We start from the raw sequence: 115,343 nt of genomic DNA on the forward strand, positions 1-115,343 counted from the left end.
CGACGCCGCCGGCCCATCAGATCGACCCCATAAGTGTTCACGTGTCCGACTCCTTCTAAGCGGACAGATGTTCACTACCAGGGCGCTGTCAGATCAACATGTGTTCCCTGGCTGCTTACGGTGAATCGATCGAAGCGAATTGGCTTCCAGCCCGGCCGGTGGTGCCGTGAGGATCAATTGGTCGTGCGATTTGCGGCGCCCACCCGGCAACCACTTTCTGGCTATCGGCGGCAGAAGATTCTCAGCATGTTGGCCGCGTGCGCCGGAATGGTCTTGGCAATGGGCGCTGACCTAGCAGGCGCGCAAGAAGGCACAGGGCAGAGGCTCAGCGGCAAGGTGGGCCGGCTGACCATCACGCGAGGCCTGGTTGATCTCGACGGCCATCCGATTCGGCTGAATCGCACGACAGCGGCCGAGGTGAATGCCTTCTTGGGGCACGATCCCAGCGACCAGGTGAGCGCAGACGCCTACTGGCAGAAGACGGGCATCGTCATCTACGCTGCCCCGCGCGACGATCTGCCGGGCCGGCCCAAGCTGGTTCACAGCGTCCGGATCTGGCTGGGGCAGGAGGAGAACCTGTCCGCCTCGCGGCCCTGCACGCCGGTGGAAGAGGCTGAGCATCAAGCTTCAGTGAAACTTCGCATCGATCAGATCACCGCCACCGATGCTGAACGCGGCTGGTCGCGGGCGGACTTGATTGATCAGGTTCGACGTGAGACGTGTGTGCGCGCTGGCCTGCAGCCCGCACTTCCCTTCGCGGGGCGGTTGGAGGTGGATGGCCTGGCCGTCGTGTCGAATATGACGTTGGCCGAGATCCAGGCTCGTCGCCAGCAAGTGGGCTTGCTGCCGCTGCGGGTGCATCCGGTGAGTGGACGGCCGTATTTCCTGGCGCCTTCCTCCAAAGACCAGCCGTGGGCGGATCAGCAGTGGGAATTCGAGCGACCCACGGAAGACATTCAGGGCGATCAGATCCGCATCAAGGTCATCAGCGTTCCTTGATCCAGCGGACGGTGGCGGTGTTGTGGTCGCACGGGCGATCGCACCGCCCAGCGTTTTGGCCAGTTGGTTGTGCTTAGGCCGGATGTCGCCTATGAGCCATTCCACTGGCGGAAGCGGTGAGATTCGAACTCACGGAGGGGATAAGCCCTCGCCGGTTTTCAAGACCGGTGCCTTAAACCGCTCGGCCACGCTTCCTGGGAAGGCCGTGATTATCGTTCACATTCGGTGCCTTGCCGGCGCCGGGCCTAGAAAGTGGCCGATGGCGCCGGCCTGGCGTGGCGTCAGAGCTTCACTTTGACCTCGATCTGGATCCGGCGGGGCTCGGTCAGGCCGGCGTAGTAGGGCGATCCGACCGGGGAGGAGAGGTTGCTCAGGTATTGCACGTACTGCTTGTCGAGCAGGTTGTTCACGACCAGGGCCAAGCCCCAGTTCTTGGAGCCTGCTTCCCAGCCCAGGCGGGTGTCGATGCGCTGGCGGGCTTCGCCCACGCGGAAGCCGGGCGCCTTGAGGCAGGCGCCTTGGACTTCGGAGTCGTCGTTGCAGCGGGTGGCGCTCAGGTACGAGCCCTGCATAGACCAGTTGGCCAGGCCGCTGCCCCATGCCCATTGCACGTCGACGCCGGCGGTGAGTGATGCCCGCGGTGTGCCATACGGTTGGCCGGTCAGGTCATTGCTGCCGCCGGCGCGGTTGCGCTGCGCCTTGTACTTCTGGTCGATCAACTCGGCCGAGCCGAACAGGCGCATGGAGCGGTCGATCTGCCACTGAGCTTCGATGTCGGCGCCGGTGGCTTCCACATCGCTCACCGTGACCACATACGCCGGGATGGGCAGGGTCTGGTCGAGGGTGATCGACTGCAGGTTCTTGAACAGGTAGTGGAACAGTGAGGCGCCGTAGCTCAGGCCGCTGTTGGCGAAGCGGCCCTTGATGCCCAACTCGTAGTTGGTGACGGTTTCGGGGTCGAAGCGGCCGCCGTTGGCTTCGGTGCTGACGGAGTTGAAGCCACCGGCTTGGTAGCCTCGGCTGACCGAGCCGAACACCATCGTGTCCTTGCCGAAATGGTGATCAATCACCAACCGCGGGCTGACGTTGTTCCAGCTTTGCTTTGCGTAGACCGGCGCCGTGGCCCACTCGGGGTTGTTGAACTCCACGTTGCTGGTTTGCAGAAAGCCGACGAGGCCCGTCAGCGCGCCCGCCGTGGCCGGGTCCAGCGCGCCGGCATCGACCAGCGCCTGGAAGAACTCAGGCGTGAAGACGGCCAGCTGTGGATCCAGCCCAGGGGCCGAGCGCAGCGGGTTGTACCAGCTGAACTTCTTCTCGTCGCGGGTAAAGCGGATGCCGGTGGTGAGGTTGGTGTCCGAGCCCAGGTGCCAGATGGTGTCGCCGAACAGCGCATAAGCCTTGAAATCGCCGGTGTTGCGCATCTCTTCCTGCCAGCGCTCGCCCAGCATGGCCACACCCGGCACGCCGGCCAGCAGGGCCACGCGATTCAGCGTGGTGAAGGGGGCGATGCCCACCTCTGGGTTGTGCGAAAACAGCGTATCGAGCGAGTTGGTGGTGGTGTTGATCTGGCTCGTCTGGCGCGCGTCCTCGCCAGAGAGGCTCAAGCCCACCAGCCAGTCGGCCAATCCGGTGTTGCCGGCCAGCCTGAACTCCTGTTGCCAGCCCGTGTTCTTCTCGAAGTTGCCGGTGGACAGGCGTGATGCGATGTTGTCGGTGCCGTCGTTGTCCTGCACGTTCGTGCTGTTGAAGTGGCGCCAGGCCGTCAAGCTGCTGAAGGTGCCGAATCCGAGGTCATGCTCCACGCGCAGCGACAGGCCGTCGTACAGCCGCTCCTCGCGGCCGTTCTCCACATCGTTGCGCAGTGATTGCTTGCGCGGGTCGACGAAGCCCGAGGTGTCGATGTGGCCGTTGGCGTCGGTGGCCGGGAACACCGGCGTCACCGGTGAGAGGGCCCAGGCCGGTCGCGCGCGCTGGTCCAGGTCTTCGTGTTCCCAACTCAGGACCGCGTGGGTGGCGTCACTGGGCGTCCAGCCCAGCGCTAGGCGCGCGCCCCAGGCGTTGTCTTGTGGTGCCCGCTTGGCGGTGGTGACGTTGGTTGTCCAGCCTTCGCGGCGCTGGGTGACGGATGAAAAGCGCAGCGCCCATTCCGAATTGAGCGGTTGATTGACCATGGCCTCGGTATGCACCGTGGCCTGGTTGCCCATGCGCAGCAGGCCGCTTGCGGCGAAGGTGTCGCCCGGGTCGTTGGTCACCACCGAGATGGCGCCACCGGCGCTGTTGCGGCCGAAGAGCGTGCCTTGAGGGCCCTTCAGCACCTCCACCCGCTTCAAGTCGTTGAAGTTCAGCATGGCGCCGCCCGTCTTGCCGGCGTACACGCCGTTCACGTACACGCCCACGGGTGAATCGGTACCGATGCCGAAGTCCGCGGTGCCCAGGCCGCGCAGGGTGAAGTTGGGTTGGGTGGGTTCGGTGGCGTCGATCTGCAGGCCAGGCACGAAGCTGGACACCTCGGAGATGTTCACGGCGCCCAGCTTCTCGATCTGCTCCGGGCCGATCAGTTGAATCGAGATGGGCACCTGCAGAACTTCTTGTTTGCGGCCTTGCGCGGTCACCTCGATCACCGAGGTGCCACCGTCGGCGTCCTTCTTCGCCGGCACGTCTTCGGCCCATCCCGCCACGGGCCAGGCGGTGAGCGCGCTGAGCGCTGCGGCGGCCAGGGCCGTGTGGCGAGGCCGGCGGAGGCAGGCTGGGTTGGGCATGGGCGATCTCCTCGTGTTTTACAGCTTGGATTCGGTGGCGTTGCAGCGGCCAGGCAGCGAACTGATCCACTGCCGGATCAGCTGCAGGCCCTCTTCGTGAACGGTGTTTCGGCCCAGCTCGGGCATCATCACGCCGCCCTCGGTGCTGGCCAGGCGCCAGGTCATGATCGAAGCGTCGGGCTGCCCCGGGACGATGTCGAACAGGCGGTCGCCGGTGCCTTTGCCGGCGGCCACAGGCGGCTTGCACAGGCCCATCTGCCAATCGACCGTCGCTTGCGCGTCGAGCCGCAGGGCGGTGTTGCTGGCAGTTGCCTGGGCCTGGTGGCAGTGCGCGCAGTTCACGTCCAGGTACGCGCGCGCCCGGTCGGCCAGCGGCAAGGTGGTATCCGCCCAATTGGCGGCGCGCGGCAGCGGCGCGGCTTCGCTGGCGGGCGGGAGGCCCGTGAGGTAGCCCACGCGCTGCCAGCGAGCCAGTTGGTTCTCTTCGCCATCGGCGTAGCGCAGGGTTCGGTTCAGGTGGCGCGCTTTGGGCCCGATGGGGGTGAAGACCTTCTCCTTCAGGTTCACCACATGGCAGGCCGCGCACTGGTTCTCGTTGGGCACCACGTAGGTGAAGTGTTGGTGCCGCCCTGCATCGTCCACCAGCTCAAGGGCCTTCTGGTCGCCCGTGCGCTCCAGCGCAGCGTCGGTCTGCGCGTCGTTCCACACGTAGGGCAGCACCACCCAGCCGGTGGTTCGCTTCACGAGCAAACGGGTCTCGATCAGGCGCACCTGGCTCAGATCCAGCCCTTCGGTGGGCGAGCCGCCTGGTGCCATGCTGGTTTGCCGCAAGGCGTTGCCGGGGCTTCCTTCCGCTCGAGGGTAGTAGAAGGTCTTGGTGATGATGGTGCCCACCGGGAAATCGAACGCTGCCGTATCGCGGTAGGTGGCCGACTGGCCCGCGGGCATCCACACGGTGCGCAGCTTGTGGGCGTAGTCGCTGAACAGCGGCGTGTTCAGGTCATAGGGCAACACGCCGGTATTGAGCGACAGCCGCTGGCCGTTGGACTCGACCACGTGCCACGCCGACAACATGGCCGGCTTGCCCTCGGCAATGAAATTTACCGGGGGCGGCGTGCGCTGGCAGCCCGCCAGGGTCAGCGCGGTGAGCGCGATGCATGCCGCCAACCGAGCCAAGGGATTTGCGCGGCTCCGGCACTGCCGGTCTGCTTCAAGATCGCCCTCGGGGGACATCGACCGGGAGGGAGCGTGCGGGCTCACGATTTTTGCAGGGCCACGGGCGACAGCGGTGGCAGCTCGCAGCGCATGTCGTCGGTGACCAGACGCGGGTTCTTGTATTGGCCAGGCCCGTCGGCATTGAGCACCTCGGCCTTGTCGTTCTTCACGCACAAACGCGCTTCGGGGGCGTTGCCCGCCTTGGGGTCGGTGTAGCCGTCCCACAGCACATCGGGAAAGTGCCCGTTGAGGCCGAACATCGCCGTCTTCAGCACCTTCAGGTCAACGCCGTCGGGAGAGTCGCCGCCACCGGAAAAGCGGTTGCCGTGAACGTAGATCGCCTTGGGGTAAGGGTCGTACCCTGGCTCGACGCCCTTGTCGCTGTAGTACCCGGTCGAGAAGTAGCTGGAGATGATGACGTTGGCGGTCCGGTTGTCGACGATGTCGTTGTCGAAGATCTCCACCTTCGAGTTCGAGTTGATCACCACCCCCGAGCCGGCCGGCACGCTGGCCACGGCGGTGCCCTTGGCGCCGAAGTTCGCCAAGTTGTTCTTCTCGATGCGGTTCTTGTAGACCCGCGTCGAGTGCCCGGCCTGCGAGAGGTTGGGCATGTTGAAGACGAGGATGCCGCCGGTATTGCCGGTGGCGACGTTCTCGTACACGTCCGCATCGATGGTGTTCTCGATCTCGATGCCCGCCACGTTTTGCTCGGCCCGGCAGCGGCGCACGATGACCTTGTTGGATTGGCCGACGTAGATGCCCGCATCCGATGCGCCGAAGGACTGCGAGTCTTCGATCAGCACATTCTTGGTCTTGACCGGGTAGATGCCGTAGGCACCGTTGCTGGTCTTGGGGCCCTCCGTCCAGCGCACTCTCACGCCGCGGATGGTGATGTTTTCGCCATCGTTGATCTTCAGCCCGTCGCCTTGGCTGTCTTCGATCGTCAGCCCCTCGATGGTGAAATCGCTGGCTTGCACCAGCAGGCCCTCGGGCCCGGCCACCTGGCCGCGGAATGACAGGACGGTCTTCTCCATGCCCGCGCCGCGCAGCGTGACGCCAGAGGCGCGCAGCGACAGACCGCGGTCAAGGTGGAAGTTGCCTGCCGGGAGCTCGATCACGGCACCCGGCTGCGCATCGAGCAGTTGCTCTTGCAGCTTCTTCTGGAACGCGGTGTCGACGGCCAGATCGCCCGCGCGCTGACCCGCACCGGGCGAGGTCTTGTCGCAGCCGACAAAACCAACCGTGGCTGCGGCGGCCAGGGCCGCGGCAACGCGAGCCCAACGGGTGTTGCGCATGGTGAGTCCTCGCTCGATGGCAAGCGCCTGCGGCGGCCGGGCGTTGGCCTGCGGCGATCAAGGCGCCTGCTGTTCGAAAGAATGTAGCAAAGACTATCTTTATGGCTTCACCGTGTTTCCCCGGTGATGCGTCGCACCGGGGCGAGGCGGTTCAACCGGGTGCCTGGGCCTGCGAGCAGGGCACCTGGATCACCTCGCGCCGGCCGCCGTCGACACGCACCGCCGTCAGCGCACCGCCCCACACGCAGCCGGTGTCGAGCGCGAGCAGGTCGGGGCGGTTGATGAGCCCCAGGGTCGACCAGTGGCCAAAGGCGATGGGCTCGCCTGCGCTGGCGCGGTGGGGGTGCTCGAACCAGGGCTTGTAGCCGGGTGGGGCGCCATCGGCGCCTTCCTTGGTGTCAAACTCGAGGGTGCCGTCTGCGGCGCAGAAGCGCAGGCGGGTCAGCGCATTGATGATGAAGCGCAGGCGGTCGGCGCCCTGCAACGAATCGTCCCAACGATCGGGCTGGTTGCCGTACATCTGCGGCAGGAAGTCGCGCCGGGCGGGGCCGCGCAGCATGGTCTCGACTTCGTGGGCCAGTGCCAGTGTGCGCTCGCCATTCCACTGTGGCACGACCCCGGCGTGAACCATCAGCCAGCCTTCGGCGCGATCGGCCAGCCGGCCCTGGCACAGCCAGTCGAGCAAGGCTTCGCGTTGAGGGTGATCGAGGATCTGCACCAGCGTGTCGCGCTTGTGAGGCCGGCGCACACCGGCCGCCACCGCCAGCAGATGCAGATCGTGGTTGCCCAGCAGATACCCGGCGCTGGTGCCAAAGCCCTGCAAGCGATGCAAGACCGCCAGCGAGCCGGGCCCGCGGTTGACCAGGTCACCCAGCACATGAAGCCGATCGCGCGACGGAGAAAAGTCGACGGCGGCGAGCAGGCGCTCGAAGGCATCGCAGCAGCCTTGGAGGTCGCCGATCAGGTAGTGCATGGGGTGTCCTGTGCTGAAAGTCCCTGCGTGAAGGCGTGCTGCTGCACGCGGCGGCGGCCGGCCGCACGCTCCGTGCCCAAATGCCGTGGCGAGGCGGTGGAGGGGGGCATTTTCGGGACAGGACACCCGATTCTGCTACGCTCACGCCCCATTTATTGCCCACCCTGCGGCGCAGATCATGCTTGCGCCGCCCCACATGGACCTCGCCTTACTCGTATTCCTGATCCTCCTCAACGGCCTGTTCGCAATGTCCGAAATGGCCCTTTCCGCCAGCCGAAAGGCGCGGTTGCAGGTGATGCTGGAGGCCGGGGAGTCGGGCGCGCAGGCGGCGATCGACCTGCACGACAACCCGACGAAATTCCTGTCGACGGTGCAGATCGGCATCACGTCGATCAGCGTTCTCAACGGCATCGTGGGTGATGCTGCGTTCTCCGGCCCGCTGTCGACCTGGCTGCTGACGATGCTGCCCATCTCGCAGCGTGCGGCGGATGTGTCCGCCACGGCGCTGGTGGTGTTGATCATCACCGTGCTGTCGATCATCTTCGGTGAGCTCGTGCCCAAGCGCATGGGCCAGATGTACCCGGAAACGGTGGCCCGCCTGGTGGCGCCGCCGATGGAATGGTTGTCGCTGGCCACCCGCCCGCTGGTGGCGGTGCTCGCCGCGTGCACCGAGGGCATCCTGCGCCTCATGGGCGTGCGCGGCGGCCCGGCGCGCAGCGTGACGGAAGAGGAAATTGCCGCCAGCTTGGAAGAAGGCCTGGACGCCGGTGTCATCGAGGCGCAAGAGCACCAGATGGTGCGCAACGTGTTTCGTCTGGATGATCGCCAGATCGGCTCGATGATGATCCCGCGCGCCGAGATCAAGTGGCTCGATGCGAATGCGACGATCGAAGAGGTGCTGCAGGTCGTCGCCTCGGAAGAGCACTCGCGCTACCCCGTTTGCCGCGGCGGCCTGGACGACGTCATCGGCGTCGTCGCCGCACACAGCCTGCTCAGGCCGCTGGCCGAGAACCGCGTGGGCTCTCTGGCCGAGCACCTGCAGCCGCCGGTGTTTGTGCCCGAGACGCTGTCCGGCATGGAGTTGCTGGAGCACTTCCGCAATTCGGGTGCCGAGCTGGTGTTCGTGGTCGACGAATACGGCGCGGTGCAGGGTGTGATCACCGTGCGTGACGTGCTGGAAGCCATCACCGGCGAATTCGGTGGACAGGCCGACGACGGTGCCTGGGCCGTGCAGCGCGAAGACGGCAGCTGGTTGATCGACGGCCTGATCCCCGTGCCCGAGCTGAAAGACCGACTCGAATTGAAAGAATTGCCCGAGGAAGATCGCGGGCGCTACAACACCCTGGCCGGCATGATCATGCTGCTGCTGGGCCGGCTGCCCCGCACCGCCGATCAGGTGGAGTGGGAAGGCTGGCGGTTTGAGGTGGTGGACCTCGATGGAAAACGGGTCGACAAGGTGCTGGCAAGTCGTCAGCAGGGGCCTGTAGTGAATCTGGAGAATTGAAGTGATCAACCCCGAGCTGCACAAGAAGCCCGTGGCGCTGGACCGTGTGTCGCACCGCAACCTGCGCGTTCGCCGCGAACAAAGCGCGCTGGACGCTACCTCGCACCTGAACGCGTTTTTCATCACCGCGGCCGAATTCGCCGATGCGTGCAAGGAATACCCCATCCTCTTCCTGCGTGCCGGCAAGGACGAGCAAGGCAAGGACCTCGTCGCGCCGGTGACGGTGTTTGGCCTGCTCAAGGGCGAGAACCTCGTGTACCGCCATGGCCGCTGGACGATGCGCTACGTGCCCGCCCTGCTGCGCGCCTACCCGTTCGCGATGGCGCCCACGCCGGACAAGCAGTACATCGTCTGCTTCGACGAGACCAGCCCGGTGTTCTCGCAGACGGAAGGCGAAGCGCTGTTCGATGACAAGGGCGAGCCCACCAAGTACCTCAACGAGATCCGCGATTTCGTCGAGAAGATCGAGGTGGAAGTCGAGCGCACCCGGATGGCGGGCCGCAAGATGATGGAGTTCGGTCTGCTGCAGGAAAAGCGCTTCGACGCCACGCTGCCCGACGGCACGCCGCTGTCGATCGACGGCTTCATGGCGGTGGACGAAGAGCGCATGAAGAACCTGAAGGACGCCGAGATCGTCGAGCTGCAGCGCACCGGCCTGCTGGCGCTCGTGCACTTCCACATGGCCTCGATGAGCAACATCAGCCGCCTGCTGGAGATCCACGTCGAAAAGCGCGCCGGCGAAGCGAAGTAATCGCCGTTCAAGATCCGGGCGCTGCGAATCGCCCGCTTCCAGGGCCGCCCCATGGGGTGGCCCTTGTCTTTTCCGGGCTGCGCGGATTGGGGTGATCCCCGCTGGGGAGGCGTTGCGCCGCGGCGTAAGCTGACGAGGCAGTTTGCACTTGCTTCTGGAGCCGCCATGACGACGATCACCTGCCCCCTGTTGCGCCTCGCCGCGCTCGCTGCTGCCTCGTGGCTGGCGGCGCCCGCGTGGGGCCAGGAGGTGACGCTGAAGTTCCACCACATCTGGAACCCTCAGGCGATGGCCTCGGTGAACCTGATCCAGCCCTGGTGCGACAAGGTCGCGAAGGAATCCGGCGGCAAGCTCAAGTGCCAGATCCTGCCGGCGATGTCGGGTGGCGGTACGCCGCCGCAACTGGTCGACCGCGTCAAGGACGGCGTGGACGACCTGGTGATCACGCTGCCGGGCTACACCGCCGGGCGCTTTCCGGCCATGGAGGTGTTCGAGCTGCCCTTCATGTGCAACTCGGCCGAGGCGGGTGCCCGCGCCGCGTGGGACTACCTGCAGAAGTACGCACTCAAGGAATTCCCGGGCACCAAGGTGCTGGCCACCTGGGTGCACGACGAAGGCTACATCCACACCCGCGACAAGCAGGTGAAGACGATGGCCGACTTCAAGGGCCTGAAGATGCGGGCGCCCACCCGGCAGACCAACAAGCTGCTGGCCACGCTGGGGGCCTCGCCGGTGGGCATGCCGCTGCCTGCCATCCCCGATGCGGTGAGCAAGGGCACGATCGATGGCTTCTTGCTGCCGTGGGAGGTGATGCCGTCGTTGAAGCTGCACGAACTGGTCAAGTACGACAGTGAGACCGACCCTTCGCGCCCGGCGCTCTACAGCGCGGTGTTCGTGTTCGCGATGAACCAGGCCAAGTACGACAGCCTGCCGCCGGAGCTGAAGAAGGTCATTGACGACAACTCCGGCGCTGAGTTCTCGCAGTCGGTCGGCAAACTGTGGGACAACAGCCAGGCGGCGGGCCGCAAGGCGGCGATCGACCGCGGCAACGTGCTCTACACCATCCCTGCCGCCGAGCTGGACAACTGGGTGCGCGCCTCGGCACCGCTGTACATCGGCTGGGTCGCCGAAGTCGAGGGCAAGGGCATGCCGGCCAAGCAGATGCTGCAAGACGCGAAGGACCTGCTCGCCAAGTACAAGGTGGCCAAGTGAAGCGGGCTGGCCCCGTGACGGCGCTGCCGCGTTCCACGCGTTGATGCCCGGCGCCGTGCGAATGCCGGGCGCCGTGCTGCGTGCGCTCTCGTTGGGTTCGGCGATGCTCGGCGGGGCAGTGGCCTGTGCCGTGGCCGGGATGACGGTGTGCTCCATCGTCATGCGGGCGGCTGGCGCAGGCCCGATTGCCGGTGATGTCGAGCTGACGCAGTTCGGCATCGCCCTGGCCATCTCGTTGTGCCTGCCCTGGTCGCAGGTCCACGGTGCCCACATCATCGTGGACTTCTTCACCCAGCGATGGCCCGCCCGGGCGACACGCCGGCTCGATGCGGTGGGTGCGCTGTTGTTGGCCGCGATGTGCGCGTTGCTGTCGTGGCGCAGTGGCGTGGGAGCGTTGTCGGTCCGCGAGGCGGGCGAGACCTCGATGATCCTGGGCCTGCCGATGTGGTGGGTCTACGCCTCGCTGTCACCGGGCTTGGCATTGAGCGCGGTGATCGCGCTGTGGCAGGCCTGGCAGCTCGGACGTGGCCACGAGCTGACCGTGGCCGGGGTGTAGTGCAGTGTTCGACGCTATGCGGAACATGAAACCGTGCCTTTGGCCGCCTGGCGTCGTTGCAAATCCTCGCGATGCCACCAGGCATCGCTGTGGTTCGCGCCTCGCCAGACGACCAAACCCATCGGTTTTCTTAAGTTCCGCCCAGCATCAAACACTGCACTAGGGACGAGCGACAGATGGACCCTTTGTGGATCGGCCTGGGCATGTTCGCGGGCATGCTCGCCTTGATGGCGTTGCGGGTGCCCATCGCGGCGGCCATGTTCATCCCCGGCGCACTGGGCTACTGGGCGATGACGAACGACCAGGCATTGCTCAACCAGCTCAAGGGCGCCGCCGTCGCCCGCCTGACGGTGTACGACCTGTCGGTCATTCCGCTGTTTCTGCTGATGGGGCAGTTCGCCACGCAGGGCGGGTTGTCGCGTGCGCTGTTCCAGGCGGCGGCCGCGTTTGTGGGCCACATCCGCGGTGGCCTGGCGATGGCCGCGGTGCTGAGTGCCGCGGCGTTCGGTGCCGTGTGCGGCTCATCGGTGGCGACCTCGGCCACGATCACGCAGGTGGCCTATCCCGAGATGAAGGCGCACGGCTACAGCGGCCGCCTGTCCACCGCAGCGTTGGCCTCGGGGGGCACGCTGGGCATCCTGATCCCGCCCTCGGTGCCTTTGGTGGTCTACGCCATCCTCACCGAGCAGAACATCGCGAAGCTGTTTGCGGCGGCGCTGGTGCCGGGCCTGCTGGCAACGGTGGGCTATCTGCTGGTGATCGGCGCCGTGTGCCGCTGGCGCCCCTCACTGGCCACGCCCAGCCAGCCCATGCCGTGGCCGCAGCGCTGGCGCACCTTGATCGGCGTGTGGCCCATCGTCGTGATCTTCGTGATCGTCTTCGGTGGCATCTACGGCGGCATGTTCTCGCCGACCGAGGGCGCCGCGGTCGGGGCGTTGGGCACGTTCATCGCGGCACTGGCGCGCGGCGAGCTCGACCGGGCGGGCATCGCGAGAAGCTTCCTCGGCACCGCCGAGACCTCGGCGATGGTCTTCATGATCTTCCTCGGTGCCGACATGATGAACGCGTCGCTGGCGCTCACCGCGATGCCGCGCCTGCTGGCCGATTGGGTCACCCACCTGCAGGTGGCGCCGTTGCTGATCGTGGGCCTGGTGATGGTGTTCTACGTGGTGCTCGGCTGCGTGATGGATGAGCTGTCGATGATGCTGTTGACCATCCCGGTGCTGTTCCCGGCCATCATGGGGCTCGACCTGTGGGGCCTGTCGCCCGAGATGAAGGCGATCTGGTTCGGCATCCTGGTGCTGATGACGGTGGGCATCGGCATGACGGCACCACCGGTCGGCCTGAATGTCTACGTGGTCAACAGCATCGCCAAAGAGGTGCCCATGGCCGAGACCTACCGCGGCGTGATGCCATTTCTCGCGACCGATGTGATCCGCACGATCGCGATGCTGTTTTTCCCGACGCTGTGTCTGGGGCTCGTTCGCGCCTTGTATCAGGGCCCGTGAAGCGAAGGAACCGAACGGCCGGTTCCTCCGCTTCACGACGGCGACGCCCTCCGGCGTTTCCCAACGACGCCTCGGATGCCCCGCTCTGGCCGCCGGGTTTCGGTGCCGAGCAAGCCTGTAGGGCGAAGTGGCTGGTGGTGCCACCTCACCGCTCGATCAGTCTTCTTCGTACTTGCCGCTCGCCTTCGGGAACTTCACGTCGATCACGTTGTAAAAGCTGTTCGACGTGTCGCCGATTTCCCAGACGCCGAGGATGATCTGGTAGCCGGTGCGCGAGGGCACGTTGCAGTTGTGGGTCACCTGCATCGGGGGCTGCCTCATGCCGCCGTCGACGGTGCAAAACGGTGCCGTCTCGAACGACGCTCGGGTCAACTTCTGACTCGGGTTCCAGCCTTGCTTGGTGATGTAGTAGCGCCAATTGCGCGTCACGTGGTTGGCGGTGAAGGTCCAGGTGAAGCTGTTCTGGCCACCCTTCATCTTGCCCTTCGTCCAGCGGGCCTTGGTCTGCACGTCCAACTCGGCGAACGAGTCGTGGTTGGCGCTGGCGATGTGCTGGTCGGGCGGGCCGCCTGCGGGCCAGCCTGAGGGGGCTTCCAGGCTCTGCGGCTCCCACTGGATGGCGCCGCAGTCGGTGTTGTTCCCCAACTTGCATTGGTACCCGCGCGACTCCGGCGCACTGATGTAGCCGTGCGCCACGGCAGACAGTGGCAGGGCGACGGCAGCGAGCCCCAGCCAAGCGATGCGAGCCAGTTTCATGGATGTCTCCTTGCGGTGGTGTGGGTCGCAATTCTTGGGAGCCATCAAACTGGTTCGCAATAGGTCTTCTATTGGTTTGATTCTGGTATTTGCAAGAGGACGTATCTGGTTCCGGTTCCATCGATCATGAGAGCGCTTTCGCTTTCACGCCGGATCGACATGGACTCTGAATCAGGTCGTTGTCTTCACGTGCAGCCGGCTGGCTTGGCAGCGATGCAGCGCCTCGTAATACTCCAACGGTCGGCCGTTGGCGCCATAGGCAATGGATTCGATCCGCAGCAGCGGCTCGTCCGCCGCCACGCCGAGCAGCTCACGCGACGCGGCATCAGGCAGCACCGCATCGATCCACCGTTCCGCCTTGACGATGCGCATGCCGTATTGGCGGCGAAGCACGTCGTACAGCGACCGGTTCTCCAGCCGCGTGCGGTGCAGCCCTGGCGCCAGATCGGCCGGAACCGCGGTGGTGACGAGCAATTGCAGCTCCCCATCGACGCTGCGCAGCCGTCTGAGCGCGACCACCTGCGCGTCGGCGCCGAGCGTGAGCATCTGTACCTCATGCTCGGTGGGCGCGCGCAGCTCCTGCTGCAGCACCTGGGTGCGAACGGTGCGGCCCTTTCGTGCCATTTCGTCCGAGAAGCCGAGCACGGTGGAGACGAAGTCTTCATCGCGCTCGCGGGCCGCCACAAAGGCGCCCTGGCCGCGGATCTTGTAGATCAGCCCGCTGCGCACCAGATCGGCCAACGCCTCGCGAACCACGATGCGAGAGATGCCGAACTGCTCACCGAATTCCGCCTCGGTCGGCAGCTTGCTGCCCACGGCGAGTTCGCCTTGCAGTATTCGCGCCCGTAAGGTGTCGCGGAACTGCATCCAAAGCGGTGAGCCGGCATGGCGATCCAGAACGGCAGGCGCGGATGTCGGGATGGCGATGGGGTGGTTCACGTCGGGTTGCTGGTCGGTAGTGGCCGGGCGGGCAATGATGCATCGAAACTTGGGGCATGGCGGGGTGTTGGCGGCACCTCGGCGAGGGCCACGCCATGTCGTTCTCGCAACAGCACACGGCAGCGTTGCAACTCGGCAGATTGGCGGCGTGCATCCCAGCCCAAGGCCTTCGCGGCGATCGTGGCCATCTCGTTGAGGGCCTCGGCCGTCAGGCGCCCGCCGATCGCGAGCAGCGTGCGGCGCAGGACCAGGTCATCGAGGTGCGCCACGCCGGTCTGGCGACACAGATAGCGCAGCTCTGCGGCCGAATAGCCGGGGACTCTCGCCAGCATCGCGTCGCCGTCGGCGGCGAATCGCTCGGCCAGGTCCACGGCCACGCTGCCGTAGCGGTTCAGCAGCTCGATCGCCCGCTGGCGGCCGAGGCCTCCGGCGGCCTGGATGTCGGCCACCAAGTTGTCTTTGGCCTTGTCGTGGGCAGGCCAATGGGCGCCGCCGCCGATGGGCAGGGGCTCGGTGGATCGACGGCGACCGCGCCGGAGCCATGTCAGCACCTCGTCTGTCGCCAACTCGGCCAGTGCGCGGAAGGTGGTCCACTTGCCGCCGACCAGGCCGACGACCGGCACCTGTCGTTGGGTGGAGGGTGGATCCACCGCCACGCTGTGGTCGCGCGCGATGCCGCCCGGTTGATCGGCGCGAGATCGCGCCAGCGGCCGCACGCCCACGAAGGTGTAGAGGACGTGCTTCCGCTCGAAGGGCAAACGCGGGAACATCTCGCGCAGCACGCCCAGCAGGTAGCCCACTTCAGCCGGGTCGGTCGCCGCTTGATCGGGGTCGTCTACCGGGATGTCGGTGGAGCCAACCAGCACCTGATCAAGGAACGGATACGCGATGCAGACGCGGCCGTCCGAGGCCTCGAAGTAGGCCATGCGGCCTTCCAGCAAGCGGCGAAGTGCGGGATGGTCGAGCACCAGGTGAGAGCCTTTGGTGCCCATGACCCGCGCGCTGTCCGCGTCCAGGGCGCCGGCGCATCGATCGAGCCAGGCACCCGTCGCATTGACGACCACGTCGCAGGTGAGCTGCACCGTCTCTCCGGTGAGTTCGTCGCGCAAGCTCAGCGTCTTGCCCGTGCCTTGCTCCAGCTTGCAGTAGTTCGCCACGACCGATCGCTGCTCATCGCGGCAGCCGTCGCCGAGCAGCTCCAGGATGAGCCACTCGGGGTGGCTGATGAAAGCATCGTAGAAGGTTGCGGCCCAGCGCACGTCCGGTCGGAACAGCCCCATGTCGTGCCGCGACACCGGATCGACCCGGTGCTCCGGCATCACCCGATGCCGGCGGCCCAGCAAGTCGTAGAGCCGAAGGCCCAGGCTGACCACGAACAGGCCGCGGGCCGAGGGTGATCCGGCCAACCGCGTGAAGCGCAACACGCTGCTGAGCAGCCCGCCGAACCGGTTGGACAGCGGCACGACCGTCTTCAGCGGCTTGACCAGATGCGGCGCATTGCGCAGAAGCAGGTTGCGCTCACGGGTGGCCTCGGCCACCAGCGAGAACGAGCCATGCTCCAGGTAGCGCAAGCCGCCGTGGATCATCCGCGACGGTGCGCTGCTCGCACCAGCGGCCACATCGCCCTTGTCGATCAGCAGGCAATCCACGCCCTGCAGGCAGAGATCGCGAAACACACCCACGCCATTGATGCCGGCACCGATCACGACCACCGAAAAGTGCCGCCCTGCCAAGGCGCCGGGGCGCTGCCATCGCAATTGGTCGACGCTCATGCCCGCACCTCGTTTTGTGAAGCGAACGCGTCGGCAAGGCCTCGCATCTGCCGCTCGAAGCCGGCGCAGTAGGCCTGATGAGCCGCGATCGACGGTGTGTCTGGCTCCACCACGTCGGCCGGCGCCTGCAGCATCTCGGCAGGCAGCCCTTGCGATCTGGCGGCCCACAGGGCCGCCCCTCGCGCCCCGGTCTCATCGTCACCACAGCGCTGGACAGGGTGCCCCAGCATGGTGGCCAGCAATTGCACCAGCCGGTGATCTCTCGCGCCGCCCCCCAGCACGGCCACGCGTCCGGGGCTGCCGAGCCCGAGCGAGGCGAGCCTTCGCAGGTGGTAGGCGTGCAATGCCATCACGGCGTCGACCACGGCCCGCGCCATCTCCGTGCGGCCGTGGTGGTGCGACAGGCCGAGGAACGCGGCCTCGACCCCGGCGAATGGTCCACCACCGTTGATGAAGGGCGCAAACCTCAGCCCTTGTGCACCCAGTGGCGACGCCATGGCGGCGTCGACCACGGCGGCAGCGCTGGGCCACCCGAACTGCCGCGCCAGCCACGCCATGTTGGCCATCGACGAGGGGCTGTTCTCCATGTAGAGCCACTCTTCTGAAGCGCTCCCAAGCCGGGGGTCGACGATGGCGGCCACGGCGGGCTTGGGATGTTGGCGCGGCGCCATGACCACGTTGACGCACCAGGTGCCGAGCACGGCCACTGGCATGCCACTTTGCTGGGCACCCACCGCCGTCAGCGATGCCAGCAGATCGATCGCCACCATCGCGACCGGCAAGCCGGCGGGCAGCCCGCAATCGGTGGCCTGCAGCGGATGCAGGCTGCCGATCACCGAGCCGCTGGGCAGCAGCGGGGGCAGGGCGCGCGACACCAGCTCGGCCACGCCGCTCGCCTGCAGTGCGGTCTGCGACCAGCCTCCCGTGGCCAGTGCCAGCAGGCCGGCCGTGCTGGCATCGCTGGCGTCGGTGGCGATGTGGCCGGTGAGCAGGTAGGCGAGGTAGTCCTTGGCGAACAGCAGGTGGCGGATGTCGCTGGGTTGCAGCTCGCCGTGCGCGAGCAGCTCGGCCAGCAAGGGCAAGGGCTGGCCCGCCCAGGGGCGGCAACCCACCTCGTCGAACAGCGTGTCACCCTGCGCCCGAGCGAGGGCGGCGGCGCGCCGGGCTGCGCGCTGATCGGTGGAGGCAACCCCGAACCCGCGGAGCAGTTGACCGCTGGCGCCCAGTGCGTACAGGCCCGCGCCATGGCCCGTGCAGCCGATGGCGCGAACCTGCGCCACGCGCGGGCCCAGTTGATCGGTCACGCCGCGCAGTGCACTGACCAGCGCGACCCGGATGGCGGATTCGCTCAGCTCGCAAGCGCCGTCTGCGCGGCGAACGTGCGGCAAGGCGCTGCCCGCGGCGGCGATGGCGGCGGCGCTGCTGGATTCGAAGGCCACCGCCTTCAGGCTGCTGGAGCCCATGTCGATACCGATGAAGATGTCTGCTTTCATGTCATGACATCGTTGCCTAGTTTTTGAAACGATGCCCCCGTGTTTATCCTAGTTTGCGGTGTAAATTGGCGGGAGATATTCTATCGCTGTCATGACAACGAAGCGGATTCGCTCCACAGGCGAAACCATGAAACAACGGCCGGCGTCGGCGAGACGACCGGCAGCAGGAGACAACGATGAGGCGCGATTTCTTGAAGGCGGCGGCTGTGACCGGTGCCGGCGTGGTAGGGGCTGGCAGCACTTGGGCGCAACAGGCGGCCGCCGCTGGGCTGCGGGGCAACCCGAACGATGTCTACGTGATGAACGTGATGGTCTCGGGGGTGGAGTACTGGTTCCCCGTCTACGAGATGATGAAACAGCTCGGTCGGACCCTGGGCGTGAAGACGCGCTACAGCGGCACGCCGGAGTACGACGTCAACAAGCAGCTGGCCTCGTTCGAACAGGAGCTGGCCCGCAAGCCGGCGGGCATCCTGCTGCACCCGATGAACCCGGACCCGTTCATCGAGCCCATCAACCGGGCGGCCGCGATGGGCATCCCGGTGGTCACCTTCGCAGCGGACTCGCCCAATTCGAAGCGTGTGTCGTTCGTTACCTCCGACAACGACCGCGAAGGCTCGCATGCGGCGGACGCCATCGCGGCGGCCCTGGGCGACAAGGGTGAGTACGCGGTGTTGGAGAACCCCGGCCAGGACAACCACGACCGTCGCGTCGCCGCCTTCGTCAATCGCATGAAGACCAAGCATCCGGCGATGAAGCTGGTGGGGCGGGCTGCCAGCAACCAGGATCCGAACAAGGCCTACCAGGCCACGCTGAGCCTGGCCCAGGCCAACCCCAATCTGGGCGCCATCTTCATGCCTGAGGCCAATTCGGCGCTCGGCGCTGCGCAGGCGAAGGTCGAGTCCAAGAAGAACATCCGCGTGATGTGCTGCGACGTCAACGCCAAGATCCTCGACATGATCAAGTCGGGCGACGTGTTCGGCGCCATCAACCCCAACCAGGGCATGCAGGGCTACATGGGGATGATGCTGCTGTTCCTGGCGAAGAACGCGCAGCTCATCGACCCGATGAATGACGCCCGCCGCAATGGCACCAACCCAATGGCGGTACCGTTCCTCGACAACGGCCTGTCGATCGTCAGCAAGGCCAATGCCGACGACTTCTACTGGGACAAGTACCTCGCCCGCCGTGGCACCAAGGGCATCAACGAATGACGCTGTCGATACGTACGTGCCGGGGGAGACCATGACGGCGCTGCTGCAGCTGCGAAGCATCAGCAAGCACTTCGGGCCGGCACGTGCGCTGGCCTCGGTCAGCTTCGATCTGAGGCATGGCGAGATCCATGCCCTGTGCGGGGAAAACGGGGCCGGCAAGTCCACGCTGATGAAGATCATCGATGGCATCCACCAGCCGGACGGCGGCGAGATCCTTCTCGAAGGGCGGGGCGTGGTGATGCAAGGCCCCGCCCATGCGATGCGCCTGGGCATCGGGCTGGTGCACCAGGAGATCGCCCTGTGTGGCGATGCCACGGTCGCCGAGAACATCTTCATTCACGAGACCGGCGCAGGCGCCGGCGCCTGGATGAACTACGCGGCGCTGCAGCAGCGGGCGGCCGCCGCGTTGGCGATGCTGGGCCAGCAGATCGCACCGGACCAGCGCCTGGGCGATCTGCCGATCGGGCAGCAGCAACTGGTCGAGATCGCGAAGGCGCTCTCGCTCGATTGCAAGGTGCTGATCCTCGATGAGCCGACGGCGGCCCTGACCGAGACGGAATCCGTCGCCCTGTTCCGCGTGCTGCATGACCTGCGCGCGCGAGGCATCGGCATCATCTACATCAGCCATCGGATGGCCGAGATCTTCCAGCACTGCGACCGGGTCACCGTGCTTCGCGATGGCCGCGACGTGCTGTGCGGCCCCATCGCCGACCTCACCCCCGATCTGATCGTCAGGGCGATGGTGGGCCGCGACATCGGCCACTACTTTCCGGCCAAGCAGACGGTCGATCGCCGCGACACGCCGCTGCTGGAGATCGACGATCTCGCCGATGGTGAGCGCGTGCACGGCGTGTCGTTCACCTTGCACCGCGGTGAGGTGCTGGGTGTGGCCGGGCTGATGGGGGCGGGACGGACGGAGCTGGCCGAAACCATCTGTGGCCTTCGACCCGCCATCCGGGGCTACCGGCGGCTGAACGGCCGTCCGATCGCCGTCCGCCACTACGACGAGTCCTTGCGGCACGGCATCGCCTACCTCAGCGAAGACCGCAAGGCGGCCGGCGTGTTTCTGGAGATGTCGGTGGCGCAGAACATCTCTGCCATGGCCACCCGCCTGGTCAGCTCGCCCTGGGGCCTGCTGCGAGGCGGCGTCGAGCGCGAGCTGGCACAAGACATGGTGGCTCAGCTCAACATCAAGACCGCCGGCCTGCTCAGCGAGGTGGGAAGCCTGTCCGGGGGCAATCAGCAGAAAGTGGCCATCGCCAAGCTGCTGGCCACCTGCCCCGTCGTGCTGCTGATGGACGAGCCGACCCGCGGTGTCGACGTGGGCGCCAAGTCAGAGATCCACCACCTGCTGCGCGAGCTGGCCCTCCAGGGCGTGGGTGTGATCGTGATCTCGTCGGAGCTGCCCGAGATCATCGGCCTGTGCGATCGCGCACTGGTCATCCACGAAGGGCGTGTGGCCGGTGAAGTGGCATCGGATGACATGACCGAAGAACGATTGCTGCGGCTGGCCTCGGGCCTGGCCGCCGAGGAGCTGATGGATGTCGAAGCCTGAAACCTTGGTGTCTCCGATGCTGGCCCGGCGGGCCGGCAGCGCCCCGCCGCTGGCCGCACGATGGGGGCAGGGCCCCATCAAGCTGCGCGAGGCGGGGCTGTTGCTCATCATCGCGGCCTTGTGCCTGGTCATGAGCTTCGCGTCGGAGCATTTCCTCACCTGGGACAACGTGCGGGCGATGCTGTTGTCGTTCTCGATCGAGGGCATCGTCGTCGTGGGGATGACGGTGCTGCTGATCGTCGGCGGCATCGATCTGTCGGTCGGCTCGGTGGTGTGCCTGTCGATGGTGGTGACCGGCAAGCTGTTCCTGCTTGGCCTGGACCCATGGCTGTCGGGGGCGGCGGCCATCGGGGTCAGTGCGCTCATCGGGGCGATGATCGGCGGATGCGTGACGGTCATCGGGCTGAGTCACTTCATCGCTTCACTCGCCTTCATGGTGGTGGTGCGCGGCATGTCGCTCGCCCTCACGCAAGGCACGCCGCAGTCGCTGTTCACGCTGCCGCCCGAGTTCAAGTTCATGGGGCAGGGCGCCATCGGGGCGGTGCCGGTGGTCATCATCATCTTCGCGGTCATCGTGGCGGCCAGCGACTTCGCGCTGCGTCGGGCCACGCTGCTGCGCAAGGTCTTCTACACGGGCAGCAACGAGAAGGCCGCGCTGTATTCCGGCATCCGCACGGGGCAGGTGAAGTTCTGGGTCACCGTGCTGTGCTCGTCCATGGCCGGCCTGGCCGGGGTGATCTACACCGCGCGCTTTGGCGCCGCCACACCCACCTTCGGCATCGGCATGGAGCTCAATGCGATCGCCGCCGTGGTGATCGGCGGTGCCAGCCTCAAGGGCGGGTCGGGCACCGTGCTGGGGGCGGTGCTGGGCCTCGCGCTGCTCTCGGTGGTGAGCAGCTCACTGATCCTGCTTGACGTGTCGCCCTACTGGCAAGACGTCATCAAGGGCTTGATTCTCCTGGTGGCCGTCACCGTCGACCACCTTCTCAACGTGAAGAAGATTCTGCGATGAACACTGTGCAATTGGGGGCCTCGGGCATTCGCTGCGAGACCGTGGGCCTGGGAACCTGGGCCATGGGAGGCTGGATGTGGGGCGGCAGCGATGACGCGGCCGCCATCGAGGCGGTGCGGGCGTCTCTCGACGCCGGTGTGAGCCTGATCGATACCGCGCCGGCCTACGGGTTGGGGCACGCTGAATCACTGGTGGGGCAGGCGGTGGCAGGCCGCCGCCATGAGGTGGTCATCGCCACCAAGTGCGGCCTGGTGTGGCACACCCGCCAGGGCGCCCACTTCTTCGACGAGCAGGGCCAGGCGGTGCACCGCTACCTGGGGGCCGACTCGATCGCCCACGAGCTGGAGCAGAGCCTGAAGCGCCTGCGCACCGACTACATCGATCTCTACATCACGCACTGGCAGGATTCGACAACGCCTGTGGCGGAAACGATGGGCGCGTTGCTCGACCTCAAACGTGCCGGCAAGATCCGCGCGATCGGGGTGAGCAACGTCGATGTCCCGACGCTGACCGAATACCTGCGCCACGGCCCCGTCGATGCGATCCAGGAGCGATACAGCCTGATCGATCGAGAGATCGAGGCGGGGCTCGTTCCGCTGTGCGAGCAGCAAGGCATTGCCGTGCTGGGCTATTCGTCGCTCGCCTTGGGCCTGCTTGCCGGGCCCATCGATCCGGCACGGCGTTTCGAGGGCGATGACCAGCGCCGGGACAACCCGCGCTTTTCCGCCCCCAACCGCGAGAAGCTGCAGGCGTTCTTTGGCGAGGTGGAGCCACTGCGCGCCCGGCACGCCTGCTCGTTCGCGCAGCTGATGATCGCCTGGTCCACGGGCCGGGGCCGCATGCGCGTGGCCCTGTGCGGTGCGCGCCAGGCCCGCCAGGCGATCGACAACGCCGGCGCCATCCGGTTGCAACTGACGGACGATGATCTGCAAGCGATCGAACGCTCGGCCGACCGGCACCTGAATTCAATCACCCAGTGGTGAGACCCGACTCACGAGGAGAGGAACCGACATGCCCGATCGAAAACAACCCAGGCTGAGCCGCCTGCTGCGTCAGGGCCGCTGCCTGGACATCGCCGTGGACCACGGCGTCTGCAATGAGCCGAGCTTCCTGCAGGGGCTCGAAGACATGCGGCAGGTGACCGACCAGTTGGTGGCCGCAGGCCCCGACGCGATCCAGCTCAACTTCGGCCAGGCCGACCTGCTGCAGTACCGCCCCGCGCGCGACAAGCCGGCCCTGGTGATGCGGCTGGACATGGGCAACCCCTACAACGCGACGACCCACCGGGTGATGTGGGCGGTGCTGCAGAACGACGACGACCCAGTGCTTCCCGCGGTGCAGATGGATGCCGCATGCGTGGTGGTCAACCTGTTCATGCTGCCCGATGAACCGGAGCTGTTCCGCCAGTGCGTGACGAACATCGCCCGGGTCCGCAGCGACTGCGACCGCTATGGCATGCCGCTGATGATCGAGCCGCTGGTCATGGCGCCGAACAGCCAGCGTGGCGGCTACATGGTCGATGGTGATGCGCAGAAGATCGTCACCCTGGTGCGATTGGCGCGCGAGATGGGGGCGGACATCATCAAGGCCGATCCGACGGCCGACCCGGCAGAGTTCCACCGCGTGGTGCAGGCGGCGCGCTGCCCGGTGCTGGTGCGCGGTGGCGGCAAGGAAGATCTGCGGCAGGTCTTTGCCAAGTCCCGCGCGCTGCTGGATCAGGGCGCGGTGGGTCTCGTGTACGGCCGCAACGTCTACCAGCACGCGGATCCATCGGCGGTCGTCAAGGCGCTGATGGCCATGGTTCACCGAGGGGCCAGTGCCGAAGCGGCCTGGGAGATGTACGAGGCCGCCGTGCGCCGCGAGGAGTGCAGCGAGCCCGCCTGATCCCAAGCGACGGCCGTGGAGGCCGTGGTGTCATGGCGCTGAAGGGGAGAGCCGCCCATGCACGGCTCGCAACGACAGACGACGGCCGGTGCAAGCGCCCGCCCGAACAACGAGGAGACATCGATGTTGAAACTCAGACCCATCGTTCTGGTATTCGGGCTGGTGGTGGCGGCGCTGGTCAGCCATGCGGCGGTGACCGGACAGCTGTTGCAGGCCGCTCTGCGCGAGTGGGGCGTGGCGTTGGGCGTGAGCGAGCCACCGGCGCCGCTGCTGCCCCAGGCCGGCCCCGGCCTGGGCAACCTCAGCTACCGATCTGACGAGTTGTTCAAGCCGGTCTCGTGGATTCGCCGCGACGACAACGGCGTGCCTCCCACCTACCCGGGCCGCAAGGACTACGGCTTGAACGTCGGGATCATGCACCGCGGCTATTTCCTGACGGTGTTCGCCCCCGACAGCGGCTGGGGGCCAGGCGGCTTCCTGCTCTATGACATCTCGAACCCGCGCAACCTGCGGCTGGTCAAGCGCATCTACGAGCCGGAAGGGCGCACCTCGGAGTTTCGCGAGGCGCATTCCATGGGCACGTCGACGATCAATGGTCGCGACTACATCGCCATCGCCACCACCCGCGGCGTCGAGTTCTGGGATTTCACCGACATCAACGACATCCGGCAGGTGAAGAAGCTCGTCCTGCCGACGGCCAATGCGGGCGACTATGCCGACGTGAGCTGGCAGCTCTGGTGGCAGGCGCCGTACCTGTATGTGGCATCGGCCAATCATGGCGTCTACATCGTCGATGCGCGCGATCCGGCGAATGCCGTCATCGCCAACCGCGGCTCGGGCAAGCCGAATCCGGTGCCCATTGGTGAGCTGGGCGGCTTTCGTGTCGGCCCGATCTTCGCGATGGGCAACACGATGGTGCTCACCTCGATGGACAACACCGACGGTTTCGCGAGCCTGGACATCTCGGACCCGCTGAACCCGAAGGTGCTCGACAGCGTCGGATCGAACCCCAACTACTACGCCACCTGCTTTGATGGTCGGCACCTGTACGCGTCGGCGCGTGGCGGTGGCGCGCGGATGTTCGGCTTTGACTTGAACGACCGCACGCACTTCGTCCGCAACGACGATCGTCTGGTCATCGACGAGCAGCTGTATTGCGGGACGCAGGACAACTACGTGTTCCAGGGCGCACAGCACCGGATGCACAAGGTGGATGTGAGCAACCCCATGCAGCACGTCGAAGTGGGGCAGGGCGGCTTGTTCCCGCCTGGCTCCAGCGACGAGGAACACTCGGACCACGGGCAGGTCGCGCCGTTCGGCAACCTCGTCTTCATCGGCAACGACCATGGCAGCGGCAGCGGCTTCATGGTGCACTCGATGTCGCCCGACACCACCAAGCCGATGGTCAAGCAGGTGTCTCCGGCGGCAGGCGCACGCCAGCAGGCGCTGACCTCGCGCATCGGCCTGGGCATGAGCGACAGCATCCTGCCCGAGAGCGTGAACAGCGGCACCTTCATCGTCCGGCCGGTCGGGGGCAACACCTTGCCGGGCTTCTACAGCGTGCAACTCGGCCTGGTGAACTTCGCACCGCGCGAGCCGCTGCAGCCGGACACCACCTATGAAATCTATCTGCCGGCGGGGGGCCTCAGGGACTACGCCGGCAACCCGATCGCGGCGGATTACCGCGCCACCTTCACCACCGGCAACTCGCTCGACATCTCGCTGGCCCATCACTGGAGCCTGGCCAGCACGCTGGACGATCCGATCGGCCAGGACGACGGCGCGCCCAGCTCGAACGATCTGTTCGAGAGCATCGGCCTGAATTTCTCGCCGCGTCTGGGCGGTGTGGCGCTGAAGGACGACAGCGTGGCATCGGTGCTGTCGGGCACCGCATCGGTGAGCCTGTACTTGAAGACCACCCAGGCGGGCAACGGTGTTCCGTGGTCCGCGCCGGGCATCTTCGGCCGAGATCAGACCGGAGGCGCCGACGATGTCTTCTGGGGCTGGATCGACGCCGGTGGGCGCTTCAACCTGTCGGTGGGCGATGTGTCGAACAGCAACCCCGGCACCCGGTCGACCAACCCGATCAATGACGGCCAATGGCACCACGTGGTGATGACGCGCGACGCGGCATCGGGTGCCCAGGCCATGTACGTGGACGGCGTGAAGACCTCTTCGGTGGGCCTCACCGGCGCGCTGGGCTTGAAGAACCGCTTCCAGACGCTGGGGCAGATCCAGGGCAACAGCGATTTCTTCCGGGGCACGCTGGCGGACGTCCGCGTCTTTGGCCGGGTGCTGGGTGACGCCGACGTCGCCGCGCTGCGCTCGCTGCCGGTGGTGGGCGACCCGGGCCTGGGCGACGGCCCGGCGCTGGTCGACGGCAAGGTGGTGTTCAACCCCACCGTGCTCGGCGGCTCGGCGCAATACAGCTGGAACTTTGGCGACGGCAGCCGTTCGGCGTTCTCCAGCCAACCCCGCAGCACCCACACCTACACCAAGCCCGGGCACTACAGCGTGACGCTGACGGTGCGCAATTCGAATGGGCAGGAGACCTACTACACCTTCCAGTTGACGGTGATTGCGCCGGTGACGGCGGTGGCACCCACCCACACCAGCAACATCACCGGTGACGCCAACACCATCTACAGCGTCAACCCGGACAGCGGGACGGTGACCGCCATCGATGCGCAGAGCCTGGCCAAGCGCTGGGAGACCCGCGTGGGATCAGAGCCACGGACACTGGCTGTCGGCCCCGATGGCCGCATCTGGGTCACCGTGCAGGATGAAGACAAGCTCGTGTCGCTTCTCGCGGCGGATGGCAGTGTGTCCACCACCGTGTCGTTGCCCTACGGCAGCGGGCCGCACGGGGTGGTGTTCACGCCCGATCGCACGCGGGGCTTGGTGACGCTGGAGAGCAAGTCGACGCTGCAAGGCTTCGATCCGGCCAGCGGCGCCTTGACTGGCAGCGTGGTGCTCAAGGGCAGCGTGCGCGGCATCGCCGTGGCCAGCGATTCACAGAGCGCCTATGTGACCCGCTTCAAGTCGTCTTCCAGTGGCGGTCAGCTGTTCAAGGTGAACCTGCTCGACATGAGCAACGCCACCACGGTGTCGCTGCGCGTGGACACGACCACGATCGACGACGAGAGCCGTGCGCGCGGCGTGCCGAACTACCTGCACCAGGTGGTCATCTCGCCCGACGGCAAGCGGGCGATCCTGCCCTCGAAGAAGGACAACATCGTGCGCGGGCGCTTCCGCGACGGGCAGAACCTGGAGCATGACCGGACCGTTCGTTCGATCCTGTCGCAGGTGGACCTGGTGGCGGCCAAAGAGGTCTTCAACGAACAGTTGGACTTTGACGATCGCGCACCTGCCCGTGCGGCGGTGTTCGCCCCGAACGGCGACTACATCTTCGTCGCCCAGATGGAAGGCAACCGCGTGGCCATCGTCGACACCTACACGCGGGCGGTCCGCGGCGAGGTGACGGATGTCGGCCGGGCGCCGCACGGCCTGTACCTCGATGCCGCTCGCAAGCGCCTGTATGTCAACAACTTCCTGACCCGCACGGTGTCCGTCCACGATGTCTCGGGCGTGCTCTCAGGCGAGAGTGGCGCGGCCGGCTTCATCGGCTCGGCGACCGCGGTGTCGCAGGAAACCCTGGGCAGTGCAGAGCTGCGCGGCAAGCAGGTCTTCTACAACGCGGGGGATCGGCGCATGAGCCGGGACAACTACATGTCCTGCGCGAGTTGCCACGCCGACGGTGGCGACGACGGCATGGTGTGGGACTTCACCCAACGCGGCGAGGGCCTGCGTCGCACCATCAACCTGATGGGCCGGCAAGGCACGGGCCACGGCCGGGTTCACTGGACGGCGAACTTCGACGAGATCCAGGACTTCGAGAACGATGTGCGCAACGCCTTCGGAGGCACCGGCTTCATGAGCAACGCCGACTTCCAGGCCACCGCCGATCCGCTGGGCACCCCCAAGGCCGGCAGGAGCACCGACCTCGATGACCTCGCGGCCTACGTCAGCTCGCTGGCGCGGCAGGCCCGCAGCCCGGCGCGCAACGCCGACGGCACGATGACGGCCAAGGCGCTGCTCGGTAAGCAGGTCTTCGACACGGCGCAGTGCATCACCTGCCACAGCGGCACCACCTTGCGTGATGGGTTGCGGCACGATGTCGGCACCATCCAGCCCTCGTCAGGGCTGGGCAATGGGCAGCCGCTGCCGGGGGTGGGCTTCGACACACCGACGCTGTTCGGCACGTGGTCGGCACCGAACTACTTCCACAACGGGCAGGTGGCATCGCTGGAGAAACTGTTCGCGTTTGGCCATGGCAACAGCGGCGCGCTTTCGAAGTCCGACCAGCAGGCCCTGGCGGCGTACGTGCGGTCCATCGATGCCAACAGCGCGCTGCAGCGCATCCGGTCGAATCAAAGCAACCTGTGCGTCAACATCTCGAAGCGCTCCAACCAGAGCGGTGCGAAGGCCATCCAGTTCCGGTGTGGCAGCGACGACAACGAAGTCTTCTCGTTGAACAGCATCGACGGTTACCTGCAGTTCGTGGCGCGCCACAGCGGCTTGTGCCTGGCCGAAGGGCCGGTGACGACGTCGCCTGAACGCTCGGTGGTGCAGGTGGCGTGCAACAGCGGCGCGGCCACGCAATGGGCGGTGTCTGGCGCCACGCTGCGCAGCCGGTCGACCGGGGCCTGCCTCGACGTGCCGGGCAGCTCCAACCAGGAAGAGGTGGAGCTGATCACCTACCCCTGCAATGGCGGCAACAACCAGAACTGGACGCGTGAAAACGCCGGCAGGTGAGGCCTTTCCCTTGAGCAGCGACCAGACCTTCGACTACATCGTGATCGGTGGGGGAACAGCCGGCGCACTGCTGTGCAACCGGCTGACCCAGGATCGCCTCCACAGCACCTTGTTGATCGAGGCTGGGGGGCGTGACCGGCATCCGTGGATACACGTTCCGGTGGGCTACCTGTATTGCATCGGCAACCCGCGCACCGACTGGCTCTACCAGACGGAACCCGACGCGGGGTTGAACGGCCGGCGCTTGCGCTACCCCCGAGGCAAAACCTTGGGGGGCTGCACGAGCATCAACGGCATGATTTACATGCGCGGCCAGTCGAGGGACTATGACCGCTGGGCCGAGTTGACGGGTGACCCGGCCTGGCGTTGGCCGCACGTGCTGCCGGCGTTCATGCAGCACGAAGACCACTACCTGGGCGATTCGGGCGTCGAGGACGAATGGGCGCGGTTCCATGGCGTGGGCGGTGAATGGCGCGTCGAGCAGCAGCGGCTGCGCTGGGACATCCTGGATGCCTTCGCCCTGGCGGCGCAACAGGCCGGCATACCTGCGAGCGACGACTTCAACCGTGGCAACAACGAGGGCGTGGGCTACTTCCAGGTGAACCAGCGGGCGGGGTGGCGCTGGAACTCGGCCAAGGCGTTCATCCGGCCCGTCTGTGAGGACCGACCGAACTTCACGATGTGGGTGAAGTCCCGTGCGACCCAGCTGATTTTCGAGGTGGGTGAAGAGGGGCGTCCCCGCTGCGTGGGCGTCAAGGTGTGGGACGGCCGACAGTTGGTCGAGGCGAGGGCCCGCCGCGAGGTCATCCTCAGCGCGGGCAGCATCGCCTCGCCGCAGATCCTTCAGCTCTCCGGTGTGGGGCCGGCGCCGCTGCTGCAGCGGTACGGCATTCCGGTGGTGGCGGACGTGCCCGGCGTGGGCGAGAACCTGCAGGACCATCTGCAGATCCGCGCGGTCTACAAAGTGCAAGGGGCGCTCACCCTCAACGAGCTGGCGTCGTCGCTGCGGGGCAAGGCACGGATCGCGCTGGAATACCTCTGGGCCCGGCGTGGGCCGATGAGCATGGCGCCATCGCAGCTGGGGGCCTTCACCCGCAGCTCGGATGAGCACCAATGGCCCAACATTCAGTACCACGTCCAGCCTTTGTCGCTCGACGCGTTCGGCGATCCCCTGCATGCCTTCCCGGCGTTCACGGCCAGCGTCTGCAATCTCCAGCCCACCAGCCGCGGCACGGTCCAGATCCGAAGCCCGCGGGCGGCGGATGCGCCGGCCATCGAGCCGCGCTACCTCAGCACCGAAGCAGACCGCCGCGTGGCCATCGATTCTCTGCGTGTGACTCGTCGCATCGCGGCGCAGCCAGCGCTGGCTCGTTATCGACCGGAAGAGTTCAAGCCCGGACCGCAGTACGACAGCGACGATGATCTGCTGCGCCTGGCGGGCGACATCGCCACCACCATCTTCCACCCGGTTGGCACCACGAAGATGGGCGCAGAAAGCGATCCGATGGCGGTGCTGGATTCGCGGTTCAGGGTGCGGGGCGTGAAGGGCTTGCGCGTGGTGGATGCCGGGGCGATGCCCGTCATCACCAGCGGCAACACCAGCAGCCCCACGCTGATGATGGCCGAGCGGGCGGCCGCCTGGATTCGCGCCGAGCTGTGATCCCGACCGGGCCGTCGCTCTGAGGGGACCACGCCCTCATTGATGACACAAACTGGCCGGTTGGAGCAGTACTTTTCGTCACATGGCTGACACGGTTCGCGGCCTACACTGTCATCCATTCGAGCGCACAACCGACCGCACCACTGGGCGGACCGGGCAGCCTCAGCGGCTGAACCGAGGGAACCCGTGCCCCAGCGCTCGAAAGCCCGTCTTCGCGCAGTTCGCGACGTCCGGAAGGCAAGCCCGCCGCCAGCAATGGCCGCGGGCTTTTCTTATGCCGGTCGCCGATAGACTTCGGTGATGGTTGTCAAACGAAGTCTGCGCACCCGCAGCGATTGGTGCCTCCCTCCCGTGCCCGCCGGGCAGTGCCCGCTGTGCTCGCGTCCCCTCGTGCCCGGCTTCAGTGTCGATGAGCACCACCTGGTGCCTCGCAGCAAAGGCGGGCGCGTGAAAGAGACCGTGCATCGCATCTGTCACCGGAAGATTCACGCCACCTTCAGCGAGAAAGAGCTGGCGCGCGATTTCCACACCTGGGAATCACTGCGCACGCATCCGGCCATCGCCAGCTTCATCCGTTGGGTGGCCCAGAAGCCGCCTGAGTTCTACCGGCGCAATGTGACGTCGTCCGAACGCCGCTGAATTCGGGGTGGCTTTCGGCCGTGACTTGGCCATTGAGTTGGCCATTGAGGGGGTCTCGATGCTCCCGCTTTACTTTGAGGATCCCCGAGCATGACCAAGCCCTTGATGAACCTCGACGAGGTTGAGTTCGACGATGTCGAAGAAAACGGCTACTTCACCTCCAGCCGGGGCCAGATCAGCGACCACATCGGCGCTCGTCAACTCGGCTACAACCTGACGGTGCTGCCACCGGGCAAGGCGCAGTGCCCCTTCCACAGCCACCGCGGCGAAGAGGAGATGTTCTTCATCCTCGAGGGGCACGGAGAGTTGCGGTTCGGCGATCAGGTCTACCCGATCCGTCCGCACGACGTGATCGCCTGCCCCACCGGTGGGCCGGAGGTGGCCCATCAGATCATCAACACCGGTTCCACGCCGATGCGCTATCTGGCGATGTCCAACCGGGTCGACATCGAGGTGTGCGAGTACCCCGATTCGCAGAAGATCCTGGTGGCCGCGGGCGGCTCTGGTGCTGACCGGCTGCGCAAGATCATCCGGGCCGAAAACACCGTCGACTACTACGACCGAGAGAAGCCCTGAGGCTCTCCCGGCGGATCAATGGCGGCGGCTCAATGCGGCTCGCCGCGACGCGGGATGTCGAGCGTGATCGGCGGGGTGCCGTGGGTGGCGTGTGAGACACCCGTATCGGCCTCGCCGTGGGCGTCCTTCGCCGTTCGTTCGAGCGTGACGACGATGGTCTCCGGCCCCCCGATGTCGTCCAGCGGCTGAGTGGGACGGGCCCGGGCGTCCATCCACAGCCGGCTGCCATCGGCATGCCGAACCTGCACCCGGTAGGTGTACATCGGCGTGGCGGGATGGTGGCTGTTCAGCAGGCCACCGGTGTCGCCGGCCTGCAGCACGTTCATCGCGGCGCGCCCCACCAGCTCATCCGGCTCCCAACCCAGCACGCGGCTGACCGAGGGCGATGCATAGACGATCTCACCGCCGGCCACGGCCAGCGTCACGTCGTGGGTCGATTCGCACAGCAGGCGGTACAGGGCCTGGTGCCGGCGTGCGGTGGCTTCGGCTTGCCGCAGCGCCAGTTCCTGGCGCTTCAGATGGGTGATGTCGACATGGACGCAGCAGCCCAGTGCCGCGCCGGCGGGGCGTTGCTCGATCACCCTGATCCAGCGGCCGCCCGGCAACGCCACCTCGTAGGGCGCGCCATTGAATCGCTGGTTGTCCTTCAGCACGTCGAGGCTGCGGCGGTACTCGGTGCGGTGGGATTCATGGGCCCATGCCCGGCGGTAGACCGCCTCGAACGACTGGCCATGGATGTCTGCCCCGTTTTCGATCCGGTAGAGCGACAGGAACGCTTGGTTGGCCGACACGATGCGATCGCCCGCGCCGACCAGCAGCACTCCGTCTGCCAGGGCTTCGATCGGCAGTTGCGCCGGGGCGGGGCTGTGGGTGGCACGGTGTGCCAGTTCCACCTGCGTCGTCATGGCGGCGCCGAGGCGTCGCCACACGCGCACGCGGCCGAACGCGCCCATCTCGACCGACGACACCTTCACGCGATGGCCATGGTGCTCGAACTCGTACGGACGCCGCTGGCTGCGGTGACGTGCGACACCTTCGTCGATGTAACGCTGCAGCATCGGCAGCTCGGCCGCGTCCAGGCGCTGCATGTAGAAGCGCCGCAGGTTGTCGGCGTACGGCTCGCCCACATGCACCTGCCCCCGGTGCTCGGGAAAGAACTCGAGGAAGGTGGTGTTCCAGGCCAAGGCGCGGTCCTGACCATCGAAGGCGCAGAACGCGATTTCGAGGCCATCCAGCGCCGAGGCAACGGCGTCGAGCAAGAGTCTTTTCATCAGCGGGCCTGCCATCAGTCCACAACAATCGAAGCGGCGCGGCTCGCAGGGGGCGCACGCCGACACTTCAACGGATGTTCGTCCTGTCGTGTGGCAGCTTGAGGGCCGGTCATTGCCCGCAGATTGCTGCTCGACTGATTCGTTGACAAATGCGCTCAGATCTCTCGCACCACCTCTGCTGAAAGCTGGGTGAAAGCTTCATGAACAGCGGCATATGGGTGAAGGCCGCTCAGGGAGCACCCGGGGCGCTTTCGTGATCTACTGCTCACTTCTTCGCGAAAATACCGAGCGAAGGCTTTGCCGCCATCGCGCTTAGTAACGTCTTTTCACAAAAGAAGCCGGAGACCATGAAGCAGTTCCTTTCACGAGCCATCGTCAGCGCCGCCGCCGTCGTGCTCGCGGGCTGTGCCACCCAGGTGCAGTTCGAGTCATCCCCGCCGGGCGCTGAAGTGACCTACGACCGCAATGGCACGGTGCTGGGCACGACGCCGTTCTCCATGAGCATTAAGGACGACTTCGGTTGGTTCAGCGTCTACCAGTTCACGGCGCGCCTGGATGGCTACGAGCCGGTGGTGCTGTCGTTCGCTGAGCGCACCCCGCTGGATGCGCAGCAGGTGGTGCCCTCCGTCGTGCGCTTTGAGTTCAAGAAGACGCCGGTGGCCTCGGCCGAACCGGCGGCCTCTGCGGTGCAGTGAGCCTCTCAGGCCGCCTGCAGCGGCTCGAGCGGGCCGAAGAACTCGTAGCGCAGTCGGTCCGGCGTGATACCCAACGCCAGGCCGCTCGTGTACACCTGCTGCATGAACGGCTTGGGGCCGAGGAAGTACAGGTCGACATCCCGATCGGCCGGCAGTTGGGCGGCCAGCAGATCCGTGTCGACCACGCCCGTCGCATGGGGCCGGTCATCCGGCCGCGGCTGGTCGTACACGTAGAGCGCCTGCACGTTCGGGTGTGTTCGCGTCAACTCGTCCACCCGTGAGCGAAACGCGTGCACGCCGCCGTGCCGCGCCGCGTGCACGAAGCGGATCGGCCGGCCGCTTGACGCGACCGATTCGAGCATGCTGATGGCCGGGGTGATGCCGACCCCGCCCGTCACCAGCAGCAATGGCCGCTGCGTTTTGGTGGTGTCAAGCACGAAATCGCCACAAGGGGGCAGGGCGTTCACGGTCGTGCCCACGGTGGCGTGGTCGTGCAGCCAGTTCGAGGCGACGCCGCGTGCCTCGCGCTTGACACTGATGCGGTACCACGGGCGCGACGGCGCATCCGACAGCGAATAGTTGCGCCGCAGGCTGCGGCCCTCGACCTGCAGCACCAGGGTCAGGTACTGCCCCGGTTGGAAGATCTGCAGAGCGCCGCCGTCCACCGGCTCGAGGTAGAACGAAGTGATCAGCTCGCTCTCGACCTGCCGGCGCGCCACCCGGAAGGTGCGCTCGCCGCGCCAGCCGCCCGGCAGGGCGGCGTGGGTGGCGTAGACCTCTTCCTCGGCGGCGATGAGCAGATCGGCCAACGATTGGTAGGCCTGCCCCCACGCGTCGATCACCTCATCGGTGGCGGCGTCTCCCAGCACTTCGCGAATCGCCTGCAGCAGGCACTTTCCGACGATGGGGTAGTGCTCGGGCTGGATGCCGAGGGCGGCATGCTTTTGCACGATGCGGGGCAGGGCGCCCGCCAGCGCGTCCAGATGCTCGATGTGTTGGGCGTAGGCCATCACGGCATGCGCCAGGGCGCGGGCCTGCGTGCCTGAGGCCTGGTGGGCTTCGTTGAAAAAGGCCTTCACTTCGGGATGCTGCTCGAACATCAGCCGATAGAAGTGGCGCGTGATGGCTTCGCCGTGCTGCTGGAGCGCGGGCACGGTGGCCTGCACGACGGAAATGGTGTGGGCGCTGAGCATGGGGTTGGGCATGGGGCTGAGGGTGAATGAACGATGGCCGTTCACACTCACATCGCGTGCCAGCATGCAAGTCCTTGTCGCTGCAAGGAAAAGGTGGGTTGTTGTCTAATTGACCTGGTCATGGATGTTGTCAACACGACCTCAAGTGTGGTCGAGACCACCACAAGCGATCGGCCGTCATCCACGGCTGACGAGGCCCGCTTTCGTCCGCTGATCGACGCGGCCCGCCGCGTGGTGGCCTGCGACGCGGCGGCTTTGCTGCGGCTCGACGGCGAAGTGCTCACGCCGGTGGCGGTGGAGGGGCTGAGCGCCGAGGCGCTCGGGCGGCGCTTTTCGGTGAGCGCTCACCCGCGGCTGGCCCGGCTGCTGGCCAGCCCCGGCCCCCTGCGTTTCGCACCCGATGGCCCGGACGCTGCGCTGCCCGACCCGTACGACGGCCTGATCGCCGGCCAGCCCGCCATCCTCGCGGTGCACGATTGCATGGGCGCGCCGCTGCGGGTGGAGGGGCGACTCTGGGGCCTGCTGACGTTCGATGCGCTGCGGGCCGGCGCCTTCGATGCGATCGATCCTCAGCCCTTGGCAGGCTTGCTGCAGTTGGTCGAGTCCGGCATCGCGTCAATCGAGGCCCTGCGTCGGATGGAGCAGCGGGCCGGCCAAGAGCATTTGCTGGCGCAAGCCTGGCGCGCGGCGCGTGCGGTGCCGCGCGAACTGATCGGCAACAGCCCGGCCATGAATCGGCTTCGACAGGACATCGACACCGTCGCTCCGTCGGACCTGACAGTGTTGGTGCTGGGCGAGACGGGCGTGGGCAAGGACTTGGTCGCCCAGCGATTGCACGCGCGGTCGCGCCGGCACGATCAACCCCTGGTGCAGGTGAACTGTGCGGCGCTGCCCGAGACCTTGGCCGACAGTGAGTTGTTCGGCCACAAGAAGGGCGCGTTCACCGGTGCGCAGCACGACCGAACCGGCAAGTTCGAGCTGGCCGATGGCGGCACGCTGTTCCTCGACGAGGTGGGCGAGTTGCCGCTGTCGATCCAGGCCAAGCTGCTGCGCGTGTTGCAAAGCGGCGAGATCCAACGCCCTGGCAGTGACCGGGCGCGGAGGGTGGATGTGCGCATCGTGGCCGCCACCAACCGCGATCTGCGCGAGGCCATCGCGCAGGGGCGTTTTCGTGCCGACCTGTACCACCGCCTGGCGGTCTATCCGCTGGTGGTGCCGCCACTTCGCGAAAGGGCCAAGGATGTGATCACCCTGGCCGGCAGCTTTCTCGAAGAAAGCCAACACCGGCTCGGCGCGCGCAACCTTCGCCTCACCCCGGCCGCCAAATCAGCGCTGCTGTCGCACACCTGGCCCGGCAACGTGCGTGAGTTGGAGCATGTGCTCAGCCGGGCGGCGCTGCGCGCTTTCGCCGAGCAGGGCCGCAGCGTGCGCTGGGTGGCCATCGAGCCCCGGCACCTGGCGCTGGAGGAGGTCGCTGCCGAGCCGGAGGGGCGACCAGAAACACCTGACGATGGCACCGCCCTGGCACGGCGGTCGGCAGCGACGCGCGCAGCGGATGCCCCCCACCCCGGCGCCCAGACCTTGCGCGAAGCCACCGAGGCGTTTCAGCGCCAATGGATCGAGGCCAGCCTCGCTCGCCATGGTGGGCGGATGAGCCGCGCCGCCGAGGAGGCGGGCATGGATCGCAGCAATTTCCACCGCCTCGCGCGTCGCCTGGGTGTGGCCGGCTGTGCGGGCACCTCTGGTGACGCCTGAGAGCTTTCAGCGCCCGTCATGGGCGGCTGACGCTGGTATTCGCGGGCTCTGCACTGGTTGTGAAGCTTCACAGACTAGAATCGTTCCCTCTTCGTCATGGGGGAGTAGCCACGCCGCGAGGCCCAAAGCATCGAGCTTGGGGCCGACGCGGTGGCCGCTGTCAACACACTTGGCGCCTGCGCTCGCGGGCACCATGGCAGCGGCAGCCTGGTGGCACCGGGCCCGGCAAGACCTTTGACCAAGCACCCTCGCGTGGGCCGGGAGGGCGCTTTGGTCATCGGACTCGCTCCGGCCCCGGACTTGGTCATCATGGAAGCCTTCCTCATCTCCACCGGTATCGTCGCCCTCGGCGAAATGGGCGACAAGACGCAGTTGCTCGCGCTGCTGCTGGCCGCCCGATTCAAGCGCCCCCTGCCCATCATGGCGGGCATCCTCGTCGCCACGCTCGTCAACCACGCCGCGGCGGGCTGGCTGGGCGCGGGCATCGCCGCTTGGTTGGGCCCGCAGGTGCTGCGTTGGGTGGTGGGGGCCTCTTTCCTCGCCATGGCGGTGTGGATGCTCATTCCCGACAAGGCAGATGACGCGCCCACCGCCGCGGGGCGCTTGGGCGTGTTTGGCACGACCGTGGTTGCCTTCTTCATCGCCGAGATGGGCGACAAGACGCAGATCGCCACAGTGGCGCTGGCAGCGCGCTACACCGAGCTGGTGTCGGTGGTGGCCGGCACCACGCTGGGCATGATGATCGCCAACGTGCCCGCGGTGTTGCTGGGTGACCGGGTGGCGGCCAAAGTGCCGATGCGGGTGGTGCACGCCGTGGCGGCACTGATTTTTGCGGTGCTGGGCATCCTGGCGCTGGCCGGAGTCGGCCAGGGCTGACGGCGCGCACATCGCGGGACATCCCTCGGGTTTGCCCGAGGGGGTGGCCCGCCGGGGGGCCCTGCCACTGGACGAGAATCGCAGCATGGCGGCCAGCCGACCGACCGGTCGGTCGGCAAACTCGGCCGCGTGGACATTCCCGGGAGAACTCCGATGACCGAACCCTTGGTGCTGGTGGCCGATGCCGGCCCCGTTCGAACGCTCACGCTCAATCGGCCGGCCGCGCTGAACAGCTTCACCAGCCAGATGCACGCGCAGCTGCGCGAGGCGCTGGATGCCGCCGCGGCCCTTGAATCGGTGCGGACGGTGATCATCACTGGTGCGGGGCGGGGCTTCTGCGCCGGGCAAGACCTGAACGACCCTGGCATGGCGCCGGGCGACGACGGCAAGGTCGACATCGGCGCCGTGATCGAAGCGAACTACAAGCCGCTGGCCTTGCGCCTTCGAGCGATGCCGGTGCCGGTGATCGCTGCGGTCAATGGCGTCGCGGCAGGCGCCGGGGCCAACCTGGCGCTGGGTTGCGACATCACCATCGCCGCGCGGTCGTCCAGCTTCATCCAGGCCTTCTCCAAGATCGGGCTGATCCCCGACTGCGGCGGCACGTGGCTGCTGCCGCGCCTGGTGGGCCGCAGCCGCGCGCTGGGCCTGGCGCTCACCGGCGACAAGCTGCCGGCCGAGCAGGCCGAGCGCATCGGCCTCATCTGGCAGTGCGTGGACGATGCCGCGCTGATGGACACCTGTCAGGCCCTGGCACAGCGTCTGGCCGCCATGCCCAGCAAGGCGCTGGCCGTCACGCGGCAGGCATTCGATGCCGCCGCCGAGATGGACATGGACCAGGCCTTGGCGCTGGAGGCGCGCCTGCAGCGCGACCTGGGCCGCCAACACGATTTCGCCGAAGGCGTGGCGGCGTTCCAGCAAAAGCGCGCGCCGCAGTTCAAGGACCGTTAGCGTGATGGCAGCCCTCACCCCCCAGCGCCTGGCCGAGGCGGTGCGCGACGCGATGTGGCGCGATGACCGGGCCTCGAAAGCACTGGGCATGCAGGTGCTTGCCATCGGGCCGGGCACGGCCACGCTGACGATGACGGTGCGCGACGACATGCTCAACGGCCACGACATCTGCCACGGCGGCTTGATCACCACCCTGGCCGACTCGGCCTTCGCGTTCGCCTGCAATGCCTACAACGAGGTGACCGTCGCGTCCGGCTTCGATGTCAATCTCGTCGCCGCCGCGCGGCTGGGTGACGTGCTGACGGCCGAGGCGACCGAAGTGAACAAGGCGGGCCGCACGGGCGTCTACGACATCCAGGTGAGCAACCAACGCGGCGAACGTGTCGCTGTGTTTCGAGGCCGCTCCTATACCCTCAAAGGCAAGACGGTGGTCGATCCTGCCAGCCTCTGAATCTCCCTTGATCGACCTGCACTGCACCTTTCACAAGCCTCTCGCCATGCTGTTCTCTTTCCCACGCGTTCCACGCGCCATGGCCGCCGTGGCCCTGGTCGCAGCCGCCGCTGTTCAAGCGGCTGACCAGCCGCTGACCGAGCTGCCCTACACGCCGGGGCTGGATGTCCGATCCATGGACACGAGCGCCAGCCCTTGCGAAGACTTCTACCAGTACGCCTGCGGCGGCTGGATGAAGAACAACCCCATCCCGCCCGACCAGGCGCGATGGGATGTCTACGCCAAGCTGGCCGATGAGAACAAGCGCTTCCTCTGGGGCTTGCTCGACGGCCTGTCCAAGCAAGCTGAAGGCCGCTCGGTGCCGCAGCAGCAGATCGGCGATCTGTTCGCCTCGTGCATGAACGAGGCGCGCGTGGACGAGGCGGGTGCCAAGCCGCTGACCCCTTGGCTGGATCGCATCCAGGGCCTCAAGAGCGTGGGCGACGTGCCGGCGCTGCTGGCCGCCTTGCACCTGGCCACCGCGAATGGCGGGTTGTTCTTCAACCTGGACCAAGGGCAGGACTTCAGCGATTCCACCCGCGTCATCGCGTTCGTCGGCGCCGGCGGCCTGTCGCTGCCTGACCGCGACTACTACCTGCAAAACGATGCGCGCATGCGCGCCATCCGCGCCGACTACCTCACCCACGTGGCCCGCATGATGGAGCTGGCGGGCAGTGCGCCGGAGGCCGCCCGTCGCGAGGCGGCGGTCGTGCTGCAGATCGAGACGGCGCTCGCGCGCCCGCAGCTCACCCGCGTGCAGCAGCGTGACCCGCACATGCTGCACCACAAGATGGATCGGCGCGCGCTGCAGCGGCTGACCCCGCGCTTCGCCTGGGACAGCTACCTCGGCGAGCTGGGGCTGGGCGACGTGCGCGAGTTCAACGTCAACGAACCCGCCTTCCTCAAGGCGCTGGACCAGCAGCTGCGCACCCGCTCGCTGGCCGACATCAAGAGCTATCTGCGCTGGCACCTGGTCCACGCGATGGCGCCGCAGTTGGCCGCGCCGTTCTTTCAAGAGAACTTCGCCTTCTTCGGCAAGGCCTTGCGCGGCATCCCCGAGCCCAGCCCGCGTTGGCGCCAGTGCGTGACCCTGGTCGACCATGAACTCGGCGACGCCTTGGGCCAGGAGTTCGTGCGGCGCACCTTCAGCCCGGAGCAGAAGCAGAAGACCGAACGGATGACTCGCCAGATCGAGGACGCGATGGCGGCCGAGATCAAATCGCTCGACTGGATGAGCGCGCCCACCAAGGAAAAGGCGCTCGAAAAGCTCTCGACCATCGTCAACAAGATCGGCTACCCCGACCGCTGGCGCGACTACGGTGCCGTGCGCATCGCCCGCGACGACCTGGCCGGCAACGTGGAGCGCACCACCCAGTTCGAGGTGCGCCGGCAACTGGCGAAGATCGGCAAGCCGCTGGATCGGGGCGAATGGGGCATGACACCGCCGACGGTGAACGCCTACTACAACGCCCAGATGAACGACATCAACTTCCCCGCGGGGGTGCTGCAACCGCCGCTGTTCGACCCGAAGATGGACGACGGGCCGAACTACGGCAACACCGGTGGAACGATCGGCCATGAACTCACCCACGGCTTCGACGACGAGGGGCGGCAGTTCGATGCCCAAGGCAACCTGAAGAACTGGTGGGCGACGAAGGACGAGAAGGCCTTCAACGAGCGCACCAAGTGCCTGACCGACCAGTACGCCACCTACACCATCGTCGACGACATCAAGATCAACAGCAAGCTGACGCTGGGCGAAGACCTGGCCGATCTGGGCGGCCTGGTGCTCGCCTTGATCGCCTGGAAGACCGAGATGGCCGGTCAGCCGATGAACACCGAGCGCGAGGGCTTCACGCCGATCCAGCGCTTCTTCATCGGCTTCGCGCAATGGGCCTGCGAGAACGCCCGCCCCGAAGAGCTGCGCATCAACGCCAAGATTGAGCCGCACTCGCCCGGGCGCTACCGCGTCAACGGGTTGGTGGTCAACATGCCGGAGTTCGAGCAGGCCTTCTCCTGCAAGCCGGGCCAGCCGATGGCGCCCGTCAAGCGTTGCCGGGTCTGGTGAGCGAAGTGGCTGCGGCCGTCTGAAGGGCCCCGCCTCTGGCGGGGCCTTTTGCTTTTTAGAGAGTCTCACCAAGGCAGCCAGGGCTGGGGGCCGAACGTAACCCGTTGATTTGTCGGCGAATCAAGCCGTGTTACACGAGGGTACGAAGCTTGCACTCGGGTAAACGGTGATTGCCTCGAAGCCTTCCTCGGGCGATACCGCTTTCTTGGCAGCGGCAACCCGCGTTTGACGGGGTCCGCACTGGCTGTAGACCGAAGGAGCCTGAGGGATGTGGGGTAGAAGTCGTTGGGTGCGCCGCATGGCGCAGGGCATGCTGTTGGCTGTCGCGGCCGGAATGGGCGGCGCGGCCTGGGCGGGCCCGGGCCTGACCATCGGCGCGATCGTGCCGCAGAGCTGGCCGAGCGCGGCCGAGGGCGAGGAGATCGTGCTGGGCATGCAACTGGCCATCAAGACGTGGCCGGGGCAGCCTGCGCCCACGCTGGTCATCAAGGACAGTGCCTGCGATGCGCGCAAGGCCGAGAACGCGGCGCGCGAACTGGTGGCCGCCAAGGTCGACGTGGTGCTCGGCAGCTGGTGTGTCATCGGCATCACGCCGCGGGTGGTTTCCGAGGCTGGTATTCCCTTCGTGTCCGCCAATGCCGAGCGACTGCCCAAGGCGCCCGATGGCGTGTTGCAGCTCGGCCGCATGGAGCTGTACATCGTGGATAAGCTGGCCGCCGACCTGCGCACCGCCTCGGGCCTGCGGGTGGGGGGGCGAACCTCCTGCTGGATGAACTTCGAACCGGTGATGCGCGACCAGTACGACGCGTTGCTGTGCCCGGTGTTGGGCTTCGACAAGAAGCGCTGGGAGCAGGCCGAGGCCACCTTCACCGCCGCGAATCGACGGCCCTTCACCGCCTCGGTGGCCCGCGGCTATGCGGCCATGGAGGCCGGGCTGGAGAAGGTCCGGCGCATCCGTGCGGGCAAGGCGGCCAGCACCGATCCGATCATGACCATCTTCGGCCCCCTGCCGTCGACCGACGTGCCGGCCCAGATCGACGCCATGCAACTGGTCCTCTCGCCGAAGCTGCCCAAGCTGTCGCCCAAAGACCAGGCCACATTCACCCAGCTGCTGCAGACCAAGTCCTGCACCTGCCTCGAGACGAACTCGTGCGCCAAGCCGGGCCCCTGGGCCGACCAGCCCTTCGTGGTGCGCGGCAGTGCGGTGCCCAAATGCCCTCCACTGGTGGCGGCGGCGCCGCGTTGATCGTCGCCTCCTTCGGCGACCACGCTGGCGGCCTCGATGGCGCAGGCGCCAGTGGGGCGGCTTTTTCTCTCGCCCGCCACTGAACCGGGCCGGGCCGCCCCGCCGCGGCGGCGGGCGCCGCCTTCACGCACGCTTTCACGCCCCTGCGTAACCCCTGACTTGCGTCAAGCCGCGCCTCGTGTTTATCATTTACCGACCGTTCGGTAGATTAATTCCGGCGGCTCCCGTCCACACCGGTCCAGGCCGGCTGTGCTGCCCGATCGGCGCCCCAGGAGGCCACCCGCATGCCCGTGAAGACCCCCGCCCCCGGCGATCTGGAGGCGATCGAGACCGCCAGCCGCGATGAGCTGGCCGCACTGCAGCTGCAGCGCCTGAGGGCCACGCTCGAGCGGGTCTACGCCCACGTGCCGCACTACCGGCAGGCCTTCGATGCCAAGGGGGTTCACCCGTCGGATCTGAAGACGCTGGCGGATCTGGCCAAGTTTCCGTTCACCACCAAGCACGACCTGCGCGCCAACTACCCCTTTGGCATGTTCGCCGTGCCCCGCGAAGAGGTGGTGCGGGTGCACGCCTCGTCGGGCACCACCGGCAAGCCCACCGTGGTCGGCTACACCCAGGCGGACATCGACACCTGGGCCGGGCTGGTGGCACGGTCGATTCGCGCCGCCGGGGGGCGACGCGGCGATATCGTCCACGTCGCCTATGGCTATGGCCTGTTCACCGGCGGCCTGGGGGCGCACTACGGGGCCGAGCGGCTCGGCTGCACGGTGATCCCGATGTCGGGCGGGCAGACCGAGAAGCAGGTGCAGCTGATCCGCGATTTCCAGCCCGACATCATCATGGTCACCCCCAGCTACATGCAGGTGATCGTCGAGGAGTTCCGCCGCCAGGGCCTCGACCCACGCGAGATGTCCGTCAAGGTGGGCATCTTCGGCGCCGAGCCGTGGACAGAGGCCATGCGGCGCGACATCGAGGCCAGCGCCGGCATCGATGCGGTGGACATCTATGGCCTGTCCGAAGTGATGGGCCCGGGCGTGGCCAGCGAATGCGTCGAAAGCAAGGACGGCCCGGTGATCTGGGAAGACCACTTCTACCCCGAGATCATCGACCCGGAGACGGGCGAGGTGCTGCCCGACGGCGCCGAGGGCGAGCTGGTGTTCACCTCGCTGACCAAGCAGGCCTTCCCCGTCATCCGCTACCGCACCCGCGACCTGACGCGTCTGCTGCCACCCACGTCGCGCAGCATGCGGCGCATGGGCAAGATCGTGGGCCGATCGGACGACATGCTGATCATCCGCGGGGTCAACATGTTCCCGACCCAGGTTGAAGAGCTGGTGCTGCAGACCGAGGGCTTGTCGGGCCAGTACCAGATCGTTGTCACTCGCGACGGCAACCTCGACGAGGTGCAGGTGATCACCGAGGTCCTGCCGAGCCACCAGCAGGTGGATCGCGACGCGCTCGGCCGGCAGCTCGAATCCCGCATCAAGACCCTGATCGGCGTCAGCACCCGGGTGCAGGTGGGCCTGCCTGATTCGATCGAGCGCACGCTGGTGGGCAAGGCCCGCCGCGTGGTCGACAAGCGACCCCGCTGAAATGACCACCCCGCTCGCTTCGCGAGCCGCCCCCCGGAGGGGCCAGCCCTGTTCAATGTGATCACTGAGGAGACCTGATGTACACCCAAGCCATGGACACCGGCCCCAAGGAGGAGCGCAAGGCGGTCCGGTCGGCCGAAGAGGCTGTCCTCGAAGAACGCTTCGAGGCGCGCATCGACGAAGGTGCCTTCATCGAAGCGAAGGACTGGATGCCCGAGCACTACCGCAAGACCTTGGTGCGGCAGATCAGCCAGCACGCGCACTCCGAGATCGTCGGCATGCTGCCCGAGGGCAATTGGATCAGCCGTGCGCCCACGCTCAAGCGCAAGGCGATTCTGTTGGCCAAGATCCAGGATGAAGCGGGCCACGGCCTGTACCTGTACTCGGCAGGCGAAACGCTGGGCACCAGCCGCGACCAGATGCTGCAGGCGCTGCACACCGGCAAGGCGAAGTACAGCTCGATCTTCAACTACCCGACGCTCACCTGGGCCGATGTGGGTGTGATCGGCTGGCTGGTCGACGGTGCGGCGATCATGAACCAGATCCCGCTGTGCCGTTGCTCTTATGCGCCCTATGCCCGCGCGATGATCCGCGTGTGCAAGGAAGAGAGCTTCCATCAGCGCCAGGGCTTCGACTCGCTGCTGGTGATGATGAAAGAGGGCACGCCCGAGCAGCGAGCGATGGTGCAAGACGCCACCAACCGCTGGTGGTGGCCGAGCCTGATGATGTTCGGCCCGCCGGATGCCGACAGCCCGAACACTGCGCAATCGATGCGCTGGGGCATCAAGCGGCTGTCGAACGACGACCTGCGCCAGAAATTCATCGACGCCACCGTGCCGCAAGCCGAAGTGCTGGGTGTCACGCTGCCCGACCCGCACCTGCAGTGGAACGAAGAGCGCCAGCACCATGACTTCGGGCCGATCGACTGGCAGGAGTTCTGGCGCGTCGTCAACGGCGAAGGCCCGTGCAACCGCGAGCGCCTGGCTGCCCGTGTGAAGGCCTGGGACGACGGCGCCTGGGTGCGTGAGGCGGCACTGGCCCATGCGCGCAAGAAGAACACCGCGGCCGAGGCCGCCTGAATCATCGAAGGATCAAGACATGAGCATGCAAAACGAATGGCCGCTGTGGGAAGTCTTCGTGCGCCCCAAAGCCGGCCTGGATCACAAGCACTGCGGCAGCCTTCACGCGGCCGACGCCCGCATGGCGATCCAGCTGGCGCGCGACGTTTACACGCGCCGCATGGAGGGCACCAGCGTGTGGGTGGTGCGCTCAGACCAGATCGTGGCCTCGGACCCCGCCGACAAGGACATGTACTTCGACCCAGCGGAAGACAAGGTGTACCGCCACCCCACCTTCTACACGCTGCCCGAATCGGTCAACCACATGTGAGCCGCGCGGCATGAGCACACCCTCCATCACCTCGCCGCAAGACGCCCGCAGCCGCTATCTGCTGCGCGTGGCCGACACCTGCCTCATCCATGCGCAGCGCCAATCCGAATGGTGCGGCCATGGACCGATCCTGGAAGAAGACATCGCGCTGACCAACATGTCGCTCGACCTGATCGGCCAGGCGCGCGCGCTGCTCACGCACGTGGGACAGGGCGCCACGCCGCCATTGGACGAGGACCAGCTCGCCTTCTTGCGTGACGAGCGCGACTACCTGAACATGACGCTGGTCGAGCAGCCCGGCCGCAAGGGCGGGCGCGATTTCGCCGATGCGGTGATGCGCAACCTGCTGATCGGCGCCTGGCTCCAGCTCATGTGGCAGCGTCTGCAAGCCAGCACCGATGCCGAAGTGGCCGCGATCGCAGGCAAGGCCGTGAAAGAAGCCCGCTACCACGTCGAGCATGCGGCCGACTGGGTGGTTCGCCTGGGCGATGGCACCGACGAGTCGGCACGCCGCATGCGCGAAGCGCTGGATCGACTCTGGCCCTACACCCACGAGCTGTTCGACGATGACGACGCCGATGCGGCGGCCGTCACCAGCGGCCTGGGCCCCGCGCGCAGCGCCTTGCAGGCCGACTGGCAAGCGACGGTGAAGACGACGCTGGCCGATGCGCAGCTGGCCTTGCCGAAGGACACCGCGTTCCGCTCCACCGGCAGCCGCGGCGTCCACAGCGAAAACCTGGGCTACATGCTGGCCGAGATGCAGCACCTGCAACGCGCCTTCCCCGGAGGGCGCTGGTGATGAATCTGCCGGCCGGCCTGTTCCCGACGCTGCCGGTGGCGACCGATGCGCGCTGGGCGCTGCCGGTCGTGCCGCCACGGCGCGCGGGCGAAAGCCGTGTCGAGCGGGCCTGGGCGGTGCTGGGCAGCGTCGCCGACCCCGAAGTGCCGGCGCTGTCGGTGGTCGACCTCGGCCTCGTGCGCGAGGTCACCGACCTGGGCGATGGCGGCGGGCTGGCCGTGGTCGTCACGCCCACCTACTCCGGCTGCCCGGCCACCGAGCAGATCAACGAGGCCATCAGCCGCGCGCTGGAAGACGACGGCCTGGGGCCTGTGAGCGTGAGCCTGCGCCGCGCACCCGCCTGGACCACCGACTGGATGAGTGAAGTGGGCCGTGAGCGCCTGCGCGCCTACGGCATTGCGCCGCCCGGGCGCTGCGGTGACGCTGCTGCGGGCGCGCCGATCCACATCGTCGCCCGCGGTGTGAGCTGCCCACGCTGCGGCAGCGCGCAGACCGAGCGGCTGTCGGCCTTCGGCTCTACCGCGTGCAAGGCGATGTACCGCTGCCTCGCCTGTCGCGAGCCCTTCGAACACTTCAAACCGATATGACCACACTCCACTTTCATCCCTTGCGCGTGCGCGAAGTGCGTCCGGACACCGACGAGGCGATGATCGTCTCGTTCGATGTGCCCGGGGAACACGCCGAGCTGTTCCAGTTCACGCAGGGCCAGTACCTGACGGTGCGCCACGAGGTGGACGGGCAGGATGTGCGCCGCTCGTACTCGATCTGCGCCGGGCTGGACGACGGCGAACTGCGCGTCGGTGTGCGCAAGGTGGCAGGAGGCCTCTTCTCCAACTGGCTGCACCAGCACCTGAAAGCAGGCGATGTGCTGCAGGTCATGCCCCCGCAGGGCAAGTTCTTCGTTCCGCTGTCACCCGAAACGCCGCGCCACTACCTGGGCCTGGCGGGCGGCAGCGGCATCACGCCGATCCTGTCCATCATGAAGACGGTGCTGGCGCGCGAGCCCGGGAGCCGCTTCACGCTCGTGTATGGCAATCGCCGCGCCGCCTCGACGATGTTCAAGGAAGAGCTGGAAGACCTCAAGAACCGCTACATGACGCGGTTGACGCTGCACCACGTCTTCAGCGACGAGCAGGTCGACTCGCCGCTCAACATGGGGGTGATGAACCGCGACAAGATCGGCGAGTTCCTGCGCACCGTGATCGACCCGACCGCCATCGACCATGCCTTCGTCTGCGGCCCCTATGCGATGAACGATGAGGCAGAGGCCGCGCTGCTGGGCGCCGGCGTGCCGGCCGACCGCATCCACATCGAACGCTTCGGCATCGCGCTGCAATCGGCCGGCGATCTGGCCAAGCTGCACGCGCCGAAAGAAGGCGATGCGGACAACGCGAAGATCACCATCGTGCGCGATGGCCTCACCCGCGAGATCGTCTTCCGCCAGAGCGACCCCAGCATCCTCGACGCCGCGGCCTCGGCCGGCATGGACGTGCCGTACTCGTGCAAATCAGGTGTCTGCGGCACCTGCCGCGCCAAGTTGATGGACGGCCAAGTCCGCATGGACCGCAACTTCGCACTGGAAAAGCACGAAATCGCCGAGGGCTTCATCCTCACCTGCCAGGCCCACCCGCTGACACCCTGCGTGACGGTTTCGTTCGATGAGCGCTGAGCCGGCTTGGGCGCCAGGGGCGGTCGCGACGCACAGACGCCGGAGCCCCGCCCCGAGGTCCGGCGGCTACAGCGGCCGCCTTTTCCCGATGGCGCGGCAACTGGCCGAGCTCGGTTTTCTGTCACCCTGATCGCATCGATGGCACGACCTCGTTCCGCTGGCTATGACGACCAACGCGAGCAGATCCTCGCGAAGGCGGCCGCGCTGTTTGCCCAGCAGGGCTACACCGCCACCTCGATGAACCAGGTGGCGGCGGCCTGCGCGTTGTCGAAGGCCGCGCTCTACCACTATGTGCGCGACAAGCATGCGCTGCTCGCCTTGGTCGCCCAGGCGCACGTGAAGCGGCTTGAATCGGTGGTGGACGAGGTGCTGGCCCAGGGCCTGGTGCCGCAAGAACGGCTGCGCGAGTTGATCGTGCGCTTCGTGCGCGAATACGCCAACGCGCAGAACGAGCACCGTGTGCTGACCGAGGACGTGAAGTTTCTCGATGCGCAAGAACGCGAGCAGGTGCTGGCGATCGAGCGCCGCGTGGTCAACGCCTTTGCCGATGCGGTGGCGGCCGTGCGCCCAGAGCTGAAGCCAGCCGAGTTGCACAAGCCGCTGACGATGCTGCTGTTCGGCATGATCAACTGGATGTTCACCTGGCTCAAACCGGCCGAGGATGGCTCACGACTCAGCTACGAGCAGATGGCGCCGATGGTGGTGGAGCTTTTCTTCGGCGGCCTCGGTGCCGTCAGCCTGCCGGCCGAGGCGCCGGTGAACGTGAATTCCCGCAGCAAGAGAACCCCTCGAAAGGAGACTGCCCTGTGAAAGCCCTGAAGACCCTCGTCGCCGCCGCCGCCCTGGTGGCCACTGGCGCCGCGCTGGCGGACATCCAAGTGGGTGTCACCGTCTCGTCCACCGGGCCAGCCGCCTCGCTGGGCATCCCCGAGAAGAACACGATCGCCCTCATGCCCAAGACGATCGGGGGTGAGAAGGTGAACTACATCGTGCTGGACGATGCGTCCGACACCACCAAGGCGGTGGCCAACACCCGCCGGCTCATCACCGAAGACAAGGTCGACATCATCCTGGGTTCGACCACCACGCCCAACTCGCTCGCGATGATCGACGCGGTGGCCGAAGCCCAGGTGCCGATGATCTCGATGGCCGCCTCGGCCCGCATCGTCGAGCCGATCGACGCGAAGAAGCGCTGGGTCTTCAAGACACCCCAGAACGACATCATGATGTCGCTGGCCATCGTCTCGCACATGGCCGACGCGAAGATCAAGACCGTCGGCTTCATCGGCTTTGCCGATGCCTACGGTGAAGGCTGGTTCGGCGAATTCGGCAAGGCGGCGGGCATCAAGGGCATCCAGGTCGTGGCCAGCGAGCGCTATGCCCGCACCGATTCGTCGGTGACGGCGCAAGTGCTGAAGCTGGTGGCGGCCAAGCCCGATGCGGTGCTGATCGCCGGCTCGGGCACGCCGGCGGCCCTGCCTGCCGCCGCGCTGGTCGAACGTGGCTACACCGGCAAGGTCTACCAGACCCACGGGGTGGCCAACAACGATTTCCTGCGTGTGGGCGGCAAGAACGTCGAGGGCCAGTATCTGCCCGCCGGCCCGGTGCTGGTGGCCGAGCAGTTGCCCGCAGGCCACCCGGTGAAGAAGTCGGCGCTCGACTACATCGCCAAGTACGAGGCCGCCTACGGCAAGGGTTCGGTGTCCACCTTTGGCGCGCATGCCTGGGATGCGGGCCTGCTGATGACCGCGGCGGTGCCCGTGGCGCTGAAGAAGGGTAAGCCCGGGACGCCCGAGTTCCGCGTGGCCTTGCGTGACGCCCTGGAGCAGATCAAGGATCTCGCCGGCGCCCACGGCATCTTCAACATGTCGCCCAACGACCACCTGGGTCTCGACCAACGCGCACGCGTGATGGTCAAGATCGACAAGGGCACCTGGAAGCTGGATTGACCCGCGGCGCCCCTTCCCGGGGGCGCAGACGGACCCGCGCGCCGCCCCGATGGGCAGCGGCGCGGCGCGCACGCCTGTATTCGAACCTGCAGATCACTGTCATGACCACCCCACTTCAACTCCAAAGCTTCATCGCCGGCCGCTGGATCGGCAGCGAGGCCGCGCAGACGCTGCGCAGCGCGATCAACGGGCAGCCCGTGGCCCGTACCCATGCGGAGGCCCTCGACTTCGGCGAGGCGCTGGCCTATGCGCGGGGCACCGGCCTGCCGGCGCTGCTGGCGCTGAACTTCCAGCAGCGCGCGGCGCGGCTGAAGGCGCTGGCCAAGTTCCTGATGGAACGCAAGGAAGAGCTGTACGCCATCTCGGCCCACACCGGCGCCACCCGTACCGACAGCTGGATCGACATCGAAGGCGGTGCGGGCACCTTGTTCGCCTACGCCAGCATGGGTTCGGGCGAGCTGCCCAGCAGCAACATCGTCCACGAAGGGCCAGCGATGGCCCTGGGCAAGAAGGGCGGCTTCGCGGGCACGCACATCCTGGTGCCGCGCCGGGGTGTGGCGGTGCACATCAACGCGTTCAACTTCCCGATCTGGGGCCTGTTGGAGAAGTTCGCACCGACCTTCCTGGCCGGCATGCCATGCATCGGCAAACCGGCCACCGCCACCAGCTACCTGACCGAGGCGCTGGTGCGCCTGATCGAGCAGTCGGGCATCCTGCCCCCGGGCAGCCTGCAGCTGGTGGTCGGCGGCACGGGTGATCTGCTGGATCGCCTGCAAGGCGCCGACGTGGTCACCTTCACCGGCTCGGCCGATACCGCCGCGAAGCTGCGGGTGCATCCGAACCTCATCCGCCAATCCATCCCGTTCAACGCCGAGGCGGATTCGCTGAACTGTTCCATCCTCGCGCCCGACGTGCAGCCCGGCGACGAAGAGTTCGACCTGTTCGTCAAAGAGGTCGCGCGTGAGATGACGGTGAAGGCCGGCCAGAAGTGCACCGCGATCCGCCGTGCCATCGTGCCGCGCCAGCATGTCGATGCCGTCGCCGCGGCACTCAAGGCACGACTGGGCAAGACGGTGGTGGGCGATCCGTCGATCGAGGGCGTCAAGATGGGGGCGCTGGCATCACACGCGCAACAGGCCGACGTGGCCGAGCGTGTGGCTCAGCTGCGCCGCGAGGCCGAGCTGATCTGCGGCGCCGAAGCCTTCTCGCCGCAAGGCGCCGGCACGGCCGAAGGGGCCTTCTTTGCACCGACCTTGCTGCTGGCCCGCAACCCGCTGGCCAACGATGCAGTGCACGACATCGAAGCCTTCGGCCCGGTCAGCACGCTGATGCCCTACGACGACCTCGATGAGGCACTGGCCCTGGCGGCCCGGGGCAAAGGTAGCCTGGTCGGCTCGCTGGTCACTCGCTCGCCAGACGTGGCCGCGCACGTGGTGCCGTTCGTGGCCGCCCAGCATGGTCGGGTGCTCATCCTCGACCGCGAAGCCGCCCCCGAATCCACCGGCCACGGCAGCCCGCTGCCGATGCTCAAGCACGGTGGCCCGGGTCGCGCCGGCGGTGGCGAAGAGCTGGGTGGCATCCGTGCGGTGAAGCACTACCTGCAGCGCACGGCGGTGCAGGGTTCGCCGACGATGCTGGCCGCGGTGACAGGCGAATATGTGCGCGGTGCGGCGCGCATCGAAACCGAGGTGCACCCCTTCCGCCGGCACTTCGAAGACCTGCGGATCGGTGAGAGCCTCAGCACCCACCGCCGCACCGTGAGCGAAGCCGACATCGTCAATTTCGGCGGCGTCTCGGGCGACTACTTCTACATGCACTTCGACGAGATCGCGGCGAAAGACACCCAGTTCGGCCAGCGCATCGCGCACGGCTACTTCGTGCTGTCGGCCGCGGCCGGCTTGTTCGTCAGCCCCGCGCCCGGGCCTGTGCTGGCCAACTACGGACTGGACACCTTGCGCTTCGTGAAGCCCGTGGCCATTGGCGACACGATCCAGGCGCGGCTCACCGCCAAGCGCAAGATCGATCGCATGAAAACCGATGACAAGGGCCGCGGCCAGGGCGTGGTCGCCTGGGATGTGGAGGTGACCAACCAGCATGGCGAGCTGGTCGCGAGCTACGACATCCTCACGCTCGTGGCCAAGCGTGTCACGCCGGCGGCCTGATGCGAAGGGGCCTGCGTCCATGAGCAACGCCGACGACCTGCCGCCTTTGCCCGATGCGCCCTTGGGCCGGTATCGCCACTACAAGGGCGGCGAATACGAGGTGGTGGGCGTAGCCCGACACAGTGAATCGCTGGAGCCCCTGGTCGTCTACCGCCCGCTGTACAACGCGACGGGGCTGTGGGTGCGGCCGCACGCGATGTTCTTCGGCACGCTCGAGATCGACGGCCAGCAGGTGCCCCGGTTCGCCCGGCTGACTTGAGCCGCGGGCGCGCGCCCGGAAGCGGGCAGGGCCGCCTGGCCCGGAATTCGCGTCTTCCGTTCTCCACCGATCAATCTTCCAGGTTCACCCATGCAAACCAAGACGTGGCGGGCACGCGCTGCCGCCGCAACCCTGCTCACCGCTCACCTGAGCGTGGCGCTGGCGACCACCTTCGAAGTGAAGGAGATGCCCGTCATCGAGCCGCCGACGACGGACCCGTACCACCGCCCGCGCGAGATCGATGCGTCGGGCCGCATCCTGGTGAACGTGCAGGATCGCCGGCACCAGCAGGTCTTTTTCCTCAGTGAGCGATGCCGGCCCGAGCGATGCCGCCGGATCACGCCCCGGGGCTACTCGACGTCGTGGGCGTCGATGAATGCGGCGGGCCAGATGGCCGGCGAAGTCTGGATCGATGGCACCTCCTGGGCTGCGCGGCATGACCCGTCCGCGGGCGAGGCCTATCTCACCCAAGGCGCGGCCCGGGGCATCAATGCGTCGGGTGTGGTCGTGGGCAACACGCTGGATCTCCATCCGTTCGTCTACGGCACGCGCTTGCAGTGGATCCCGATGCCGGGCGACCGCCAGGGGATCGCTGCCGCCATCAACGATCAGGGCGTGGTGGTGGGGCACTTCTTCGATGCGGATGCCCACCAGCGTGCATTCGTGAACCGCGACGGCACCACGAAAGAGCTTTTGCCCGATGCGCCGCGCTACACCGACTCGACCGCCACCGACATCAACGGCGCGGGCATCGCGGTAGGTTGTGCCCAGGCGTCACCGGGGCAGGCTCAGATGGCCGTGCGCTTTGAAGCCGGGGCGGTGGTCACCCTTGGTGAACTGGTCAGCGGCACACGCAGTGGCACCTGTGCGCAGGCGGTCAACGAGTCGGGCCGCCTGGTCGTCGGCTACAGCGGGGTCGACCCGCTCGACGCCACCAAGCTGCACGGTTTCGTGCACGACGGCACGACCATGCGCGACCTCAACCAACTGCTGCGCGCGGAAGACGCTGGGCGATACACCATCTACAGCGCGGTGGACGTGAACAACGCCGGGCAGATCGCCGCCCAGGCGATCCGCGTCTCCGATGGTGCCTGGGTGGCTGTGCGGCTGGAACCGATTCCCTGATCAACACAGGGCGGAGACCAAGGCGGCCACCAAGCCGGCGCCCGGTTGCACGGCCGGCCGCCGTTGAGTCGGGCTGCGCGGGGCACCCTTCGCTCGGTGTCGATCCCGCGTGACCGCGGTGACGCCCCCCTCGGTTACCGGCGAGTACATGGGCAGAGGGGCGGCTGGGTAGGATGCGGCGTCATTCAGCCGCCTTCCTGCCTGCCTCCCTACCTGCGGTCCCGCAAGGCTGCAGGCCCCGCCCATGCCTGCGCCACGACACCCTGACAACGCTTCCCCGAATGAGGGCGATGGCGACCCCGTGGAACCGCTGCATTCGCCCGGCGAGAGGGGGTTTGCGCAGATGGTGGGCGCGATGGGCCGGCCCGCCCCGGCGCGCCGGCGCCGCCAGCGTGCCGCGGAGTCGCGAGAGCCGGCCTCCACCGCCACGCCGGAGTCGCCTGGCGAGGCGCTCGAGCGCGCCCTGATGATGGTGCGCGGCGGCCAGGTCGAGGCTGGCATGGCGCTGTGCCATGAGTGGTGGCCCCGCCTGTCCGAGGCGGAAGACCGGCTGCACATGGGCATCTGCCAGCATGTGCTGGCCGTCGGCTACCACTACAACGGCAAGCTGAAGGAGGCCTTGACCACGGGCTACCTGGGCCTGGAACTGTTGACCCTCGTGGGCGAAACCGAGCGGCGCCTGCGCCTGATGTCGTTGCATGCCATCACGCTGGCGCAACTGGGGCAGGCGGCCGAGGCGATGGAGTTGCTGGGGCGCGCGGTCGAGTTGCTGCCGCAGGTGGCCGACAGCCCTTGGCAGCAGTGCGTGTTCTGGAACAACGCCGGCACCGTCTACGAGAGCCTCGGGCAGATCGACGAAGCCCTGTCTGCGCTCGAACGTTGCACCGAGCTGGCGCCCCGCTTCGACGAGCCGAGCATCAAGGCGATATCGCGGGGCAACCTGCTGACGCTGCGGCTGACCACCTTGCAGCGCCATGCGGCCGGTGTCGACCGCGTTCTGGCCGCCTACGCCGAGCTGTGCCGCCATCTCGATGCCTTGATGGACGAGGGCCGCCAGCATCTGGTGACCAACTACGCCGCCGAGGCGGCTGACGTGATGATCCAGCGCGGTGAGATGGACGAGGCGCGCAGCCTGTTGCGGCTGGGCATGAAAGCGGCGACCGCCACCGCCTTGGGGCCCAAGCGCGCCACCCTGGAGCTGCGCTTTGCCCGCGTGGAACGGCTCAGCGGCCACCTTCGCCTGGCCGCCGCGCATGTGGCGGAGGCGCTCACCCTGGTGGGCGAAAGCCAGGATCTCGAGCTGCTGGCCCGCGTGCATCTGGAGAACAGCCAGTTGCAGGAAGCGCAGGGCCACTGGCGTGCGGCCCTGGACTCGTACAAGCGCCATGCCGAGACGCGCGAGACCTGGTTGGCCGCGCAGGCCGAGGGGCGCTCGCAGGCGCTGGCGGCGCGGGTGGACGTGGAGCGCAACCGGGTCGAGGCCGAGCTGGCGCGATTGCGCCAGGCCGAACTCCAGAAGCAGGTCGAGCACCTGGTGGAAGAAGCCGGCCTGCTCAAACGCCAGGCCGAGGAAGACCCGCTCACCGGCCTGGCGAACCGCCGGCATTTCGAGCGGCGCGCTGAGCAACTGCGCGCCGACGCGCCGGCTGCGCGGCCGCTGGTTCTTTTGATCGGAGACATCGACCACTTCAAGCGCATCAACGATCTTCATTCGCACACCTTGGGTGATGAGGTGCTGCGGACCATCGGCCGGCTGATGCGTGAGCACTTGCGCCCTCACGACGCCGTGGCGCGCTGGGGTGGCGAGGAGTTTGTCGTGGCTTTCGGAGCCGGCCTCACGCTGGCCCAGGCCTTGACCGTGGCGCATCGGCTGCGCCACACGATCGAGCGGCACGCCTGGGCGGTGATCACCCCAGGGCTGCAGGTGACAATGAGCCTCGGTCTGGCCGAGTGCCGGCCCGGCGAATCGCTCACCGAGGCCCTGCAGCGCGCCGACGCTGCGCTGTACGAGTGCAAGAAGGGCGGCCGCAATCAGGTGCGCACCGCGATTTAGGGCGTGTTCACACGACGCAGCCCCGATGCGTTGCCACCAGAACCGGTCGAGCGCGAGGCGTCAATCGAAGCCGGGGTGCGGCCCCGGCGAGGCTTTGCAACGCCGAGGGCGGCTGGTTCTGGTGGCAACCCTTCGGGAACGGGCCGTCCAGGGCGCATGGCGGCGTTGCCCAACTTGCCCAGGCGCCAGCCTCGGCGGCGTCGGGCGCCTTGCCCTGCATCCCTGGACAACCCGTTCGCACGGGGCTGCGTCGTTTGAACACGCCCTGTAGCGCTTTCCCCACCTGGGTCACCGGGCGCTGAGCGCAGCCTCTATCCTCTCGCGCTCGCGTCGCGCCTGGGCCCCTCGGCGCGGCGATTGCCCGTGGCTGGGGATGGCCGGCCTTCGCTTTGCCCTGTGAGAACGCTTTCCCATGTTGCCTCCCCGCTCTCGTTCGACGCTGCCTTCGCCGCCCGATGAGGCCACACCGCCCGGCGGTGGGCGCCCGGCTGGATCGGCCCCGCCAGCCTCGCCAGGTGAACTGGGCTTCGCGCAAATCGTCGGGGCGGTGCGCACACGGCCGCTGGCACCGAAGGCCACCCGGAAGAAGGTGCTCGCCGAAGCGGTCCCAACCCCGGCGCCGCCCGAGACCCCGGCGGCCGCGCTCGAGCGTGCGGCGGCGATGGTGCGTGGAGGCCAGATGGAGGCGGGCATCGCGCTGTGCCTGCAGACCTGGCCGATCGTCTCGGCTGCTGACGATGTGGTGCAGATGGGCATCTGCCAACACATGCTGGCCATCGGCTACCAGTACAGCGGTAACCTGAAAGAGGCACTCACCGCCGGCCACCTCGGCATCGAGCTCTTCACGCGTGCGGCCGATCCGATGCGGCTGCTGCGCCTGATCGCCGCGCATGCCATCACCGTCGCCCAGCTGGGCCAGGCGGCCGAGGCCTTGGAGCTGCTGAACCGCGCCATCCAACTGTTGCCTTTGGTCGGGGACGAGCCTTGGCATCAGTGCGTGTTCTGGAACAACGCGGGCGCCGTGCACCAGGCCTTGGGCCAGACCGACCAGGCGCTCGATGCCTGGGAGCGCTGCATGGAGTTGAACCGCCGACACGACGATCCCAACCTGGCGGCCGTCACCCGCGCGAATCTGCTGGCCTACCGGCTGGTGACGGTGCGCAAGCGGCAGGCCGATCGCGTCGCCATCCAGGCGGTGTACGACGAGCACCGAGCCTTGCTCGACGAGCTGGTGGAGGGCGGCCGGCACCACCTGGTGCTCAACGGGGCCGCAGAGGCGGCCGACGCCATGATCGACATGGGCGAGCTGGACGAGGCGCGCGCGGTGCTGAAGCTGGGAGTGAAGTCGGCCAAGATCGCAGGCCTTGGCCCCAGCCGCGCCAGCCTGGAGTTGCACTTGGCCCGCGTCGAGCGCTTGAGCAACCAGCACCGGCTCGCGGCAGCGCATGTGGCCGAGGCCCTCAAGCTGGTGCAGGAGAGCCAGGACCAGGAGCTGCTCGCGCGGGTGCACCTGGAGAACAGCCTGCTCCAAGAGGCGCAGCAGCACTGGCGCGCCGCGCTCGACTTCTTCAAGCGCCACGCCGAGACCCGCGAGGCGCTGCTGGCCGCACAGGCCGATACCCGGGCCCAGGCGCTGGCCGCCCGTGTGGACGTGGAACGCAGCCGCGTCGATGCCGAGCTGGCCCGGCTGCGCAATGCAGAGCTGCAGCGTCAGGTCGAACACATGGCCGAAGTGGCGGGTGAACTCAAGCGCCAGGCGCTGGAAGACCCGCTCACCGGCTTGGCCAATCGACGGCAGTTCGAGCTGCACCTGGCGCAGTGGCAGGCCGAGCGCGGTGTGGACACGCCGCTGGTGTTGATGATGGGCGACATCGACCACTTCAAGCAGATCAACGACCGCTTCTCGCACGCCACGGGCGACGAGGTGCTGCGCGACATCGCGCGGCTGCTGCGTGAGCATCTGCGACCGCACGATGCCATCGCGCGCTGGGGAGGCGAAGAATTCGTCGTCGCCTTTGGCGGTGGCTTGCCGATGGACCAGGCCATGAACGTGGCCGAACGCCTGCGCGCGATGATCGAGCAGCACGCCTGGGGCCGTGTCGCGGCGGGCTTGTCGGTCACGATGAGCCTTGGCTTGGCGTCGATGGGCCACGACGAGACGATCGAGTCCGCGCTGTGGCGTGCGGATTCGGCGCTGTACGAATCCAAAAAGAACGGCCGCAACCAGGTGCGCTTGGCCCTCTGAACCGGCCCTGCGTTCTGGCTGCGGCCGCCAAACCCCCGATTGCCTTCGGGGGTCGAGTCAACTCCGGGGGTCAACCTTCGTTGACTCCAGAGCACCCAGCATGTCGGGGTCACTCTGCGCGACGTGGCGCAGGTGGAGCGTGCCGTGACGAGCGGCGACTGAACGACCCGCCGTTGATGCAGATCGCCGGCCGGTCACGCTGCCTGGTGCAGTGTTAGACGCTATGCGGAACATAAAACCGCGCCTTCGGCCGCCTGGCGTCGTTGCAAATCCTCGCGATGCCACCGGGCATCGCTGTGGTTTGCGCCTCGCCAGACGACCCAATCCATCGGTTTTCTTCAGTTCCGCCTGGCATCAAACACTGCACTAGAACGCAGTTGTACGGGCCGCGGTCGGGGTGCAGCTACTCGGTGCTAACCCGCTTCGGGTTGATGCGGGTTGGAGGGCGAAGCGCGGTGGCGTTCGCACGGGCGTCACCGCGGCGCGATAACCGGCCGTGATGGCGTCATCTCCTCGGTGATCGTCTGGCAAACCGCCGGCAACGATCACTTTCCATCATCGAGCTCATCTCGCAACAAGAGGTGCAGTTCATGATCAAGCGATGGATGGGGATGCTGTTGCTGGCGCTGGCCGCCAGCCTCGGCGCATGCGGTGGTAGCGGTTCCAGCGATTCGGACGATTCCACCGATGGCGATTCAACGCCGACCATCACCACCTCACCGGCGTCGCAGACGGTGGCCCTCGGTTCGGCGGTGAGCTTCTCGGTGGTGGCCAGCGGCTCGGGCACCCTGAGCTACCAGTGGCGAAAAGCTGGCACCAGCATCAGTGGCGCGACATCGTCCACCTTCAGCATCGCGGCCGTGGCCTCCAGTGATGCCGGCAGCTACGACGTGGTGGTCAGCAACTCGGCCGGCAGCGTCACCAGCAGCGCCGCCACCTTGACCGTCACGACCACCACCACGGGGGCGTTGAGCGAGCAGGCCGCCCAGGCCGCAGAGACCTTCCTGGCCACCCTCAGCTCATCGCAGCAATCAGCGGTGCAGCTGTCGTGGAGCCTCGCCACGGCGCGCCAATGGTCCAACCTGCCGGCTCAGCTGGTCGCGCGCAATGGCATCTCGTGGGGCAGCCTCAGCAGCGCGCAGCAGACGGCTGCGCGAAGCCTGATCGCCACGGCGCTCAGCAGCGCTGGCAACAGCCTGCACGAAGGGCTGCAGGCCGCTGACGACTATCTCGCCGACAACGGCGGTGGCAGCAGCTATGGCCAGGGCCAGTTCTACATCGCGTTCCTCGGCACGCCGTCGGCCAGCAGCTTCTGGTTGCTGCAGCTCAGCGGCCATCACCTCACCTACAACATCGCCTTCAACGGCAGCTACAAGTCGCCCACGCCCGTGTTCCTCGGCATCGAGCCGAAGGGCTCGTTCACCCAGAGCGGCGTGACCTACGACCCGATGCAGGCCCAGCGCACCGCCATGTCGAACCTGGGCGCAGCGCTGACCGCCTATTCGGATGCGCAGCTGAGCGGCACCTACAGCGACCTGCTGTTCGGTGCGAATGGCTCCGGCAACATCGATGGCAGCTGCCCGCGTGACTATGCGAGTGTCGACGACCACGGCGTCGCCTACGGCAGCCTCTCGTCGACCGACCAGGCGTTGGTTCAAGAGGCCATCAAGGCCTACGTCAACACCCAGGCCACCGAGTACGCCGACGAGCTGCTGGCGCAGTACCTCAGCGACACCGCACTGACCTCCACCTACGCCGCCTATGCCGGCAGTGGCACGGTCACCACCAAGGGCAACTACTTCCGCATCGAAGGTCCGCGCGTGTGGATCGAGTTCTCGGTGCAAAGCGGTGTGATCTTCAACAACGACATCCACTTCCACACCATCTGGCGCGACAAGAGTGGCGACTACGGTGGCCAGTGCGGCAGCTGAGTGTCGATTCCCCTTCCTCCACGTCCCACAGAAAGGACTGCCTCCATGAAGAAGACCACCCTCCAACGTGCGTGGCTGATCGCCGCGGCGATCGCCGCTGGCTACAGTACCACGCTCACGACGCCCGCCACGGCCGGCTCGTTGTCTGCCGCCAAGACCGTGCAGACCACCGCCAGCGCCTCGCTGAGCCAGGAGGTCTACACCGCCGCGACGGCCTTCTACAACACGCTCGATTCGTCGCAGCAGTCGACCGTTCAGCTCGACTGGAGCCTCAATGCCGCGCGCCGCTGGTCGAACCTGCCCGCACGCCTGGTGGCCCGCAATGGCATCGCCTGGGGCAACCTCAGCAGTGCCCAGAAAACGGCAGCCAACACCCTGATCGCGACGGCGCTCGGCAAGAAGGGCGCGGCGATGCAGACCGGCTTGATGGCCGCCGACGACTATCTCGCCGCCAACGGTGGCGGCAGCAGCTACGGCCAGGGCAACTACTACATCGCCTTCCTTGGCTCACCGTCGACCAGCAACTTCTGGATGCTGCAGATCACCGGCCACCACCTCACCTGGAACATCGCCTTCAACGGCAGCTATGCCTCGCCGACGCCGGTGTTCATGGGCGTGGAGCCCAAGGGCTCGTTCACCCAGGGTGGCACCACCTACGACCCGATGAAGGCGCAGCGCACCGCGTTCGCAAACCTGGGCGCGGCGCTCACGGCCTACTCGGGCGCCAAGCTCAGCGGCACCTACAGCGACTTGCTGTTCGGCGCCAATGGCTCGGGCAACATTGATGGCACCTGCCCGCGCAACTACGCCAGCGTCACCGATCACGGGCTGCTCTACACCAGCTTGTCCGATGCCGACCAGAAGCTGGTCAAGGCGGCCATCAAGTCGTACGTGAAGACGCAGGCCAAGGAATACGCCGACGACCTGTTGTCGGCGTACCTGGACAGCGCGGCGCTGGCCTCCACCTACGTGGCCTACGCGGGCACGGGCAACGTCACCACCAAGGGCAACTACTTCCGCATCGAAGGCCCGCGGCTGTGGATCGAGTATTCAGTGCAGAACGGGGTGATCTTCAACAGCGAGATCCACTACCACACCATCTGGCGCGACAAGACCGGGGACTATGGTGGCAGCTGCCTGTCGAGCTGATCGGCCGCTGGCGATGAGCATGGCCCGCCGCGTGTGGCTCGCTCTGTGCCTGGGTGTGTGGAGCGTTTGGGCTGGCGCACATCCCATGCCGGAGAGCCAGGTCTGGATCGACACCACACCCGGCGGCCTGCGGCTCACCCTGCAGTTGCCGCTGAACCGCCTGGAGTACGGCTTCGGCCAGCCCTTGGCCGATGAGCCGGACCAGGCCCTGCCGCGGCACGGTGACGCGCTCGCGCGCTACCTGGCGCAGCACGTGATCGCGCGCAGCGGCACGCAGGTCTGGCAGGCCGCGCGGCCGAGCTTGCAGGTGCTGGGCCACGATGCATCGGCCGAGCTGCATGCGGTGATCGAATTGCAGGCGCCGCCTGGTGCCGACCCGCGCACCCCGACGCTGGACATCGACGCGGTGATCCACGAGGTGCGAACCCATCGGGTGCAGGTGTTCCTGCGCAACGACTGGTCCGGTGGTCGCGCCGGCGAGGCGCCGCTGTTGCTGGGTGAGCTGACGCACGGCCACGCGTCATTGCCCCTGAACCTGGCACCGGCGACCGCCGGTGCGAGTGCACTGCGCCTGTTCAAGGCAGGGGCGTGGCACATCGCCGAAGGCACCGATCACCTGCTGTTCCTGCTGCTCCTGGTGATCGTGGCCCCGGCCAGCGCCGCCTCGGGCCGGTGGCTGGCACCCCGGCAGGACGGGCGGGCCGTTCGCCAGTTGGCCTGGGTGGCCACCGCGTTCACCATCGGTCACTCGGTGACGCTGGCGTTGGGCAGCACCGGTGTGCTGGCGCTGCCCTCGCAGCCGGTCGAGATCGCGGTGGCGGTCACCATCGCGGTGGCGGCCTGGCATGCGTGGCGTCCGCTCGTCGTCGATGGTGAGCTGGTGATGGCGCTGGGCTTTGGCCTGATCCACGGCCTGGCGTTCTCGGCCAGTTTGTCTGGCGCCGGTTTGACCGCCTGGCAGCATGCGCAAGCGCTGCTGGCGTTCAACCTGGGCATCGAGGCGATGCAGCTGGCCCTGCTGCTGGTGGTGGCGCCGGTGTTGCTGGCCTGGTGCCGGAAATCCGCCACCGGCTACGACCGGCTGCGTCAGATCGTTGCGGCGGGTGGCGGGTTGATGGCCATCTGGTGGGTGATCGAGCGCGCAGGCGTGGCCGTCGCCGCGGGGGCTTGATCCCTGCATCGGCGGGGCCGGCCGGTCAGGGGCCGGGCGATGCCTGCCGCAGGTGGTGGGCCGCCCGGTGCAGGTGGGCCATGAAGTGCCGCACCGCGGGCTTCAGGGCCGCGTCCGAGCGGGCGAGGGCGCCCAGGCTCAGCTTCAGGGGGCCCTCGGCCACCGGCACGATGTCCAGGTACATCGCGGCGAAGGGATTCGTCGCGATCTGGTAGGGCAGCAAGCCCACACAGTTGCCGCTGGTGATGATCGACAACAGGCCCAGCGTCGAATTCACCAAGGCGCCCGCAGGGGGCGCCTTCAGCCCATGGCGCTCGTACAGCGTTCGGGCATAGCCTGAGTCGGGCGTGGCCCCGGTGTACACCCAGCGGGCGTCGGCCAGATCGGCCAGGTGCCGCGCCTGCGCCAGCGGGTTGCCCTTGCGCACCACGATCACCATCGCGATCGGCATCAGCGTCTCGACCTCGAACTCGCCGTGCGGCAGCTGATCGGGCAGGGGGCCGAGGGCGATATCGACCTCGCCCTTGCGCAAACGCGTGAGCTGGGCGATGTAGAGCTCTTCGATGATGCGCAGCTGGATGTCGGGGAACTCATGCCCGAAGGTGCGCAACGTCTCGGGCACCAGCAGCATCACCGCCAACGGCACCGCGCCGATGGTGAGCGAGCCGGTCATGCGGCCGCCGAGCTGCTGGATCTGTTCGACCGCGTGCGCCAGCTCACGGTCGGCGGCCGTGGCGCGCTCATAGAGAACCATGCCTTGTGCGGTGGCCAGCACGCCGGTCGTCGAGCGCACCAGCAACGTGGTCGACAGCTCGCGTTCCAACTCGCGGATCAGCTTCGTGAGCGCCGGTTGCGACACGCCCAGACGCCGCGCCGCAGAGCGCAGGCTGCCTTCCTCGATCGCCGCAATCAGCGCGCGCAGGCTCGTCAGCTTCATGGCGACAGATGATACCGATCGGTTATCGCGCCGCCATCCGTGCCATCTGCCGGTGCGGGGCCTCGATTCCTAGACTGCCTGCCAGCCCCCATCGACCCGGGGCGGGCGACGGTGGCCACCAGCGGCCGCGGCCTCACAACAGGAGACAACGGTGGATCAACCGGTGGCCGACTCTGCGGCCCTTGAGCGCCTGCTCGACAGGCTCTGCGATGCGAGCGCGGCCTGCGGTGCGCTGGTGCTGATGGCGATGGCGGGCATGACGTTGGTCAGCGTGGTCGGTCGCGCGCTGTTCGCGCATCCCATCCTGGGCGATGTCGAGCTGGTGCAACTGGGCGGCGCGGTGGTCGTCGCGTCCTTCCTGCCCTACACCCAGCAGCGGCGCGCCAACATCATCGTGGACTTTTTCACCACCGGCGCGTCGGCCGCGCTGCAGCGCCGCTTCGACGCCGTGGGCAGCCTGCTCTACACGCTGGTCATGGCGCTGGTCACCTGGCGCGTCGCCGCCGGAGGCGTCGACATCCATGCCGCCCAGGAGCGCTCGATGCTGATGGACCTGCCGATGTGGTGGCCCTACGCCCTGATGCTGCCTGGGTTGTCGCTGTGCGTGGTGATCGGCGCCACACAGACCTGGACCTTGTTCCGCTCGCCGCGCGAGGTGGCTGCATGAGCACCCTGTCGATCGGCCTGACGATGTTCGGTGCCATGCTGTTGCTGATGGCGGTGCGGGTGCCCATCGCGGTGGCGATGTTCGTGCCCGGCGCACTGGGCTATCTGGCGTTGTCGGGCTGGCTGCCGCTGCTCGCGCACCTGAAGGGCGCGGTCTACGGCCGCGTCTCGGTGTACGACCTGTCGGTCATCCCGCTGTTCATGCTGATGGGGGGCCTGGCGGTGCAGGGCGGCCTCTCGAAGGCCTTGTTCGATTTCGCCAATGCGCTGTTGGGGCGCTTTCGCGGCGGCATGGCGATGGCGGGCGTGCTGGCCTGTGCCGCCTTCGGCTCGATCTCGGGCTCGACGGTGGCCACCACCGCGACCATCGCGCAGGTGGCCTACCCGCAGATGCGGCGCATCGGCTACTCGGGCCGTCTGGCCACGGCGGCACTGGCCACCGGCGGCACGATGGGCGTGCTCTTGCCACCGTCGGTGACGCTGATGGTCTACGCCATCCTCACCGAGCAGAACATCACCAAGATGTTCCTGGCCGCCTATGTGCCGGCCCTGGTGGCGGCCGTGGGCTACCTCGTCGCGATCGCCGTGGTGGTGCGCCTTCACCCAGAGCAGGCGCCGGCCGCCCAGGCAGCTTCGCGCGCCGAGTTGATGCAGACGGGCCTGCGGGTGTGGCCCATCGTGGCCATCTTCGCGGTGGTGTTCGGGGGCATCTATGGGGGCCTGTTCACCGCCACGGAGGGGGCAGCCATCGGCAACGTGCTGACGCTGGCCGTCACCGTGCTGCGCGGCGAGATCGACCGCGCCAAGTTCGCGGCCGCCGTGCGCACGACGGCACAGACCAGCGGCATGATCTTTCTCATCTTCATCGGTGCGGACATGATCAACGCGGCGCTCGCGCTGTCGCAATTGCCCGCACAGCTGGCCGAGCTGGTGGGGCACCTGCAGATTCCACCGCTGCTGGTGATGGCCGGCATCATGGTGTTCTACATCCTGCTGGGCTGCGTGATGGACGAGATGAGCATGATTCTGCTCACCGTGCCCACCTTGTTCCCGGTGGTGATGGGCATGGACTTCTTCGGCCTGATGCCGGCCGACAAGGCGTTGTGGTTCGGCATCCTGATCCTCACGGTGTGCGAGATCGGGATGATCTTCCCGCCCGTCGGTCTGAACGTTTACATCATGAATGGTCTGGCGCGGGATGTGCCGATGACCGAGACCTACAAGGGCGTCGTGCCCTTTCTGCTGACCGACGGGCTGCGCCTGTCGCTGTTGATCAGCTTCCCCGCGGTGGCCCTGTGGCTGGTCCACCGACTCACCTGACCGGACGCACTCCTTTCGCGGCTCGGCGACCCTTCACATCCATCAGGAGACCCCATGAAGTTTCGGCACATCGTGGCTGCCGCGGCCTTGCTGGCCGCCGCGGGAGCGCTGCAGGCCCAGGAAGTGACCCTGAAGGTGCACTTCTTCCTGCCCGCCAGCTCGTTCGCCAACACCTTGTTCATCCAGCCCTGGTGCGACAAGGTGGCTGCTGAATCGAACCAGCGCATCAAGTGCCAGAGCTATCCGTCGATGCAACTGGGCGGCACGCCACCGCAGTTGTACGAGCAGGTGCGAGACGGCGTGGCCGATGTGGTGTGGACGCTGCCCGGCTACACCGCAGGCCGTTTCCCGAGTGTGGAGGTGTTCGAGCTGCCCTTCATGATGCAGAACCCCGAGGCCACCAGCAAAGCCCTGTGGGACTATGTGCAGACGCACAGCCAGGCCGAGTTCAAGGATGTGCACCTGCTGGCCACCCACGTGCATGGCGACGGCGTCTTCCACCTCACGGGCAAGCCGGTGAAGACCATGGCCGATCTGCGGGGGCTGAAGCTGCGGGCCCCCACGCGACTGACCAACAAGTTCATCGCGATGCTGGGGGCCACGCCTGTCAGCATGCCGGTGCCGCAGGTGGGTGATGCGATGTCCAAAGGCGTGATCGACGGCGCCGTGGTGCCGTACGAGGTGGTGCCATCGGTCAAGCTGCAGGAGCTGTCCAAGTTCCACTCCGAGACCGATCCCGCCGAGCCGGCGTTCTACACCTCGACCTTCATCTTCGCCATGAACAAGGCGAAGTACGACGCGTTGCCGGCCGACCTGAAGAAGGTGATCGACGCGAACAGTGGCCAGGCCCTCTCGGGCGAGATTGGCAAGGCCTTTCTGAAGGCCGATGGCATCGGCAAGCGCATGGTCAACGCCAAAGACGTCAACGTGATCCCGGCGAGCGAGCTGGCGTCCTGGAAGGTGGTCGGCCAGAAGCTGGCGGCCGACTGGGTCACCGAGATGAACGGCAAAGGCTTGCCCGGCTCGCGGATGCTGGACGACGCCAAGGCCTTGATCGCGAAGTACGCCAAGCCCTGAGCGGGCCCCCAAGACAGACATTCCCCAGAGGAGATCTTTCCATGAAGAACCGCAGTGGAACCCGTGCGGCCGCGTGGTGCGCAGCCGCGTTCGCCGGCTTGTTGATGCAAGGCTGTGCCGCGCCCGCGCAAGCGGCCAAGATCGGCCGCTTCGATCCGGTGCAGCCGGTGATGGACTGCGCGGCCGTGCCGGGCCTCGACCTCTCCGGCGTCACCGATGGCAGCGTCACGGTGGCCTCGGCCACGGTGGTCACCACCGGTGTGGCACCCTACTGTGAGGTGCGGGGCACCATCTCGCCCGCCAACACCTTCATCGTTCGCCTGCCGACGCAGGGCTGGACCCAGCGCTATGTGCAAACCGGTTGCGGTGGCCTGTGCGGCAATGCCAACATCGACTTTGGCAAGGGCGCCGATTGCCAGCCAGTGAAGGATGGCACCGTGGCCAGCGCCACCACCGACATGGGTCACCAGGGCCCCGGGTCGCCGATGGGTTCGTGGGCGGCCGCCAACCCACAGGCGCAGATCGATTTCGCCTGGCGCGGGGTGCACGCCACCTCGCAAGTCGCCAAGGCGCTGATCGCTCGCTTCTATGGTCGCGCCCAGCAGACGGCCTACTTCATCGGTTGTTCGGACGGCGGCCGTGAGGCGCTGATGGAAGCGCAGCGCTACCCCGAAGATTTCGACGGCATCGTGGCGGGGGCGCCAGCCGCCAACATGGTGGTGCAGAACACCTACCACCACGGCTGGAACGTGATGGCCAACAAGTATGCGAACGGCCAGTACATCCTGCTCGCGTCCAAACTGCCGATGCTGCACGAGGCGGTGTTGCGGGCCTGTGATGGTGTGGACGGTCTGGCCGATGGCTTGATCGACGACCCTCGCCGCTGCCACTTCGACCCCGCATCGATCGTGTGCACACCCGGGCAGGACACCAGCACCTGCCTCACCCCCGCCGAGGCCGAGGTGGTGCGCAAGCTGCACGATGGCGCCACGGATGCGCAAGGCCACTTCCTGGAGCAGAAGGGCTCGCACCCCTGGGGCTCGGAATTGCTGTGGACGCTGTTCGTGCCGAGCGCCCAAGGCCAGACGGTGTTCAGCGAGAGCATCGCGGTGTTGCCATTCGCGCGCTATCTCGCCTACTACAACACGGCCAGTCCGAACTGGCAGCTCACCGATTTGAAGTTCGACGCCGATGGGTTCTGGAAGACGGTGCAGACCTCGGCCTACCTGTCGGCCACCGACCCCGACCTGAGCGCCTTCCGACAGCGGGGTGGCAAGCTGCTGCTGTGGCACGGCTGGAACGACCAGCACATCCCGGCCTCGGCCACGCTGAACTATTGGCGTGCCATGGAGACGACGATGGGCCGCCCGGTGGTCGACAGCTTTGCCCGTCTGTACCTGCTGCCTGGCGTGGGCCATTGCGGCGGTGGCGAAGGCCCTGATTCGATCGACCTGCTCAGCGAGATGATGGCCTGGGTGGAGCGGGGCAACGCGCCGTACCGGGTTGTCGCGTCGAAGGTGGTGGACGGCGCTGTCACCCGCAGTCGCCCGGTCTACCCCTACCCGAAGGTGGCGCGCTACGGCGGCACCGGCAGCATCGACGACGCTGCCAACTTCGTGGCCTACCGGCCCCCGGTGGAATCAGACGGCGACTTCGACTACGGCTGGATGGGCCGGCAGCTCTACAGCCATGGCTACCAGGCGGCCTGCACGGCGCAGGGCACCGAGCTGGTGTGCGTGCCCTCGCAGCTGCCGTTCGGCCGCGGCACCAGCCGTTAGGCAAGCCATGGGCACGGTGCCTGCGCACATCAACCACGATCCCACGGGAGGACTTTCGACATGGCTCGCATCATCGGCGGCATCGCGGCGTCGCACACACCGACCATCGGCTTCGCCTTTGACCGCGACAAGCGGAACGACCCGGTCTGGGCACCGATCTTCGAAGCCTTTGAGCCCGTGCGCGGCTGGATCGAGCGCCAGCGGCCCGATGTGCTGCTGATGGTCTACAACGACCACGTCACCTCGTTCTTCTTTGACCACTACTCGGCTTTCACGCTGGGTGTGGGGGAACGCTGGTCGGTGGCCGACGAGGGCGGCGGTGCGCGCGACCTGCCCTCCATCGCCGGCCACCCGGCTCTGGCGGCGCACATCGGGCGCTCGCTGATGACCGATGAGTTCGACATGTCGTTCTTCCAGGATCGGCCGCTGGACCACGGCTGCTTCTCGCCCTTGTCGGTGATGTGCGGGCACGATGCGGGCGGCTGGCCGGTGAAGCTGCTGCCTTTGCAGATGGGGGTGCTGCAGTTCCCCATCCCCAGCGCGCGACGCTGCTGGAAACTGGGCCAGGCCTTGCGCCGGGCGATCGAGAGCTACCCCGAAGACCTGCGTGTGGCCATCGTTGCCACCGGAGGGCTGTCGCACCAGGTGCACGGCGAGCGTGCCGGGTTCAACAACCCGGCCTGGGATGAACGCTTTCTCGATCTCTTCGAGCGCGACCCCGAGGCGCTGGCAGTTCTCACCCACGCCGAATACGCGGAATGGGGCGGGCTGGAGGGCGCCGAGGTCATCATGTGGCTGACGATGCGTGGGGCGCTGGCGGCCCAGGTCCGATGCCTGCACCGCAGCTACTACCTGCCGTCGATGACGGGCATCGCCACCGCCATCTACGAGCCGGTGGAGCAAGCGCCGCTGCCGAGCGCCGTGGCGCGCCACCGCGCCCGGATGGCCACGCAGCTGGAGGGCGCGCAGCGGCTGAGCGGAACCTACCCGTTCACCATCGAGCGCTGCGTGCAGGCGTATCGGTTGAACCAGTACCTGCACAGCCTGATCGACCCGGCAGTGCGTGAGCGCTTTCTGGCCGATGAGGCCACCAGCATGCGCGAGGCCGGCCTCACCGAGGTCGAACGCGAGATGGTGCGCTCGCGCGATTGGCGCGCGCTCATCCACTACGGCGTCATCTTCTTCATGCTGGAGAAGCTGGGCGCCGTCGTGGGGGTGTCGAACCTGCACATCTACGCGGCGATGCGCGGCGAGACGCTGGAGGCCTTCCAGCGCACCCGCAATGCCCCGGGTGCCCTGTACTCGGTGGCCGGCAAGCAGGCGACCGACCTGGCGTGGAGCGAGGCCAAGTAGTTCGCGCCCGTCGGGCCGGCGCCGCGCGGGCCCGTGGGCTCAGCCCAGGCGAGCCGGCGACAGGTAGTCGGCCAGGAACTCTTCGAAGGTCTGCGTCTGCGACTCTTCGATCCTGCGCTGCTCGACCAGCGATTCGGCCGCGTCGGCCGCCCATCGGGCAGGGGCCTCGGCATCGGGCAACGGGCGGGCCATGATCTGCTCACGAGCCTGCTCGGAGCGGGCATCGATGAACGGGGCGAATTCGCCCGCGAACTCGCGCTGCATCACCTCGATCACCCGGGCCGAGGGCAGGGTGGCGGGAATGGTGAGCGCGCGCTGCGCGGCGGCCAGCGCGTCGGCGTGGGCCGTGCCGCCGTGCACCTCGTCGAGCATGCGGGCGATCGGGCCGCACTGGTCCACGATCTCGGCGGCCCAGTCGACCAACAACACCTCGCGGCCCTGGCGTTCCAGCTTCAGGCCCGGTTCGCGGCCGCGCGCGGCCGTCAGGTGCTGGTTGCGCCCGAGCGCAGCGATTTCTTCTGGCGAATCGGGTGGGCTGTCGAGCAGCAGGCAGTGCAGCAGGAACACGTCCAGGAAGTGCGCCGTCGTCGCGCCGATGCCGATGGATTCGAACGGGTCGAGATCCATGCAGCGCACCTCGACATACTCGACGCCGCGCTCGCGCAGCGCGTGCAACGGCCGTTCGCCGCTGCGGATGGTGCGCTTGGGCCGGATGGTGCCGTAGAACTCGTTCTCGATCTGCAGCAGGTGGGTCGACAGCTGCTTCCAGTGGCCGTCCTCGTCGCGCAGGCCGATCTGCTCGTAAGCCGGGTAGGGCGCGGTCAGCGCCGCCTGCAGCGAGCCACCGTAGCCAGCCAGGCCGTTGTAGCTGACAGCCAGGCGGCTTTGCGCGTCGCTCTGGTAGCCCAGGCGGCCCATGCGCAGCGACGTGGCGTGCGGCAGATGCAGCGTGCCCGGGCCCAATGGCTCCAGCCCGTGGGGCAGGCCGGCCACGAACGTCTTGCACACCGCAGGTGAGGCGCCAAACAACCACAGCAGCACGAACGACTGGCGGCGGAAATTGCGGATCAGGCCGAAGTAGTCGTCGCTCGTGGCGCCGGGGATCGACCAGTTGTAGTGGATGCCCGAAATGGTTTGCATCCGCCGGCCATAGCGGTGCGACAGGCCGGTGCGGTAGACGGTCTTGGCGCGGCCGACGTTCGAGTGGCCGTATTGGCCGATCGGGATCTGGTCTTCGTCGGGCAGGCAGCAGGGCATGCTGGACACCCACAGGCGCTCTTGCCCACCATCGGCCTGAAGCGCGTGGTAGACCGACTGATGGATCTCGCCCAACTCGGCCAGGCAGGCCGCCACCGTGGCGTGCGCACTGGTGATCAGCTCGACCTGCGATTCGCTGAAATCGGTGGTGACCCGGGGGTGCGTCAGGGCCGAGCCCAGCGTGAGCGGGTGGGGTGTCTGGGCCAGGGCGCCGCCGGGCAGGGCGCGCAGGCTTTCCTTCTCGATGCCGCGGCGGATGCCACGCAGGCGTTCGGCCGTCAGGCCCTGCAATCGGGTGGTGATCTGGCTCACGGCGTCAGGGGAGGAGTCTTCAAGGTGCGCCATTGGACGGCAGTTGTATGACCGGAGCGTGGAGTGGGGGTTTGAGCGGCTGTGCTACATCCATCGAGCGCATGAACCGACGGGCACTATAGGCGAGCCTGCCCGGGCTTGCTGTGTCCTTCCTCAAGGCAGGGGATGTTTGCGGGCCATTTCGGCCAGGCGCACCTTGTGAGCCACCGGTGCGCTGCACAGAATCCCAGGCTTACACGATGCCTGGGGGGATACAGTGCACAAGGACCTGATTGTCAAGACCCGCAGCCTGGCGGGCACGAGCGACTTGACGCTGCTGGCCCCGATCAAGTCCGGGCTGGTCGAGTCGATCGAATCGGTCAGCCACAAGACCCGCGTCAAGCGCCTGCTCGAAGCCTTGCACCTGGGCCGCTCGAACTCGCAGGAATACGCGCTGCTGCGTCCCTTCTCGGATGCGGTCGAGCGGGTCGGGCGCATCCACTCGGTGCGGGTCACCGTCTTCGAGCCGGAAGACAAGGTGCTGCTGGCCGTGAGCTTCGATGGCAGCTGGGAATCGTATGTCCGTGTGCTGTGGCAGAAGGTAGGCGCCTTGCTCGACGTGATCTTCTGCGACACCGAGGGCTATCCACTGGCCTGCGCGAGCAGTTACGAGACCTGGGCGGCCTGGGTGCGCCACGTGCAGCGCGAGACGCAGTTCTACTACGGCATGCCGGGCCTCACCGTCGACGACGTGCACAGCCTGCGCAAGGAAGAGTCGCTGCACCTGCGCTTTCCCGGGCAGGCGTCGACCGACCTGCAGGCCACGCGTCAGGTGGTGCGAAGCGCCGAGGAGCAGGCCTGGGACACGGCGCGCCACATCTCGCCCTCGGCCGTGGTCGAGACCGTGCGCCAGGGCCTGCAGTCGCTGTCGTACATCCACCGTTTGACGGCGCTGTATCCGCCCGCCACCCCGGATGGCCGGGTGCTCCAGCGCGCCGCGCGGCAACTGCTGCGTGAGTTGGTGGGGTTGGCCGAGAACACCCACGTGATCGACGGCTTCCTGCAGCTGGGACGGCGGCGCTTCGATGAGCAGATCGACTGGTTGCTGAGCAAGGATCCTCTGGAGCAGCGGCCCGTGCCCGATCTGATCGCCAACGCGCAGAACGCCCCGGCCGATCAGGTGCAGGCGGGCATCACCACGGCTTACGGGGCGGTCAGCCATGGCGCAGTCGTGCTCATCGGCCTGGCGGACGCAACCGCGGCGACCACCCTGTTGACGCACCTGCGTCGGGCGGTGACGCCGTCCGATGCGCCACCCGCGCCCGACGGTCTCGTGATCAACGCGGCGTTCACGCATGAAGGCTTGCGGGTCTGCGGCGTGAGTGAGCTCGAGCTGGCCTGCCTGCCGATGGAGTTCCGCCAAGGCATGGAGGCCCGCGCCGCCACGCTGGGTGACTTTCGTCACAACCACCCGCGACGCTGGGCCCGACCCGAGCGCTGCGGACCGAATGGCCGGCCCGACCCCGCCGCGCCGCGCGTACAGCTGGCCGAGGTGCATGCGCTGGTGCAGATGCGCGCCATGCTCACCGATGACCCGGATGTGCTCGACGACGACTGGCTGTATGCCGGCACTCACGCCCTGTCGAACGCGCTGAGCGACCTGCTCGGCCTCGGTGCCGGGGTGTGCGTGCTCTCGGTGCAACCGATGCGGCGCTTCACCGAGGCGGGGCAGACCTACGAACACTTCGGGTTTGCCGACGGTGGCGCGCAACCGTCGCTCGATCCTCGCGACACCAGCGATGTGTATGACAACCGGGTGCCCTTGGGTGAAGTGCTGCTCGGCTATCACAACCAGGCGGACTTCGCGCCGGCCCAGCCGCCGGATGGCAACCTGCCGCCCGATGAGCAGGCCGCGGGCGATGCCCGCGCGTTGGCCGCCGCGCGCGAGTCGGTTCGGGAGCTGTTGCTCAATGGCAGCTTCCTCGTGGTTCGCAAACTGCGCCAGGATGTGGCGGCACTCGAATCGGCCGTGGCCGATGCGGTGAAGCAGACCGGCATCCCCCGGGCTGACCTGCTGGCCAAGATGATGGGGCGACGGCCCGACGGCGCGGCGCTGGCCGCACCCCGGCGAGGCAACGATTTCGACTACGACGGCGATACGCTGGGCCGCCTGTGCCCGTTCCACGCCCACGTCCGCCGGGCCAACCCGCGCCCGCGCGACACCGCGGCGCTGCCCTTGCCGGCAGGCGGTCGGTTCCCGCGCATCGTGCGCCGGGGCATGAGTTACGGCCCGCGCTACGACCGGTCGGGCCACGACACGGCGCGCAACGAGCGGCCGCGTGGCATGGTCTTCATGGCCTACAACGCCAGCATCGGCGAGCAGTTCGAAACCGTGCAGCGCTGGCTGTCGGGCGGCAACAGCACCGGCGGCTATTCGGACCAAAGCGATCCGTTCCTTGGCGTGGCGCCGGTGGGGCAGCGCCGTCAGTTCCGCTTCGAGCACGAAGGGCGCGCCGTCAGCATGGCACTCGATGGCGCGGATCGGCCGCTGGACGACCCCCATCCGTTCGTGCAGGTGGAGTGGGGCGCCTACCTGCTGGCCCCGTCGATCGGGGCGTTGGACATGCTGCTCAAGCGCGCGCATCGGTCGGCGGCCGCCGCACGGCCGACCTGCCCCTGGTCGGGCCGCCGTGGCGAGAAGCTGTTGCAGACGCTGCCTGCGGGCGACCCCATGCCGTCGACGGCCCCTGAAGTGGGCGAGTGGAAGCGCGCCCTTGAAGATGCCGAGGCGATCGAGAAGTACCGTGCGGCAGACGTGTGGGCGGCCGTGCGTGAGCAGCATGGCGGCATCTTGCGCACCCCCTACGGCGTGTTGGTGGCTGAACGCAACCTCGCGCTGCAGGTCTTGTGCCACCCGGAGAACTACAGCGTGCAGGGCTACCTGCCGCGCATGCGCGCCTCGATCGGCGAGATCTTCCTGGGGCAAGACCCGGATGCGTCGGGCCGTGACCCGCGCGCGCAGGTGACCAATGCCGCGATCCATCAGGTGACGCGCGAAGAGGCCTATGCGCTGACCCTTGCGCGCGTGGCGGCTGTCGTCAAGGCGATGGCCGGCGCGGAGCGCGATCTGGCCCAGCAGGCGCGCCGCCGCGAATGGGAACTGAACCTCAATCTGCGCGAGTTGATCGACCAATCGCTCGCGGCCCTGTGCCAGGCCTGGTTCGGCCTGGAGGCGAACCCGACGCACGCCGGCGACCCGCTTCCCGGCGCCTTGCGGTGGGACCTCAAGCCTGGCATGCCGCCTCGCTACCCAGGTCACTTCACGCCGCCTTCTCGCTACATCTTTCAGCCCCACCCCGGCGAGTTCACTCAGGGCATGGGCGAGGTCGCGGGCCGCAGCCTGAAGGAGTCGATGCTGGGCCTCGTGCGGCGCCACCGTGCCGCCAGCACCCTGCCGCAAGCGCCGGATGGCCGGGCGGCGCCGCTGTCCGCCGCGATGTTCCACGCGTTCGAACGCTCCAGCGACGAAGAACTGGCCAGCGGCCTGGCGGGGGTGATGATGGGCATGTTGCCCACGCTGGACGGCAACCTGGTGCGGGTGCTCGACGAATGGCTGCGCGATGGCAGCTTCTGGCGACTGCGTCGCGAGCTGGTGCGGTTTGGGGATGAGCCCTCTTTGGCAGATGCCCAGGCGGTGCTGATGCGGCCGCTGGTCGAGGCGATGCAGCAGCGTCCGACGCCCGAGTTGATCTGGCGCACGGCGGTTCGTGACGGCGTGCTGGGCGGCGAGCCGGTCCACGCCGGCGAGGTGGTGGTGGTGTCACTGGTGTCGGTCACCCAGGCCTTGGCCGAGAGCGGGCAGAGCGACGAGAAGGCCGGTCATTTGCACATGGTTTTCGGCGGCGCGTACCCCGGGTCATCCACCCATGCTTGCCCGGGCTACGAAGCGGCCATGGGTGCGATGCTTGGAACGATCGCGGCCTTGCTCGCTACCGCTGAACCCATGCGGCCCAGCCCGGCGCGCCTGGCGGTGGATTTCGTCGGTGAAGCGAAGGCACCGGCGGTTCTGCCGGCCGCGCCACTGGCCAGTCGTTTGGCCCACGTGCAGACGGCCGAGCTGGCATTGACGGCCCGGGGCGAGGGCCGGGGGTGGCTGCTGGCTGAAGGCGATTCGTGGTTCGATGACTTGAACCAGTTCGGTGTCTCGCGCAAGAACAACCTGCTGCGCATCCTGGATGAAGATTTCGACTACCGCGTTGAACAGGTGGCGCAATCGGGCGATGGTCTGGCTGACATGGCCTCACCCACTCAGTTGGCCGCCTTCAGTGCCCGCCTGCGGCGCATGGCGGCGCTCGGCCGCCACCCTCGGGCCATCCTGTTGTCGTCCGGTGGGAACGACGTGGTCGGGGCGCAGTTGGCGGCGCTGCTGCAACCGGGCGCCAAGGTGCCGCGCGATGCGCTGAACATCGACCGGGTGCGAGCCAAGGTGGGCGGGCCTTGCGCGGCGCTCGGCGGGTTCGAGCCGGCCGAGGGCCAGATGTCGGCGGCCCTGCGCACCATCGTTCGGCACTACGTGGCCCAAAGTGCGCAGGTATGGGGGCGGGCGGTGCCCATCCTGCTGCATGGCTACGACCACCCCGTGCCCGATGGCCGCAACCTCTTCGGCGTGCCGCGCAGCCCGCTGTCGTGGCTGTACCCGGCTTTCTCTGCGCTGGGCTATGGCGACGCGGCGGATTCGGTCGATACCGCGGGCTTGAGCCTGCGCACCGGTGTGATGGCCTTGTTGATCGACGTGTTGAACGAGATGCAACAGTGGGTGGCACGCGACCCCTACCTGGCCGGCCAGGTGCAGTGGGTGGATCTGCGCGGCACCTTGTCCACCACCCCGGGGGCCTACCCGCTCGACTGGGCCAATGAGCTGCATCCGACCGAAGCCGGCTTCTCGGCGCTGGCCGCCCGGCTGGCGCGAGCGATTCGCTGATCGATGGACGCGCGCGGGCCCGTCAGCCCGCGCCCAGCGTCGACAACAACGCGCGGGCTTGGGCCAGGTACCACGGCATGTGCAGGCGCTCGAATGCCTCGGCCGCCCGTTCACCCTGGGCGCGGGCTTTCTGCCTCGACGCGGGGGCCAGCTCGCCGCCGGGCGCCTGATCGACCCACATGCGCGCTTCGCACAGGGCTGTCTTCGCATGCTCGTGCGGGGCCCGGCGCGCATCGGCGGCCTGGTCGGCCTGCCTCAGGTAGTGCCGCGCCCGGTCGGTTTGTTGCGCCTGGGCCGCGGCCCGCGCCAGCGCGCGGCAGCCGTCGGCTTCCCCCAGCCGGTCTCTTTGGCGTGCGCGCTGGAACAGCCTCGCGGCGTGTCGGCGTGCCTCATCGAGGCGGTCCAGGCCCACACAGGCGTCCACCATGTGGCCGTAGTTCAGCGAGGTGACCAGCCCGCCGCGGCGCGCCTCGATCCAGGCGATGGCATCGCGCATGGCCTGCAGGTCATCGTCGCGGTGCTCCAGCATCCAGCGGGCCCGGCCTCGCAGCGCTCGGCTCATGGCCAGCAGCTGCCGGCTCTTCACCTGCTCGGCCACCCGCACGGAGGCGTCGGCCATCTCGGCGGCTTCGAGCCAGCGCCCTTGCCATTGCCAGGTGCAGCTGATCCAGTTGCGCACCGAGCTCGCCACCTGGTGCAGGTTGCCGGCCAGCAGCGCCATCGCTTCGGCAAAGCACTCGTCGGCCAGATCGAAGCGGCCCTGGTCGCCCAGCAAGGCGCCTTTGCACGCCAGCGCGTAGGCCGAGCCCACGGCCACGCTGCTGCCGGGGCGCCGGTGTTGGCGCTTGCCATCGATGGCCGCATCCAGCAACGGCAGGGCCGCGGCATAGTCGCCCGCGGTGTGCAGCACCTGGCCCAGCGTCGCGCGCACCTGGGTGGCCAGCCGCGTGTCGCCACATTCATTCGACAACGCGAGCGACGCCTCACAGTGGCGCTGCGCGGGGCCCGCCAGGCCGCGGGCATACAGCAGGTAGCCGATCCAGTACTCGAGCCGGGCCATCGCGGGCGTGGAGCCGCTGTGGCGCGCCAGCGCCAGCCCCCGCTCGAACAGCCCCACCCCTTCACTGAGCGCGAGTGGATCGAACACGCAGGCCATGCCCAGCTTCTCGGCCACGCTGCACCAGTGCAGCTCGTCTTCACGCGTTTTCGGCCCACGGGCGTCCAGCGCTTGCAGCGCGGCCGTGTATTGGGCGCGGGCGCGGTCGAGGGCGGGGGCCGCGGCGGCCTTGTCGCCGGCCAGTTCCGCGTAGCGCGCGGCAGGCTCGTGCAGGCCGCCTGCGGCACAGTGGTAGGCCAGGCTCTCGAAGCTGTCCTCCGCGACGGCCGCCTGCGTGCCCACGCCGAGCGCTTGTGCCACCTGCCGGTGCAGGGCGATGCGCTCGTCCAGGCCCACGGCTTCGTAGACCACGTCGCGCGTCAGGCCATGCTTGAAGCGCAGCCATCCGGGCTGCTCGGCCGGGAAGATCAAGTCTTCATCGGCCAGCCGGATCAGGCTGGCTTCGCTGGCATCGGTGTGGCACAGCCGCTCCAGCAGCCACAGCGGAAACACGTTGCCGATCACCGCGGCGGTGCGAACCAGGCGGGCCAGGTCGTCGGGCAGCCGCGCGACGCGTGACGCGATCAGGGCGCTCAACCACGCCGCGCCACCCAGGGCCTGTTCAGGCACCTGTCGACCCTGGGCCGCGCCCGCATGGTGGCACAGCTCTTCGATGAACAAGGGGTTGCCGCCGGCATGGCGAAAGATCTCGCCGGCGAGGAATGGGTCCGCGCCGGGCAGCAGGTGCCCCATGGCCTGTTGGGCCTGGGCGAGGTCGAGTGGCATCAGCTCGATGCGGGCGGCACGGGCATCGGCCCAGGGCTCGGCGCCCGGTCGCATCGCCAGCACGATGAGCACGGGGTGCGGCAGTGCGAGCAGCGCGTCCAGTGCTTGCTGGCTGGCTTCGTCTGCCCACTGCCAGTCGTCCAGCACGAGCAGCATCGGCTGCAGCGCGGCGCAGGCGTCGAACACCGCCCCGATCAGGCCCACGGCGCTGCCGGCGGGAACGCGCCGGGTGTCGTCGGCCATCACCAACGGCCAGGCGGCGGCCAGCGCATCGCGGGCCGCTCGCCCCTCGTCGCCCAGCGCATCGAAGGCGCTCCAGGCGGCCGATGACCAGGGCAGTGCCCCGGGCGCCCCTGCCGGCAGGTTGAGCAGGCCGCGCAGCATCTGCAAAAAAGGCTGCAGCGGCTCGGCACCGAGGTAGCTTTCGCAGTAGCCGGTCAATACCCGCCAGCCCTGCAGCTCGGGCCGGCGCAGAAACTCTTCGACCAGCCTCGTCTTGCCCAGGCCCGGGCCGCCGACGATGGCGACGCTCGCCGGCGGCCCGCCGCGGGCGCGCTCGACCGCGCCGAGCAACGCCTGCAACTCGCGCTCTCGTCCGACGAACGGCGCCTGCCCGCGGCGCACGCGGGCTTCGTAACGACGCTGCAGCGCCGCCCGGCCGGTGATGCGGTAGGCCGGCAGCGCCACCTTGCGCCCACGCGGGGTGATCCATTCGCGCTCGCCCAGCGAGAAGAAGTGGGCCTGCGGCCCCAGCGTCTCTTCGCTGACGACGACCTCGCCGCGCCGGGCCGCGTCGGAAAGGCGAAATGCGATGTTCGGCACGCTGCCCAGCAGCTCGAAGCGGCCTCGTTCGACATCGCCCTCGGCGATGAACACCATGCCGGCGTGGACGCCACAGTGCAGCCCCAGGCTGCCAGCGCGAACGATGCTGCCCGGCACCTCGACGCGCCCGATCGCACGCTGCAGGTCCAGCGCCGCCTCAATGGCGCGTCGCCCGTCGTCCTCGTCGGGGTCGGGGTAGCCGAAGATCGCCAGCATGCCATCGCCCTGCAGCCGCGCGATGCGGCCGCCGTGGCGCGGCACGATCTCGCGGCACAGCATGCGCAGGGCGCCCAGCATCTGGGCGTAGTGCTCGGCTTCGAGCAAGTCGCCCAGCTGGGTCGAGTCGGACAGGTCGGCGAACAGCACCGTCAGGTGACGGCGCCGGCCGAGATCGGCGAAGGCGGGGTTCTCGTGGGCGGCGCCTGACATACCACTCCCTGAATCTGCGGCCGTTCCCTTGAGGGGCAGCCGGCACACGGCATCCACCGCCGCCGGCCAACGCAGTGTAGGCCGTTGTCGCGGCGGCGTGTGCCCGCCGGCCGTGATTCAGGGACGCGTCGAACCAGCGGTCAGGCTGCGCGCGATCTTGTGCCGCGGCACGGTGGGCTTGGGCACTTTGCCCCGCACTTCGGTGAACCAGGCGCGCACGTCCTCGTCCAGGCCGATGCCGTGCATGTAGTTGTAGATCGCCTTCTTCAACCCTTGGCCGAGCGCGTCGTGGTCGGCGCCCGTGGGGTCGATGAAGCCCACGTCGTTCTTGGCGAAAGGCGAGGGGGGCAGGGGCAGCAGCGTGATGCCGTAGTCGGCCGGGTTCTGCCCCACGGGCGAGTGCACGGTGCAGGCGAAGCGGTGGAAAAAGCCCGAGTGGATGCAGCCGTTTTCGAACAGCTGCCGCACGTATTCCAGCGCGTCGACCGTGTCTTGCACCGTCTGGGTCGGAAAGCCGTACATCAGGTAGGCATGCACCAGGATGCCGGCATCGGCGAAACCCTTGGTGACGCGAGCCACCTGCTCGACCGAAACGCCCTTCTTCATCAAGGCCAGCAGGCGGTCGGAGGCCACCTCCAGCCCGCCCGAGATGGCGATGCAGCCGCTGTCCGCCAATTGCTCGGCCAGGGCCGGGGTGAAGGTTTTTTCGAAGCGGATGTTGCCCCACCACGAGATCTCGACCTGGCGGCGCTGCAGCTCTTCGGCCAGCGCGCGCAAGGCTTTGGGCGGCGCCGCCTCGTCGACGAAGTGAAACCCGGTCTGGCCTGTTTCGGCGACGATGGCTTCGATGCGGTCGACCAGGGTGCTGGCCGAGGCCGCTTCGTAGCGCGAGATGTAGTCGAGCGTCACGTCGCAGAAGCTGCACTTCTTCCAGTAGCAGCCTTGCGCCACGGTGAGCTTGTTCCAGCGCCCATCGCTCCACAGCCGGTTCATCGGGTTGAGCATGTCCAGCAGCGACAGGTACCGGTCGAGCGGCAGGCCGTCCCAGGTGGGCGTGCCCGTCTCGTCGAACGGCACATCCGGCTCGGCCCACTGGGTGTAGACCACGCGGCGGCTGTCGGGCTCGCGGTGGAAGGTGCGCACCAGACGGCCCGCGGCGCGTCGGCCCTGCAGGTGCTCCAGCAGCGCCAGCAGAGGCCGTTCTCCGGCGTCGAGTGTGATGAAGTCGATGTGGTCGAACAGCCGCGGCTCGTTCAGTTCGCGCAGCTCGGTGTTCACGAAGCCGCCGCCCAGCACGGTGATGATCGACGGCTGATGGGCTTTGATGGTCTGGGCGATGCGCAGGGCCGCATACACCGCGCCGGGGAACGGCACCGACAAGAGCACCACCCGCGGCTGGTGGCGCGACAGGGCGTCGAGCGTCAGACGTTGCAGCGTGGCGTCGATCAGGTTGGGCGGCGCCGCGAGCGCCTCGGCGAGCGGGTCGTAGCTGGGCTGGCTGGTGGCCAACTGCTCGGCATAGCGCACGAACTCGAAACGCGGGTCGATGGCATCGCGAAGCACGTCGGCCAGGTCGTTCAGGTAGAGCGTGGCCAGGTGTCGGGCGCGATCCTGCAGGCCCAGGGCGCCAAACGCCCACATCAGCGGGTCGGCGTCGCCTGCATAGAGTTGGTGGTAGATGTCCAACGATCGGAACCGCTCGCCTTCCGGCAGGAAGGCGCGGGTGTTGATGCGGTGGGCGAGGGTGGCGTCGCGCCCCTGCAGAAAGCCGATCACGCGGCCGACGGTGGCGGCGTACTGGGCGTACGCGGCGGCAAAGTGGCGCGTCTGGGCTGTCTGGCGCGCAGCCGGCAGGGCTTGCACCGCCTCTTGCAACTGCGCGAGGCCTTCAGGCGACAGCAGTTCCAGAACCAGCGCCAGAGCCAGGTCTTCCTGCACGGCATCGACGCCGCGCGATCTCAGAAACCCGGTGAGGTAGGCGGTGGAGGGGTACGGCGTGTTCAGCTGCGTCATCGGTGGGATGACGGAGAGCACGCGCCAGGGGGCCGTGGGGGCAGTGGGGGCAGGGGATGGGGCACGCATTCGAGGTCGAAATTGTGCCCGCCATGCCAGGAGCCTGCGGAGGACCGTGGGGCCGGCCCTTCGGCGGGCAAGCTTCCCAGCCCGCCCGCGGCGCCGCGGAGCGCGACGCCGGCGACCGATCGATCAGTCGTTGAAAATGTCGCGGTAGGCCAGGTAGGTGGTCAGGATGGTCAGCGGGATCAGCACCAGCCAGCCCAAGCCCATGGGGATCGAAGCGACGATCGCCACCACGAAGAAGATGATGCCGTACAGCAGGAAGGGCACGATGTTGCGCAGGCAGGCGGCAAAGCTGGCCTGAAGCGCATTGACCGGCGGCACATCTCGGAAGACCACCAGCGCCGGCGCGAACCACATGGCCATCGACACCGGCACGTACAGCGCCGCGCCCACGAGCAGCGCCAGCATGCCAACGCCGAAGGCCGCCATCATCCCGCCCATGCTGTGCGCGGCGCCGCCGGCACCCATGCCCATGACCGCGCCGAAGCCCAGTACGCCCATCACCACCATGATGATGACGTTGGCGGCCAGGAAAAGGGCCCCCAGGATCAGCAGCGGGTTCAGGTGGCTCTTGAAGGCCAGCCCCAGGTCGTTGATGTCGAGCGTGCCACCTTGCTCGGTCTTGCGCGCGGCCAACAGGCAACTGCCCACCACCACGGGCGTCAACAGCGACACGGCCAGCGATCCCAGGAAGGGAATGAAGCTCAGCACCACGCCCGCGATGAGCAGGATCAGCGCGAACACGACCCACAGCCCGGCGTTCTTCGTGAACAGCGTCCAGCCCTCGCCCCACCAGTTCACGCCGCGGTTGGCATCCACCGTGATGGCTTGCACGCCGCCATCGTTCACATTGACCATGTCCTCTCTCCTTGAATGTCCCTGGCCGAATGGCCACGGCCCGCACGATAGCGGGTTTCTTGGCGGGCCGATGGGGGCACTCCCCAATTCGCCGGCGGCCCAGGCGCCTGGGCCGCACCTGGCTGTGGGATGCCCCGGTTGACCGGCGGTGAGCCGGCTCAGTTGCGGGTGTTGTATTCGAGCTCGGTCACCGGCACCAGCTCGCGGTCGGCCAGCACCTGCCCGGCCACGGGGGTGTAGCGCCCTTCGCCCGCCGCGGTGCGGTAGCGCAGGTAGCGGGTGGAAGCGTCTTTCGTGATCTGCAGGCTGTACTTGACCGCGTCGTAGCGGGTGGTGCCCAGCCAGCGCAGCTCGGGCCGGATGTTCAGTTCGCTGATGCCCAGGCTGACCTGGATGCGCAGCTCTTCGCCGGCATTCAGACGGCCGACCTTGTTGCCATTCAGGTAGACGTTGTGGTCGGTGAAGTCTTCGTCATCGCTGCCCAGGTGCACGTGGTAGAGCACCACCACGGTCGAGGTCGACGGCTCCAGCGTTTCCGCCGGCTTGGCGCGGAACTCGGAGATCTTGTTGGACAGGGTGCTGCAGCCAGAAGTCAGCAACGCCAGCGACACAGCGGCCAGGAGCAGGGGGCGGATCTTCATTGGGCTATTGTCACCCCGCGTCGGGCTCAGAGGAGGCATCGAAGCAGCTCGATACACAGCGCGATGCCGAATACGAAGGCGCTGACCGCCCCGGCGAAGCGGGCCGGGTTGCGGCGAGCCGCGGGATATGGTCAAGCCAGCAACCACGGGCGCGGCGGCAGGCTCAGAACAGGCCGGGCTGCCCTGCCGACGCCGCGCCCAGTGCAGCGCCTTCCAGCTGCAGCAGGCGCAGTTTCGTTTTCAAGCCGCCGGGCCCGGAAAAGCCGCCCGATTGCCCGCCGGCGGCCATGACACGGTGGCAGGGCACCAGGGGCGCGAAATGGTTGCGGCCCAGTGCGTGGCCGACGGCGCGGGCCACTGCCGGGCCGCCCAGCTCGGCCGCCAGATCGCCGTAGGTGCGCGTCTGGCCGGGCGGAATGCGCCGCGCCAGCGCGTAGACCCGGCGGTGGAACGCTGGCACATCGGCCTCGTCCAGCGGCACGTCTTCGAGCGTGTCCGGGGCGCCCTGCAGCGCGGCGGCGAGCCGGCGGATGACCTCGGCCATGGCGGGCGGCGGCGCACCTTCGCGCGAGGCGCGAAACCGCTGCGCCAGGCGCTGGCGAGTCAGCTCGGGCGTGGCCTCCGGCAACTGGCCGCCGCACACCTGCAAGGCATCGTTCCACGCCAGACCGCACAGCCCGGCGGGCGTGTCGAAGAAGGCGTAGCCGCTCATGGCTGGGGCACGTGCAAGGTTGAGTGCAAGGTGGGGAGCAGGGGTGGGCGGCGCGGGCTCACGGCCTCAGGGCCTCAGGGCCTCACTGAGGCACGAAGCCGGTGGCCTTGATGATCTTGGCCCAGACGGCGGTGTAGGCGCGCTCACGCTGGCCCAATTGCTCGCCACTCATGTGGCCTACCGTCAGGCCCATGCCGGTGAGCCGGTCGTGCACGGCGGGTTTGGCCAACACCTTGGCCAGCGCGCCCGAGACCTGGTCGAGCACCGGCTTGGGCGTGCCGGCCGGCGCGAACACGCCGTAGTAGGGCACGTCTTCGAAGCCGGCGAGGCCCAGCTCGGCGAAGGTGGGCACATCGGGCAGGGCGGGTTGCCGCGACCCGCCCAGCACTGCCACGATGCGCAGCTTGCCGCTCTTGTGGTTCTCGATGAAATCGGGCACCGATCCCACGCCGGCGGCGATCTGGTTGCCCAGCATGTCGGCCATCATCGGCGCGCTGCCGCGGTACGGTGCCGCCACCAGGTCGAGCTTGTATTTCTCGCCCACCAGCTTGACGAGGAACTCGGGCACCGAGGCTGGCGCGGGCACGCCCACGGCACCCTTGCCGCCGCCGCTGGACTTGACCCAGCCCACATAGTCGTTGAACGACTTCGCCGGCGTGCCGCCCGAGACGGCGAAGGCGTTGACGAAGGTGGCGAAGCCCGCCACCGGCACAAAGTCGACGGCCGGGTCGAAGCCGGGCGTCTTGACCACCTGGGGCAGGATGGAAATCGAATGGTCGTGGCTCAGGAACAGTGTGGTGCCGTCCGGCGCGGCGCTCTTCAGCGCCTGCGCCGCCAACTGGCCGCCTGCACCGGGCTTGTTCTCGACGATCACGGTGGCGCCGAGCTCATCCTTCAGGTGCTCGGCCAGCACCCGCGCGATGGCGTCGGTGCCGCCACCCGGCGGAAAGCCGACCAGGATCTTCACGGTCTTGCCGTTCAGCGGCTGCTGGGCGTCAGACGGGAAGGCGAAGGCGGTGGCGGCCAGCGCCAGAGTGGCCATCAGGCCCTGGCGGCGCGTGAAACGGGAAAGGCGGAACATGGACAAGCTTCTCCTCGCAAGCGAAGCCGGCAGCGTAACCGAGACCGCCGGGCTGCGCGCAAGCGGGCCGGGCTGCGCCACAATCGGCGCCCACCATGAATTACCCCCAATTCGACCGCGCCTCGAACAACTCGCCCCTCAGCGATGACGAGCTGGAAGCCTTCGATGAGTTGCTGCAGCAGCTGCCCACCGATGGCGTGATGAACCTCGAGGGCGTCGACGGCTACCTCACGGCGATGCTGCTGGGCCCGCCGGAGTGGCTCGATGCCTGGCCGACGGCCGATTGGCTGCCCCTGGTGTGGGGCGGCGACGGCCCGAACGGCGAGCCCTTTGCCAGCGGCCGCCAGCGCAAGCGCGCCACCTTGTTCGTGCTGCGTCACTTGCAGTCCATCGCCTGCCTGCTGCGTGATCAGCCCCGGCTCTGGGAGCCCCTGTTCAGCATCGTCGAAGCCGATGGAGGCTCAGAGGGTGACGAGTGGATCGACGCGCAGGACTGGTGCACCGGCTTCCTGCAGGCCATCGATCTGCAGCCCGAAGCGTGGGCCACCTGGCGTGCCGATGAGGCGCTGGGCCCGGTGCTGAAGACCATCGCCCTCCTGGGCGGCGACGATGAGCCCGAGCCGGGCAGCGATGAGGCACAAGCCCTGGACGACCCGGCCGCGCGCGACGAGATGGCGCGCGAGGTGGTCGAAGGCGTGCTGGCGATGCATGCGCGCCGCTACGGCGCGGTCAAGCCCGCTCAGAGCTGATCGGCAGGCAACGGCCGGCGGCACCACCAGGTGCTGAACGCTGCCGCCAGTCCGAGCACACCGGCCGACACCGCCAGTGCGCTACGGGCGCCCCACCAGGTGGCGGCCAGGCCGCCGCCCAGAGCGCCGGCCAGCGTCACCCATTGGCTGATGCTGCGCAGGCTGGCGTCCACGCGGGCCAGCCGATCGGGCGGCGCGGCGGTCTGGCGCCAGGTGGCATCGTGCACATGGCGCAGCGTGTGGCCGGCGTCCCCCACGCATTGGTGCAGCGCGAGCATCACCAACGCACCCCACCCCGTGCCAGTCGCCCCTGGCACGCAGGCAGCGCCCAGCGCCATCGCCGCCAGGCCGATCGTCATCGCCCGGCCAGCGCCCCAGCGGCGGCCCAGCCAAGGCGCCAGTGCGGCACCCGCCACGGCGCCGAGGCCGCCGAGCGCGAACACCATGCCCAGCGGGCCGGGCGCCAGGCCCAGGTCACGCGAGACATAGATCATGTAGCTCGTGCCGGCCAGGCTCATCGCCAAGGCGGTGAGCGCTTCGATGACCGCCAGGCCGCGCAGCGCCGGGTGGCCCCACAGCGTGGAGAAGCCCGTCCGCAGGTCTGACAGCCCACGCCAGCCGGTGCGCGAGCGCGTGGTGCCATCGGCCACGGGAACGGCAGCCGGTGAGGGCGCCGCCTCGTTCACCCGGCGCAGGCACCAGGCTGAGCCGAGGTAGCTCAGCCCATCGGCCGCCAGGGCGGCCACCGCCCCCAACCCTTGGTACAGCCAGCCGCCAGCGGCGAAGGCCAGCGCTTCCACCAGGCTGCCGGTGGCCGAAAGGGCCGCATTGCGACTTGCGAGCGCTGCCGGGTCGCTTGACCGCGCCATCCAGGCCGAACGCGCCAGCTCGAAGCCCATGCCGCACAGGCCGCTCATGGCGGCTGCCAGCGCCAACATCCACCACTGCAGCCAGCCGGCGGCCGCCAAGGCGGCCAGGCTGCCCAGCAGCAGGGCGCGAACGAAGTCGGTCACCAGCATCACCCGCCGTGCGGGTTGCCTGTCCACCCAGCCGCCGAGCCAGAGGGCGCCCGCAGCGCCGGCTGCGACATCCGCCACCACCAGCCAACCCATCTGAAACGGCGTGGCTTGCAGTGACAGGGTGGCGAACCACGGGATCGCCAGCCGGCTGAGCATGCTGCCGAGGTTCGAGATGGCTTCGGCCGCCAACACGCGCCGGAACGCGGTGGGGCCGGAGAAGGCGTTGAGGCTGGCGGGCACCATGGGGCCCGCAGTATCGGTGGATCCCCGGCGGCCGGCCGGCGGGTGCTACTCGGGCGTCGTCAGCCCGGCCTGCCACGCCGTGATCGCGCTGGCGAAGACGGAGGTGCCGGCCAGCGCACGGCCATCGGCGGCCTGGCGCACCCACGCCAGCGTGTCGTGGTGGCTGCCCGGGATGAGGTCTTGCGAACGCTCTTTCAGCAGCCAGGCATGCAAGCGCCCGTAGGCTTCGGGGTGGCGCTGCTGCGTCCACGCCAGCCCCACGAGGTCGCCAAAGCCCTCTTCGCGGCGGGTGGCCTTCATCTGGAGGTAGGCGCTGCGCAACTCGGGCTTCAGCCCCTGCGGCTCGACGGCGCTGAAGCCGGCAGGCAAGCCCATCCAAGCACCATCGAGGTAGCGTCGGCAGTGCCCCAGCTCATGCGCGGCCATCAGTTCGAGCGCCGCGCCTTGCAGATCAGTCGGCAGGCGCGCCAGCGTGGCCTCGGCTTCGGGGTTGCCGCGCATCGACAGCATCAGTTTGCAGCGGCCGTCGACGAAGCCGAGCGCCAGCGGCGCCTGGCCTGGTGTGGGCTGAGGCTGCACCACGATGTCCAGCGGGATCTGGCTTTTCTCGGCAAATTCGATCACCGGCCAGGCACCCTTAAGCCAGCGCATCTCGGTGTCGGTGAGCTCGGCCGCACCAGCGGCACCCACCATTCCCAGCAGGAGCGCGAGCACACGGCGCGGGGTGGGGCGGGCCAACGCCCCGAGAACATCCAGGAAATGGGCAAACACGATGCGGCTCCTCGGTTGAAGCCGTCTTCGTCACGTGGCGTGGGCTGCTTAAGCGGAAAAAACAGGCGGAAGGGTCCAGGGCGTGTTCACACTACGGAGCCCCGATGCGTTGCCACCAGAACCGGTCGAGCGCAAGGCGCAAAACGAAGCCGGGGTGCGGCCCCGGCGAGGCTTTGCAACGCCGCGGGCGGCTGGTTCTGGTGGCAACCCTTTGGGAACGGGCCGTCCAGGTCGCATGGCGGCGTTGCCCGCCTTGCCCAGGCACCAGCCTGGGCGGCGTCGGGCGCCTTGCCCTGCATCCCTGGACAACCCGTTCGCACGGGGCTGCAGAGTGTGAACACGCCCTCGTGTTTGCCGGGTACGACTCCGCTGCCGTTTGGGTGGTGGGCGCCCCAAAGCAAACGTGCCCGCAAACTCAGAAAGCTTGCGGGCACGTAGCGGTATTGGTGCCGGTGAAGAGAGTCGAACTCCCGACCTTCGCATTACGAATGCGCTGCTCTACCAACTGAGCTACACCGGCGAAAGCGTGGATTCTAGCAGAGGTTTTGGGCAGCAATTGAACCCCGAGGCCTGCTCTTTTTCGCGGCTTGGGGGCGCGGGGGCGATGGGAACATCGCCGGCGTGGACATCAGCCAACAGATTCTCGTCGTCGGTGACGCGATGCTCGACCGCTATTGGGACGGCAGCGTGGACCGGATCTCTCCTGAGGCGCCAGTGCCGGTGCTGCGGGTCACGCGGCGCTACGACAGGGCGGGCGGGGCGGCCAACGTCGCCTTGAACCTGGCCGCGCTGGGCGCCCGGGTCACGCTGTTGACGCTGGCGGGCCGCGACGAAGCGGGTGATGCGCTGGAGCGGATCCTGCGGGAGGCGGGCGTTCGGCTGGAGCGCGTGGCCGACCCGGCCTACCCGACGATCCAGAAGATCCGTTGCGTTTCGCGGCAGCACCAGATGCTGCGCGCCGATTTCGAGAGCCCGCCGTTGCCCGGCATGCTCGAAGCGCTGGCCAAGCGCTACGCGGCCTTGCTGAACCAGCACGACCTGGTGGTGTTGTCGGACTATGCCAAGGGCGCGTTGTCGCATTGCGAATACCTCATCGAGCGGGCGCGCGGCGATGGCAAGCCGGTGCTGGTCGACCCGAAGGGGCTGGACTGGTCGCGCTATGCCGGGGCCACGTTGGTGAAACCCAATCTGGGCGAGTTCAAGGCCGTGGCCGGCACCTGGGCCGACGACGCGGCCTTCGCGCGTCTGGCGGTGGCGCTGCGCAAGCGCTTTGGCTGGACCTATCTGCTCGTGACGCAGGGCGAGGCCGGCATGACGATGTTCAACGGCCGTGGCATGGTGCACGAGCCCGCGCGGGTGCGAGAGGTGTTCGACGTCAGCGGAGCCGGCGACACGGTGCTGGCCACGCTCGCCTGGCGCATGTCCGCGGGCGACGATGCCTTCGAGGCGATGCGCTGGGCGAACCGGGCCGCGGGCCTGGTGGTGGCGAAGTTCGGCACGTCGACCGTGCCGCGCGATGAACTGCTGGCCTCGATGCGCGAAGCGGGTCCGGCGCCTGCGCCCACACCGCTGCCCCGGCGCAACGGCCCAGCGCGCGATCGCAGCGAATCATGCGTGTCGTAGTCACCGGCGCCGCCGGCTTCATCGGCAGCAACCTCGTGCATGCGCTGAATGCGCGTGGCATCGATGACGTGATCGCGGTGGACGACCTCACCCAGGGGCACCAGTTTCGCAACTTGGTAGGCACGCAGCTGTCGGGTTATGTCGATCTGGACGAGTTCTATGCGCGCTTCGAGCGCGGCGAGTTCGGCCGCGTCGACGCGGTGCTGCATCAGGGCGCCTGCTCGGACACGATGGTGCATGACGGCAAGCTGATGATGGCGCGCAACTACGAGTGCTCGCGCCGCTTGCTGGCGGCCTGCTTGCGACACGGCACGCGGCTGATCTACGCATCGTCCGCCGCCGTGTACGGGGGCTCGCGCCAGTTTGTGGAGGCGCCGGAGCACGAGCGGCCGTTGAATGTGTACGGCTGGTCGAAGCTGGTGTTCGACCAGACGGTGCGCCGCGAGCTGGCTGCCATGCCGCAGCGCGGCACGTTGCAGGTGGCGGGGCTGCGCTACTTCAATGTCTATGGGCCGCGCGAGCAGCACAAGGGCCGCATGGCGTCGGTGGCCTTCCACCACTTTGGCCAGTTCCAGAGCCAGGGCCATGTGGCCCTGTTCGGTGAGTACGACGGCTACGGCCCTGGCGCCCACGAGCGCGATTTCGTGTGGGTGGGCGATGTTGTCGATGTGAACCTGTGGCTGCTGGAACACGCGGGCGCCAGCGGCATCTTCAACGTGGGCTCCGGGCGTGCCGAGCCGTTCAATGCGGTGGCGGCGGCCATGCTCAACAGGTGCCGCGCGGCAGGTGGTGAGCCACCTCTGGGCTTGTCGGCACTGGTGGAGTCGGGTCAGCTCCGGTACACCCCCTTCCCCGAGGCACTTCGCGGCCACTACCAAAGCCATACTCAGGCCGACCTGCGTGCACTGCGCAAGGCCGGCTACACGCGGACGATGACCAATGTCTCGACCGGCGTAGCGCTGTACGCCCAGTGGTTGATGAACCCCCGCGATGGCTTGCCGGCCGTGTGGGCGCCGGTGGCATCAGCCCTGGCCGCAGCGGCCTCGCACTCCAGCCACAGTCTCTGACCCCAGAATCCATTGACACGCGACACCCGTCATCCCCCCAAAGTGGGATGGCTCGCCCGCCGTTCATCCGCGACATTCGCGGCTTCGCCCTCCGGCCAGGAACATGAACGACAGCGACATCGACATCGTCCGCAGCGTGGCCCCACCGACCCACGATCCTCGGTTCGCGAGTCTGTACGCTGAGCTGCATCGGGTGGCGCACCGCGAGGCCCGCCGTTACGGCGGGATCAGCGAGTTGAGCGCGACCACGGTGCTTCATGAGGCCTACCTGAATCTATCTCAGCGAGGCCCTGTCGAGTTTCGCGATCAGGCGCATTTCATCGCCTACGCCGCACGCGTGATGCGGGGGCTGGTGATCGACCAGGCGAGGGCGAGAGGCGCGATCAAGCGAGGCGGTCAGGCGCACATCACCGTGCTCGACGCCGAGACGGCCGAAGAAATGGCCGATCCCCAGTCGCTGCAAAGCATCAGCGATGCGCTCGACGACCTGGCCCGCCTGGAGCCTGATCTGGCGCACATCGTCGACCTGCGCTTTTTCTGCGGGTTCACGATGGATGAGATTGCCGCGCAACGTGGCGCCTCGGTGCGTACCGTGCAACGGCAGTGGGACAAGGCCAGGGCGCTGCTGTACCGGGCCATGACCACCGACTGATCACTTCCGGCCGGCGCAACCCAGCGCCAGCGAATGGGACACGCCATGAACCTGCCGGACCGACAGCGCTGGCAATTGCTGAGTCCGCTGCTCGATGAGTTGCTGGATGCTTCCCCCGAGCGGCGCGCGCTGCGCCTGGCCGAGCTGAGCGCCGAACAGCCGGCGCTGGCGGAGGAACTCGTCAGCCTGCTCGGTTCGCAGCAGCAGGCAGACGACGCCCGGTTCCTCGATGGGACTGCAGGGGCACCCACATCCACGCTCGCGGGCCAGCGGCTGGGCCCCTACACGCTGGTGGCGCCGCTGGGCCAAGGTGGAACGGGCAGCGTCTGGCGGGCCGCACGCCACGACGGACGATTTGACGCGCAGGTGGCCATCAAGCTGCTGCATCTGTCATTGGTGGGGCACGCTGCCGCGCAGCGGTTTCGCCGCGAAGGCCTGATCCTCGCGCGCCTGACGCACCCGAACATCGCGCGCTTGCTGGACGCTGGGGTCAGCGAAAGCGGCCAGCCCTACCTCGTTCTCGAATGGGTCGACGGCGAGCGCCTCGACCAATACTGCGACAGCAAGCGCCTGACCTTTCAGCAGCGCCTGGTCTTGCTCGACGAGGTGCTCAAGGCGGTGTCGCATGCGCACAGCCACCTCGTCATTCATCGCGATCTGAAGCCGACGAACATCCTGGTCGACCGCGAGGGGCGGGTCAAGCTGCTGGACTTCGGCATCGGCAAGATCCTGGAAGCGGAAGAGTGGCGTGCGGGCGCCACGGCGATCACCCGCGAGGTCGGAGGCCAATCGCTCACGCCGGAGTACGCCGCACCGGAGCAATGGAGCGGCGAACCCGCCACGACGGCCACCGATGTCTATGCGCTGGGCGTTCTGATGTACCGCCTGCTGTGCGGGCAGCATCCCACCGCCGCGGAGGGTGCCTCTATTCAGCAGATCATGCGCTCGACGCTCGAGACCGAGCCCGCCGTTCTGTCGAGCCACGCCACCGCCGAGCAGGCCGCACTGCGTGGCACCACGGCGGGCGCGCTCTCGCGCGGCTTGCGAAGCGACCTGTCCAACATCGCTGCCAAAGCGCTGGCCAAGCTGCCGTCGCAGCGCTACGCAACGGTCGATGCGTTCGCCGAAGATCTGAGGCGGTATCGCGACCACGAGCCCGTCGTGGCGCAGCGTCGCTCCTGGATCTATCGGTGGGGCAAGTTCGCGCGGCGCCATCGCGTGGCGGTCGGGGCCGCCTCGCTCAGCACGATGGCGATCCTGGCCGGCCTCGTCGGCACCGTGTCGCAGGCGCGTGTGGCCGAGAAGGAGCGTGATCGTGCATTGAGCCAGCTGGAGCAGACGGAGGCCGTGGAAGAGTTCCTGGCCTTCTTGGTGTCCAGCACATCGAACAAGCCCGTCAGCGCCATCGAGCTGCTCGAACGGGCCCGCGGCTTCGCCAATGCGCAGCTGGGTGACAACCCCGCGGTCACAGCGCGTTTGCAACTGGATCTGGCCGGGATCTACAGCGAGCTCGAGATGAGCGAAGCGACCGCCGAGGCGCTGGCGCGCGCCAGCACCGCCGCCCAGCAGTCCGGCGACCTGGCCCTGCAGCTTCAAGCGGAATGTGCCCAGGCTTCCGAGATCGGCATCGAGACAGACGCGGATCGCGCTGCCGCGCGCTTCGAGCGTGCGATGGACATGCTGAAGCAGAACCATGGCGATGCCGTGGGGTTGGCTTTCTGCCATCACCTGCGCGCCATGCGGGCGTTCGAGCTGGGCGACAACCGGCTCGCGCTGGCGGACGAACGCGAAGCGCTGAGGCTGATGGAGGGCGCACGCTCCAGCACCCGATCGCTGCAGATCGCGATGCGCCAGGGCGTGGCGGGAGCGCTGGCGAAGACAGGTGACATCGCCGGTGCCCTGCAGGAAATCCAGGCCGCCATCGATGCGACGGCGGCCATGGGGCGATCGCATTCGATCCGGATGCTGACCTTCCGCAACAACCAAGGCGTGCTGCTCGCGCGTGCCGGCAACCCGATGAAGGCCCTGGCGGCCTTCGACAGTGCGCTGGAAGACCTGCACGACGGCGAATCGGGCGGGGGCGCACCGGCGCTGGCCAACCGCGCCCGCGCCTTGCTGGACATGGGTCGCTATGACGAAGCGCAGGCCTCACTGGACAAAAGCCTGGCCTTGTCCGCACAGCTTGGCGACGAGCGAAGCCCGCCGTTCTCGATCACCATCTTCGGTTGGTGCCCGCCGGGTGAACTGCGCGCTTGCGAGCGCCGCATCGAGTCTGCCCGCGATGCGCTGGCCGGCTTCCTGCCGCCACACCATCCCTCGCTCGCCTATGCCGATGTCAACCACGCACGCATGCTGCTGGAAGCGGGCGAGGCCCAGCGTGCCAAGCCGCTGCTTGAGCGCGCGCTGTCGATCTACGGCGAGCCGAAGCGAGGCGAGCAGGGCCGAATCCGGGCGCTGGGCATGCTGTCGTTGGCCGAGCTTCAACTGGGTCACACACCCATCGCCCTGGCCCACGCCGAGCAGGCGGTGCAGCAGGCGCGGTCGGCTCTGCAGGGCTTCGACCACAGCGAGTGGCTGGGTGGCGCGTTGCTGGCGCAGGGGCGCGCGATGCGCGCCGCAGGGGACGCGCGCGCCGAGCCGACGCTGAAAGAAGCGCTGGCGCAGCTCGAGCCGACGGCGGGTGAGCGTGCGCCTTCCGTTCTCGAAGCCAAGGCGCTGTTGACTGCGCTGCAGACGGATGCTTCGAAGTAACGATTGGTAATCCTTGGCAGAACGCTGCCGCCACTTGCGATTAGCAAGGTGGGCGGCGCGCTTCGAGACGCCGCCCTCGATCACTCAAGGGGGCGCGATGAAACAGCAACAGACAGGGGGCGGTGCGTCCGAGGCGACGATCTCGCTGCCCAAGGGCGGCGGTGCGATCAAGGGCATCGGCGAAACCTTCCAGGCCAATCCTTTCAACGGCACCGTCAACCACAGCGTTCCGCTGGCCCTGTCGCCCGGTCGCCAGGGCTTTGGGCCTCAACTGGCACTGGAGTACAGCAGCGGCCATGGCAACGGCCCCTTTGGCCTGGGATGGCAGCTGTCGCTGCCGCGGATCACCCGTAAGACGGAAAAAGGGCTGCCGCGGTACGACGACAGCGACGTGTTCGTCATGTCGGGCGCGCAGGATCTGGTGCGGTGTCTGCAGCAGGTGGTCGATCCCGACGGTGGTGAGCCCCGATGGTTGGCGCGAGAGCCCATCGAGCGCGGCGAACACCGGGTGTATCTCTACCGACCCCGGGTCGAAGGGCTGTTCGCCCGGATCGAGCGCTGGGTTCATGGCGACACGGGCCGAGTGCATTGGCGCACGATCACCAAGGACAACGTCACCAGCGTATACGGCGCGTCGCCGGCGGCCTGCCTGAGCGACCCCGGCGACGAGCGGCGCATCTACGAATGGCTGCTGGAGGAGACGTTCGATGGCGTCGGCAACCACATGCTCTTCGAGTACGCGGCCGACGACGTGGCGCTCTACACCGGTCCCGACGAGGTGCGCCGCCTGCCTGAGGTGTTCGAGCAGGGTCGCGTGGCGACCCAGCGCTATCTGCGGCGCGTGTACTACGGCAATCTGCCCGAGCCCCTGGTGGATGCGCAGGGCCAGCCGATCACCTATCCCGGTGGGACGCCGGTCGGCCCTCTGCGGCGCGGTCGACGCTACGCCTTCGAGGTGGTGTTCGACTACGGCGATTGGGACAGCCCCACTTGCCTGCCGCACCCTGAGCCTTTGCCCGAAGGGCAACCCGAGCTCTTCGGGCTCGATGCCCGGACGTCGTCGAGCGGCCGGCTGGCCCCCACCCGCAGCGATCGCTTCTCGCACTACCGCGCAGGTTTCGACATTCGAACCTTGCGTCGTTGCCGGCGGGTGATGATGTTCCATCACTTCGCCGAGCTGGCCGCGCCCACGCTGGTCAGGTCGACCGATTTCAGCTATCGGACGGACATCGGCACCCAGGCCTCGCTGCTGGGCTCGGTGACCGTGACCGGCTACGACCGCGACAGCGCGGGCGAATACCGCTCGGCGAGCATGCCGCCGGTGGAGTTCGACTATTCGACCTTCGAACCCGCTGCGCAGAAGTACCAGTCGCTCAAGGCGCTGGGCGGGCAGATGCCGCCGATGTCGCTCAGGGCTCCGCATACGGCGCTGGTCGACCTTTTTGGCGACGGCCTGCCCGACGTGCTGCACACCGGCTCCGATGGCTTTCGCTATTGGAGAAACCTGGGCAACGGTGTGCTGGACCGGCCGCGGCTGCTGGCCCAAGTGCCGGCGGGGCTGACCTTGGAAAGCGCTGGCGTCGGCTTCGGTGACATGAGTGGCAACGGCATCGCCGATCTGCTGGTCAACACCGGCTCATTGCCTGGCTTCTTCGAGACGACCGCCGAAGGCGCCTGGCAACGCTTCACACCCTACGAGACTGTTCCGGGCTTTCTGCCGCAGGATCCCAATCTGCGGATGCTGGACTTGACCGGCGATGGCCGAGCCGATGCGCTGCTGACGCGGGATCAGCAGTTCCTGTGGTTCGAATGCCTTGGCGAAAAGGGCTTCGGCCCGGCGCAGGCGGTGCCCCGAAGCCACGACCTGTCGCAGTTCCCGGATGTGTTCTTCGACGACCCCAGCGGCCGGGTTCGCCTGGCCGACATGACCGGCGATGGCCTCAGCGACATCGTGCTGGTGCATGAGGGGCGCATCGACTACTGGCCCAACCTGGGCTACGGTCGATTCGGGCCGCGTGTGACGATGGCGCGGGCCCCGCGGCTGGGGCCGAGCTTCGACCCCAGACGCTTGATGTTCGCCGACCTGAACGGCACCGGCTGCGCCGACCTGGTGTATGTGGACCACCAACGGGTGCACTTCTGGTTCAACCAGTCTGGCAATGCCTGGAGCGATCAGCAGACGATCCATGGCACGCCCCGGACCACCGATGCCAGTGCGGTGGAGTTCGCCGATGTCTACGGAACGGGCACCGCCACGCTTCTGTGGAGCCACGACGCGGTGGATGCGGGCGACGGGAACTACAAGGCGCTCGATTTCTGCGGTGGCGTGAAGCCCTATGTGCTGGTGGGCGTGGACAACCACATGGGCTCGACCACGCGCGTCACCCACGGCACATCGACCCGCCATTGGCTGAGAGACCGGGACGAAGGCCGCCCCTGGCTGACGACCCTGCCATTTCCCGTGCAGGTCGTCGACAAGGTCGAGTCGATCGATCACATCAGCCGCACCCACCAGGTCACGACCTATCTGTACCACCACGGCCACTACGATGGCCGCGAGCGCGAGTTCTGCGGCTTTGGGCGTGTGGACCAGGTCGACAGCGCGTCGTTCGAAGAATTCCTTCGAACCGAGACCCTCGACGGCGACCTGCCTTTCACCAACGACGATCCCGCGTTCCATGCGCCGCCGGTGGAGACGCGAAGCTGGTTCCACACCGGCGCCTACCTGGAACACGAGGGACGGGATCTCAGCCATGGTCTGAAGCTGGAGTACTACCGGCTGGACGACCAGGCCACGCCACTGGACGACCACGATGTCGAAACGGGCGAGACCCCGTTCGAAGCGTTCCGGGCATTGCGCGGCGCTCGCCTGCGCAGCGAGACCTATGCGCGTGACGGCAGCGCGAAGGCGATCCACCCGTACCAGGTCAGCGAAAGCCGCCACCGGGTCACCTCCTTGCAGCCGCGGTCTGACAGCCACCACGCCGTGTACTTCAGCCACTCACTCGAGACGCTGAGCATCCAGTACGAGCGCAACCCCGCCGATCCGCGTGTCGCCCACCAAATGACCTTGTCGGTCGACGCCTATGGCAACCCGCTGAAGGCCTTGAGCATTGCATACGGCCGCCGGCAGGCCGACTCGGCCCTGCCCAGCGACGCGGACCGCGAGCAGCAAGCCCGGACCTTCATCACCTTCGCCGAGTCCCGCTACACCCAGGCCATTGACGATGCACACAACAAGCCGGATGTACACCGCGGCCCCATGCTGTGCGAAAGCCTCCACCACGAGTTGACCGGCTTTGTGCCGCTGATCCCCGGTGCGCCGCGGTTCACCCATGCCGAATGGATCGCCGACGACTTCGCGCGCATCGACGGTGCCGTGAGCCTCGCCTATGAAGAGCTGGCGGATGGGGCCACCCCGCAGAAGCGCCTGATCGAGCACACCCGCCAGCGCTATCGCAGCGACGACCTCCGCAGCGTGCTGCCGCCGGGGCAGGTCGAGCCGCTCGCCTTGCCGGGCGAGAGCCTGAAACTGGCTTTCACCCGGGGCTTGATCGACGGCGTCTATGGCGATCGGGTGGACTCTGCCGCGTTGCGGGATGCGGGATACGTTCAAGAGGAGGGGGAAGACGGCTGGTGGATCCCTTCCGGACGAGTCTTCTATTCGCCCCAGGCGGGCGACTCGCCCGAGGATGAACGGGCCTATGCGCAGCGGCACTTTTTTGTGGCCGTGCGCAGCGTCGACGCCTTCGGCCACACGACGACCACCCTCTGCGATCCCTGCGTGATGTCGCCTGTCGAGCAGGTGGACGCGCTGGGCAACCGCAGCAGGGCGGAGCTGGACTACCGCGTGCTCCAGCCGCGCCTGCTGACCGACCCGAACGGCAACCGCAGCGCGGTGGCCTTCGACACGCTGGGCCTGGTGGCCGGCACGGCCCTGATGGGCAAGCCCGGTGAGAGCGTGGGCGACAGCCTGGACGAGTTCCAGCCGAACCTGTCGCCTTCCCAGCTCGCCGCCTTCCTGGCCGACCCACTGGCCGAGGCCGCCTCGCTGGTGGGCTCTGTCACCACGCGCATCGTGTACGACCTGGCGCGCTTCCAGCGAGAGGGCCAGCCTGTGCTCGCCGCGGTGGTGGCACGCGAGACCCATGCGAGCGAGGCCCTTCCGGATGGCGGCTTGAAGGTGCAGGTCAGTTTGAGCTACTCGGACGGTGCCGGACGAGAGATCCAGAAGAAGGTGCCCGCCGAGCCGGGACCGCTCGTGGAGGGCGGCCCGGTGGTCGATCGCCGTTGGATCGGCAGTGGCTGGACGGTTCTGGACAACAAGGGCCATCCCGTCAAGAAATTCGAGCCCTTCTTTGATGACGCCCACGACTTCCGTTTCGATCAGCGCGTGGGGGTGAGTTCGTCGCTCTTCTACGATCCGCTGGCGAGGGTGGTGGCCACATTGCACCCGAACCATGGCTGGGAAAAGGTGGTGTTCGATCCGTGGGGGCAAGCCACCTGGGACGTCAATGACACCTGCCTCATCGAGGACCCGTCCGAAGACCCAGACGTGGGCGTCTTCTTCCGCCGCCTCAGCATCGCCGACTACCTGCCGAGCTGGTTCACGCAGCGGCAAGGCGGCCAACTGGGAGAGGCCGAGCAGCAGGCCGCCCAGAAGACCGCGGTCCACGCCAACACACCGAGCGTCGTTCATGCCGATTCGCTCGGCCGGCCCTTCCTGACCCTGGCCCACAACCGATTCGAGCGCGATGGCGTGGTGACGGACGAGACGCATGCCAGCCGCGTGGTGCTCGACATCGAGGGCAACCCACGGCAGGTGCAAGACGCGCTGGACCGGGTCGTCATGCGCTACCGCTTCGACATGCTGGGCCGGCGCCTGCATCAGGCCAGCATGGAGGCGGGCGAGCGCTGGGCGTTGGTGGATGTGGCCGGGCAACCGGCGCTGGCGTGGGACAGCCGCGGCCATCGCTTTCGCACGGTCTTCGATCCGCTTCGGCGTCCTCGGGCCCTGTTCCTGCAGGACAACGGAGCCACCGAACGGTTGATCGGCCGCACGGTCTATGGTGAAGAAGCCTCGGATGCGGCAGAGCGCAACCTTCGTGGCCAGGTCTACCAGCACTTCGATCAAGCGGGCGTCGCCACCAACGAGGCCTTCGATTTCAAAGGCAATCTGCTGGTGTCCCATCGGCAACTGGCGGCCGACTACAAGACGGTGTTGGACTGGTCGGGTTCGCCGTCGCTCGACGGCGACGTCTTCACGATCCGCTCGACCTACGATGCGCTCAACCGACCGGTGGTGCAGACCGCGCCGGATGGCAGCCAGACCCGCGCGCAGTTCAACATCGCGGGCTTGCTGGAGGCGGTGTCGGTCCAGGCGAATGGCGCCACCGTGCCGACCCCCTTCGTCAGCGACATCGGCCGCGACGCCAAGGGCCAGCGCACGTACATTCTCTATGGGAATGGCCTGCGCACCGAGTGCGGCTACGACCCCCTGACCTTCAGGCTGCAGAGGTGCCAGACGCTGCGCGGCAGCGACAGGCTGCAAGACCTGGCCTACACCTACGACCCGGCCGGCAACATCACCCACATCGAAGACGCGGCACAGCAAACGGCCTTCTTCCGAAACCAGGTGGTCACGCCCAGCGCGGACTTCGTCTATGACGCGGTCTATCGCCTGCTGGCTGCCGAAGGCCGCGAGCACATTGGCCAGGTCTCGCAGCCCGAGACGAGCTGGAACGATGCGTTCCGCGTCAACCTGCCGCATCCCCACGATGGGCAGGCGATGCGCCGGTATGTCGAAAGGTACACATACGACGCGGCCGGCAATTTCCTGCAGCTGAACCATCAGGCGGCCAACGGCAACTGGACGCGCCAGTACCGGTACGAAGAGGCCAGCCTGCTGGAGCCGATGCAGGTGAGCAACCGCCTGAGCAGCGTCCAGATCGGCGGGCGGGAGGCCGAGCGCTTTCCCTGCGATGCGCACGGCAACATCACGGCCATGTCCCACCTGAGCCTGATGGACTGGGATTTCCACGACCGGCTCCGACGCGTCGACCTGGGGGGTGGGGGAACGGGCTACTACGTCTACGACGCCTCAGGCCAGCGGGTGCGCAAGGTCGTCGAGAAGAACGGCGGCAACCTCATCGAAGAACGCATCACGCTCGGTGGGTTCGAGGTCTTTCGCCGTCGCGGTGCTGCGGGCGAGGTGTCTCTTGAACGGCAGACCCTGCACGTGATGGACGACCAGCGGCGCATCGCGCTGATCGAGACCCGAACGGTGGGCAGCGAGATCGAAGTGCCTGCGCAGCTGACCCGCTACCAGCTGACCAATCACCTGGGCTCGGCATCGCTGGAGGCCGACGCGGACGGCCAGATCATCACCTACGAGGAGTACTACCCCTATGGCGGCACCTCATACCAGGCCGGCCGCAGTGCGACCGAAGTGAGCCTGAAGCGGTACCGCTACACCGGCATGGAGCGCGACGAGGAAACCGGCCTGAGCTATCACAGTGCGCGCTACTACGCGCCGTGGTTGGGGAGGTGGGTGAGTTGCGATCCGATTGGCGTAAATGGCGGCACAAACCTCTACGGATACAGCGGCTCCGATCCGATTGGAATGACCGACGTTGGCGGCCATTCTCCCGCCAAGCCCGAGGCAGTTGCCGAAGACACATACCGGAAAGAACTGAAGGGTAAATGGGAAAAGGTCGGACCCGTGGTCGACATCACGCCTGATAAGCACGTCTATGCCAACGGTGTTGACGCTCATGTGGTCGTGGGGCAGGGAAAGAGCGCGGTGAACGTGATTGGCGACAACAAGCATTCCAATGCGCCGGGAAAGAGCGGCCCGTCCAAGAGTTACGGCAAAGGTGCGGAGTCCCTGGAAAATGCGGCGAGGCAGGACCACCGCCAAGTCGTAAGGAACATTCGGGACGCACGCCGTGCCAATGCCGTAGACCCGGAGACCGCCTATTACGCCATTGAAGGCGCCAAGGACGGTTTGGTGCTCAAGGATATTGGTATCTCCGGCTATAACACTCAGGTGTCAGCCAAGACGCTGAGGGACACCCAAGCGTCCGTGACCAAGTTCGATCAGTTCGCGGACGCCGCCGCGCATCGTCAGTCGCTGGACATCAAAAGGGCGCTTTCGGGATCACACTCGTCGGCTCGAACGCCCGATATTCCGCATTCAGGCCACCCGCCCCACGCACCGAACGCGCCCGGCGGCAAGCACGCTGGAAAGGTGATTGCGTTGGCCATTGCTCTATATGTCCTTATGGATACGGGTGATGTCTATGCGGCTGCGCAGACGGCCAATCCACTGGCCGAAACGACTGATGCGGTGAAGAGTGGTTCTGCTGGCGCGTCCAACGTGGTCGCTTCTCTTGCGCGTGATTTGTACGGGCTTACCGTAATAGGCACCGCACATCTTCTGGTCGCGGACCAAATATTCATGAAGAAGCCCCCGTTTCTTTATGACGCGCGGTTGGCGAGCAAGGCACTGGCGGAGGGGCGGAATCCCTTCTGCGCACAGTGCCACGGGCCTGGCGGAGCACTGGACCCCAACAACAACTGGAATCGGGCGCGAGCGTTCGAAATCAGGTTTCAGGCGCTTTCTTCATTCAAGTGAACCCTCGGCCGGCCGGCCAAAACGACCGCCGCGCGCCAGCTCGGCCGAGCCTCCTCTTCGCGGCAAGCCATTTCCATTCATTTTTTCAGGGATTCTCAAATGACAAGCAAGATCACGAAATTCGACGAGGCTGATATACCGACTGACTCCGGCGTTCCGTCGAAGCCTGGCCACGCATCCGAGAACGGCACAGCCCAGCACTCCGAAGTTCGGCCCGCGCGTCGGCGTGGTGTCGCCGCCAAGTCGGGCGTGGCAGGCCGATTGGTTCCGCCCAAGAAGTTCCTTAAGCCGAGGGTGGATGCCGCGGTGCCTGCGCTGTCGTCCGGCACGCTGGTGGTGACTGGAACCGCCACTTGCGAATGGTTTGGTGAGGTCGACGGCGACGGTGAGGCCGATGAAACCATCACTGCCGTCGATGTCTCGTTGAGTTCAGGAACCTTTCTGTCCGCCGAGCCCACCGGGCCGATCGGTACGCCGTGGACGAGCTGGAAAGCCACGGCGTTCAATGTTCCCGATGGCACCTACGGCGTCGTGGCCAAGGTGTTCGCCAGTGGCGCGGGATACCAACCGGGCACCGGTTCAGATTCGGGATCCGTCGTCGTGGACAACACGCCACCCATCCTCACGGTGAATGCGGTGCCCGATGTCTTGTCGCCTCCGTATGTGGCGCAACTCACCGGTCGTGCCAGCGACCTGTTGGCAGGTGTCGCGGCTGTCGAATGGCAGTACGGCGACGGCGGTTTCAACCTGGCGAGCAGCAGCAACGGGTGGGCCGACTGGTCGGCCGCTGTGCCAGTGCAAGCACGCATGGGTACTCATCTGATCGTCGTGAGGGCGCGAGATGGGTTGGGGCATGAGACGCTGAGTACGGTGTCGGTCGTCGTGGGTGAGCAAGTCAAGCCCGCGGTCGACATCGTCGCCCCGGCCGAAGACGGCCCAGGCATCCCGCTGGTGAACGGCGTCGCGAAGGTGGACGTTCTGGGCACCGCGTCAGATGCCTCCGGCATCGCGATGGTGGAATGGGCGTTGGACGACGGCGCGTTCACTGCGGCGGTTCCGAAGGCGCCGGGGGATTGGTCCACCTGGAGCGCGTTGGTTCAGGTTGACGAAGTCGGTGTCCACCATTTGACGGTGCGAGCCACGGACACGGCCACCCCGGTGCCGAACATCACCTTGGTGGACCGCGCCTTCGTCGTGGCCCAGCCGTTCGAGCCCGCCGATCCCGATGCGGTGTTCAGCCCTGCGGCGTATCTGGACGACCTGCTCGAGTTCGCAGCGCACCGCGCCAAGACCGGCCCCGACGGCGATCTGATCACCCGCGAACTGCTGGTCGAGACCTGTCTGCAGCCCTTCGCCGAGCTGGTTTTGCCGGCCAACCGGGCGGTGGCCAACCAAGCGGCCAGCCAGGTTCGCCTGTGCATCGATGTGCTGCGCCGCTACATGGCCCGACACGCATCCACCCTGCCGGCTGCCGACGAGGCGGCCTATCGTCAGGCGGCGTATGTCGCGTTGTTGCGCGGGCTGGGTACCTCGCACGAAGAGATCCGGCTTTCGCGGGTGGCGGAAGACGCCACGCGCCAGTCGCTGGCGGCCCGTCTGGGCATCGGGCTGTCGGGCCCCAGGCCGGACCGACTGGACCAGTTGCTGTTGCAGGCGACGGACCTCACCGAAGAGGCCTTGAAGACCCTCTTCGGCCTGGAGTCGACAGCCACCAAGCCACTGATCGACAGCCTGATGCCCGATCCGCTGATGCTGTTGTGGCAGAAAGAGCAGTTGCGCACCGTGTGGCGGCAGCAGGACGACGCGGCCCGCTCGGTGTTCGACCTGCCGGCGCCTGTCATCGATCCCGACCTGCTGAGCGTGCAGGATCTGCGCAGCGCCACGGAAGGCGACCCGGCGTTCGACCTGTGGACGGCGCGCCGTGCCGCGCTGGCGGCGTTCGTCGCCGGGCTGGACACCTCGCGCCGCGCGCAGCCCACGCAGCAGTCGGGATTCGATCGCATCGTCGGCGACGTTCTGGGGTCGGTAGACGATCTGGTCGCGCTGGACGAGGCGCGTCGTCGTGGCGAGGCCGTGGAAGAGGCGATTCGTACCTTGATGCTGACACCGACGGCTTTCCTGCACCTGATGCGCGTGCGGGAGCTGGCGGTAGCCGATGCCGTGCTCGATGCGGAATGGGGCGACATCTACGACATCCTCGCGCAAGTCGACAAGCTTGGGCGTTATGCCACCTGGCGCAGTGAAGAGCAGGAGGCCCGGCTCATCCTCGGCCCGGACGCTTTCACGCTGGCCGATGCGGTGGCGGCCAGGCCGCCGGCGCTGAACCCCTGGCGCGCCACGGCCCAGGCGCGTCAATCGTGGCTGCGAACGCTGGATGCGCGCATGCAGCAAGAGTCCACCCTCAGGCAGGCGATGCAATCGGTGGTGGAGTCGGCCGAGGAGCAGGCGCTGCCGCTGCTGCGCCAAGCCTGCATCGTGGCCATCGCGGGTGAACGCGATGCCGACGTCATCGCTGACCAGCTCACCCAGGAGTTGGGCATCGACTGCAAGGACACCGGGCACCAGCGAACCACCCGCGCGCTGCAATCGCTGGCCACGCTGCAAGAGGTGTTGCTGTCGCTGCGCACCGGCCGGCTCAAGACCGAGCCCCCTGTGCTCGGCACGGCCAACCCCGCGGCCCAGTGGGAGCTGGCGCTCATCGAAGACCATGACCACCCCGAGAACAACTACACCGAGTCTGATTTCGATGAAGAGTGGCTCTGGATGGGGGGCTACGCCACCTGGAACGCAGCCATTCGGGTGTTCGCCTACCCTGAGAGCTACCTGTTGCCCGAGCTCCGGCCGGTGTCTTCGGCCCCGACCAATGCCCGGCTGTCGTCGGAGCAGACCGATGCCTTCGGCGAATTCCTGCGCGACCTGCGGGACCGGCCCCGCGTCACGCCCCAGCAGGCGCGCGATCTGGCAGAGAAATACTTCGCCGCCGTCAAGACCGAGCCCGTCAGGGGCGGCTTCCCGGACGCACTGAAAGACGTGGTCATCACGGACCAGCTCACCGATGTGCAGCTCGCCGCGAGACGGCGATGGGTGACGGACCTGGTGATGGACCCCACCGCCAACTACTACCAGGAGATCTTCTACTTCGTGCCGATGGCTTTGGCCATGCAACTGCAGAAGTCGGGCCAATACCTCGCGGCACTGGACTGGATCGAGACCGTCTACACCGACCATTTCAGCCGGGGGGAACGCAAAATCTATCGGGGCCTGGTGCTGGAAGAGACCATGCCGACGCGCTACCAGCGCAACCTGAACGATTGGCTCCGGGTGGGCCTCAATCCCCACCAGATCGCGGCCAAGGACCGGGCCAACGCGTACACCCGCTTCACGCTCATGACACTGGTGCGCTGCTACCTGGACTTCGCCGACGCCGAGTTCACGCGAGACGATGGCGAATCGGTGGCGCGGGCCCGCGCGCTGTACACGTCGGCGTTGTCTCTGCTGGCCCTGCCGGAGATGCAACCACCCACCCAGGACGATCAGAAGTCGCCATTCCCGCCCAACCCGGTGCCGCATGCGCTGCAGTTGCGCGCACAGCTCAATCTGTTCAAGTTGCGCAGTGGGCGAAACATTGCCGGCATGGAGCGCGAGGCGCCGCCGATCGTCCAGCCCTCGCTGAACTTCGACCGCCTGCCGTCGGCCAGCGAGATGCAGCGGCACTTTCGCCCGACGCCGTACCACTACAACGTGCTCATCGAACGGGCGAAGAACCTGGTCAGCATCGCGCAGCAGGTGGAACAGGCCTACCTGGCGGCACTCGAGAAGCGCGACGCCGAGACCTACAGCCTGCTCAAGGCGGGGCATGATCTGGCGCTGGCCAATGCCGCACTGGATCTGAAAAACCTGCAGGTCGTTGAAGCCGACCAGAGCATGGACGTGTCTCGTCGACAGTACGACCGCGCGGCCGTACAGCGCGACACGTACCAAGGCTGGCTCGACGAGGGCTTGAATGTTTGGGAGCACGCGACGATCGGCAGCTACCTGTTGGCAGGTTCGATGGGTGTGGCGCTCGCTGGGGCCGATGCGACGCTGGCCACGGCCCAGGCCATGAACAACGCGCTGTCGGCGCCCTATGGGCCGGACAAGGGCTTGGCCATGGCCTCGGCCGGGCAGGTGGCGGTCGCCGCGTCTGCGACCGCGACGCTGAAAGCAGTGCAGGCGGCGGCCGAGTCTTCGGCGCAGATCAGCTCGGCCACGGCGAGCTTCGAGCGTCGCAGCCAGGAGTGGCGGCTGCAGCGCCGTCTCGCCGACCAGGACATGGCGATCAGTTCGCAGCAGGTGGTGGTGGCGCAAACCCACGCCGACATCGCTCGACAGGAGTCGTTCATCGCGCAAACCCAGCGCGACCACGCGGATGCGACCGTGCAGTTCCTGAACAACAAGTTCACCAGTGCCGAGCTGTACGCCTGGATGAGCGGCATCCTCGGGGGCGCTTACAGCTATTTCCTGCAACAGGCCACGGCGATGGCGCAGTTGGCCCAGTATCAGCTGGCCTTCGAGCGACAGGAGTCTCCACCGTCCTTCATCAAGGCCGACTACTGGGAGGCGAGCGACGAAACATCTCCCGCCAATGGCCAGACGCCGGCGGACCGTCGTGGCATGACGGGCTCGGTGCGCTTGTTGCAGGACATCACGCGCCTGGACCAGTTCGCATTCGAATCCAACAAGCGCAAGCTGCAGTTGATCGAGACGTTCTCGCTGGCGCAGTTGTTCCCGTTGGAGTTCCAGCGATTCCGCGAAACCGGACGCCTGCCGTTCGCGACGCCGATGTCGTTGTTCGACAGTGGCTTCCCGGGCCACTATCTGCGGCTGATTTCTCGCATCAGCCTGTCGATGGTGGCGCTCGTGCCGCCGCGGCGCGGCGTGCGGGCCACCTTGATCGCCTCGGGAATATCGCGCGTCGTGACGGGAGGCGATACGTTCCAGACAGTCACCGTGCGGCGAGACCCCGAGCTGATCGCCTTCACCTCCACCAACAGTGCCACCGGCTTGCTGGATCTGCAGCCCGACCAGGGCATGTTGCGTCCGTTCGAAAGCATGGGCGTCGACACGAGCTGGGAACTGCAGCTGCCCAAGGCCGCCAACCCCTTCGACTTCGCTGCGATTTCGGATGTGCTGTTCACCGTGGAGTACACCGCGCTGCAAGACTTCACGTACCGCCAGCAGATCATTCAGCAGATGGACGACCTGCAAAGCACGGACAAGGTGGTGAGCATTCGCGATCAGTTCGCTGATCAGTGGTACGCGCTGCACAACCCCGAGCGCGAAGCCACGCCGATGACGGTGAGCTTCACGCTCGGCCGTGAGAGCTTTCCTCCCAATGTCGACGAGTTGCGCATTCAGCAGGTGATGTTCGCGGTGGCCCGGGCCGACGGCGGGACGTTCGAGCTGGGCAACACGCGCCTGCTGCTGACCCCGGAAGGCGAGACGCTGCCGGTGGGGGGCGCTGTCGAAGGCACGTTGGAGGGGGTCGTCAGCACGCGCCGCGGCAATGGCAGCGCGTGGGTGCCGATGATCGGCAAGTCGCCTGCCGGTCAATGGCAGTTGACGCTGCCCGACACCGAGGAGATGCGCCATCGGTTCCGCAACGAAGAGATCGACGACCTCCTGGTCGTCCTGACCTGCGAGGGCCGCACGCCCGCTTGGCCGCTGTAGATCTTGCGACGAACTGGAGGGTGGCATCCCACACCTCCGACCGGTGGGCAGGGCGGAATCCCACACTTATGACCCGCGGGCAGGGCGGAAAACCGCCCGGTTTGCTGACCCTGCCCGCCCTTGCGCGCCGAATCACAGGCGTCTGGGCCTATGGCAGCGCTGTCATCGGCCGTGTTCGTCGGTGCTTACCCGAGGTGGCGCTGCGGTGGCATGCGCTGTGCTCTTTGCTGAGCGCGGGAGGCTCGAAAACCATGTGACCCATGGTGCTCGGGCTGAACGTTGATCAGAGACCACTCCTCCTCCGGGCCACATGGGCAACCATCGTGGCCCTTTTTTTTTCGGGCGTGCCGGGCGCCGGATGGGGAGCCGGGCTTTCAGTGGCCGCGGATGCGTCGCACCAGCGCGGTGGTCGAGAAGCCATCGACGAAGGGCAGCGCCAGCGATCTGCCGCCCCAGCTTTGCACCAGGGGCGTTTCGGCCAACTGGGCCATGTCGTAGTCGCCCCCCTTCACATAAATGGCCGGCTTCAACTGCGCCAACACCGCCAACGGCGTGTCTTCCTCGAACAGCAGCACGGCGTCCACGCTCTCCAGGCTCGCCAGCAGGTAGGCGCGGTCCATCTCGCGGTTCAGCGGCCGATCGGGGCCCTTGCCGAGGCGGCGCGCCGAGGCGTCGCTGTTGACCGCCACGATGAGGCGCTCGCCCAGGGCTCGTGCGGCGGCCAGGTAGCTCACATGGCCCCGGTGCAGCACGTCGAAGACGCCGTTGGTGAACACGGTACCGGGCTCGCTGCCATGGCGCGCCACGGCCTGCTCCAGGCTCAGCAACTTGCGGGCAGGGTCGAAGCGGTCGAAGGGGGTGGGGGGGCTCACGGGGCGTGATTGTGGCCCCGTGGGCGCCTGCACGACGGGGTTACGAATTTAATGACAGTTGACTGTCTTTAAATGGTGTCGTTTAATGGCGCCATGTCTTCCGCCGACAACGCGTCTCGCTACTCGCTCGAATCGCTCGCCACGCTGGCCGGCCTCACGCCGCGCACCGTGCGCTACTACATCCAGCAGGGTCTGGTCGACCGGCCGCTGGGTGAGAAGCGCGGGGCCCACTACGTGACGAGGCACCTCGAGCAACTGCTGCAGATCCGCCGCTGGGTCGACGCCGGGCTCAGCCTCGAGCGCATTGCCGAGCTGCGTGCGGGCTCGCCAGACGACCCCGCGCCCCAGGCTGCCCGGCCCGGCAGCGTGGAGGTGTGGAGCCGCCTGACGTTGGCTGATGGACTGGAGGTGCACCTCGAACCCGGCCGCGCCGGGCTCAGTGCTGAACAGGTGCGGCGCCTGATCAGGCGCTTCACCGAGGCGTACCGCGAGGTGCGCTCGAACGACAACAAGGAATCCACATGAGCCATCCGGACAGCCTGATCGGCCTTCGCCATCGCGAGGGCCAGGCCACACCCGTGCTGCAGCACGTCACGATGAATGCCAGGCTGGAGGGCCTGCTGCTCGATGCCACGGTGCGCCAGCGCTATCGCAACACCACGGACAAGACGCTGGAGGTGGTCTACACGTTCCCGCTGAACGAGGGCGCGGTGCTTCTGGGCTTCAAGGTCACGCTCGGCGGCCGAGTTTCCGAGGGGCGGGTGATCGAGAAGGTCGAGGCCGAGCACCGCTATGAGCAGGCGATGGACGAAGGCGATGCGCCGGTCATGCTCCAGCGTGCGGGCGATGGCCTGTTCACCGCGAACCTGGGCAACTTCAAGCCCGGCGAAGAGGCGGTGATCGAGTACCGCTTCGGCCACTTGCAGGCCGTGGAGCAGGGCCGGGTGCGCCTGTGCGTGCCGACCACCGTCGCGCCACGCTACGGTCATGCCGTCACCCAGGGCCAGCTGCAGCCGCATCAGGTGCCCGAGGCCTCGCTGGTGGCCGAGTACCCGTTCGAGTTGACGCTTGAACTCGACGCCTCCTGGAACGGCTCGGCGCTGCACTGCGCCACGCACCGCGCGGCGTTTGCGATGACCGAGGCCGGTGCGCGCCTGACGCTGGCCGAACGCGCGTGGCTCGATCGCGACGTGGTCGTCACCGTCGACGCGCCGTCGTTCGTGTCGTCGGTGCGGCGCGTGGCCGATGTGGGCCAGCAGGTGGTACTCGCATCGTTCCTGCCCACCCAGACACGGCCGCCGCGCGCCAGCATCGACCTCAAGCTGCTGGTGGACTGCTCAGGTTCGATGGCGGGCGACAGCATGAACTCGGCCAGGGTGGCGCTCAAGCGGGTGGTGCAGCAACTGCGCGCCGAAGACCGCTTCAGCTACACACGGTTTGGCACGACGGCGCGCCATGGCTTCCAGCGGCTGGCGGTGGCCAAGCCTCACCATCTGGCGATGCTGCAGGCCATGATCGACACCACCCAAGCCGATCTGGGCGGCACCGAGATGCTGTCGGCGCTGCAGGCCACCATCGCGCTGCGTGGCACGCAAGAGCAGGCCGACATCCTGCTGATCACCGACGGCGAGGTCTGGAACGCCGAGCCGATGATGGAGGCGGCGGCCGCCTCCCGGCACCGCATCTTTGCGGTGGGGGTGGGCGCCGCGCCAGCCCATTCGCTGCTGCAACGGCTGGCCGAGGCCAGCGGCGGCGCGTGCGAATTCGCCACCCCGGGTGAGAGCCTGGAGGCTGCGGTAGATCGGATGTTCACCCGCATCCGCCAGCAGCCGCTGGGCCGAGTTCGCCTGCAATGGCGCGGTGCCGAGGCGCACGCCCCCGCGTGGGTGGCCGGGCTGCCTGGCCAGGTGTTCGCGGGCGACATGGTGCATGTGTTCGCCGGGTTCGAAGGGGCCGTGCCGGCCGAGGTGGCGCTGGTGGCTGAAGACGGCGACACATTCGTCGCGCAGGGCAGTCTGCCGGCCAGCGCCGAACACCAGGCGGCCCCGGAGTCGGCGCAGGCCGGCGCGGCCAGCCTGGCGCGGATGGCGGCATCCGCCCGTCTGGGCGGGCTCGATGACGAACAGGCCCTGGCACTCGCGCTGCGCTACCAGTTGCTGACCGACCGGACCCACTTCCTGGTGGTGCACGAACGCTCAGATGCCGACAAAGCCACGGATCTGGCCGAGCTGCACACGGTGGCGTCGATGCTGGCAGCCGGTTGGGGCGGCATGGGCGAGGCGGCGGCGGCGGCGGGCATGCCGCCACCGATGGCGATGCTGGCCGTGCCGGCGCCGGCCGACATGCGCCGACGCAGTGTGGCGGCGGTGCCGGGTGCCATGTTCAAGAAGCTGGCCGACATGGTGTCGAGCGATGCGCCTGCCGAGCGAGGCCGTGGCGTCATCGCCCGTGCCCAGCCGACGGCCGATGCCGACGCGGTGCTGCAAGCGGCCCTGCATCACCTGGCCACCGGCCGCCACGATGGGCTGGCGGCGGCGATCGAGGCGCTGAACCCGGACGATTCGATGCGCCAGGCCCTGAGCCGGCTGTCATCGCTCGGCCTCGACGCCGACACGGCCTGGCTGCTGCTGGTGCATTGGCTGGCCGGCTACCGCGGTGGCGACTTGGGCGACGAGGGGGAATCGGTGGCCGAGCGTGTGCTGTCGTCGGTGTCGGCCGAACAGTGGCGCGGTGCGCTCGAGGCCCTCGTCGACAGCCTGGGATGACACATTGGGCAGCGTCCCCTGTCGGATGGCGCGCGGGCTCGGGCGCCGGGCGGCCTGACGCAAGTCAAGACCGCCCGGCGCTGCGCCACCCAGAATCGCGGCAGGAGACAAACACATGACGATCACGCTTCACCAGATTGAAGCTGCAGTGGACGAGGTGCTGGCGCGTATCGACGGCCCCATCGTGCTGGGCATGCCGCTGGGCATCGGCAAGCCCAATCCTTTCGTGAACCGGCTGTACCAGCGTGTCAAGGCCGACCCTTCGCGGCAGCTGACCATCGTCACGGCCCTGAGCCTGGAGGTGCCCTCGGGCCACAGCGAGCTGGAGCAGCACTTCCTCGGGCCGCTGGTCGAGCGCGTGTTCCAGGACTACCCGGACCTCGACTATGTGAAAGACCTGCGCGGCCCCGGCCTGCCGCCGAACATCGAGGTGCGCGAGTTCTTCCTGAAGACAGGCGACTACCTGACGAACGAGCTGGCGCAGCAGCACTACATCAGCACCAACTACACCTTCGTCGCGCGCGACATGCTGGGCCAGGGCCTGAACGTGATCGCGCAGGCCGTGGCGGAACGCGTGGTCGACGGGCAGCGCCAGATCAGCCTGTCGAGCAACCCCGACGTGATCCAGGAGGTGGTGGAACGCTTTGCCGAGGCCGACAAGCCGCTGCTCACGGTCGGTGTGGTGAACCGGCAGATGCCCTTCATGCTCGGCGGTGCCTTGGTCGAGCCGGCGTTCTTCGACCTGCTTTGCGACGATCCGGCCGGCACCCACACCCTGTTTGCACCGCCCAATGCCAAGGTGAGCACCACCGACTACGCCATCGGCCTGCATGCCAGCAGCCTGGTGGCCGATGGCGGCACGCTGCAAATCGGCATCGGCTCGCTGGGCGACGCGATCGCCCAGGCGCTCATCCTGCGCGACCAGCATGGCGACGAGTACCGGCGCATCCTGGCGGCGATCTGCCCGCAGGGCCTGCAAGGACGCGAGCTGTCACCGTTCCGGCAGGGCCTCTATGGCTGCTCGGAAATGTTCGTCAACGGCTTCCTGCAATTGATGCAGGCCGGCATCGTGCGCCGCGAGGTGTTCGCCGACCCGACGCTGCAGACGCTCATCAACGAGGGCCGGCTCGACCCCAGGCAACTGCCGCCGAACGTGCTGGAGCTGCTGGCCGAAGAGGGCCGCATCAGCCTGCCGCCCACCCCCGAAGACCGTGAGTGGCTGCAACGTTTCGGCATCCTCGATGGCGAAGGCCGCGTCGGCCCGCGCCTGACCGGGGGCGTCTGCATGACGGGTGGGTTCTTCATCGGCCCGGGAGACTTCTACGAGCGACTGCGCACGATGGCCGACGGCGAGCGGGCGCGCATCGACATGACGCGCATCGACTTCATCAACCAGCTCTACGGCAAGGATGCGGAGGAAACGCACCTCAAGCGGGTGCAGCGCGTCAAGGCGCGCTTCATGAACACGACGATGAAGGTCACCCTGCTCGGCGCGGCGGCCAGCGATGCGCTGGAAAGCGGCGCTGTCGTCAGCGGCGTGGGCGGGCAATACAACTTCGTCGCCATGGCGCATGCGTTGCCGGATGCCCGCTCGGTGCTGATGCTGCGGGCCACGCACGACACGCCGGACGGGCCGGTGAGCAACATCGTCTGGAGCTACGGCCACACCACCATCCCTCGCCATCTGCGCGACATCGTGATCACCGAGTACGGCGTGGCCGACCTGCGCGGCCAGAACGACGGCGAAATCGTCAAGCGCCTCATCGCCATCGCCGATTCGCGCTTTCAGCCCGAGCTGGTGGCGGCTGCCAAGTCGCACGGCAAGCTCGACGCGGCCTGGCAACTGCCCGAGAGCTGGACGCACAACACGCCGCAGGCGCTCGATGCCCAGCTTCACCCGTTCACCCAGGCGGGTTTGCTGCCCGGCTTTCCCTTCGGCACCGACCTCACCGCGGACGAGCTCAAGATCGTCGCAGCGCTGCGGCGGCTGAAGAAGGCCACCCAGCATCCGGTGGAGCTGGTGGCCATGGCGCTGCGGAGCTTATGGGAGAACAAGGAGGCGCCGCCGGCTTACCTGCAGCGCCTGGGCCTGGATGAAGCGCAGGGCTTCAAGGCCTTGTTCATCAAGAAGCTGTTTGCGGGCAACCTCTGAGCTTGTCCAGCCAGAGTCGGTTCAGCAGCTCGTCCAGCGCCATCACGAAGCCAGGTGTGTCGAACAGGGGTGAGCGGCCGCGCTCGGCGCGCAGGCGCTGGCGCCAGGCCTGGCGCTCGTTGGGGTGCGCGACCAGCCGTTGGGCCAGGGCTTCCAGTTCGCCGGTGCTGTGGCACACGCCCTCGGGCAGGCCGGCGGCACGCAGCAGGCTGGCGCCGACGCGGCTTGCGAAGGCGTTGCCGATCAGGGTCAGCACCGGCACGCCGGCCCACAGGGCATCGCTCACCGTGGTGTGCCCGTTGTAGTAACGGGTGTCCAACACCAGATCGGCCAGCGCCAGCCTTTCCAGGTGGCGAGGCTTGGACCAGATCGGGGCGAACACCAGCCGGTCGCGCGCCACGCCAGCCGCCTCGGCCGCGGCATAGAGGCGCTGTCTGGTTTCGATCGGGCCGTCGACCAGCCAGAGGATCGCGCGCGGCGCCTGGGCCAGCAGGCGCATCCACAGCGCGAAGGTGTCGGCGTCCAGCTTGTAGTGGGTGCAGAAGCAGGCGATCACCACCGCGTTGTCGGGCAGGCCGCAGTCGGCCCGGGTCAGGCCGGTGGAGGCGACGCGCTGCGCATCGTCGGTGCATTGGTAGCTGTGCGGCAGCTGGGCGATGCGCTCGGTGTAGGCGGGCTGGGCGTCCATCGGCGTGACGGTGGCGTCGCCGATCACGGCGTCGAACCACGGCGCGCAGGCGGCGCCCGGGTAGCCGAGCCAGGTGATCTGCAGCGGGGCCGGGCGCAGCGCGAACACACCGGGCCGCGCGTCGCGGGTGTAGCCCTTCAGGTCGATGAGGATGTCGATTTCGGCGGCGCGCAGGGCCTGGGCCAGCGCACGGTCGTTCAACGGGCTCACGTCGTGGAAGGCGTCGACATCGCGCTTCAGGCCGCGCCGGTAGTCGCTGTGGTCATCCGGCCCGAACGACCAGGCGCTCACCTCGAAGCGGGTGCGGTCATGCCGGGCGAACACGCCCCGCATCAGGTGCATCGTGGCGTGGTTGTGGAAATCGGCCGAGGCGTACGCCAGGCGCAGGCGAGGGCGGTCGATCACCGGCCTTGCCGGCAGCGGCATCCCGGCGCGGCGCGCGATGTGCGCGGCGTGGCGCGCGGCGATGGGCGCGATGTCGGCATCGCTCAGCGGCAAGGGCAGCGACAGCACCGAAAACGGCGAAGGCGGGTCGAATGGGGTGGTGGTTGGGGCGGTGGATGCGGCAGTGAATGGGGTGGGCTCGGCACTCAGCCCTTGCACCAGCGCCTTCAGCCCGGCGTCGTCGGGCAAGCCCGCCCAATCGCACAGTTGTTGGCGCAGGTGCACCACCTGCAGTTGAACGCCCAGGTGGCCCGGCTGCAGGGCCTGGCAGCGTTCGAGCTCGTCGAGCGCCTCGACGTGTGCGCCCCGGGCGAGGTGGATCGACGCCAGGTTGAACCGGGCGGCGAAGTGGGAAGGCGAGGTGCTGAGCAGGCTGTCGTAGTGGCGCTGCGCCTCGTCGAGCCGCTGCATCGACTGCAGGGCCAGGCCCAGGCTGTAGCGGGCACCCGAATGAGCCGGCTGTGCCTGGACGACCATCTCGAAATGCGGCAACGCATCGGCCGGGCGGTCGGCGCGCTGCAAGCCGATGCCCAGGTTGTAGTGCGCTTCGAGGCTGCGGGGCTGCAGGCTGACGGCTCGCTCATAGGCCGAGAGGGCTTCGCTCAGCTCGCCAAGGTCGAGGCAGGCGTTGCCCAGGTGCAGCCAGGCCTCGGTGAAATCGGGCTGGAGGTCGAGCGCCGCCTTGGCGGCCTGTTTGGCGGCCTGTAGCGCTTGCGGCGCCGGTCCGAGCTGTCGCCAAAGGTCGGACTGCTGCGACAGCGCATGGGGATCGTTCGGCTTCAGGCGCAGGGCCTCGGCGTACAAGGGCTCGGCCAGCGCGAGCGCGCCACGGGCCTTGTGCAGGTTGGCGAGGTTGCGCCAGGCGTCCGCGTAGCCGGGGTCCACGTCGATGGCGCGGCGGTAGGCTTCAGCCGCCCGCCCGGTGGCACCCTGGCGCCGCAGGATGGCGCCCATCAGTGCCCAGGCGTCGGCGCGCTGGGGCGCGCGCAGCAGCGCACCCACCGAATCGGCCTCGGCCCGACGGGCGTCGAACTCGGCGGATTGGTAGTGGCCGTAGGCGCGCTGCACCCAGGCCGACGCCTCGCTGGGCGGCGTGCCGTCGTGGCGGGGCAGGGTTTGGCGCGCCAACTCGCCCAGCGCCGCGGCCACGGCATCGCGCACGGGCCGCCAGTCGCCACGCGCCGACTGCCGGAACAGACGTGCGCTGGGGTACCAGGCACTGCGGGTCTCGTCCAGGCCCCAGCGCCAGTCGTGGTGGAAGGGCAGCGTCACGAACACCGGTTTGCCCATGGCACCTGCCAGATGGGCCACCGAGGTGTCGGACGTGATCACCAGATCCAGCTCGGCGATCACCGCGGCGGTGTCATCGAAGTCCTGGATCTCGGTATCGAGGTTCACGAAGTGCGGCGGCAGCGTCTGGCCGGCGAGGTCGCGCTGGCCGTCGCCTTTTTGCAGCACGAACCAGCGCAGGCCCGGCAGGCGCAGCCAGTCTGCAAACGGTGCAAAGCGTGGTGAGCGTTGCGCATCGTTCTTCACGTTGGGATTGCCCGCCCACACCCAGCCGACCGCGAGCTCGCGATCGCGCTGCCAGCCGCGCTGGACGAGGCGCTCGCGCCAGCCCAGGCAGCGTGCGGCATCGGGGTGCACATAGGGCACCAGCGTCGGCAACGCATCGTCGGCCATGCCCAGCACATGGGGCAGGCTCATCAGTGGCACATGGCAATCGAATGCCGGCAGGGCCGGGGCGGGCCGGCCGCGCTGGCTCACCGCATCAACGCCCGGCGTGCGGGCCACCAGGCCCATCATCTCGCCCAGCACCTCGACAATCACCCGGCCGCCGCGCCGCTTCACCTCGGGCAGGAAGCGCAGGAACTGCAGGGCATCGCCAAAGCCTTGTTCGGCCCAGACGAGCACGGTTCGGCCGTTCAGCGGCGAGCCGTCCCACCGGGGTTGAGGGCAGTCGCGCGGCTCGGGCTGGCGGCGCGCGAAGCGCCATTCGTAGTCGGTGAAGCCGGCGGCGTACTGGCCGTGCAGCAGTCGAGCCAGTGCGAGGTTCCAATGGCCGTCGACATGGCCCGGGTCGCGCTGGACGGTGGCTTCGAAGGTGGCGAGCGCGTCGTCCCAGTGGCCGAAGTGTTCGAGCGCCACGCCCAGGTTGTGCAGCGTCTCGACGTGGTCGGGGTTCAGCCGGACGGCCTCGCGGTACGCGGCCAGCGCGCCGACCTCGTCTTCACGATCGCGCCGCAGGTTGCCCAGGTTGTTCCAGGCATCGGGGTAGTCGGGCTGCAACTGCGTGGCACGCCGATAGGCCTGTTCGGCCAGATCCAGGTCGCCCAGGCGCTTGTGCAGGATGCCGCGCAGCGTCCAGCCATCGGCACGTTGGGGCTCGGCCTTCAGGGCGGCTTCGGCATACGCCAACGCCTCTTCGTCGGCCTGGGCCTGGTAGAGGGTGAAGGCGCGCTCGATGTCGGTGGCGGGCCAGGCGGGCACCGCGGCCAGGGCCGCGGGCTTGAGCTGCTGGCGCTGGCGCCACGCCATGCGCTCGTACAGATGCTCCAGATCACGCGTCCACGCCGCGCTGTCGAACAGGGGCACGCTCAGGCGCTGGGCGGCGAGCCGCTGTTTGAGCGCTTGCAGGCGTGCAGGGTCCTGCGCCAGTGCCACCGCGAGGTCGACATAGGCCTCGGCGCTGGCGGTGGCCAGCTCCGGCACGCCGGCGGCGTGCAGCAGGCTGGTGGCCACGCGCGAGGCGAAGGTGTCGCCGGTGCGGGTGAGCACCGGCACACCGACCCACAGTGCATCGCTGCAGGTGGTGTGGGCGTTGTAGGGCTCGGTGTCGAGCATCAGATCGGCCAGTTGCAGGCGCCCCAGGTGCTCGGCCAGCGGCTTCTCGGGGGCGAAGAAGAGGCGGGCCGGATC

At 67.6% G+C, this 115,343-nt stretch carries 76 protein-coding genes and 2 tRNA genes (1 of these 78 running past the window's edge); 54 read left to right on the forward strand and 24 right to left on the reverse strand.

The features are described from left to right. The first annotated feature begins 33 nt into the window (after positions 1-33). Positions 34-999, forward strand: coding sequence for a hypothetical protein (locus AACH06_RS00005; RefSeq protein WP_341423531.1), 966 nt, complete (start codon positions 34-36; stop codon positions 997-999). 105 nt (positions 1,000-1,104) lie between these two features. Here the strand turns inward: AACH06_RS00005 and AACH06_RS00010 are convergent. The 5 genes from AACH06_RS00010 to AACH06_RS00030 all read right to left on the reverse strand — a co-directional run bounded on the left by AACH06_RS00010 (position 1,105) and on the right by AACH06_RS00030 (position 7,241). Continuing rightward, positions 1,105-1,194: transfer RNA gene (locus AACH06_RS00010), tRNA-Ser, on the reverse strand. An 86-nt stretch (positions 1,195-1,280) separates the two neighbouring features. Further along, a complete protein-coding gene (locus tag AACH06_RS00015) occupies positions 1,281-3,758 on the reverse strand; it encodes a TonB-dependent receptor (RefSeq protein ID WP_341423532.1) in 2,478 nt (825 codons plus the stop codon). An 18-nt stretch (positions 3,759-3,776) separates the two neighbouring features. Further along, positions 3,777-4,925, reverse strand: coding sequence for an SO2930 family diheme c-type cytochrome (locus AACH06_RS00020; RefSeq protein WP_341423533.1), 1,149 nt, complete (start codon positions 4,923-4,925; stop codon positions 3,777-3,779). Between the two features lie 89 nt (positions 4,926-5,014). Continuing rightward, positions 5,015-6,268 (reverse strand): parallel beta-helix domain-containing protein, encoded by a 1,254-nt coding sequence (locus AACH06_RS00025; protein WP_341423534.1) that lies wholly within the window; start codon positions 6,266-6,268, stop codon positions 5,015-5,017. A gap of 151 nt (positions 6,269-6,419) precedes the next feature. Beyond that, the gene (locus AACH06_RS00030; protein ID WP_341423535.1) at positions 6,420-7,241 is read right to left on the reverse strand and encodes a symmetrical bis(5'-nucleosyl)-tetraphosphatase; all 822 of its coding nucleotides are present in this window, start codon (positions 7,239-7,241) and stop codon (positions 6,420-6,422) included. Positions 7,242-7,437: 196 nt separating this feature from the next. On the opposite strand from AACH06_RS00030, the gene AACH06_RS00035 reads away from it, so the two are divergent. The 5 genes from AACH06_RS00035 (at position 7,438) to AACH06_RS00055 (ending at position 12,772) form a co-directional block, all read left to right on the forward strand. Further along, entirely contained in the window at positions 7,438-8,745 is a 1,308-nt protein-coding gene (locus tag AACH06_RS00035) for a hemolysin family protein (RefSeq protein WP_341423536.1), read from the forward strand. Between the two features lies 1 nt (position 8,746). Further along, positions 8,747-9,496: a SapC family protein gene (locus AACH06_RS00040; RefSeq protein ID WP_341423537.1), complete on the forward strand. Its 750-nt coding sequence runs from the start codon at positions 8,747-8,749 to the stop codon at positions 9,494-9,496. A 165-nt stretch (positions 9,497-9,661) separates the two neighbouring features. After that, complete coding sequence (locus tag AACH06_RS00045; RefSeq protein ID WP_341423538.1) at positions 9,662-10,708, forward strand: TRAP transporter substrate-binding protein; 1,047 nt, start codon at positions 9,662-9,664, stop codon at positions 10,706-10,708. Positions 10,709-10,769: 61 nt separating this feature from the next. After that, positions 10,770-11,264 carry a TRAP transporter small permease gene (locus tag AACH06_RS00050; RefSeq protein ID WP_341423539.1) on the forward strand — a complete coding sequence of 165 codons (495 nt, stop codon included), beginning with the start codon at positions 10,770-10,772 and terminating at the stop codon, positions 11,262-11,264. A gap of 176 nt (positions 11,265-11,440) precedes the next feature. Then, positions 11,441-12,772, forward strand: coding sequence for a TRAP transporter large permease (locus tag AACH06_RS00055; RefSeq protein ID WP_341423540.1), 1,332 nt, complete (start codon positions 11,441-11,443; stop codon positions 12,770-12,772). A 156-nt stretch (positions 12,773-12,928) separates the two neighbouring features. On the opposite strand, the gene AACH06_RS00060 is transcribed toward AACH06_RS00055, so the two are convergent. From AACH06_RS00060 to AACH06_RS00075, 4 genes are all read right to left on the reverse strand, one after another. Beyond that, a complete protein-coding gene (locus tag AACH06_RS00060) occupies positions 12,929-13,528 on the reverse strand; it encodes a lytic polysaccharide monooxygenase (protein ID WP_341423541.1) in 600 nt (199 codons plus the stop codon). A 171-nt stretch (positions 13,529-13,699) separates the two neighbouring features. Beyond that, positions 13,700-14,395 carry a GntR family transcriptional regulator gene (locus AACH06_RS00065; protein WP_341424207.1) on the reverse strand — a complete coding sequence of 232 codons (696 nt, stop codon included), beginning with the start codon at positions 14,393-14,395 and terminating at the stop codon, positions 13,700-13,702. Between the two features lie 68 nt (positions 14,396-14,463). Continuing rightward, positions 14,464-16,239: a glycerol-3-phosphate dehydrogenase/oxidase gene (locus AACH06_RS00070; RefSeq protein WP_341423542.1), complete on the reverse strand. Its 1,776-nt coding sequence runs from the start codon at positions 16,237-16,239 to the stop codon at positions 14,464-14,466. Then, positions 16,236-17,732, reverse strand: a complete 1,497-nt coding sequence (locus AACH06_RS00075; RefSeq protein WP_341423543.1) for an FGGY family carbohydrate kinase — start codon at positions 17,730-17,732, stop codon at positions 16,236-16,238. The genes AACH06_RS00070 and AACH06_RS00075 overlap by 4 nt, the downstream gene beginning before the upstream one ends. Before the next feature lie 176 nt (positions 17,733-17,908). On the opposite strand from AACH06_RS00075, the gene AACH06_RS00080 reads away from it, so the two are divergent. The 9 genes from AACH06_RS00080 to AACH06_RS00120 all read left to right on the forward strand — a co-directional run bounded on the left by AACH06_RS00080 (position 17,909) and on the right by AACH06_RS00120 (position 31,084). Then, positions 17,909-18,943 (forward strand): substrate-binding domain-containing protein, encoded by a 1,035-nt coding sequence (locus AACH06_RS00080; protein ID WP_341423544.1) that lies wholly within the window; start codon positions 17,909-17,911, stop codon positions 18,941-18,943. 31 nt (positions 18,944-18,974) lie between these two features. Further along, complete coding sequence (locus tag AACH06_RS00085) at positions 18,975-20,498, forward strand: sugar ABC transporter ATP-binding protein (protein ID WP_341423545.1); 1,524 nt, start codon at positions 18,975-18,977, stop codon at positions 20,496-20,498. After that, complete coding sequence (locus AACH06_RS00090) at positions 20,485-21,510, forward strand: ABC transporter permease (protein WP_341423546.1); 1,026 nt, start codon at positions 20,485-20,487, stop codon at positions 21,508-21,510. Before AACH06_RS00085 ends, AACH06_RS00090 begins: the two co-directional genes overlap by 14 nt. Next, entirely contained in the window at positions 21,507-22,493 is a 987-nt protein-coding gene (locus tag AACH06_RS00095) for an aldo/keto reductase (RefSeq protein WP_341423547.1), read from the forward strand. The genes AACH06_RS00090 and AACH06_RS00095 overlap by 4 nt, the downstream gene beginning before the upstream one ends. A gap of 28 nt (positions 22,494-22,521) precedes the next feature. Continuing rightward, positions 22,522-23,394, forward strand: coding sequence for a class I fructose-bisphosphate aldolase (locus AACH06_RS00100; RefSeq protein WP_341423548.1), 873 nt, complete (start codon positions 22,522-22,524; stop codon positions 23,392-23,394). A gap of 123 nt (positions 23,395-23,517) precedes the next feature. After that, positions 23,518-28,209, forward strand: a complete 4,692-nt coding sequence (locus AACH06_RS00105; protein WP_341423549.1) for a LamG-like jellyroll fold domain-containing protein — start codon at positions 23,518-23,520, stop codon at positions 28,207-28,209. Between the two features lie 10 nt (positions 28,210-28,219). After that, positions 28,220-29,869 carry a GMC family oxidoreductase gene (locus AACH06_RS00110; RefSeq protein ID WP_341423550.1) on the forward strand — a complete coding sequence of 550 codons (1,650 nt, stop codon included), beginning with the start codon at positions 28,220-28,222 and terminating at the stop codon, positions 29,867-29,869. 300 nt (positions 29,870-30,169) lie between these two features. Further along, positions 30,170-30,508: an HNH endonuclease family protein gene (locus AACH06_RS00115; RefSeq protein ID WP_341423551.1), complete on the forward strand. Its 339-nt coding sequence runs from the start codon at positions 30,170-30,172 to the stop codon at positions 30,506-30,508. 90 nt (positions 30,509-30,598) lie between these two features. Continuing rightward, positions 30,599-31,084 (forward strand): cupin domain-containing protein, encoded by a 486-nt coding sequence (locus AACH06_RS00120; protein WP_341423552.1) that lies wholly within the window; start codon positions 30,599-30,601, stop codon positions 31,082-31,084. 29 nt (positions 31,085-31,113) lie between these two features. Here AACH06_RS00120 and AACH06_RS00125 read toward each other — a convergent pair whose 3' ends face one another. Next, positions 31,114-32,355 carry a PAS-domain containing protein gene (locus tag AACH06_RS00125; protein WP_341423553.1) on the reverse strand — a complete coding sequence of 414 codons (1,242 nt, stop codon included), beginning with the start codon at positions 32,353-32,355 and terminating at the stop codon, positions 31,114-31,116. Positions 32,356-32,702: 347 nt separating this feature from the next. Between AACH06_RS00125 and AACH06_RS00130 the strand changes: the two genes are divergently transcribed. Next, positions 32,703-33,050, forward strand: a complete 348-nt coding sequence (locus tag AACH06_RS00130; RefSeq protein WP_341423554.1) for a hypothetical protein — start codon at positions 32,703-32,705, stop codon at positions 33,048-33,050. A 5-nt stretch (positions 33,051-33,055) separates the two neighbouring features. Here AACH06_RS00130 and hmpA read toward each other — a convergent pair whose 3' ends face one another. Beyond that, a complete protein-coding gene (gene hmpA / locus AACH06_RS00135; RefSeq protein WP_341424208.1) occupies positions 33,056-34,243 on the reverse strand; it encodes an NO-inducible flavohemoprotein in 1,188 nt (395 codons plus the stop codon). 120 nt (positions 34,244-34,363) lie between these two features. Here hmpA and norR point away from each other — a divergent pair, with 120 nt between their 5' ends. From norR to AACH06_RS00245, 22 genes are all read left to right on the forward strand, one after another. Beyond that, entirely contained in the window at positions 34,364-35,998 is a 1,635-nt protein-coding gene (norR, locus tag AACH06_RS00140) for a nitric oxide reductase transcriptional regulator NorR (protein ID WP_341423555.1), read from the forward strand. A 309-nt stretch (positions 35,999-36,307) separates the two neighbouring features. Next, positions 36,308-36,874 carry a TMEM165/GDT1 family protein gene (locus AACH06_RS00145; RefSeq protein WP_341423556.1) on the forward strand — a complete coding sequence of 189 codons (567 nt, stop codon included), beginning with the start codon at positions 36,308-36,310 and terminating at the stop codon, positions 36,872-36,874. Positions 36,875-37,027: 153 nt separating this feature from the next. Continuing rightward, positions 37,028-37,822, forward strand: coding sequence for a 2-(1,2-epoxy-1,2-dihydrophenyl)acetyl-CoA isomerase PaaG (gene paaG / locus AACH06_RS00150; protein WP_341423557.1), 795 nt, complete (start codon positions 37,028-37,030; stop codon positions 37,820-37,822). 4 nt (positions 37,823-37,826) lie between these two features. Beyond that, a complete protein-coding gene (paaI, locus tag AACH06_RS00155; RefSeq protein WP_341423558.1) occupies positions 37,827-38,273 on the forward strand; it encodes a hydroxyphenylacetyl-CoA thioesterase PaaI in 447 nt (148 codons plus the stop codon). A gap of 46 nt (positions 38,274-38,319) precedes the next feature. Further along, positions 38,320-40,380, forward strand: a complete 2,061-nt coding sequence (locus tag AACH06_RS00160) for a M13 family metallopeptidase (protein WP_341423559.1) — start codon at positions 38,320-38,322, stop codon at positions 40,378-40,380. 268 nt (positions 40,381-40,648) lie between these two features. Continuing rightward, the gene (locus tag AACH06_RS00165) at positions 40,649-41,626 is read left to right on the forward strand and encodes a type 1 periplasmic-binding domain-containing protein (RefSeq protein ID WP_341423560.1); all 978 of its coding nucleotides are present in this window, start codon (positions 40,649-40,651) and stop codon (positions 41,624-41,626) included. Positions 41,627-41,910: 284 nt separating this feature from the next. Beyond that, complete coding sequence (gene paaK / locus AACH06_RS00170; RefSeq protein WP_341423561.1) at positions 41,911-43,218, forward strand: phenylacetate--CoA ligase PaaK; 1,308 nt, start codon at positions 41,911-41,913, stop codon at positions 43,216-43,218. 77 nt (positions 43,219-43,295) lie between these two features. Then, on the forward strand, positions 43,296-44,297 hold the full coding sequence (paaA, locus tag AACH06_RS00175; protein WP_341423562.1) for a 1,2-phenylacetyl-CoA epoxidase subunit PaaA: 1,002 nt from the start codon (positions 43,296-43,298) through the stop codon (positions 44,295-44,297). Between the two features lie 19 nt (positions 44,298-44,316). After that, a complete protein-coding gene (gene paaB, locus AACH06_RS00180; RefSeq protein ID WP_341423563.1) occupies positions 44,317-44,607 on the forward strand; it encodes a 1,2-phenylacetyl-CoA epoxidase subunit PaaB in 291 nt (96 codons plus the stop codon). A gap of 10 nt (positions 44,608-44,617) precedes the next feature. Further along, positions 44,618-45,406 (forward strand): 1,2-phenylacetyl-CoA epoxidase subunit PaaC, encoded by a 789-nt coding sequence (gene paaC, locus AACH06_RS00185; protein ID WP_341423564.1) that lies wholly within the window; start codon positions 44,618-44,620, stop codon positions 45,404-45,406. Then, positions 45,406-45,993 carry a 1,2-phenylacetyl-CoA epoxidase subunit PaaD gene (gene paaD, locus AACH06_RS00190; RefSeq protein WP_341423565.1) on the forward strand — a complete coding sequence of 196 codons (588 nt, stop codon included), beginning with the start codon at positions 45,406-45,408 and terminating at the stop codon, positions 45,991-45,993. The genes paaC and paaD overlap by 1 nt, the downstream gene beginning before the upstream one ends. Further along, positions 45,990-47,075: a 1,2-phenylacetyl-CoA epoxidase subunit PaaE gene (paaE, locus tag AACH06_RS00195; RefSeq protein ID WP_341423566.1), complete on the forward strand. Its 1,086-nt coding sequence runs from the start codon at positions 45,990-45,992 to the stop codon at positions 47,073-47,075. The genes paaD and paaE overlap by 4 nt, the downstream gene beginning before the upstream one ends. Positions 47,076-47,213: 138 nt before the next feature. Continuing rightward, positions 47,214-47,885, forward strand: coding sequence for a TetR-type transcription factor C-terminal domain-containing protein (locus AACH06_RS00200; RefSeq protein ID WP_341423567.1), 672 nt, complete (start codon positions 47,214-47,216; stop codon positions 47,883-47,885). Beyond that, positions 47,882-49,024 (forward strand): ABC transporter substrate-binding protein, encoded by a 1,143-nt coding sequence (locus AACH06_RS00205; protein ID WP_341423568.1) that lies wholly within the window; start codon positions 47,882-47,884, stop codon positions 49,022-49,024. The genes AACH06_RS00200 and AACH06_RS00205 overlap by 4 nt, the downstream gene beginning before the upstream one ends. Positions 49,025-49,125: 101 nt before the next feature. Then, positions 49,126-51,186 carry a phenylacetic acid degradation bifunctional protein PaaZ gene (paaZ, locus tag AACH06_RS00210; protein ID WP_341423569.1) on the forward strand — a complete coding sequence of 687 codons (2,061 nt, stop codon included), beginning with the start codon at positions 49,126-49,128 and terminating at the stop codon, positions 51,184-51,186. 19 nt (positions 51,187-51,205) lie between these two features. Continuing rightward, the gene (locus AACH06_RS00215) at positions 51,206-51,445 is read left to right on the forward strand and encodes a DUF1653 domain-containing protein (protein WP_341423570.1); all 240 of its coding nucleotides are present in this window, start codon (positions 51,206-51,208) and stop codon (positions 51,443-51,445) included. Positions 51,446-51,535: 90 nt separating this feature from the next. After that, positions 51,536-52,570 carry a hypothetical protein gene (locus tag AACH06_RS00220; protein WP_341423571.1) on the forward strand — a complete coding sequence of 345 codons (1,035 nt, stop codon included), beginning with the start codon at positions 51,536-51,538 and terminating at the stop codon, positions 52,568-52,570. Between the two features lie 244 nt (positions 52,571-52,814). After that, positions 52,815-54,623 carry a GGDEF domain-containing protein gene (locus AACH06_RS00225; RefSeq protein ID WP_341423572.1) on the forward strand — a complete coding sequence of 603 codons (1,809 nt, stop codon included), beginning with the start codon at positions 52,815-52,817 and terminating at the stop codon, positions 54,621-54,623. A gap of 412 nt (positions 54,624-55,035) precedes the next feature. Continuing rightward, positions 55,036-56,868, forward strand: a complete 1,833-nt coding sequence (locus AACH06_RS00230) for a diguanylate cyclase (RefSeq protein WP_341423573.1) — start codon at positions 55,036-55,038, stop codon at positions 56,866-56,868. A gap of 590 nt (positions 56,869-57,458) precedes the next feature. After that, positions 57,459-58,799 carry a DUF3500 domain-containing protein gene (locus tag AACH06_RS00235; RefSeq protein ID WP_341423574.1) on the forward strand — a complete coding sequence of 447 codons (1,341 nt, stop codon included), beginning with the start codon at positions 57,459-57,461 and terminating at the stop codon, positions 58,797-58,799. Between the two features lie 45 nt (positions 58,800-58,844). Further along, on the forward strand, positions 58,845-59,948 hold the full coding sequence (locus AACH06_RS00240) for a DUF3500 domain-containing protein (RefSeq protein ID WP_341423575.1): 1,104 nt from the start codon (positions 58,845-58,847) through the stop codon (positions 59,946-59,948). Between the two features lie 13 nt (positions 59,949-59,961). Then, on the forward strand, positions 59,962-61,119 hold the full coding sequence (locus tag AACH06_RS00245) for a HupE/UreJ family protein (RefSeq protein WP_341423576.1): 1,158 nt from the start codon (positions 59,962-59,964) through the stop codon (positions 61,117-61,119). A gap of 25 nt (positions 61,120-61,144) precedes the next feature. Here AACH06_RS00245 and AACH06_RS00250 read toward each other — a convergent pair whose 3' ends face one another. Next, positions 61,145-62,056, reverse strand: coding sequence for a LysR family transcriptional regulator (locus AACH06_RS00250; protein ID WP_341423577.1), 912 nt, complete (start codon positions 62,054-62,056; stop codon positions 61,145-61,147). Between the two features lie 151 nt (positions 62,057-62,207). Here AACH06_RS00250 and AACH06_RS00255 point away from each other — a divergent pair, with 151 nt between their 5' ends. From AACH06_RS00255 to AACH06_RS00275, 5 genes are read left to right on the forward strand one after another with little or no spacing between them, the layout of a single operon-like run. After that, positions 62,208-62,723 carry a TRAP transporter small permease gene (locus tag AACH06_RS00255; RefSeq protein ID WP_341423578.1) on the forward strand — a complete coding sequence of 172 codons (516 nt, stop codon included), beginning with the start codon at positions 62,208-62,210 and terminating at the stop codon, positions 62,721-62,723. After that, positions 62,720-64,042 carry a TRAP transporter large permease gene (locus AACH06_RS00260; RefSeq protein WP_341423579.1) on the forward strand — a complete coding sequence of 441 codons (1,323 nt, stop codon included), beginning with the start codon at positions 62,720-62,722 and terminating at the stop codon, positions 64,040-64,042. Before AACH06_RS00255 ends, AACH06_RS00260 begins: the two co-directional genes overlap by 4 nt. Before the next feature lie 54 nt (positions 64,043-64,096). Then, positions 64,097-65,119 (forward strand): TRAP transporter substrate-binding protein, encoded by a 1,023-nt coding sequence (locus AACH06_RS00265; RefSeq protein WP_341423580.1) that lies wholly within the window; start codon positions 64,097-64,099, stop codon positions 65,117-65,119. Positions 65,120-65,160: 41 nt separating this feature from the next. Beyond that, entirely contained in the window at positions 65,161-66,897 is a 1,737-nt protein-coding gene (locus AACH06_RS00270) for a tannase/feruloyl esterase family alpha/beta hydrolase (protein WP_341423581.1), read from the forward strand. Positions 66,898-66,957: 60 nt separating this feature from the next. Next, complete coding sequence (locus AACH06_RS00275) at positions 66,958-68,250, forward strand: gallate dioxygenase (RefSeq protein ID WP_341423582.1); 1,293 nt, start codon at positions 66,958-66,960, stop codon at positions 68,248-68,250. A gap of 39 nt (positions 68,251-68,289) precedes the next feature. Here AACH06_RS00275 and gshA read toward each other — a convergent pair whose 3' ends face one another. Beyond that, complete coding sequence (gene gshA, locus AACH06_RS00280; protein ID WP_423221970.1) at positions 68,290-69,852, reverse strand: glutamate--cysteine ligase; 1,563 nt, start codon at positions 69,850-69,852, stop codon at positions 68,290-68,292. Positions 69,853-70,075: 223 nt separating this feature from the next. Between gshA and AACH06_RS00285 the strand changes: the two genes are divergently transcribed. After that, positions 70,076-74,779, forward strand: a complete 4,704-nt coding sequence (locus tag AACH06_RS00285; RefSeq protein WP_341423585.1) for a hypothetical protein — start codon at positions 70,076-70,078, stop codon at positions 74,777-74,779. A 22-nt stretch (positions 74,780-74,801) separates the two neighbouring features. On the opposite strand, the gene AACH06_RS00290 is transcribed toward AACH06_RS00285, so the two are convergent. The 6 genes from AACH06_RS00290 to AACH06_RS00315 form a co-directional block, all read right to left on the reverse strand. Then, the gene (locus AACH06_RS00290) at positions 74,802-77,912 is read right to left on the reverse strand and encodes an ATP-binding protein (protein WP_341423586.1); all 3,111 of its coding nucleotides are present in this window, start codon (positions 77,910-77,912) and stop codon (positions 74,802-74,804) included. A 117-nt stretch (positions 77,913-78,029) separates the two neighbouring features. Beyond that, entirely contained in the window at positions 78,030-79,925 is a 1,896-nt protein-coding gene (locus tag AACH06_RS00295; protein ID WP_341423587.1) for a B12-binding domain-containing radical SAM protein, read from the reverse strand. A 192-nt stretch (positions 79,926-80,117) separates the two neighbouring features. Next, entirely contained in the window at positions 80,118-80,849 is a 732-nt protein-coding gene (locus AACH06_RS00300) for a BPSS1780 family membrane protein (RefSeq protein ID WP_341423588.1), read from the reverse strand. A 158-nt stretch (positions 80,850-81,007) separates the two neighbouring features. After that, positions 81,008-81,490 carry a hypothetical protein gene (locus tag AACH06_RS00305; protein WP_341423589.1) on the reverse strand — a complete coding sequence of 161 codons (483 nt, stop codon included), beginning with the start codon at positions 81,488-81,490 and terminating at the stop codon, positions 81,008-81,010. A gap of 163 nt (positions 81,491-81,653) precedes the next feature. Then, a complete protein-coding gene (locus AACH06_RS00310) occupies positions 81,654-82,202 on the reverse strand; it encodes a methylated-DNA--[protein]-cysteine S-methyltransferase (protein WP_341423590.1) in 549 nt (182 codons plus the stop codon). Positions 82,203-82,284: 82 nt separating this feature from the next. After that, positions 82,285-83,283, reverse strand: a complete 999-nt coding sequence (locus AACH06_RS00315) for a Bug family tripartite tricarboxylate transporter substrate binding protein (protein WP_341423591.1) — start codon at positions 83,281-83,283, stop codon at positions 82,285-82,287. Between the two features lie 95 nt (positions 83,284-83,378). On the opposite strand from AACH06_RS00315, the gene AACH06_RS00320 reads away from it, so the two are divergent. Continuing rightward, positions 83,379-84,032 (forward strand): UPF0149 family protein, encoded by a 654-nt coding sequence (locus AACH06_RS00320; protein ID WP_341423592.1) that lies wholly within the window; start codon positions 83,379-83,381, stop codon positions 84,030-84,032. Here AACH06_RS00320 and AACH06_RS00325 read toward each other — a convergent pair. The 3 genes from AACH06_RS00325 to AACH06_RS00335 form a co-directional block, all read right to left on the reverse strand. Further along, entirely contained in the window at positions 84,023-85,294 is a 1,272-nt protein-coding gene (locus AACH06_RS00325; RefSeq protein ID WP_341423593.1) for an MFS transporter, read from the reverse strand. The genes AACH06_RS00320 and AACH06_RS00325 overlap by 10 nt on opposite strands. A gap of 45 nt (positions 85,295-85,339) precedes the next feature. After that, positions 85,340-86,065, reverse strand: coding sequence for a hypothetical protein (locus AACH06_RS00330; RefSeq protein ID WP_341423594.1), 726 nt, complete (start codon positions 86,063-86,065; stop codon positions 85,340-85,342). A 444-nt stretch (positions 86,066-86,509) separates the two neighbouring features. Next, positions 86,510-86,585: transfer RNA gene (locus tag AACH06_RS00335), tRNA-Thr, on the reverse strand. Between the two features lie 101 nt (positions 86,586-86,686). On the opposite strand from AACH06_RS00335, the gene rfaE1 reads away from it, so the two are divergent. The 6 genes from rfaE1 (at position 86,687) to AACH06_RS00365 (ending at position 105,503) form a co-directional block, all read left to right on the forward strand. Next, a complete protein-coding gene (rfaE1, locus tag AACH06_RS00340) occupies positions 86,687-87,688 on the forward strand; it encodes a D-glycero-beta-D-manno-heptose-7-phosphate kinase (RefSeq protein ID WP_341423595.1) in 1,002 nt (333 codons plus the stop codon). Beyond that, positions 87,676-88,755 carry an ADP-glyceromanno-heptose 6-epimerase gene (gene rfaD, locus AACH06_RS00345; protein ID WP_341423596.1) on the forward strand — a complete coding sequence of 360 codons (1,080 nt, stop codon included), beginning with the start codon at positions 87,676-87,678 and terminating at the stop codon, positions 88,753-88,755. The genes rfaE1 and rfaD overlap by 13 nt, the downstream gene beginning before the upstream one ends. 103 nt (positions 88,756-88,858) lie before the next feature. Then, positions 88,859-89,407, forward strand: coding sequence for an ECF-type sigma factor (locus AACH06_RS00350; RefSeq protein WP_341423597.1), 549 nt, complete (start codon positions 88,859-88,861; stop codon positions 89,405-89,407). A 45-nt stretch (positions 89,408-89,452) separates the two neighbouring features. After that, positions 89,453-92,158: a protein kinase domain-containing protein gene (locus AACH06_RS00355; RefSeq protein WP_341423598.1), complete on the forward strand. Its 2,706-nt coding sequence runs from the start codon at positions 89,453-89,455 to the stop codon at positions 92,156-92,158. Positions 92,159-92,255: 97 nt separating this feature from the next. After that, complete coding sequence (locus AACH06_RS00360) at positions 92,256-99,794, forward strand: SpvB/TcaC N-terminal domain-containing protein (protein WP_341423599.1); 7,539 nt, start codon at positions 92,256-92,258, stop codon at positions 99,792-99,794. Positions 99,795-99,893: 99 nt separating this feature from the next. Further along, the gene (locus AACH06_RS00365; RefSeq protein ID WP_341423600.1) at positions 99,894-105,503 is read left to right on the forward strand and encodes a Tc toxin subunit A-related protein; all 5,610 of its coding nucleotides are present in this window, start codon (positions 99,894-99,896) and stop codon (positions 105,501-105,503) included. 374 nt (positions 105,504-105,877) lie between these two features. On the opposite strand, the gene rfaE2 is transcribed toward AACH06_RS00365, so the two are convergent. Further along, positions 105,878-106,330, reverse strand: coding sequence for a D-glycero-beta-D-manno-heptose 1-phosphate adenylyltransferase (gene rfaE2 / locus AACH06_RS00370; RefSeq protein WP_341424209.1), 453 nt, complete (start codon positions 106,328-106,330; stop codon positions 105,878-105,880). A gap of 138 nt (positions 106,331-106,468) precedes the next feature. On the opposite strand from rfaE2, the gene AACH06_RS00375 reads away from it, so the two are divergent. The 3 genes from AACH06_RS00375 to AACH06_RS00385 all read left to right on the forward strand — a co-directional run bounded on the left by AACH06_RS00375 (position 106,469) and on the right by AACH06_RS00385 (position 111,292). Continuing rightward, positions 106,469-106,900 carry a helix-turn-helix domain-containing protein gene (locus AACH06_RS00375; protein WP_341423601.1) on the forward strand — a complete coding sequence of 144 codons (432 nt, stop codon included), beginning with the start codon at positions 106,469-106,471 and terminating at the stop codon, positions 106,898-106,900. Beyond that, positions 106,897-109,140, forward strand: a complete 2,244-nt coding sequence (locus tag AACH06_RS00380; RefSeq protein WP_341423602.1) for a VIT domain-containing protein — start codon at positions 106,897-106,899, stop codon at positions 109,138-109,140. The genes AACH06_RS00375 and AACH06_RS00380 overlap by 4 nt, the downstream gene beginning before the upstream one ends. Positions 109,141-109,255: 115 nt before the next feature. Next, on the forward strand, positions 109,256-111,292 hold the full coding sequence (locus AACH06_RS00385; RefSeq protein WP_341423603.1) for an acetyl-CoA hydrolase/transferase C-terminal domain-containing protein: 2,037 nt from the start codon (positions 109,256-109,258) through the stop codon (positions 111,290-111,292). On the opposite strand, the gene AACH06_RS00390 is transcribed toward AACH06_RS00385, so the two are convergent. After that, a protein-coding gene (locus AACH06_RS00390) for an O-linked N-acetylglucosamine transferase family protein (protein ID WP_341423604.1) crosses the window boundary here: on the reverse strand, positions 111,264-115,343 show its 3' portion. Its footprint extends 3,522 nt past the window's final position; 4,080 of the gene's 7,602 nt are visible here — the last part of the coding sequence; its start codon lies beyond the right edge, outside the window — the gene reads right to left on this strand; it ends in the stop codon at positions 111,264-111,266. The genes AACH06_RS00385 and AACH06_RS00390 overlap by 29 nt on opposite strands.

The sequence above is a fragment of the Ideonella lacteola genome (genome assembly GCF_038066555.1).
In the GTDB taxonomy this organism is placed as follows: Bacteria; Pseudomonadota; Gammaproteobacteria; order Burkholderiales; family Burkholderiaceae_C; genus Ideonella; species Ideonella lacteola.

Coding starts and splice junctions, on each gene's coding strand:
- AACH06_RS00165 (WP_341423560.1), top strand. CDS start 40,649: ATGTGGGGTAGAAGTCGTTGGGTGCGCCGCATGGCGCAGGGCATGCTG.
- AACH06_RS00075 (WP_341423543.1), bottom strand. CDS start 17,732: ATGAAAGCAGACATCTTCATCGGTATCGACATGGGCTCCAGCAGCCTG.
- AACH06_RS00295 (WP_341423587.1), bottom strand. CDS start 79,925: ATGACGCAGCTGAACACGCCGTACCCCTCCACCGCCTACCTCACCGGG.
- AACH06_RS00300 (WP_341423588.1), bottom strand. CDS start 80,849: ATGGTCAATGTGAACGATGGCGGCGTGCAAGCCATCACGGTGGATGCC.
- paaA (WP_341423562.1), top strand. CDS start 43,296: ATGTACACCCAAGCCATGGACACCGGCCCCAAGGAGGAGCGCAAGGCG.
- AACH06_RS00085 (WP_341423545.1), top strand. CDS start 18,975: ATGACGGCGCTGCTGCAGCTGCGAAGCATCAGCAAGCACTTCGGGCCG.
- AACH06_RS00115 (WP_341423551.1), top strand. CDS start 30,170: ATGGTTGTCAAACGAAGTCTGCGCACCCGCAGCGATTGGTGCCTCCCT.
- paaD (WP_341423565.1), top strand. CDS start 45,406: ATGAATCTGCCGGCCGGCCTGTTCCCGACGCTGCCGGTGGCGACCGAT.
- AACH06_RS00260 (WP_341423579.1), top strand. CDS start 62,720: ATGAGCACCCTGTCGATCGGCCTGACGATGTTCGGTGCCATGCTGTTG.
- norR (WP_341423555.1), top strand. CDS start 34,364: ATGGATGTTGTCAACACGACCTCAAGTGTGGTCGAGACCACCACAAGC.
- paaI (WP_341423558.1), top strand. CDS start 37,827: ATGGCAGCCCTCACCCCCCAGCGCCTGGCCGAGGCGGTGCGCGACGCG.
- AACH06_RS00025 (WP_341423534.1), bottom strand. CDS start 6,268: ATGCGCAACACCCGTTGGGCTCGCGTTGCCGCGGCCCTGGCCGCCGCA.
- AACH06_RS00380 (WP_341423602.1), top strand. CDS start 106,897: ATGAGCCATCCGGACAGCCTGATCGGCCTTCGCCATCGCGAGGGCCAG.
- AACH06_RS00225 (WP_341423572.1), top strand. CDS start 52,815: ATGCCTGCGCCACGACACCCTGACAACGCTTCCCCGAATGAGGGCGAT.
- AACH06_RS00015 (WP_341423532.1), bottom strand. CDS start 3,758: ATGCCCAACCCAGCCTGCCTCCGCCGGCCTCGCCACACGGCCCTGGCC.
- AACH06_RS00230 (WP_341423573.1), top strand. CDS start 55,036: ATGTTGCCTCCCCGCTCTCGTTCGACGCTGCCTTCGCCGCCCGATGAG.
- AACH06_RS00245 (WP_341423576.1), top strand. CDS start 59,962: ATGAGCATGGCCCGCCGCGTGTGGCTCGCTCTGTGCCTGGGTGTGTGG.
- AACH06_RS00065 (WP_341424207.1), bottom strand. CDS start 14,395: ATGCAGTTCCGCGACACCTTACGGGCGCGAATACTGCAAGGCGAACTC.
- AACH06_RS00360 (WP_341423599.1), top strand. CDS start 92,256: ATGAAACAGCAACAGACAGGGGGCGGTGCGTCCGAGGCGACGATCTCG.
- AACH06_RS00325 (WP_341423593.1), bottom strand. CDS start 85,294: ATGGTGCCCGCCAGCCTCAACGCCTTCTCCGGCCCCACCGCGTTCCGG.
- AACH06_RS00030 (WP_341423535.1), bottom strand. CDS start 7,241: ATGCACTACCTGATCGGCGACCTCCAAGGCTGCTGCGATGCCTTCGAG.
- AACH06_RS00220 (WP_341423571.1), top strand. CDS start 51,536: ATGCAAACCAAGACGTGGCGGGCACGCGCTGCCGCCGCAACCCTGCTC.
- AACH06_RS00125 (WP_341423553.1), bottom strand. CDS start 32,355: ATGAAAAGACTCTTGCTCGACGCCGTTGCCTCGGCGCTGGATGGCCTC.
- AACH06_RS00095 (WP_341423547.1), top strand. CDS start 21,507: ATGAACACTGTGCAATTGGGGGCCTCGGGCATTCGCTGCGAGACCGTG.
- AACH06_RS00080 (WP_341423544.1), top strand. CDS start 17,909: ATGAGGCGCGATTTCTTGAAGGCGGCGGCTGTGACCGGTGCCGGCGTG.
- paaE (WP_341423566.1), top strand. CDS start 45,990: ATGACCACACTCCACTTTCATCCCTTGCGCGTGCGCGAAGTGCGTCCG.
- AACH06_RS00365 (WP_341423600.1), top strand. CDS start 99,894: ATGACAAGCAAGATCACGAAATTCGACGAGGCTGATATACCGACTGAC.
- AACH06_RS00350 (WP_341423597.1), top strand. CDS start 88,859: ATGAACGACAGCGACATCGACATCGTCCGCAGCGTGGCCCCACCGACC.
- gshA (WP_423221970.1), bottom strand. CDS start 69,852: ATGGCGCACCTTGAAGACTCCTCCCCTGACGCCGTGAGCCAGATCACC.
- AACH06_RS00050 (WP_341423539.1), top strand. CDS start 10,770: ATGCCGGGCGCCGTGCTGCGTGCGCTCTCGTTGGGTTCGGCGATGCTC.
- AACH06_RS00130 (WP_341423554.1), top strand. CDS start 32,703: ATGAAGCAGTTCCTTTCACGAGCCATCGTCAGCGCCGCCGCCGTCGTG.
- paaZ (WP_341423569.1), top strand. CDS start 49,126: ATGACCACCCCACTTCAACTCCAAAGCTTCATCGCCGGCCGCTGGATC.
- AACH06_RS00310 (WP_341423590.1), bottom strand. CDS start 82,202: ATGAGCGGCTACGCCTTCTTCGACACGCCCGCCGGGCTGTGCGGTCTG.
- AACH06_RS00160 (WP_341423559.1), top strand. CDS start 38,320: ATGCTGTTCTCTTTCCCACGCGTTCCACGCGCCATGGCCGCCGTGGCC.
- AACH06_RS00290 (WP_341423586.1), bottom strand. CDS start 77,912: ATGTCAGGCGCCGCCCACGAGAACCCCGCCTTCGCCGATCTCGGCCGG.
- AACH06_RS00200 (WP_341423567.1), top strand. CDS start 47,214: ATGGCACGACCTCGTTCCGCTGGCTATGACGACCAACGCGAGCAGATC.
- paaK (WP_341423561.1), top strand. CDS start 41,911: ATGCCCGTGAAGACCCCCGCCCCCGGCGATCTGGAGGCGATCGAGACC.
- AACH06_RS00240 (WP_341423575.1), top strand. CDS start 58,845: ATGAAGAAGACCACCCTCCAACGTGCGTGGCTGATCGCCGCGGCGATC.
- AACH06_RS00035 (WP_341423536.1), top strand. CDS start 7,438: ATGGACCTCGCCTTACTCGTATTCCTGATCCTCCTCAACGGCCTGTTC.
- AACH06_RS00375 (WP_341423601.1), top strand. CDS start 106,469: ATGTCTTCCGCCGACAACGCGTCTCGCTACTCGCTCGAATCGCTCGCC.
- AACH06_RS00215 (WP_341423570.1), top strand. CDS start 51,206: ATGAGCAACGCCGACGACCTGCCGCCTTTGCCCGATGCGCCCTTGGGC.
- AACH06_RS00235 (WP_341423574.1), top strand. CDS start 57,459: ATGATCAAGCGATGGATGGGGATGCTGTTGCTGGCGCTGGCCGCCAGC.
- AACH06_RS00275 (WP_341423582.1), top strand. CDS start 66,958: ATGGCTCGCATCATCGGCGGCATCGCGGCGTCGCACACACCGACCATC.
- AACH06_RS00250 (WP_341423577.1), bottom strand. CDS start 62,056: ATGAAGCTGACGAGCCTGCGCGCGCTGATTGCGGCGATCGAGGAAGGC.
- AACH06_RS00355 (WP_341423598.1), top strand. CDS start 89,453: ATGAACCTGCCGGACCGACAGCGCTGGCAATTGCTGAGTCCGCTGCTC.
- hmpA (WP_341424208.1), bottom strand. CDS start 34,243: ATGCTCAGCGCCCACACCATTTCCGTCGTGCAGGCCACCGTGCCCGCG.
- AACH06_RS00120 (WP_341423552.1), top strand. CDS start 30,599: ATGACCAAGCCCTTGATGAACCTCGACGAGGTTGAGTTCGACGATGTC.
- AACH06_RS00090 (WP_341423546.1), top strand. CDS start 20,485: ATGTCGAAGCCTGAAACCTTGGTGTCTCCGATGCTGGCCCGGCGGGCC.
- AACH06_RS00100 (WP_341423548.1), top strand. CDS start 22,522: ATGCCCGATCGAAAACAACCCAGGCTGAGCCGCCTGCTGCGTCAGGGC.
- paaB (WP_341423563.1), top strand. CDS start 44,317: ATGAGCATGCAAAACGAATGGCCGCTGTGGGAAGTCTTCGTGCGCCCC.
- AACH06_RS00385 (WP_341423603.1), top strand. CDS start 109,256: ATGACGATCACGCTTCACCAGATTGAAGCTGCAGTGGACGAGGTGCTG.
- AACH06_RS00315 (WP_341423591.1), bottom strand. CDS start 83,283: ATGTTCCGCCTTTCCCGTTTCACGCGCCGCCAGGGCCTGATGGCCACT.
- AACH06_RS00320 (WP_341423592.1), top strand. CDS start 83,379: ATGAATTACCCCCAATTCGACCGCGCCTCGAACAACTCGCCCCTCAGC.
- rfaD (WP_341423596.1), top strand. CDS start 87,676: ATGCGTGTCGTAGTCACCGGCGCCGCCGGCTTCATCGGCAGCAACCTC.
- AACH06_RS00265 (WP_341423580.1), top strand. CDS start 64,097: ATGAAGTTTCGGCACATCGTGGCTGCCGCGGCCTTGCTGGCCGCCGCG.
- AACH06_RS00145 (WP_341423556.1), top strand. CDS start 36,308: ATGGAAGCCTTCCTCATCTCCACCGGTATCGTCGCCCTCGGCGAAATG.
- paaC (WP_341423564.1), top strand. CDS start 44,618: ATGAGCACACCCTCCATCACCTCGCCGCAAGACGCCCGCAGCCGCTAT.
- AACH06_RS00305 (WP_341423589.1), bottom strand. CDS start 81,490: ATGAAGATCCGCCCCCTGCTCCTGGCCGCTGTGTCGCTGGCGTTGCTG.
- paaG (WP_341423557.1), top strand. CDS start 37,028: ATGACCGAACCCTTGGTGCTGGTGGCCGATGCCGGCCCCGTTCGAACG.
- AACH06_RS00045 (WP_341423538.1), top strand. CDS start 9,662: ATGACGACGATCACCTGCCCCCTGTTGCGCCTCGCCGCGCTCGCTGCT.
- AACH06_RS00060 (WP_341423541.1), bottom strand. CDS start 13,528: ATGAAACTGGCTCGCATCGCTTGGCTGGGGCTCGCTGCCGTCGCCCTG.
- AACH06_RS00055 (WP_341423540.1), top strand. CDS start 11,441: ATGGACCCTTTGTGGATCGGCCTGGGCATGTTCGCGGGCATGCTCGCC.
- AACH06_RS00070 (WP_341423542.1), bottom strand. CDS start 16,239: ATGAGCGTCGACCAATTGCGATGGCAGCGCCCCGGCGCCTTGGCAGGG.
- AACH06_RS00105 (WP_341423549.1), top strand. CDS start 23,518: ATGTTGAAACTCAGACCCATCGTTCTGGTATTCGGGCTGGTGGTGGCG.
- AACH06_RS00270 (WP_341423581.1), top strand. CDS start 65,161: ATGAAGAACCGCAGTGGAACCCGTGCGGCCGCGTGGTGCGCAGCCGCG.